General features: G+C 67.1%; 101 protein-coding genes (1 of these 101 only partly in view). 40 read left to right on the forward strand and 61 right to left on the reverse strand.

The annotated features are described in order from the left end of the window. Positions 1-33 precede the first annotated feature (33 nt). From DESTE_RS04390 to DESTE_RS04420, 7 genes are all read right to left on the reverse strand, one after another. On the reverse strand, positions 34-408 hold the full coding sequence (locus DESTE_RS04390; RefSeq protein ID WP_035065421.1) for a hypothetical protein: 375 nt from the start codon (positions 406-408) through the stop codon (positions 34-36). Between the two features lie 3 nt (positions 409-411). Next, positions 412-1,062, reverse strand: a complete 651-nt coding sequence (locus DESTE_RS04395) for a biotin/lipoyl attachment domain-containing protein (protein WP_035069695.1) — start codon at positions 1,060-1,062, stop codon at positions 412-414. A 32-nt stretch (positions 1,063-1,094) separates the two neighbouring features. Beyond that, complete coding sequence (locus tag DESTE_RS04400; protein WP_035065424.1) at positions 1,095-3,359, reverse strand: acetyl-CoA carboxylase; 2,265 nt, start codon at positions 3,357-3,359, stop codon at positions 1,095-1,097. 242 nt (positions 3,360-3,601) lie between these two features. Further along, positions 3,602-5,020, reverse strand: a complete 1,419-nt coding sequence (locus DESTE_RS04405; RefSeq protein WP_035069698.1) for a biotin carboxylase N-terminal domain-containing protein — start codon at positions 5,018-5,020, stop codon at positions 3,602-3,604. A 108-nt stretch (positions 5,021-5,128) separates the two neighbouring features. Beyond that, positions 5,129-5,659, reverse strand: coding sequence for a PilZ domain-containing protein (locus tag DESTE_RS04410; protein WP_035065427.1), 531 nt, complete (start codon positions 5,657-5,659; stop codon positions 5,129-5,131). A gap of 79 nt (positions 5,660-5,738) precedes the next feature. Beyond that, complete coding sequence (locus tag DESTE_RS04415; protein WP_035065429.1) at positions 5,739-6,473, reverse strand: OmpA/MotB family protein; 735 nt, start codon at positions 6,471-6,473, stop codon at positions 5,739-5,741. Further along, positions 6,463-7,218 carry a motility protein A gene (locus DESTE_RS04420; RefSeq protein ID WP_035065430.1) on the reverse strand — a complete coding sequence of 252 codons (756 nt, stop codon included), beginning with the start codon at positions 7,216-7,218 and terminating at the stop codon, positions 6,463-6,465. Before DESTE_RS04420 ends, DESTE_RS04415 begins: the two co-directional genes overlap by 11 nt. Positions 7,219-7,355: 137 nt before the next feature. On the opposite strand from DESTE_RS04420, the gene DESTE_RS04425 reads away from it, so the two are divergent. From DESTE_RS04425 to DESTE_RS04435, 3 genes are all read left to right on the forward strand, one after another. Beyond that, on the forward strand, positions 7,356-8,219 hold the full coding sequence (locus tag DESTE_RS04425; protein WP_035065432.1) for a purine-nucleoside phosphorylase: 864 nt from the start codon (positions 7,356-7,358) through the stop codon (positions 8,217-8,219). An 857-nt stretch (positions 8,220-9,076) separates the two neighbouring features. Next, entirely contained in the window at positions 9,077-10,915 is a 1,839-nt protein-coding gene (gene typA / locus DESTE_RS04430) for a translational GTPase TypA (protein ID WP_035065435.1), read from the forward strand. Between the two features lie 286 nt (positions 10,916-11,201). After that, entirely contained in the window at positions 11,202-11,567 is a 366-nt protein-coding gene (locus DESTE_RS04435) for a hypothetical protein (RefSeq protein WP_035065438.1), read from the forward strand. 315 nt (positions 11,568-11,882) lie between these two features. Here the strand turns inward: DESTE_RS04435 and DESTE_RS04440 are convergent, their stop codons facing one another. Next, positions 11,883-12,875 (reverse strand): YheT family hydrolase, encoded by a 993-nt coding sequence (locus DESTE_RS04440; protein WP_035065440.1) that lies wholly within the window; start codon positions 12,873-12,875, stop codon positions 11,883-11,885. Between the two features lie 330 nt (positions 12,876-13,205). On the opposite strand from DESTE_RS04440, the gene DESTE_RS04445 reads away from it, so the two are divergent. The 3 genes from DESTE_RS04445 to DESTE_RS04455 all read left to right on the forward strand — a co-directional run bounded on the left by DESTE_RS04445 (position 13,206) and on the right by DESTE_RS04455 (position 16,645). Next, positions 13,206-14,435 carry a BaiN/RdsA family NAD(P)/FAD-dependent oxidoreductase gene (locus tag DESTE_RS04445; protein WP_035065441.1) on the forward strand — a complete coding sequence of 410 codons (1,230 nt, stop codon included), beginning with the start codon at positions 13,206-13,208 and terminating at the stop codon, positions 14,433-14,435. A gap of 430 nt (positions 14,436-14,865) precedes the next feature. Beyond that, positions 14,866-16,224, forward strand: a complete 1,359-nt coding sequence (locus tag DESTE_RS04450) for a hemolysin family protein (RefSeq protein ID WP_051384312.1) — start codon at positions 14,866-14,868, stop codon at positions 16,222-16,224. 154 nt (positions 16,225-16,378) lie between these two features. Beyond that, a complete protein-coding gene (locus DESTE_RS04455) occupies positions 16,379-16,645 on the forward strand; it encodes a DksA/TraR family C4-type zinc finger protein (protein WP_035065443.1) in 267 nt (88 codons plus the stop codon). A gap of 212 nt (positions 16,646-16,857) precedes the next feature. On the opposite strand, the gene DESTE_RS04460 is transcribed toward DESTE_RS04455, so the two are convergent. From DESTE_RS04460 to DESTE_RS04500, 9 genes are all read right to left on the reverse strand, one after another. Beyond that, positions 16,858-17,937 carry a CobD/CbiB family cobalamin biosynthesis protein gene (locus DESTE_RS04460; protein ID WP_051384313.1) on the reverse strand — a complete coding sequence of 360 codons (1,080 nt, stop codon included), beginning with the start codon at positions 17,935-17,937 and terminating at the stop codon, positions 16,858-16,860. Then, the gene (locus DESTE_RS04465) at positions 17,937-18,395 is read right to left on the reverse strand and encodes a tRNA (cytidine(34)-2'-O)-methyltransferase (RefSeq protein ID WP_035065445.1); all 459 of its coding nucleotides are present in this window, start codon (positions 18,393-18,395) and stop codon (positions 17,937-17,939) included. Before DESTE_RS04465 ends, DESTE_RS04460 begins: the two co-directional genes overlap by 1 nt. Before the next feature lie 159 nt (positions 18,396-18,554). Further along, positions 18,555-20,324, reverse strand: a complete 1,770-nt coding sequence (locus tag DESTE_RS04470) for a glycoside hydrolase family 3 N-terminal domain-containing protein (RefSeq protein ID WP_245590725.1) — start codon at positions 20,322-20,324, stop codon at positions 18,555-18,557. Continuing rightward, positions 20,321-22,060, reverse strand: a complete 1,740-nt coding sequence (locus DESTE_RS04475; RefSeq protein WP_035065448.1) for a hydantoinase/oxoprolinase family protein — start codon at positions 22,058-22,060, stop codon at positions 20,321-20,323. The genes DESTE_RS04470 and DESTE_RS04475 overlap by 4 nt, the downstream gene beginning before the upstream one ends. A 3-nt stretch (positions 22,061-22,063) precedes the next feature. Beyond that, complete coding sequence (pdxA, locus tag DESTE_RS04480; protein ID WP_035065449.1) at positions 22,064-23,110, reverse strand: 4-hydroxythreonine-4-phosphate dehydrogenase PdxA; 1,047 nt, start codon at positions 23,108-23,110, stop codon at positions 22,064-22,066. A 173-nt stretch (positions 23,111-23,283) separates the two neighbouring features. Further along, a complete protein-coding gene (locus tag DESTE_RS04485) occupies positions 23,284-24,282 on the reverse strand; it encodes an isoaspartyl peptidase/L-asparaginase family protein (RefSeq protein WP_035065451.1) in 999 nt (332 codons plus the stop codon). Between the two features lie 208 nt (positions 24,283-24,490). Then, on the reverse strand, positions 24,491-26,419 hold the full coding sequence (gene glgB / locus DESTE_RS04490; RefSeq protein ID WP_035065453.1) for a 1,4-alpha-glucan branching protein GlgB: 1,929 nt from the start codon (positions 26,417-26,419) through the stop codon (positions 24,491-24,493). Positions 26,420-26,494: 75 nt separating this feature from the next. Beyond that, a complete protein-coding gene (gene glgA / locus DESTE_RS04495; protein WP_035065454.1) occupies positions 26,495-27,961 on the reverse strand; it encodes a glycogen synthase GlgA in 1,467 nt (488 codons plus the stop codon). A gap of 155 nt (positions 27,962-28,116) precedes the next feature. Continuing rightward, positions 28,117-28,656, reverse strand: a complete 540-nt coding sequence (locus DESTE_RS04500; RefSeq protein WP_035065456.1) for an NUDIX domain-containing protein — start codon at positions 28,654-28,656, stop codon at positions 28,117-28,119. Between the two features lie 156 nt (positions 28,657-28,812). Between DESTE_RS04500 and DESTE_RS04505 the strand changes: the two genes are divergently transcribed. Continuing rightward, a complete protein-coding gene (locus DESTE_RS04505) occupies positions 28,813-30,069 on the forward strand; it encodes a glycosyltransferase family 9 protein (RefSeq protein ID WP_035065459.1) in 1,257 nt (418 codons plus the stop codon). A gap of 408 nt (positions 30,070-30,477) precedes the next feature. On the opposite strand, the gene DESTE_RS04510 is transcribed toward DESTE_RS04505, so the two are convergent. Next, positions 30,478-31,164, reverse strand: a complete 687-nt coding sequence (locus DESTE_RS04510; RefSeq protein WP_245590726.1) for an L-threonylcarbamoyladenylate synthase — start codon at positions 31,162-31,164, stop codon at positions 30,478-30,480. 138 nt (positions 31,165-31,302) lie between these two features. On the opposite strand from DESTE_RS04510, the gene DESTE_RS04515 reads away from it, so the two are divergent. Next, entirely contained in the window at positions 31,303-31,770 is a 468-nt protein-coding gene (locus DESTE_RS04515; RefSeq protein WP_035065462.1) for a 23S rRNA (pseudouridine(1915)-N(3))-methyltransferase RlmH, read from the forward strand. 105 nt (positions 31,771-31,875) lie between these two features. Here DESTE_RS04515 and DESTE_RS04520 read toward each other — a convergent pair whose 3' ends face one another. Next, positions 31,876-34,230: an STT3 domain-containing protein gene (locus tag DESTE_RS04520; RefSeq protein WP_156925269.1), complete on the reverse strand. Its 2,355-nt coding sequence runs from the start codon at positions 34,228-34,230 to the stop codon at positions 31,876-31,878. Positions 34,231-34,458: 228 nt separating this feature from the next. Between DESTE_RS04520 and DESTE_RS04525 the strand changes: the two genes are divergently transcribed. Further along, positions 34,459-34,677, forward strand: a complete 219-nt coding sequence (locus DESTE_RS04525) for a hypothetical protein (protein WP_035065464.1) — start codon at positions 34,459-34,461, stop codon at positions 34,675-34,677. A gap of 158 nt (positions 34,678-34,835) precedes the next feature. Here the strand turns inward: DESTE_RS04525 and DESTE_RS04530 are convergent, their stop codons facing one another. Continuing rightward, positions 34,836-35,588 (reverse strand): 16S rRNA (guanine(527)-N(7))-methyltransferase RsmG, encoded by a 753-nt coding sequence (locus DESTE_RS04530; RefSeq protein WP_035065467.1) that lies wholly within the window; start codon positions 35,586-35,588, stop codon positions 34,836-34,838. 502 nt (positions 35,589-36,090) lie between these two features. Here DESTE_RS04530 and DESTE_RS04535 point away from each other — a divergent pair. The 8 genes from DESTE_RS04535 (at position 36,091) to DESTE_RS04570 (ending at position 44,042) form a co-directional block, all read left to right on the forward strand. Continuing rightward, the gene (locus DESTE_RS04535; protein WP_035065470.1) at positions 36,091-37,065 is read left to right on the forward strand and encodes an ACP S-malonyltransferase; all 975 of its coding nucleotides are present in this window, start codon (positions 36,091-36,093) and stop codon (positions 37,063-37,065) included. Between the two features lie 523 nt (positions 37,066-37,588). Next, positions 37,589-39,244 (forward strand): arginine--tRNA ligase, encoded by a 1,656-nt coding sequence (gene argS / locus DESTE_RS04540; RefSeq protein WP_035065474.1) that lies wholly within the window; start codon positions 37,589-37,591, stop codon positions 39,242-39,244. A 24-nt stretch (positions 39,245-39,268) separates the two neighbouring features. Next, positions 39,269-40,165 (forward strand): SPOR domain-containing protein, encoded by an 897-nt coding sequence (locus tag DESTE_RS04545; RefSeq protein ID WP_035065477.1) that lies wholly within the window; start codon positions 39,269-39,271, stop codon positions 40,163-40,165. A 157-nt stretch (positions 40,166-40,322) separates the two neighbouring features. After that, positions 40,323-41,126, forward strand: a complete 804-nt coding sequence (locus DESTE_RS04550; RefSeq protein WP_035065480.1) for an MlaE family ABC transporter permease — start codon at positions 40,323-40,325, stop codon at positions 41,124-41,126. A 12-nt stretch (positions 41,127-41,138) separates the two neighbouring features. Beyond that, positions 41,139-41,960 carry an ABC transporter ATP-binding protein gene (locus DESTE_RS04555; protein ID WP_035065483.1) on the forward strand — a complete coding sequence of 274 codons (822 nt, stop codon included), beginning with the start codon at positions 41,139-41,141 and terminating at the stop codon, positions 41,958-41,960. A gap of 87 nt (positions 41,961-42,047) precedes the next feature. Beyond that, on the forward strand, positions 42,048-42,494 hold the full coding sequence (mlaD, locus tag DESTE_RS04560; RefSeq protein WP_035065486.1) for an outer membrane lipid asymmetry maintenance protein MlaD: 447 nt from the start codon (positions 42,048-42,050) through the stop codon (positions 42,492-42,494). A 2-nt stretch (positions 42,495-42,496) separates the two neighbouring features. Next, on the forward strand, positions 42,497-43,222 hold the full coding sequence (locus DESTE_RS04565) for a Tgt2/MlaC family protein (protein ID WP_051384314.1): 726 nt from the start codon (positions 42,497-42,499) through the stop codon (positions 43,220-43,222). Between the two features lie 40 nt (positions 43,223-43,262). Next, positions 43,263-44,042, forward strand: coding sequence for an MlaA family lipoprotein (locus DESTE_RS04570; protein ID WP_035065489.1), 780 nt, complete (start codon positions 43,263-43,265; stop codon positions 44,040-44,042). A gap of 314 nt (positions 44,043-44,356) precedes the next feature. On the opposite strand, the gene DESTE_RS04575 is transcribed toward DESTE_RS04570, so the two are convergent. Further along, positions 44,357-44,674: a cupin domain-containing protein gene (locus DESTE_RS04575; RefSeq protein ID WP_035065491.1), complete on the reverse strand. Its 318-nt coding sequence runs from the start codon at positions 44,672-44,674 to the stop codon at positions 44,357-44,359. 475 nt (positions 44,675-45,149) lie between these two features. Here DESTE_RS04575 and DESTE_RS04580 point away from each other — a divergent pair, with 475 nt between their 5' ends. From DESTE_RS04580 to DESTE_RS04600, 5 genes are all read left to right on the forward strand, one after another. Further along, entirely contained in the window at positions 45,150-45,518 is a 369-nt protein-coding gene (locus DESTE_RS04580; protein ID WP_245590727.1) for a LysO family transporter, read from the forward strand. Beyond that, a complete protein-coding gene (locus DESTE_RS04585; RefSeq protein WP_035065494.1) occupies positions 45,515-46,120 on the forward strand; it encodes a LysO family transporter in 606 nt (201 codons plus the stop codon). Before DESTE_RS04580 ends, DESTE_RS04585 begins: the two co-directional genes overlap by 4 nt. Positions 46,121-46,439: 319 nt before the next feature. Next, complete coding sequence (locus DESTE_RS04590; protein WP_035065496.1) at positions 46,440-47,180, forward strand: basic amino acid ABC transporter substrate-binding protein; 741 nt, start codon at positions 46,440-46,442, stop codon at positions 47,178-47,180. An 89-nt stretch (positions 47,181-47,269) separates the two neighbouring features. Beyond that, a complete protein-coding gene (locus tag DESTE_RS04595; protein WP_035065499.1) occupies positions 47,270-48,061 on the forward strand; it encodes an amino acid ABC transporter permease in 792 nt (263 codons plus the stop codon). After that, complete coding sequence (locus tag DESTE_RS04600) at positions 48,048-48,794, forward strand: amino acid ABC transporter ATP-binding protein (RefSeq protein ID WP_035065503.1); 747 nt, start codon at positions 48,048-48,050, stop codon at positions 48,792-48,794. Before DESTE_RS04595 ends, DESTE_RS04600 begins: the two co-directional genes overlap by 14 nt. A 303-nt stretch (positions 48,795-49,097) precedes the next feature. Here the strand turns inward: DESTE_RS04600 and DESTE_RS04605 are convergent, their stop codons facing one another. From DESTE_RS04605 to DESTE_RS17890, 5 genes are all read right to left on the reverse strand, one after another. Continuing rightward, positions 49,098-49,967, reverse strand: a complete 870-nt coding sequence (locus DESTE_RS04605; RefSeq protein ID WP_245590728.1) for a hypothetical protein — start codon at positions 49,965-49,967, stop codon at positions 49,098-49,100. Between the two features lie 397 nt (positions 49,968-50,364). Then, positions 50,365-53,277, reverse strand: coding sequence for a bifunctional uridylyltransferase/uridylyl-removing protein GlnD (locus DESTE_RS04610; RefSeq protein WP_035065509.1), 2,913 nt, complete (start codon positions 53,275-53,277; stop codon positions 50,365-50,367). An 89-nt stretch (positions 53,278-53,366) separates the two neighbouring features. Then, positions 53,367-53,705 (reverse strand): P-II family nitrogen regulator, encoded by a 339-nt coding sequence (locus DESTE_RS04615; RefSeq protein WP_035069722.1) that lies wholly within the window; start codon positions 53,703-53,705, stop codon positions 53,367-53,369. 84 nt (positions 53,706-53,789) lie between these two features. Further along, a complete protein-coding gene (locus DESTE_RS04620; RefSeq protein ID WP_035065512.1) occupies positions 53,790-54,998 on the reverse strand; it encodes an ammonium transporter in 1,209 nt (402 codons plus the stop codon). Between the two features lie 60 nt (positions 54,999-55,058). Then, positions 55,059-55,322 carry a hypothetical protein gene (locus DESTE_RS17890; RefSeq protein WP_156925270.1) on the reverse strand — a complete coding sequence of 88 codons (264 nt, stop codon included), beginning with the start codon at positions 55,320-55,322 and terminating at the stop codon, positions 55,059-55,061. 98 nt (positions 55,323-55,420) lie between these two features. Here DESTE_RS17890 and tpx point away from each other — a divergent pair, with 98 nt between their 5' ends. Continuing rightward, positions 55,421-55,933 carry a thiol peroxidase gene (gene tpx, locus DESTE_RS04625; RefSeq protein ID WP_035065516.1) on the forward strand — a complete coding sequence of 171 codons (513 nt, stop codon included), beginning with the start codon at positions 55,421-55,423 and terminating at the stop codon, positions 55,931-55,933. A gap of 363 nt (positions 55,934-56,296) precedes the next feature. Further along, positions 56,297-56,770 (forward strand): hypothetical protein, encoded by a 474-nt coding sequence (locus DESTE_RS04630; protein ID WP_035065519.1) that lies wholly within the window; start codon positions 56,297-56,299, stop codon positions 56,768-56,770. Positions 56,771-57,009: 239 nt separating this feature from the next. Here DESTE_RS04630 and DESTE_RS04635 read toward each other — a convergent pair whose 3' ends face one another. Then, positions 57,010-57,246, reverse strand: a complete 237-nt coding sequence (locus DESTE_RS04635; protein ID WP_012612017.1) for a hypothetical protein — start codon at positions 57,244-57,246, stop codon at positions 57,010-57,012. 109 nt (positions 57,247-57,355) lie between these two features. On the opposite strand from DESTE_RS04635, the gene DESTE_RS04640 reads away from it, so the two are divergent. Then, complete coding sequence (locus tag DESTE_RS04640; protein ID WP_156925271.1) at positions 57,356-59,605, forward strand: Tex family protein; 2,250 nt, start codon at positions 57,356-57,358, stop codon at positions 59,603-59,605. A 173-nt stretch (positions 59,606-59,778) separates the two neighbouring features. On the opposite strand, the gene DESTE_RS04645 is transcribed toward DESTE_RS04640, so the two are convergent. Next, positions 59,779-62,403 (reverse strand): tetratricopeptide repeat protein, encoded by a 2,625-nt coding sequence (locus DESTE_RS04645; RefSeq protein ID WP_035065522.1) that lies wholly within the window; start codon positions 62,401-62,403, stop codon positions 59,779-59,781. 52 nt (positions 62,404-62,455) lie between these two features. Here DESTE_RS04645 and DESTE_RS04650 point away from each other — a divergent pair, with 52 nt between their 5' ends. Both DESTE_RS04650 and DESTE_RS04655 read left to right on the forward strand, forming a co-directional pair. After that, entirely contained in the window at positions 62,456-62,818 is a 363-nt protein-coding gene (locus DESTE_RS04650; protein ID WP_035065525.1) for a molybdenum cofactor biosynthesis protein MoaE, read from the forward strand. Between the two features lie 308 nt (positions 62,819-63,126). Further along, entirely contained in the window at positions 63,127-63,591 is a 465-nt protein-coding gene (locus DESTE_RS04655) for a thermonuclease family protein (protein WP_245590729.1), read from the forward strand. Positions 63,592-64,079: 488 nt separating this feature from the next. On the opposite strand, the gene DESTE_RS04660 is transcribed toward DESTE_RS04655, so the two are convergent. Beyond that, the gene (locus DESTE_RS04660) at positions 64,080-65,444 is read right to left on the reverse strand and encodes a sodium-dependent transporter (RefSeq protein WP_035065531.1); all 1,365 of its coding nucleotides are present in this window, start codon (positions 65,442-65,444) and stop codon (positions 64,080-64,082) included. A 320-nt stretch (positions 65,445-65,764) separates the two neighbouring features. After that, positions 65,765-66,871 (reverse strand): tRNA (5-methylaminomethyl-2-thiouridylate)-methyltransferase, encoded by a 1,107-nt coding sequence (locus tag DESTE_RS04665; RefSeq protein WP_035065534.1) that lies wholly within the window; start codon positions 66,869-66,871, stop codon positions 65,765-65,767. 368 nt (positions 66,872-67,239) lie between these two features. Here DESTE_RS04665 and recA point away from each other — a divergent pair, with 368 nt between their 5' ends. Both recA and alaS read left to right on the forward strand, forming a co-directional pair. Next, on the forward strand, positions 67,240-68,313 hold the full coding sequence (gene recA, locus DESTE_RS04670; protein WP_035065537.1) for a recombinase RecA: 1,074 nt from the start codon (positions 67,240-67,242) through the stop codon (positions 68,311-68,313). A gap of 103 nt (positions 68,314-68,416) precedes the next feature. Then, complete coding sequence (gene alaS, locus DESTE_RS04675; protein ID WP_035065540.1) at positions 68,417-71,056, forward strand: alanine--tRNA ligase; 2,640 nt, start codon at positions 68,417-68,419, stop codon at positions 71,054-71,056. Between the two features lie 134 nt (positions 71,057-71,190). On the opposite strand, the gene DESTE_RS04680 is transcribed toward alaS, so the two are convergent. The 17 genes from DESTE_RS04680 to DESTE_RS04750 form a co-directional block, all read right to left on the reverse strand. Then, positions 71,191-72,516 carry a 2-phospho-L-lactate transferase CofD family protein gene (locus tag DESTE_RS04680; RefSeq protein ID WP_035065543.1) on the reverse strand — a complete coding sequence of 442 codons (1,326 nt, stop codon included), beginning with the start codon at positions 72,514-72,516 and terminating at the stop codon, positions 71,191-71,193. Between the two features lie 136 nt (positions 72,517-72,652). Further along, on the reverse strand, positions 72,653-72,934 hold the full coding sequence (locus DESTE_RS04685; RefSeq protein WP_035065546.1) for a hypothetical protein: 282 nt from the start codon (positions 72,932-72,934) through the stop codon (positions 72,653-72,655). Between the two features lie 163 nt (positions 72,935-73,097). Then, complete coding sequence (gene phoU / locus DESTE_RS04690) at positions 73,098-73,778, reverse strand: phosphate signaling complex protein PhoU (RefSeq protein ID WP_035065549.1); 681 nt, start codon at positions 73,776-73,778, stop codon at positions 73,098-73,100. Positions 73,779-73,788: 10 nt separating this feature from the next. Next, positions 73,789-74,556, reverse strand: coding sequence for a phosphate ABC transporter ATP-binding protein PstB (pstB, locus tag DESTE_RS04695; protein WP_035065552.1), 768 nt, complete (start codon positions 74,554-74,556; stop codon positions 73,789-73,791). A 255-nt stretch (positions 74,557-74,811) separates the two neighbouring features. Continuing rightward, a complete protein-coding gene (locus DESTE_RS04700) occupies positions 74,812-75,504 on the reverse strand; it encodes a response regulator (RefSeq protein WP_035065555.1) in 693 nt (230 codons plus the stop codon). Between the two features lie 303 nt (positions 75,505-75,807). Then, positions 75,808-76,413 carry a 3'-5' exonuclease gene (locus tag DESTE_RS04705; RefSeq protein WP_035065558.1) on the reverse strand — a complete coding sequence of 202 codons (606 nt, stop codon included), beginning with the start codon at positions 76,411-76,413 and terminating at the stop codon, positions 75,808-75,810. Between the two features lie 226 nt (positions 76,414-76,639). Further along, on the reverse strand, positions 76,640-78,085 hold the full coding sequence (locus tag DESTE_RS04710; protein ID WP_084559359.1) for a 4Fe-4S binding protein: 1,446 nt from the start codon (positions 78,083-78,085) through the stop codon (positions 76,640-76,642). A 116-nt stretch (positions 78,086-78,201) separates the two neighbouring features. Beyond that, a complete protein-coding gene (locus DESTE_RS04715) occupies positions 78,202-79,014 on the reverse strand; it encodes a 4Fe-4S dicluster domain-containing protein (protein WP_035065562.1) in 813 nt (270 codons plus the stop codon). Positions 79,015-79,136: 122 nt separating this feature from the next. Then, positions 79,137-80,639 (reverse strand): tRNA uridine-5-carboxymethylaminomethyl(34) synthesis GTPase MnmE, encoded by a 1,503-nt coding sequence (gene mnmE / locus DESTE_RS04720; protein WP_035065565.1) that lies wholly within the window; start codon positions 80,637-80,639, stop codon positions 79,137-79,139. 377 nt (positions 80,640-81,016) lie between these two features. Further along, complete coding sequence (locus DESTE_RS04725; protein WP_035065567.1) at positions 81,017-82,546, reverse strand: protein jag; 1,530 nt, start codon at positions 82,544-82,546, stop codon at positions 81,017-81,019. 159 nt (positions 82,547-82,705) lie between these two features. Beyond that, positions 82,706-84,316, reverse strand: a complete 1,611-nt coding sequence (gene yidC, locus DESTE_RS04730; protein ID WP_035065569.1) for a membrane protein insertase YidC — start codon at positions 84,314-84,316, stop codon at positions 82,706-82,708. Next, entirely contained in the window at positions 84,306-84,623 is a 318-nt protein-coding gene (gene yidD / locus DESTE_RS17495; protein ID WP_084559360.1) for a membrane protein insertion efficiency factor YidD, read from the reverse strand. The genes yidC and yidD overlap by 11 nt, the downstream gene beginning before the upstream one ends. Beyond that, on the reverse strand, positions 84,620-85,162 hold the full coding sequence (gene rnpA / locus DESTE_RS17120; protein ID WP_051384571.1) for a ribonuclease P protein component: 543 nt from the start codon (positions 85,160-85,162) through the stop codon (positions 84,620-84,622). The genes yidD and rnpA overlap by 4 nt, the downstream gene beginning before the upstream one ends. Beyond that, entirely contained in the window at positions 85,150-85,287 is a 138-nt protein-coding gene (rpmH, locus tag DESTE_RS17500) for a 50S ribosomal protein L34 (RefSeq protein ID WP_084559536.1), read from the reverse strand. Before rpmH ends, rnpA begins: the two co-directional genes overlap by 13 nt. Before the next feature lie 483 nt (positions 85,288-85,770). After that, positions 85,771-86,976 (reverse strand): FlgO family outer membrane protein, encoded by a 1,206-nt coding sequence (locus tag DESTE_RS04740; protein WP_245590730.1) that lies wholly within the window; start codon positions 86,974-86,976, stop codon positions 85,771-85,773. Between the two features lie 80 nt (positions 86,977-87,056). Continuing rightward, on the reverse strand, positions 87,057-87,689 hold the full coding sequence (locus DESTE_RS04745) for a hypothetical protein (RefSeq protein ID WP_035065570.1): 633 nt from the start codon (positions 87,687-87,689) through the stop codon (positions 87,057-87,059). Between the two features lie 223 nt (positions 87,690-87,912). Further along, positions 87,913-88,245, reverse strand: a complete 333-nt coding sequence (locus tag DESTE_RS04750; RefSeq protein ID WP_198015326.1) for an Hpt domain-containing protein — start codon at positions 88,243-88,245, stop codon at positions 87,913-87,915. A 324-nt stretch (positions 88,246-88,569) separates the two neighbouring features. On the opposite strand from DESTE_RS04750, the gene DESTE_RS04755 reads away from it, so the two are divergent. Together DESTE_RS04755 and DESTE_RS04760 are read left to right on the forward strand one after the other, a co-directional pair. Next, on the forward strand, positions 88,570-89,385 hold the full coding sequence (locus tag DESTE_RS04755) for a hypothetical protein (RefSeq protein ID WP_156925272.1): 816 nt from the start codon (positions 88,570-88,572) through the stop codon (positions 89,383-89,385). Between the two features lie 440 nt (positions 89,386-89,825). Further along, positions 89,826-90,419, forward strand: coding sequence for a hypothetical protein (locus tag DESTE_RS04760; protein WP_035065575.1), 594 nt, complete (start codon positions 89,826-89,828; stop codon positions 90,417-90,419). 212 nt (positions 90,420-90,631) lie between these two features. On the opposite strand, the gene DESTE_RS04765 is transcribed toward DESTE_RS04760, so the two are convergent. The 6 genes from DESTE_RS04765 to DESTE_RS04790 all read right to left on the reverse strand — a co-directional run bounded on the left by DESTE_RS04765 (position 90,632) and on the right by DESTE_RS04790 (position 97,080). After that, complete coding sequence (locus DESTE_RS04765; protein WP_035065577.1) at positions 90,632-91,555, reverse strand: deoxyribonuclease IV; 924 nt, start codon at positions 91,553-91,555, stop codon at positions 90,632-90,634. Between the two features lie 516 nt (positions 91,556-92,071). Continuing rightward, positions 92,072-93,571, reverse strand: a complete 1,500-nt coding sequence (locus DESTE_RS04770) for a dihydrolipoyl dehydrogenase family protein (protein WP_035065579.1) — start codon at positions 93,569-93,571, stop codon at positions 92,072-92,074. A gap of 31 nt (positions 93,572-93,602) precedes the next feature. Beyond that, positions 93,603-94,325: a TVP38/TMEM64 family protein gene (locus DESTE_RS04775; RefSeq protein ID WP_035069737.1), complete on the reverse strand. Its 723-nt coding sequence runs from the start codon at positions 94,323-94,325 to the stop codon at positions 93,603-93,605. A gap of 100 nt (positions 94,326-94,425) precedes the next feature. Next, on the reverse strand, positions 94,426-95,529 hold the full coding sequence (locus DESTE_RS04780; protein WP_035065581.1) for a glucokinase: 1,104 nt from the start codon (positions 95,527-95,529) through the stop codon (positions 94,426-94,428). A gap of 150 nt (positions 95,530-95,679) precedes the next feature. Further along, positions 95,680-96,030 (reverse strand): PilZ domain-containing protein, encoded by a 351-nt coding sequence (locus DESTE_RS04785; protein ID WP_035065583.1) that lies wholly within the window; start codon positions 96,028-96,030, stop codon positions 95,680-95,682. Positions 96,031-96,300: 270 nt separating this feature from the next. Beyond that, positions 96,301-97,080 carry a hypothetical protein gene (locus tag DESTE_RS04790; RefSeq protein WP_035065585.1) on the reverse strand — a complete coding sequence of 260 codons (780 nt, stop codon included), beginning with the start codon at positions 97,078-97,080 and terminating at the stop codon, positions 96,301-96,303. A 153-nt stretch (positions 97,081-97,233) separates the two neighbouring features. Here DESTE_RS04790 and DESTE_RS04795 point away from each other — a divergent pair, with 153 nt between their 5' ends. Both DESTE_RS04795 and thpR read left to right on the forward strand, forming a co-directional pair. Further along, the gene (locus DESTE_RS04795; protein WP_084559361.1) at positions 97,234-97,830 is read left to right on the forward strand and encodes a CinA family protein; all 597 of its coding nucleotides are present in this window, start codon (positions 97,234-97,236) and stop codon (positions 97,828-97,830) included. Between the two features lie 94 nt (positions 97,831-97,924). Beyond that, positions 97,925-98,740, forward strand: coding sequence for an RNA 2',3'-cyclic phosphodiesterase (gene thpR, locus DESTE_RS04800; RefSeq protein WP_051384316.1), 816 nt, complete (start codon positions 97,925-97,927; stop codon positions 98,738-98,740). Between the two features lie 412 nt (positions 98,741-99,152). Here the strand turns inward: thpR and DESTE_RS04805 are convergent, their stop codons facing one another. Beyond that, complete coding sequence (locus tag DESTE_RS04805) at positions 99,153-99,689, reverse strand: hypothetical protein (RefSeq protein WP_245590731.1); 537 nt, start codon at positions 99,687-99,689, stop codon at positions 99,153-99,155. Between the two features lie 286 nt (positions 99,690-99,975). Between DESTE_RS04805 and DESTE_RS04810 the strand changes: the two genes are divergently transcribed. Then, a complete protein-coding gene (locus tag DESTE_RS04810) occupies positions 99,976-100,419 on the forward strand; it encodes a universal stress protein (protein WP_035065586.1) in 444 nt (147 codons plus the stop codon). 203 nt (positions 100,420-100,622) lie between these two features. Here the strand turns inward: DESTE_RS04810 and DESTE_RS04815 are convergent, their stop codons facing one another. Further along, positions 100,623-102,029, reverse strand: coding sequence for an NAD(P)/FAD-dependent oxidoreductase (locus DESTE_RS04815; RefSeq protein WP_051384318.1), 1,407 nt, complete (start codon positions 102,027-102,029; stop codon positions 100,623-100,625). Positions 102,030-102,389: 360 nt separating this feature from the next. Between DESTE_RS04815 and hisC the strand changes: the two genes are divergently transcribed. Together hisC and cmk are read left to right on the forward strand one after the other, a co-directional pair. Then, positions 102,390-103,553: a histidinol-phosphate transaminase gene (gene hisC, locus DESTE_RS04820; RefSeq protein ID WP_051384319.1), complete on the forward strand. Its 1,164-nt coding sequence runs from the start codon at positions 102,390-102,392 to the stop codon at positions 103,551-103,553. Then, positions 103,546-104,265 (forward strand): (d)CMP kinase, encoded by a 720-nt coding sequence (gene cmk / locus DESTE_RS04825; protein WP_035065588.1) that lies wholly within the window; start codon positions 103,546-103,548, stop codon positions 104,263-104,265. Before hisC ends, cmk begins: the two co-directional genes overlap by 8 nt. Before the next feature lie 124 nt (positions 104,266-104,389). Here cmk and DESTE_RS04830 read toward each other — a convergent pair whose 3' ends face one another. The 5 genes from DESTE_RS04830 to upp all read right to left on the reverse strand — a co-directional run bounded on the left by DESTE_RS04830 (position 104,390) and on the right by upp (position 108,729). Then, positions 104,390-105,235, reverse strand: a complete 846-nt coding sequence (locus tag DESTE_RS04830; RefSeq protein WP_035065590.1) for a hypothetical protein — start codon at positions 105,233-105,235, stop codon at positions 104,390-104,392. Continuing rightward, complete coding sequence (locus tag DESTE_RS17505) at positions 105,232-105,525, reverse strand: type IV toxin-antitoxin system AbiEi family antitoxin (RefSeq protein ID WP_198015327.1); 294 nt, start codon at positions 105,523-105,525, stop codon at positions 105,232-105,234. The genes DESTE_RS04830 and DESTE_RS17505 overlap by 4 nt, the downstream gene beginning before the upstream one ends. Positions 105,526-105,548: 23 nt before the next feature. Continuing rightward, positions 105,549-106,301, reverse strand: a complete 753-nt coding sequence (locus DESTE_RS04840; RefSeq protein WP_035065594.1) for a hypothetical protein — start codon at positions 106,299-106,301, stop codon at positions 105,549-105,551. A 292-nt stretch (positions 106,302-106,593) separates the two neighbouring features. Continuing rightward, positions 106,594-107,880 (reverse strand): uracil permease, encoded by a 1,287-nt coding sequence (gene uraA, locus DESTE_RS04845; RefSeq protein WP_035065596.1) that lies wholly within the window; start codon positions 107,878-107,880, stop codon positions 106,594-106,596. 222 nt (positions 107,881-108,102) lie between these two features. Beyond that, on the reverse strand, positions 108,103-108,729 hold the full coding sequence (gene upp / locus DESTE_RS04850; protein ID WP_035065598.1) for a uracil phosphoribosyltransferase: 627 nt from the start codon (positions 108,727-108,729) through the stop codon (positions 108,103-108,105). A gap of 109 nt (positions 108,730-108,838) precedes the next feature. On the opposite strand from upp, the gene DESTE_RS04855 reads away from it, so the two are divergent. The 4 genes from DESTE_RS04855 (at position 108,839) to DESTE_RS04870 (ending at position 113,567) form a co-directional block, all read left to right on the forward strand. Further along, positions 108,839-110,503 (forward strand): dephospho-CoA kinase, encoded by a 1,665-nt coding sequence (locus DESTE_RS04855; RefSeq protein ID WP_035065601.1) that lies wholly within the window; start codon positions 108,839-108,841, stop codon positions 110,501-110,503. Positions 110,504-110,514: 11 nt separating this feature from the next. After that, positions 110,515-111,267, forward strand: a complete 753-nt coding sequence (locus tag DESTE_RS04860) for a rhomboid family intramembrane serine protease (RefSeq protein WP_035065606.1) — start codon at positions 110,515-110,517, stop codon at positions 111,265-111,267. Between the two features lie 342 nt (positions 111,268-111,609). Further along, positions 111,610-112,398, forward strand: coding sequence for an ABC transporter ATP-binding protein (locus DESTE_RS04865; protein WP_035065609.1), 789 nt, complete (start codon positions 111,610-111,612; stop codon positions 112,396-112,398). Between the two features lie 2 nt (positions 112,399-112,400). Beyond that, positions 112,401-113,567: a SufB/SufD family protein gene (locus tag DESTE_RS04870; RefSeq protein WP_035065612.1), complete on the forward strand. Its 1,167-nt coding sequence runs from the start codon at positions 112,401-112,403 to the stop codon at positions 113,565-113,567. Between the two features lie 161 nt (positions 113,568-113,728). Here the strand turns inward: DESTE_RS04870 and DESTE_RS04875 are convergent, their stop codons facing one another. After that, a protein-coding gene (locus DESTE_RS04875; protein ID WP_035065615.1) for a methyl-accepting chemotaxis protein crosses the window boundary here: on the reverse strand, positions 113,729-114,116 show its end. The gene runs 1,421 nt beyond the window's last position; the window shows 388 of its 1,809 coding nt (coding positions 1,422-1,809); the start codon falls outside the window, past its right edge; it ends in the stop codon at positions 113,729-113,731.

The raw sequence follows: 114,116 nt of genomic DNA on the forward strand, positions 1-114,116 counted from the left end.
CCGTTACATCTTCTGCCTTTTCAGGCTTTATCTCTACTTCGCCTTCACCATGGCCTTTTCGGCCTGATCCAGGGCTTCTTCCAGTTCATCGGTGATGCGGTTGGCGGTGCGGGCGTCCCATTCGGCAAGGGCGGCGTCCAGCTTGTCGCGCAGGGCCACGATGGCGGGCACGCGGTCGGCCAGTGCATCGCGCACGTGGGCGTCCCACCCGGCAAAGCGCAGCCCGTCGTCAAGGGCCTGCACCAGTTCCAGCACGCCGCGCCGGTCTGCGGGCCCCAGCACCTGCCCGGCCACGGGCCGGACGAAGGGTTCGGGCCAGACAAGGGCCACCAGCAGCGGCCAGGCCTTTTCCACGTCCTCGTCGCGGTAGGTGGAAGCCCACACGCGCACCTGCAACACCTTGCCCATGGTTTACTCCCGTTCTTCCCACTCGGTCTGCACGCGGGCCACCACATCCTCGATCTGGGGCAGCTGGTCCGGCGGGCACACGCCGATGAGGGGCTGGCCCGCATCCACGTTTTCGTTGTGTTGGAAGTACACGGCGTAGATGACGCCGCTGGGGCCGGAATAGGCCAGCGAGGCCTCGCGCTTCATGCGCGACATGATGAACAGGTCCATGCCTTCGTGCAGCGAGACGGAGCTGGGACCGGAGGCCTTGACCTTCTTGTCCACGTCGGGCGCGAAGTAGTACTTGGCGCGTTCCGGCGCGACAAAGAGGTGCAGGGCCTTCTTGAGGATGATGGCCAGCACTTCGTCGCGCGACAGGAAGTGGCGCAGCCGCACAAGGGGAGTGCCCGCCTCGACGAAGGCGCCTTCCAGGTGGCGCAGCACTTCCTTGACCTCGCCCTTTTCCACGGCGTGGATGGGCTTCTGGTTGCGCTCGCGCTCGATGGTGGCGAGCAGCGTGCCCTTCTTTTCCTTCCACGTACCGGAAGGCCCGATGACCCGGGCGCCTTCGCGCACGTCGGCAAACGTGACCACGCCGGTATGCGGCGCGGTGACGACGATCTCCTCGTAGGGAGACGCCTTTATTTCATCCAGCAATTGCGTGATGTCGAACACGGATGTCACCTATCCTGCGTTGGGGCCTGCCCCTACCGGTAGTAGAGGTTGCGGCCGCCCATGGTCAGAAGGGCCTGCTTCAGGTTCATGCGCGCGTCGCGGCGGTCCCAGATGCCCTGGATATGCCCGCGCGACAAGGCCCGGTAGGCCCTGTGGTAGTCCGGCGGGATGTCCACGCCCGTGGTCTCCTTGATGACGCCCGGCCCGGCAAAGCCGATATTGGCCGAACGGATGGAGAACTGGTAGGGCGAGCAGCCGAGGAAGCTGGCCAGCGGCCCGGCGTACGAGTTGGTGTCGTACAGCACCAGGTACAGGCCACCGGCTTCTATGTAGCGGCGCACGGCCATGGTGCAGCGGGGCATCTGGATGACCCCGTTGGTGCCTTCCTGGATGCGGATGCCGGCAGTGCCGTGCACGTAGGCCAGGAAGGGGTAGCGCTTCTTCTTGGCGCGCTCGGCGGCCTGGACGAACTTTTCGCCCTCTGCCGCGCCCACGGAGCCGCCCCGGAACGGGGCCACCAGCATGGCCACCACCAGCTTCACGTTGTCGATGCGCGCCTCGAAGGTGACGCAGCCGCTTTTCAGGCCGGTCTGCTTCTTGGCCTGCTCAAGCTTGACGTCGAACCCTTCGAAACCGAGCGGGTTGCCAGCCTCGATCTCCGAATTGAACTCGAAGATGGAGCCCTCATCGAACACGTTGTGCAGGTACCACTGGTATTCCATGGGAAAGTGGTGCCCGCAGTAGGTGCACACCCCGGCGAATTCGCCGAACAGGTCCGGTGCCCACAGGTCGAGGCAGCCGTGGCTGCCCGCGTTGGGGCAGGTGATGGCGCGGTCTTCCTTGGCGCGGGGGCTGACGTAGCTCCAGTTGCCGCTGCGCTGGCCTTCCTCGTCCCAGTCGGACAGGGTGGTCAGTTCACGTTCGGTCTGTTCGCTGCTCTGGCACGACCCGCCGGGCAGCGCGCAGGTGATCTTGCGCCACGGGGCGGCCACCTTTTCCATCAGCACCTGGGCTTCGGCCTCCACCTCTTCCATGAGGTAGGCGATCTTCTGCTGGTGCTTACGGAGCAGGTCGTACTTGAAGTAGGAGTAGATGTCCCACCAGGCGTCCCAGCCCATGTTGGACAGCTTGCGCAGCACGGGACGCCTGTCGCGCGCGGCATTGCGGGCAAGGCGGTTGAACTTGCGATGGCGGCGGGTCACCAGCCGGTCCTTGGCGGCGGACGACAGGCTCCAGCGCACGTACATGTTGTCGAGATCCATGGTTTCGGCCTTGCCGCGGCGGCGGCGCAGCACCATGGCCCGGAACGGGGCAAAGCCTTTCACGTTCAGGATCACCTCGTCCGTGGCGCGGATGATTTCCTGCCGCAGCCCCCGGAAGAAGTCGTAGTGGTACGGGCGCGCGCCAAGGGGCGGTTCCGCCACCACATGGTCGATGTAGCCCATGCGCAGGTTGTCTTCCGCCGTGATGCGCAGTTGCTGGGCGCACTTTTCGATCAGCTCGGGCGCGGCGCGCTGGCCATGGCGCAGGCGGCCTTCGATGGCCGCCGCCCCTTCGGGCGAGATGACCGAATAGTACCCGTGCGAAAGCATCAGGCGCCGGTCGGAAAGGCCGATGGCCTCTGCCCCGCCGGAGCCGCCTTCCGAAAACACGGCAATGACCGGCACGCGCAGGCCCGCCATTTCGTACAGGTTGCGGGCAATCTGCTGGGCTGCGCCGGGGTAGTCCTCTACGGGGTACGAGCCGGGCGTGAAGACGTAGGTGTGGATGGGGATGCCTTCGGTTTCGGCGACCTTCATGTACTGAAGGGCCTTGGCGTTGCCCCACGGCTTCACCGAGCCGCCGTTGCGGAATTCCTCTCCGTGGCCCTTTTCCTGCCCGATGACCAGAACCGGCAGGTTGATGGTCTTCTTGCCGCTGCGCCGGGTGATGTAGGCGCGGGCGATGAGCATGGACGGATCGATGGAGTGTTCGTCCTTGCCGCCGATTTCGGTATAGTTGTCGTAGACGTTTTCCAGGATGTCGCGCAGGCAGATGCGCTGCGGGTGCCGCACGATGCGCACCTTGTCCATGGGCGTCAGTTCGGCTTCCAGCTTGCGCTCGACGAAGTCGAACAGGTCTTCAAGGGTGGTCAGCGCGGCGTTTTCGTCGCTGATGGACCCCTCGGACAGCCGCAGGTTGAACTCCTGCAGCTTGGACTCGAGGAGCGCGATGTTCTCGTTGTGCTTTCCGCCGAACACGTCGCGGATGTACCCCAGACGTTCGGCGAGGTGCTGCGTTCTCTTTTCGGTATCCATATGTCGCTTCCCCGCAGTTCCGGCGGGTTCGGGTAGCATGCTTGGCGGCGGGCATTCGTGTGCCGGTGCCGTGGCGGACGAAGGCTGCCGCGTGTCCGCCGGTGTGGGCGGACGGCGATGGCCGGGGCCGGGCATCCGGCGAACTGGCCGTGCAGAACTTGCCTTGGGGGTTGTTTCCAAAGCAGGACTTTCGTTCGCCGGCCACGATGCCAGCGGACGAAAGGCCGACCCGGAAACGGCCCCTAGAACTTCAGGATGCGCCCGGTGTTGTCCCGCAGGAACCGGACGTTGGAACGCAGCGGCTCGCCCGCGTTGTTGGCGCCTTCCAGCACCAGCGTGTCGAGGAATTCGACGCCGCGCTCCCTGGCTTCCGCAAGGTCCTTGCCCCAGATGATGGCCAGCGCCAGGTTGGGGTCGAACTCGGTGGGAATGTCGTAGGGGTCGTCGCTGGGCACGTGGGTGTGCATGGCCAGCCAGGGGCGTTCGGGCCAGCCGAAGCCGTCCACGCGGCCCACCCACGGGGTGAAGCGGTTGTCCGGGTCTTCGGCGATCAGGCGGTATTCCACGCCCACGCCCTCGAAGCTGATGTCCTCCTGCCCGTAGCCCAGCGGCTCGCCAAGGCCGATGCGGATCTGCTCGGCGATGATATCCACGCCCTTCTCGCCGCGCACGCGGGCGATGGTGGCGGACACGCCGTTCTCCACCTGGATGCGGGTATTCACTTCCATCAGGAAGGGGCGGCCGTCGCGGGTGACGATCCATTCCCAGGTGCCCACGTTGTCGTAGCCCACCTTGCGGGCCATGGCCAGCGAGTGCTGGGTGATGTCGCGCAGCACCTGGGCGGCGTCGAAACCGTATTCGATGGACGAAGGATCGAAACCGGGGGCGATCTCGATGCGCTTCTGAAGGCCGGTGGACTGGATGGAGCAGTTGCGGGTGCCGAAATGCACGGGGTTGCGCCCGCTGCGGTCGGACACCACCTGCACTTCCAGGTGGTTGAAGTCGCGGATGCGCTGCTCGATGAGCACGCCCTCGTCCTTGAACTGGCGCAGGGCATAGTTGCGGATGCGCCGGTACACGGAGCGGAAGAGGTCGATGTCGTACACCTCTTCGATGCCCATGCCGCCGCCGCCCGCCGATGCCTTGACCAGCACCAGCGGCTTGCGGATGCCCTGCTGTTCCTGGAATTCGAACAGGCTCTGGGCCACCTTTTCCGCTTCCATCTCGTCGTAGATGGGCCGGTCTGAACCGGGCACGGTGGGCACGCCCAGGCTGCGCGCGAGGCGCTTGGTATTGATCTTGTCGCCCAGTTCGCGGATTACCCGCCACGAAGGGCCGATGAAGATAAGCTTGCGGTCGCGCTGGGAAACGCGGCGGGCAAAGCGGTAGTCTTCGGCAAAAAAGCCATAGCCCGGATGCACGGCGGTGGCGCCCGCATCGTCTGCAACGGCCATGAGTTCGTTGGCATCATGATAGGAGGAGACGCGGCAGAGGCTCTTGTCGCCGCCCAGTTCGCGGGCAATGCGCACATGGCCCGACGCGGCGTCCTCCGCCGTGTACACGCACGTGAAAGCCAGGCCCAGCTTGCGGCAGGCCTGAACGATGCGAATGGCGATTTCCCCTCTGTTCGCCACCAGCACCTTATGGTCTTTCGTCTGCACCAATGTCCCTCGATATGGTTGTTACATTTTCATGGGCCGCACGACGCCACCGCGACACCGGAACATCATCGACCGCGGCACGGGCACCCTCATGCCCGCGCAGGGTCGTCAGACGTCCAGTTCCGTCCCGGCGGCGCTGTCCACCGTGAACCGGGTGGAACCGCCCGCACCTGCGGGCGCGTCGGAAGACGCATCGGCAGCAGTCCCGCTGTCGCGGTGCTGCCCGGCGGCCTGCGCATCACGTTTTTCGGATTCCGCCCTGCGCTGGGCGATCATCCGCTTCTGAACCTCGAGCACCAGCTTGTCCAGGCGCGCTTCCTGCCAGAAGTCCGGCGAGGCGAATTCGCACCCGACGAGGCCCCCATCACCCAGCCGCGCCACCTTGGCGGGCAGCGCGGTGATGTAGGGCCTGCCCTGGATCAGCAGGTCGACCCGAAGGTCCTCCCCTTCCGCAAAGGCGTGGCCGGGGGCGTGCATGGCAATGCCCACCGAGCTCACGTTTTCCACGGGGAATGTGCCGTCCTTCCCCGCCACGCTTGCTTCAAGGCCGGGCACCGACGTGCGGTAGGCCCGGCGTTCGCCCTCATTGTCCGAGGGCAGCGTGAAATCGAAATCGTCGAATTCGTCGTGCGTCGTCATCGCCATCCCCGGCACCCCCCGGTTGTGTGCAGGCCCCCCCGCATCACGTGGTCGTCAGGCGTAACTTGCCCGCCTGGCGTCACTTGGTCACCCGGCGTTCCAGCATGAATTCCACGCGCCTGTTGCGCGTCCGGTTTTCTTCCGTGGTGTTCGGGAACAGGGGGTCTAACTCACCAAGCCCGGTGGCTGTCAACCGCTTGGAGTCGATGCCCGCTTTCAGGAAATAGCGTAATACGCTCACAGCGCGCAACGAAGAAAGTTCCCAATTATCCCGGAATCTTGACGTTGGGCCTGGTTGCGAGTCGTCCGTAAACCCCCGGATATTTATGGACTGGTCCTTCTTGCGCACGAACAGGTCCGCCAGCGGTTTCAGATACCGCTCGGCCTGGGGGCTCAAATCCGTCTCGCCGGGGGCGAACATGACTTCCGCAGGAATCCGCAGGGTTATGATGCCCTCATCAAATACAGACCCAATGACGCCCTCTACCCCCGTCTTGTTGAAGTAGGTGCGCATTTCCGAATAGGTGTTGCGTTGGGCTTCGATGATCTGGCGTTGCAGCCGGACCGATTCCAGCAGCGCGCTCGATTCGTCGCTGCGCACGGCAGAGGTGGCCAGTTCCGAATCCTTGCCGCCGAATACCGTACGCACGGCGTCGAACGTTTCGGTTATCTTGGTCTTGTCGATGGTGGACAGGGCGAAGAGCAGGATGAAAAAGCACAGCAGCAGCATGGAAACGTCGGCAAGGGTGGCCAGCCACTCGGTCGGCGGCTCGTCCTCTTCCACTTCCATGTCGAGTTCGATGTCATCGGCCATCCTTGCGCTCCTTGGGCGGCAGGAACGAAGAAAGCTTTTCGTACACCAGCCTGGGGTTGTTGTTCTCGAGGATGCACTTGGCCCCCTCGAAAATGATCAGCAGGTGCAGTTCCTCCTGCATGCTGCGCGCCTTCAGCTTGCCCGCGATGGGCAGGAACAGCAGGTTGGAGAGCAGGGCCCCGTAGAAAGTGGTGATGATGGCCACGGCCATGGACGGGCCGATGGAGGAGGGGTCGTTGAGGGTGGCCAGCATCTGCACGAGGCCGATGAGCGTGCCGATCATGCCGAAGGCCGGGGCATAGCCGCCCAGCCGGTTGAACACGCTGATGGACACGTTGTGCCGCCGTTTCATCGAGGCGATCTCGATGGACACGGTGCCCCGGATCAGGCCGGGGTCGGCATTGTCGGCGATGAGTTGGCAGGCCTTCTTGATCAGGGCGTTTTCGGTCTGCACGTTTTCGAGGGCGATGAGCCCTTCGCGGCGGCTGATCTCGGCAATGCGGACCATGGTGTTCACCACGTCCTGCGCCTGTACCCGCTTGGTGCCGAAGGCCTTGAAGCCGCCCCGGACCGCCTGCAACACTTCTTCCAGGGGAAAGGTGACGAAAATGGAGGCAGAAGTGCCCCCGAACACGATCATCACGCTGGCGATGTCAAAGAATTTCCCCGGCTCGGGGCCCATCATGATGGCGCCGACCACCAGGCCGAAGCCCGTGAGCACACCGAAAAAAGTTGCTATATCCATAGGTTCGGCCTAATATCCTGCCTGTTCGCCGTGCTGCGCCCCCAGGTTCCCCCTCACGGGCGCGGGCAGTGCGGACCGGAACGACCGGTCTGGTGGCCCCCCACCGTTCACGCACAATCATTAACGTCGGTGATCTTATGCAAAACCCGGAAAATGTCCAGAATGCGGCATCCGTTATCGTTTCCGCCCTGTCCGAGATGTCCGAGAGGTCCGAGATGTCCGGCATGCCCGGACGCGCCACCCGCCCCCGCGTGGGCGTGGTGTGCGGCACCGGCCTTGGCGGCCTGGCCGACGCCCTGACCGATGCCCGCCCCCTGCCCTATTCGCAGATACCGGGCTTTCCGCAGTCTACCGTGGCCTCGCACGAGGGACGGTTTCTGTTCGGGCGCATCGGCACGGTGGATGTGGTGCTGCAACAGGGCCGCTGCCACCTGTACGAAGGCTACGCGCCGGAAGACGTGTGCATGGGCGTGCGGGTCATGGCGGCGCTGGGCATCGAGTCGCTGGTCATCACCAACGCCGCCGGAGCGCTGAACCCGCGCTGGGACGCGGGCGACCTGATGCTGATCACCGACCACATCAATTTCACCGGGCGCAGCCCCCTCACCGGCCCCAATCACGACGCTTGGGGACCGCGCTTTCCCGACATGAGCGCCCCCTACGATGCCGCGATTGGCCGCATCGCCATGGAAGAAGCGGCGCGCCTTGGCGTGCGACTGGAGCGGGGGGTGTACGTGGGCGTGCCCGGCCCGCAGATGGAAACCCCGGCAGAAACCCGCATGTACCGCCAACTGGGTGCAGACGCCGTGGGCATGTCCACGGTGCTGGAAGTCATTGCAGCGCGCCACATGGGGCTGCGGGTGCTGGGTATTTCATGCCTGACCAACAAGAACCTGCCCGACTGCATGCAGGAGGCTCCGCTGGAGGAGGTCATCCGCGTGGCGGGTGAGGCCGGGGACAAGCTGACCCGGCTGGTGGCGGCGGTGGTGGCGAGGGTTTAGGGGGAGTGCGCTTTGCTGTTGGTCGCGATACGGGTGTTTAGCCATTCATGACAGGCTGTACTGTTTCGTAGTTTGGGCCGCCTCCGGCGTGGGGCAAGGGGCCGCATAGCGGCGGCCCCCTGCCAACCCCCGCGCTTCGGGGGGCAAAGCCCCCCGATCCCCCCGGCCTCTCCCGCCGCATTCTTACGCCGGGCAGCTTCCCTGCGGCGCAGGCGCCTCCGGGCGATCTGCCCGGCTGAATGCGCATGCGCGCAACGCTCCCGTAGTTCTGGCAAAGGTCCAGGGCGTGCCTTTACCGTCGGTCGGTTCGCGGTGCACCCGCTACGCCGGAGCTTCCGCCGTCGCGAGGCCTCCGGCGGCGATCTCCGACGGCGGGCGCAATCCGCACGGATTGTTTCGGCATTTAGAGGTAACGGGCGGCGTATGCCTCGCTACCATCAGCAACGGAGTATGGCTGCGCGCCTTCCGCCCTGACCACGCCGTGGGCCGGGCACAGCCATGCCCGCGCGCAGTGTTAAGGCAGTGGTTACTTCGTTTGAAGGCGCAACGCCCCACCAGCGCCCTGCGCATTGTGCCAGCCCCAGCCATCACCCGCCACCCCGCAGCTTTCCTTTATCATTCCAATCCGCCGACACACGCTTGCCACCCGGCACGTGTAGGTGTATGGATGCCGTCCGCGACACGCCGTATCCGGGTTCTGCCCCTCGCCGGGTCACCGCATGGGCACCGCGTTGTCGCCCCGCCCCGCCTCCCCGCCGCATGCGGGAACGCGTCTTCCCCCACAAGCCACCAGCCGCGCCGGGCCAGAGGCCCTGCCCCGCCCGTGGCCGAAGCCCATCCCGCCAGGAGAATTTCCCTTGAGCACCGCAGTGCACAACGACAGGTTGCGCAACGTCGCCATCATCGCCCACGTTGACCACGGCAAGACCACCCTCGTGGACGCCATGTTTCGCCAGAGCGGCGTATTCCGCGCCGACCAGCAGGTGGACGACCGCGTCATGGACCGCATGGACCTGGAACGCGAGCGCGGCATCACCATCGCCGCCAAGAACTGCGCCGTGTCGTGGCAGGGCGTGAAGATCAACATCATCGACACCCCCGGCCACGCCGACTTTGGCGGCGAGGTGGAGCGTGCCCTGTCCATGGCCAGCGGCGCCATCCTGCTGGTGGACGCCTCGGAAGGCCCCCTGCCCCAGACCCGCTTCGTGCTGCGCAAGACGCTGGAAGCTGGCCTGAAAGTGGTCGTTGTGGTCAACAAGATCGACCGCAAGGACGCCCGCCCGCAGGAAGTGCTGAACGAAATCTACGACCTGTTCATCGACCTGGACGCCAACGAGCAGCAGCTGGAATTTCCCGTGCTGTACGCCATTGGCCGCGAAGGCGTGGCCATGCACGGCCTTGAGGACGAGCAGGTGGACCTGACCCCGCTGTTCGAGACCATCGTCAAGGAAATGCCCGGCCCGGCGTACGACCCGGCGGAACCCTTCCAGATGCTGGTGGCCGACCTTGCCTACTCCGATTACCTCGGCCGCATGGCCGTGGGCCGCGTGTTCCACGGCTCGGTCAAGGCCAAGGACAGCCTGGTGTGCATCGACGAGGACGGCAAGGAAAACTCCCTGCGCGTCACCCGCCTGCAGGTCTACGAAGGGCTGCAACTGCGCGATGCCGACGAGGCCGAACCCGGCGACATCGTGGTGGTGGCGGGCATCGAGGACGTGAAGATCGGCGACACCATCTGCACCCGCGAAGCCCCGCGCGCCCTGCCCCGCATCCGCGTGGACGAACCCACCGTGGCCATGCGCTTCACCATCAACACCTCGCCGCTGGCAGGCCGCGAAGGCAAGCTGGTGCAGTCCAGCAAAATCCGCGAACGCCTGATGCGCGAAGCGCTGTCCAACGTGGCCATCCGCGTGGAAGATTCCGAAGAGCGCGACAGCTTCATCGTGAAAGGCCGCGGCGAATTCCAGATGGCCATCCTGATCGAGACCATGCGCCGCGAAGGCTTTGAACTGTGCGTGGGCCGTCCGGAAGTCATCATGCGCGACCAGGGCAGCGAGCGCCTGGAGCCCATCGAACACCTGTACGTGGACTGCGACGAGACGTTCATGGGCGTGGTTACCGAAAAGCTGTCCATCCGCAAGGGCCGCATGACCAACTGCGCCAACAACGGCACCGGCCGCGTGCGGCTGGAGTTTTCCGTGCCTTCGCGCGGGCTTATCGGCTACCGCGACGAATTCCTTACCGACACCAAGGGCACCGGCATCATGAACTCGTACCTTGAAGGGTACGAGCCCTACCGCGGCGACTTCCCCACCCGGTTCACCGGTTCGCTGGTGGCCGACCGTTCGGGCAACGCCGTGGCCTACGCCCTGTTCAACCTGGAGCCGCGCGGTGAAATGTTCTGCGTGCCCGGCGACCCGGTGTACGAAGGACTGATCTGCGGTGAGCACAACCGCGAAAACGACATCGACGTGAACCCCACCAAGGAAAAGAAGCTCACCAACATGCGCGCCTCGGGCAAGGACGAAAACGTCATCCTTACCCCCGTGCGGCCCATGACCCTGGAGCGCGCACTGCACTTCGTGCGCGAGGACGAAATGGTGGAGGTGACCCCCCTGTCCATCCGCCTGCGCAAGTCCATCCTGCCCGCCCAGAAGCGCTACCAGATGGAAGCCGCTAAGAAGAAGAGCAAGTAGCCGAACGGCACGCAGACAAAGGACGTTGCTGCGCGGCATACAGCCGGGCGGCATGCCTGTCGAAACGCACGGCGGCCGGAATCCGAAAGGGTTCCGGCCGCTTTCGTTTGCAACTGGCGCGCTCTCGGGCAGGGGCGTCTGCAATCCGCCGTCAGTTGCCCGCCGCGGCAGCCCTGACCGTCCGTCCGCTTTCCGACGCGCTGCACGTGAACATCTTACTTTCCAGATGGATACACGAACGGCACGTTTTCTGCTTTCACGGGCACAAGCCCAAGGAGGCACACTCATGAAAGCGAACATCATGCGCCAGGCCGCCGAAAACCTGACCAACGAAGACCAGGACATGCTGCGCCGCCTTGGCGAAGCCACCCGCACCGACGGCACCAAGCCCGCCCTGGACATGGACCTGCGGTCCGACCTGTGCGCCGAGATGGCCGAAATGGCCGAAGCGGTGCGCAGCCTGCTGACCCTGATGAACCGCCACGGCTTTCTGGACAACCTGCCCGACCGGGCCCACCCCGCCTACCAGTCCGTGATGCGCCGCATCGGAGCATCCGCCCAGCGCGGCCAGAGCCTGCTGGCCCGTTCCGACGCGCTGGACAAGGACACCCTGCTGGCGGTCATGCCCGAGCACAACAAGCGGCTCAATTAGCGGCCCCAGTAGCGGCCACAGTAGCGGCCTGCCGGTAGATCGACGGCGGGTCGACTGGCGGCGTTGCCGACCGCAACGTCGTCGGCAACTCGTGCGGCGGCATGGTCTGTCCGCGCGGCGGCATGGCCTGACCTCGCACGGCGGAACAGCCTGTCCGCGCGGCGGCCTGTACTTGCCATCATCCCGCCGATTTTTTCCGCTTTTGCCCGGAACGCAACGACGACGGAGCGATGCACGTGCATCGTCCCGTCGTCGCGTCGTTTTCGGAGAATGGGAAATGGAAAGGGGAACACTCGCCGGTTTCGACGGCTGCTCTCAGTGCCCGGCCTGCTCCGTGCCCAACGCCCCCAGAAAGTCCGCCGCCCGCGCCTCTGACCAGTAGCGGTTGCCGCCGTTCAGCGTCACGAACCCGACATGACCGCCGTCGCGCGGCATTTCAAGGTGCAACGCCGGATTGCGCGCCGCCTCCGCTTCGGGAAAGCAATTCTGCGACAGAAAAGGATCGTCGCAGGCGTTGACCAGCAGGGTGGGCACCCGGATGCCATGCAGCACCTGCAAGCAGCCGCTGCGCGTCCAGTAGTCCATGGCCGAGGCAAAACCGTGCAGCGGCGCGGTGAACCGTCCGTCGAACTCGGCAAAGGTGCGCATGGCGTCCAGCCCGGCCAGATCGAACCGCCCGGGGAACAGGGCCGCCTTTTCGCGCATCTTCACCCGCAGCGACCGCAGGAAGTATTCCATGTAGATACGGTTGGCGGGCCGGTCCAGCACGGCAGCCGCGCCCACCAGGTCGCACGGCACGGAAAAGGCCGCCGCCCCCACCACCTCGGCAGGCACGCGGTCCGGGTTCTCGCCCAGATACTTCAGGGTCTGGTTGCCGCCCATGCTGAAGCCCACCAGCGCGATGCGCCGGTAGCCACGGGCCAGGCAGAACTGCACGGTGGCGTGCAGGTCGTCCGTCTCGCCGCTGTGGTACATGTGCGGCTGGCGGTTGGTTTCACCGCCGCAGCCCCTAAAGTTGCGGGCCACCACGTCCCAGCCTGTGGCGGCAAGCGCGCGGGCCATGCCCTGCACGTAGCGGCGGCGCGAATTGCCTTCCAGCCCGTGCGAGATGACGGCCACGCCCCGGAACGGGGCAAAAGGATCGGCTGGGGTCAGGTCGAGGTCGATGAAGTCGTCGGGCAGGTCCAGCCGTTCGCGGCGCTGTTCCACCTCCGGGCGGGGGCGGAACAGCACGGGAAAGATGGTCTGCGCGTGCCCGTTGCGCAGGAAGAACGGCGCGCGATAGCTGGAGGCGAAGGAAACGGGCATGGGCGGCGATCCTTGGGGCGTTGGAGGAGCGTTCGGGGGCGTTCGAGGGGGAATATTCTCGGAGAAGGGCGAGGGAATGCCTGCTGGATGTCGCATTGGCGGAGCCGTGTGGACGCGGAGCGCGACCATACGGCACCCGGCCACGGCTGTCGATGGGCGGTTGCGCACCCGGCGGGCCGCAGGCTTGCGTCGTGCCCACCTCGCGTCGCCCCCCCAGCCGCGCGGGGTGACAAGCGGCGCGGCGTCGGGTAGGAGTGCCGCCACGGGCGCATTCCGCGTCGTTTCCCAACCTTCTGGCGGCGCCGGGCGCATCCCGGCACACGACACCACGTGACCCCCACCGATACCGACGTGCTGATTCTGGGGGCCGGAGCCTCCGGCCTGTTCTGCGCCATGACCGCCGCCGCGCGGGGCCGCCGCGTGACGCTGGTGGACCACGCCCGCGCCACCGGGCGCAAGGTGCGCATCGCCGGTGGCGGCAAGTGCAACTTCACCAACCTGGAGATGCACGCCCGGCACTACGTGGGCGGCAACCCCCACTTTCCCAAGTCCGCCCTGGCCCGGCTTACCCCGTGGGACATGGTCAGCCTGGTGTCCGAAAACGCCATCGCCTGGGAAGAGCGCGAGCACGGGCAACTGTTCTGCCTGCGCTCCGCCGACGACGTGGCCGATCTGCTGGAACAACGTTGCCGTGCCGCGAACTGCCGCTTTCTGCTGGGCCAGCGCGTGGAAGCGGTGGAACACGACGGCGATGCCTTCGTGGTGACCATCGCCCCGGCGCAGGCTGCCGGAAGCGACGGTGACGGAAGCACGCAAGGGGATACCGGCACGACTACCCGGCTGCGCGCCGCATCGCTGGTGGTGGCCACGGGCAGCGCGGCCTGGCCGCAGATCGGGGCTACCGACATCGGCCACCGCATCGCCCGGCAGTTCGGGCACAAGGTGGCTCCGTCGCGCCCGGTGCTGGTACCGCTGACCATGGCCCCGCAGTGGCCGCTGCACGGCCTTGCGGGCATTGCCCTGCCCGCCCGCGTGACCACGGAAGGGGCATCGTTCACCCTGCCCCTGCTGTTCACCCACCGGGGCATCAGCGGACCGGCTGCCCTTCAGGCTTCCTGCTACTGGCAGCCCGGTCAGCCGTTGGAAATCGACTTTCTGCCCGGTGAAAACCTGGACGAACTGCTGCGCGCACCGGAACACGGCAAGCTGCTGGTGCGCACCCTGCTGGGCCGCCTGTTCCCTGACCGTCTGGCGGAACGGCTGGTGCCGCCCGATCTCGCGGGGCGCAAGATCGCCGAACTGTCCAGGGCCGCCCGCACCGCCCTGCACGAGGCCGTGCACGCCCACACCGCCGTACCCACTGGAACGGAGGGCATGCGCAAGGCGGAAGCCGCGGCGGGCGGCGTGCGCGTTGACCACATTTCCTCGCGCAGCATGGAAAGCGCGCTACGCCCCGGCCTGTTCTTTACCGGAGAAGTGCTGGACGTCACCGGACAGCTTGGCGGCTACAACCTGCATTGGGCCTGGGCCAGCGGCAAGGCCGCCGGAGAGGTGGCGTAGGGGCTGTTTCTAAATCTGCCTTTCGCCCGTTGGCTGCGTCAAATTTCGCCTGCCATATCGGTCGAATACGACAAGAAGGCGTTGCTGTCCTCATCCGTAAGGCTCGAAGACTCGCCAACGGCTGACGCATACTCCCTCATGGCAGGCTCGGTTTCCTTGCCAACGAACGAAAATCCTGATTTTGAAACAGCCCCTAACCTTACAACTTTCCTTTCCAGCCTTCCCCGTTGCGTGGCATTCCCGCGAATTTCCCCCTGTGCCCTTGCCTGCGGGCCATGCACGTCCTAACATCACGGAATGACATGAACGCGGCCCGGCAATGCAGACCGGATGGTGCCGCGCATTCCGTTCACCGGCCCATACGGCGGCCAACATCCGCGCGCCCACAGTCCGGGGGCACCCCCCCGCACCCCACGCCGCAGCATCTCCCATGGACGACACAGGCACATCCGGCTCCCTCTACTTCGAGGCAGGCGTCATTCTCCTGCTCATCCTGATCAACGGGTTCTTCTCGCTGGCAGAAATGTCGCTGGTGGCGTCGCGCAAGGTGCGGCTGCGCCAGGACGCCGAGCGCGGCAGCAAGGGCGCGGCCACGGCCCTGCGCCTGCTGCGCGACCCGGACCGGCTGTTCTCCACCGTGCAGATCGGCATCACCCTTGTGGGCATCCTTACCGGGGCCTACGGCGGGGCCGCGCTGGCCGTGCACCTTTCCGCCGTGCTGGCCCGCGTGGACGTGCTGCGCCCCTACAGCGGCCCGCTGGGCTTCGGCCTGGTGATCCTGCTCATCACCTATTTCACGCTGATCATTGGCGAACTGGTGCCCAAGCGCATGGCCTTCGGCAACCCGGAGGCCTGCGCCCGCCGCACCGCGCCGGTCATGGCGCTGCTGCTGCGCGTGTCCCTGCCGCTGGTCCACCTGCTCAGCGCCTCGTCGCGCGCGGCATCGCGCCTGCTGCGCCTGCCCGAGGGCGGCGACAGGGCCGTGACGGAAGAGGACATCCGGGGGCTCATCGGCGAGGGCGCCGCATCGGGCGTGGTGGAACACGCCGAGCGGGACATGCTGGAACGCATCTTCCGGCTGGGCGACCGGCGGGCGGGGGTTCTGATGACCCACCGATCCCAGGTGGAATGGCTGGATCAGGACATGCCCGACGCAGAAAACATGCTGCGCATTGCCCAATCGTCCCACTCCTGCTTTCCCGTGGCGCGGGGCGACATTGCCGCCGCCACCGGGGTGCTCAAGGCGCGCGACTTCCTGGCCGCGCGGCTGGCCACCCCGGACATTCCCATGGACGGCTTCATCCGGCAGCCCCTGTTCATTCCAGAAACGGCCCGCGCCCTGACCCTGCTGGACCTGTTCCGCCATTCCGAAGGGGCGCCCTTTGCCCTTGTGGTGGACGAGTACGGCGAGGTTCAGGGGGTGATCACCCCCAACGACGTGCTGGAAGCCGTGGTGGGCGAACTGTCCGACGAAGGCGGCGAACCCGACCCGGCTGCCGTGCGCCGCGAGGACGGCAGCTGGCTGCTGGACGGCATGCTGCCCTTCGACGAGATGTGCTCGCTGGCGGGGCTGGGCGCTGCGGAGGAACCCGATGACCGCCCCGGTTCGTACGAGACCCTGGCCGGGTTCATGCTGCACCGTCTGGGGCGCATGCCCGCCATGGGCGACGCCCTGCGCTGGCGGGGCCATAGTTTCGAGATCGTGGACATGGATGGTCACCGCATCGACCGCGTGCTGGTGACCCCCGCCCCAGACCGCGCGGACGACGTGAGCGACGACGCGCCGTAGGTGGAGGGCTGCCCACAGCCCGGCGGCCCGTGCCGTTCCGTGAGTGGTCATGCGACTCCCTTCACCCTTCCGGCCCGCGCGTCCCCTTGCCAGCGCGGGCGCAGACATTACAGACTATCCGTGCGCGGGTGAAACGCCCGCGCAGGGAGGAACCATGGCCACCGGATGGGCTGGCGACAACGCCGTCAACGACCAGATACGCGATTCCATCGCCGACGAAGTGCAACGGGCCCGCGACAGCCTGCCCAAAGGGCCGGGGCTGGACTTTTGCGAGGAGTGCGGCGACCCCATTCCGGAAGCCCGGCGCAAGGCCCTGCCCGGCGTGCGCCTGTGCGTGCCCTGCCAGCAGGAGGCCGACCGGGACCGTCAGACCGTCTCGCTGTACAACCGCAAGGGCAGCAAGGACAGCCAGTTGCGTTGATCTGCCGTCAGGTGAGAGAACATGGGGTGCACCGAAACCGGAGCATCATGCCAAAAGGAAGGGAGGGGCTTTGCGAAGCACCTCCCTTTGCATTTCCGGACGATGTTGTTGCATCCGGCCCCCTGCCCAAGCCAGTCCCGTCCTGTCCGGTCCAGCCCGGGCCTGTCCAGATCAGGCCAGATCAGACCAGATCAGGCCAGTCTGTCAGACCGTTACGCCAGCAACCGCAGCAGCACCGCCACGCCCCACAGGCAGCCCGCCGCCGTCAGCCCGGCCACACGCAGATGGCGCAGCAGCCCTTCCAGCCGCTCGCCGTCCCATGCATGGGTGGGGGTGAATGCCACGCCACACGCGTCCGCGCCAGCGAAGTCACCGTCATTCGCATCCGGGCGCGGCCCCAGCACCGGCTTGTGCTTGACCACCCCGAAATAGGGGGTCGGCCCTCCCATGGGCGCGCCATGCAGCCATGCAGCGGCGCTCATGGGCCAGCCCGCGTTGGGCGATTCCATGCTGCGCGCATCGCGGGCCATGGGGCCGAAGCCGCGCCAGCCGCCGTGGCCACCGTCCTTTAAAGCCAGCGGGGCCGACAGCCACAGGAACAGCGTGGCCAGACGCGCGGGCAGCCATGCCAGCACGTCATCCAGCCGGGCGCAGGCCCGGCCCAGATCACACCATGCTTCCGTACGGTAGCCCCACATGGAATCCATGGTGCTCACCGCCTTGTAGCCCCACAGCGCGGCGGGGCCGCCCAGCAGCAGCCAGAACAACGGGGCCACGAAGCCGTCGTTGAAATTCTCGGCCAGCGTTTCGGCCAGCGCGCGGCGCAGGTCCGGACGGTCCAGTTGCGCCGTGTCGCGGCTGACCAGCATGGACACTGCCGTGCGGGCCTCGTCCAGCGTGCCGTGTTCTATGGCATGCAGGGTACGCCGCCCCTCGCGCAGCAGGCTGCCCAGCGCCAGTCCGGCCCACGCAAAATACACGGCCACCAGCGCACCCAGCCACGGGGCCAGCAGGGGCAGGCAGGTCAATCCCCACACGGCAAGCGCGGTGCCGCCCGCCACGGTCACGACCGCAAGCACGCCTGCCCGGCGCAGCGCGGCGGGGCGTGCCCCTTCCGGCAGGCCATCGGCATGGCGACGGGCAAATGCCTCCGCCCGGTGCAGCACGCGGCCCACGCCACACACCGGGTGCGGCAGGCCGCGCGGATCGCCCAGCCACAGGTCCAGCAGCAGGGCCAGCGGCGGCACGGCCAGCAGACCCCACGCCCCCCACGCGCCCCACAGGAAATCCATCAGCGGCCTTCCAGCGCCCCGGTGTGCGCCAACGCCTGATACAGCACGATGCCCGTGGCCGTGGACAGGTTAAGGCTGCGCACCTCGCCCCAGATGGGGATGCGCACATGGTGCGGCGTGGCATCCAGTACATCGGCGGGCAGGCCGGTGGTTTCCGGTCCGAACACAAGGGCGTCGCGCTCCGTGAAGTCAAAACGGTGCACCGCCGCCCCCGCGCGGGCGCTGGTCATGACCAGGCGGCGTTCGCGCCCCGGCCCGTCCAGGTAGGCCTGCCAGTCCGGCCACACGGAAAGGTTCACGTGCGGCCAGTAGTCCAGCCCTGCCCGTTTCAGGTAGCGGTCATCCAGGCTGAAGCCCAGCGGCTCGATGAGGTGCAACTCCGTGCGCGTGGCCGCGCACAGTCGCGCCACGTTGCCCGTGTTGGGCGGAATTTCCGGATGGTACAGAACGATGTGCATGTGGTGATACCGTAAGAAAGGGATTGCTCCGAGCTGCCATGAACAGTGAGCGGCATGTGGCGGGACGGGCCGCACCCTATCCGCCATGCGCGAGGAAGGAAAGACCGGATGGCACACGCATTCCGACGCGCCTGCCAACCGACAACGCCGCGACCGCAGTTACGGCGCGATGGAAGTTCCCACGCCGATGCCTACCCGCCCTCGCTCGGTTCCATCCTTGACATCAGGTAACTCGGGCACGCCAAGGCCGCTGCCGCCCAACGCTCCGTCGCCCGCGCGCAGCAGCCCCTTCAGCCGGGCGATACGCTGGTACGACTGGCGGATGCGGTCTGCGGAAATGCGCCCCGACTGCACAAGGCCGGTCAGCGTGGCATGCACCCGCGCGGTCAGGTCCGGCTGCCAGCGCAGGTTGTTGCCGAACAGCAGAATGTCCGCCCCGGCGTCCACGGCACGGAACACCACGTCTTCCCGCGGGTAGCGCTCGGTGATGGCGCCCATCTGCAAGTCGTCGGTGATGACCACGCCCCGCCAGCCGATGTCGCGGCGCAGCAACCCGTCGATGGTCGGGCGCGACAGGGTTGCCGGGTGCGCCGCGTCCAGCCGGTTGTCGTACAGGTGCCCTACCATGACCATGCCGCCCCAACCATCGGCCCAGGCATTGCCCACCGGGCGCAACAGGGTGCGGTAGGGCCACAGTTCTTCGGGACGATGCGTGGCGGACACGTCGGTGACCCCCAGGTGCGAATCGGCGCGGGCGCTGCCGTGGCCGGGAAAATGCTTGAGGCACGACACCACGCCCGCCTGCGCCATGCCGTTGATGAACGCCGCCGCGTGGGCCGCCACCGTGCGCGGGTCGCGCCCGTAGGACCGCCCCAGCCTGCCGATGGCCGGGCTGTCCGGGTTCACGTCCACATCCACCACCGGCGCGAAGTTCAGGTTCACCCCCACATCGGCCAGTTCGCGCCCCATGGCCACGGCCCGTTGCCGGGTTTCAGCCACCGTGCCCTGTCCCAGCTGACGCGCCGGAGGGTACTGGGTGAAGCCGCGCTCCGGCTTCAGCCGCTGCACCCGCCCCCCTTCCTGATCAACGGCCACGAACAGCGGCAGCCGGGTGGCGGACGCAGAGGCCGCGGACTGCAACGCGGCGGACAGCGTGCGCACCTGTTTGGGGGAAATGATGTTGCGTTCCGGGCTGCCGGAGGCCATGTCACGGTCGAACAGGATGACCCCGCCCACGCGCCCGGCCCGGATGTCGTCCAGCACCTCGTTCACGCCGTAGGTGCCCGAGGAGCCGGATGTGCCTGCTGCGCCCGCTGAGCCCGCTGAAGCGGTAGCGCCAGTTGTGGCAGTCGCGCCTGCCTTTGACGCATTGGTCGCGTTTGCCTTCTTTGCGCTGGGCAACGACCGCAGCAGCCCGCCCAACCCCAGCACGTCACTCGCGCTCGGAGCCACGGCCTGCGCTTCCGCCCCGCGAAAACCCATCATGAGCATCTGGCCGATCATGTCGGAAAGGGAAGGTTCGCCGTGACTCCGTGCCCCGGACGCGGGCATGCCCTCCGTCACCTTGGGGGCTGCCGGACTGACAGTTCTGGCAGGGCCAGACACGCCGGGAACGGACACCTCGGGAATGGACGGCGCCTTGGGCGCAGCGACCTTGGGCGCGGGAACCACAGGCGCAGTGGGGCCGTCAACAGCGGCATTGGCCGAGGTGCTTCCCGTGGCGGCCATGGCCCCGGAGGCACCGAATTCACCGGCAATACCGGCGGCACTGCCATTCACACCGGGCACCCTGCCCCAGCCATCCGGCAGCACGGCACACGCCAGCATGATCGCCCCGACACACAACAGCAGACGGGTGCGCCGCAGGCAGGTCGCCCCACGCAGCAGACACATTGCCCCAAGCGCGCCCAGCGAAAGCTTCTTCTTCACGCTCCGGCCTCGTCGGCGCAGGGTGTGCAGCCGCAGGCGTTCCGACCGTTGCCCTGCTCGCCCATTATGCCGGGCCGCACCTGGCACTTCACGCGGATGTTGCGCCCCACGGTGCCGTAGTCGCCCACCATGTTGAACGACGAGGCCTCCACCACCTCCACCGCCGCCTCGCCGCCGGTAACGCCAAGGCCCGCAAGGTGTTCCAGCAACGCAGTGCGCGCGTCCGCCTTGGCCCGTTCCAGGTCGAAGCCCCGGCCCGTCTTGCGTTCCACGCCCAGGGTGGGGATGAACAGCACGCCCTTTTCGGTGTCCGCAAACAGCTCCAGTTCCGCCGTGGTGCGGGTCAGCGCCGCGCCGATGGCGTTGGCCACGGCGAAGTCGTCCGGCACCTCCACCCGCTTGCCCAGCGCCGGGGCCAGCAAGGGCTGCATCACCCTGGCCGGGCCGCCCATCAGGTACACGGCGGCGGGTTCCACCACCCTGCCCTGCAACAGTTCCATGATGGTGTACACCGGGCGGGCGTTGACCTCGTCCACCAGGTCGGTGACGGCGGCCCGGATGCGCGCCACGGCCTCGGCAATGGCGTCGTCGGCCAGCCGTTCCGGATACAGGTCCCACAGTCCTGCCAGTTCTCGGATGCCCCGCGCGGAAGCGGCAACGTCGCCCACGGCGGCATGGCCCCGGTAGTTCAGCGCGTCGATGAGCGTGGGCCGCTTGCCGCCCATGGCCATGCTGGCCCCGGCCCGTTCCGGCCCCACGCGCACCGCCCCGGCGGCCACGTGCAGGCGCGAATCGCCGCCCACCCCGATGGACCGCGTCTTCAGCGCGCGCACCAGCGTGGGGTAGCTGCCCACCTCTATGCCGTCCTTCTCGATGACCGGCGATCCGCAGGCAAATACGGCGATGTCCGTGGTGGTGCCGCCGATGTCCAGGATCACGCAGTCTTCACGGATGTCGCACAGGGCGATGATGCCCATGACGCTGGCCGCCGGGCCGGACAGGATGGATTCCACCGGCAGCTCGCGCGAAACGGCCAGCGGCATGGTGCCGCCGTCGGCCTTCAGTATGTGGATAGGCGCGGTGATGCCGAATTCGCGGGCCGACTGCTCTATGGCGTCGGCAAAGCGGTTGTACACCCGCCACACCGCCGAATTGTAGTAGGCCGTGGCCACCCGGCGCGGAAAGTTCAGTTGGCCCGACAGGCGGTGCCCCAGCGAGACGAAGTCGCCGCAGCCGCAGCTTGCGGGGCTGCCGCCGCTGCGCGCGCCAAGGGCTTCGCCCATGGCCGTCTCGTGCGAAGGATTGCGGATGGAAAACTTGCCCACCGCCGCGAACAGGCGCACGCCCGCATCGCAGCAGGCGGTGGACACCCGCGCCATTTCCGCCGGGTCGAGGGGGGCAATTTCCTCGCCACGGTGGTCGATGGAGCCGCCCACCGGAAAGTAGAACCGCCCCACGCGGAAGTGCTCCGGGTCGATGCCCGGCCCGGCGGACACCACCACCGCCACGTCCTCGGTCTTGCCTTCCACGATGGCGTTGGTGGACAGCGTGGTGCTGAGGTTCATGCGGGTGATGCGCTCCGGCGTCACCACCTGCAACAGCCCCTGCATGGCAGCGCGCACCGAGGCCAGCAGGTCGTGATGGTCGGTGGGCACCTTGACGCTGGCCGCTATGGTGCGGCCATCCATGACCACGGCATCGGTATGCGTGCCGCCGACGTCGATTCCCAGGTACATGGCTCAGTCCTTTCCGTCGCAAAGGGTGCAGGCAAGGCGCAGCGCGGCGGCAAAGCTGCCGGTGTCCGCCGTGCCGGTTCCGGCGATGTCGAAGCCCGTGCCGTGATCCACCGAGGTGCGCACGAAAGGCAACCCCAGGGTCACGTTCACGGCGTCGGAAAAATGCAGCATCTTCAGGGGGGCCAGCCCCTGGTCGTGGTACATGGCCAGCACGGCGGCATAGGCCCCGCGCGCCGCCTTGACGAACAGCGTGTCGGCAGGCAGCGGCCCGATGACATCCAGCCCTTCGGCCACGGCGTCGGCCACCGCCGGGGCGATGACGTCGATTTCCTCGCTGCCGATGCGGCCCGATTCCCCGGCGTGGGGGTTCAGCCCGCACACGGCAACCGGTCCCGCAGCCCCGATGGCCCTCGCGTGGGCCGCCGTCAGGCGCAGGCAGTGCAGCACCCGCTGCCGGGTGATCAGGCCGGGCACATCGCGCAGCGGCGGGTGGGTGGTCACCAGACTGACGCGCAGCACGTCGCCGCCAAGGTGCATGCACACCTCGTCGTCGCCAAGGCCCGCGCGTCGGGCAAGATATTCGGTATGGCCGGGCACGTCGTACCCGGCGGCATGCAGCATGGCCTTGTGCAGCGGCAGGGTGACCAGTCCTCGGCGTCCGCGCGAGGAGGTAGCGCCCGCAGGCGCGGCCAGCAGCAGGTCGCAGGCCGTGGCAAGGGCCACCCCCGCCGCCTTGCCCCCGTCCGGGGTGGCCTGGCCCACCTGCACGCGGATGTCGGCAAGCCCCGGCGGCTCGTACAGGTACACGCCGGGAGCGGCGTCTGCCGCCAGCGCTCGCGCCGGATCGTCCACCCGTGTCCAGAAGGGAATGTTGCCCGCAAGGGCAAGATGCGCCCGCAACGAGGCTTCCGCCCCCAGCAGCAACAACACCCGGTTTGCCAGATGGGGGGGCAGATGGGCAGGCAGGTGGCCGGACAGCAGGCGGCACGCCAGTTCCGGCCCAAGGCCGTTGGCATCGCCAAGGGTTATCAGCAACGGTTCCGCACGCATGCCGCACAGGCTATGCGCATTCGCGCGGGCTGTCCATACGCCTATGGAGGCGCGCGCTCCTTGCAATGGCGCATGGCCCGTGCGCGGGGAGCAGGCCGGATGACACATGCGAAAGGCGGCAACAGACCGAAGCCTGCTGCCGCCATGCGTGTTTCACGAAGCCGTTACCAGCGTCAGCGCCGCAATTCCACATCCGCATGGATGCCCCCGCCCGGCAGGGCATAGGCATGGGCAATGTGCTCGGTGTTGCAGTGCACGCCGTAGCGGCCCTGCCTGTCCAGCATGATCAGCCCGGCGTGCCCCGCCACCCGGCGGTGCAGCAGGTCGATGGCCTTGCGGGCGGCGTCAGCGGGGGATGCGTTGGCATCGCGCAGAAAGTCGCAGGCGGAACGGGTCATCAGCACGCGGATGATGCCTTCGCCGAAGCCGGTGGCGGAAGCCCCGCCGGTTTCGTTGTCCGCATAGGTGCCCGCACCGCACAAGGGGGAATCACCCACCCGGCCGGGCCGTTTCATGGGGGTGCCGCCAGTAGAGGTGGCTGCGGCGATGTTGCCCGCCGCATCCAGCGCCACCGCCCCCACCGTGCCCTTGGGCATGGCCGGTTCCGGTCCTGCCGGGCAGTTGCACGCGGTGCCGTCCATGGAAGCCGTTTCCCCGGCTGCCCCGTTCATCCCGGCCTGGGGCCGGAAGGCGTCGTGGGTGGAAAAGCCCGCGCGGGCGCGCAGTTCGTTGTACAGGCGCACTTCCCGCTCTACCACCAGTTCGGCGGGGTCGATGGCTCCAATGCCCGCTTCATGCGCAAAGCGTTCCGCCCCTTCGCCCACCAGAAAGCAGAATTCGGTGTCCATGACCTTGCGGGCGATGTCCACGGGGTGCAGGAAGTTGCGCACCGCCGCCACGGCCCCGAAGTTCAGGGTGGCGCCGTCCATGATGGCGGCGTCCAGTTCTATCTGCCCCTCGGCGTTCAGCACGGCTCCGCGCCCGGCGTCGTAGGTGGGGTCGGCCTCCAGCACGTTGACGGCCCGGCGCACGGCCTCCAGCGCGGGCATGCCGCGTTGCAGTTCGCCCCACACGGCGTCCACCGCCGCGCGACAGCCGTCGATGTGGGCCTGCTGCCGGTCGGCGGGGATGGTCCACGCGCCGCCGTGCACGATGATTCTCGGTTGGGTCATGTGTGTCTCTGCGGTTCCGGAATGCGCCCGCGCGGCGTGCCTCATGCACGCTGCGAGGACGGGCGGAATCTACGCAATTGCGGCCCGAAGGTGAAGGGGAAAGGCAGGGGAAAGAACGAGGAGGGAGGACAGGCCGCGCGGGCTTCCGGGGGCAACGAGGTTCTCTTTCATGCCGTGCGGATCGCCGCGCCTTCGGCGCGCGCTCGGCCTACCCCGGCATCAGGGCCACCCCCGCCAACGGCGGCAGGGTCAGCACAAGGTGGTGCCCCCCGCCCCACTCGTCGGTGCGGGCCTGCAATTCACCGCCGTTGCCCACGTTGGAGCCCCCGTAGTATTCGCTGTCGGTGTTCAGCACCTCGCGCCAGACGCCCCCCTTGGGCGCGGGCACCCGGTAGTATTCGCGCACCACCGGGGTGAAGTTGAACACCCACAGCACGGGCGGGGCGCCTTCGCACAGCCGCACGAAACTGATCACCGAGCCGCCCCAGTCGGAAAAGTCCATCCAGCGAAAGCCCGTCCAGTCGTGGTCGTGCACGTGCATGGCCGGTTCGCGCCGCAGGATTCCGTTCAGGTCGCGCAGCAGGGCGTGGATGCCCCCGTGCGCGGGGAACTGGTACAGGCACCAGTCCAGCGCGCGGCTTTCGTCCCATTCGTTCCACTGGCCGAACTCGCCGCCCATGAACAGCAGCTTCTTTCCCGGATGCGCCCACATGTAGGCGTACAGCGCGCGCAGGCTGGCCTGCTGCTGCCACGCATCGCCGGGCATCTTGGAAAGCAGCGCGCCCTTGCCGTGCACCACCTCGTCATGCGAGAGCGGCAGCACGAAATTCTCGGTGAAGGCGTAGAGCAGCGAGAAGGTCAGCGCATTGTGGTGGTAGGCGCGGTGCACAGGCTCGTGCCGGAAGTAGTCCAGCGTGTCGTGCATCCAGCCCATGTTCCACTTGAAGGTGAAGCCAAGGCCGCCAGTGTACACCGGGCGCGACACCCCGGCCCAGGCCGTGGATTCTTCCGCTATGGTCATGGCCCCGGGAAACTGCCCGTGCACCACCACGTTGAGCTGGCGCAGGAATTCCACGGCGTCCAGGTTCTCGCGCCCGCCGTGTTCGTTGGGCAGCCAGTCGCCGCCCTCTCGCGAGTAGTCGAGGTAGAGCATGGAGGCCACGGCGTCCATGCGCAGGCCGTCGATGTGGAACTCGCGCAGCCAGTACAGCGCGTTGGCCAGCAGAAAGTTGCGCACCTCGTGCCGACCGTAGTTGAAGATGAAGGTGCCCCAGTCCGGGTGCTCGCCCCGGCGGGGGTCCAGGTGCTCGAACAGGGCCGTGCCGTCAAAGCGGCCAAGGCTCCAGTCGTCCTTGGGAAAGTGCGCGGGCACCCAATCGAGGATAACCCCTATGCCCGCCTGATGGCAGCGGTCCACGAAGCGCTTGAAGTCTTCCGGCCTGCCGTGGCGCGACGTGGGCGCGTAGTAGTGCCCGGTCTGGTAGCCCCACGACTGGTCCAGCGGATGTTCCGCCACGGGCAGCAGCTCGATGTGTGTGAAGCCCAGGTTCTGGACGTGCGGAATCAGCCCGTCGCCCAGTTCGTCCCACGACAGGAAGGGATGACCACCCACGCCCGTGCCGTCGGTCTTGCGTTGCCACGAGCCCGCGTGCACTTCGTAGATGGACACCGCCTGCTTGAGCGGCGGCCCCGTCTCGGCGCGGCGCTGCATCCAGTCGCCGTCGGCCCATTGGTGATTGTCGATGTCCCAGGCCACGGCGGCCACGCCGGGCCGCATTTCGGCGTACAGGGCGAAGGGGTCGGTCTTGTAGACGATGCGCCCGCCGCCGTTGTCGCCGTCACCGGTGCGGATGCCGAACTTGTACAACGCGCCTTTGCGCATGCCGGGCACAAAGGCCGCCCACACGCCGGAAACGCCCACCGGGTACAGCGGATATTCGCCCCAGCGCCAGTCGTTGAAGTCGCCCACCAGATGCACCTCGCGGGCGGAGGGCGCCCACACGGCCACCCGGTAGCCTTCCGCGCCGTCCTGCGTGGCGGGATGCGCGCCGAGCACCCGGTAAAGGTCCCAGTGTTCGCCCTTGCCGAACATGTACAGGTCGAAGGGCTCTATGAAGGCGGGGTGGGTAAGCTGCATGGCGTGTGCATTCCGTGGCTTGGGGTCAACCGGTCAGAAGGAGACGGGGCGTGTTGCGGCAGTGGCAAACCGAAATCAGGAAAAGTCGAATCCCAGTTGCCGGTACAGGTTCACGTAGCTGCGCCCGGCCCGCTCCCACGAAAAGTCCTGGCCCATGGCGCGGATCATCATGGCCCGCCAGCCTTCGGTGTCGTGCTCCCAGTAGTGCACGGCGTCCAGGATGGCTTCGAGGAACAGTTGCGGGTCGCTCCGCCCGAAGGTGAAGCCGGTGGCCTCGGGCGACGGCCACGGCATGATGGTGTCGCGCAGGCCGCCCACGGCGGTGGCCACGGGCGGGGTGCCGTAGCGCAGGGCGTACATCTGGGTCAGGCCGCACGGCTCGTAACGCGAGGGCATGAGAAAGATGTCGCTGCCCGCCTGGATGCGGTGGGCCAGGTCTTCCGTATAGCCCACGATGGCGCACAGCCTGCCCCGGTAGGTTTCCATAAGGTCCAGCGCCCGCGCCTCGTGCGCAAGGTTGCCCTCGCCCAGGATGATCACGCCCACGTTGCGCTCCATGAGCCGGGGCACTATGTCCAGCAGCAGGTCTATGCCCTTCTGCCCGCGCAGCCGCCCGATGAAGCCCAGCACGGGCCGGTGGGCCAGTTCCGGCGCAAGGCCCAGTTCGTCCAGCAGGGCCGCCTTGCACCGTTGCTTGCCGGCAAAACCCTGCGGATCGTCGGGCCCGTAGCGGCACGGCAGAAACTTGTCCTGCGCCGGGTTCCAGATGCCGTAGTCCGCCCCGTTCAGGATGCCGTGCAGCGCGTGCTGGCGGGCCTGCAGAATGCCCTCCAGTCCGCAGCCGTAGGCAGGCCCCAGGATTTCGCGGGCGTAGCTGGGGCTGACCGTGGTGACCATGTCGGCATAGGCGATGCCCGCCTTCAGCAGGTTGAAGTCGCCCCAGAATTCCACCCCGCTCATGGTCCATGCCTGCGGCGGCAGGCCGCAGCCGGTGAACAGGCGCGAGGCAAACCGCCCCTGGAAGGCCAGGTTGTGGATGGTCATGACGCTGCGCGTGTCGGCCCAGAACGGGTCGGTCTGCCGCCAGAAGTGCAGATAGGCGGGCACCAGCCCGCTCTGCCAGTCGTTGGCGTGCAGCACGGCGGGCGGCGTGCCCAGGCGGCGCAGCAGCGCCATGACGGCGCGGCAGAAGAAGATGAACCGCTCGCAGTTGTCGAAATAGTCGCCCTTGTGGTCGTTGTAGTAGTAGCGGCGGTCGAAATATTCGCCACGATGCACGAAGTACACCTTCATGCCGTGGTAGTCGGCCTCGTAGACATCGCAGGTGATGGGATCCCACGGGTAGCCCACGTGACAGTCGGAGATGGTCAGGTGGATGCCGTAGTCCGCCGTACGCAGGCGACCGTAGAACGGCGTGATCACCGAAGTGGGCACGCCCATGCGGTGCAGGGCCAGGGGCTGCGCGCCCAGCACGTCGCCCAGCCCCCCGCTTTTGGAAAAGGGATACATTTCCGAGGTGACGAAAACGACCTCACGTCGCATGATTGCGCGTTCCTCCCCTTGCGCGCGCGGCGTACCCGCGCGACGCGTTGCGCGCCATCCGGCGCGTGCGTCCCGTCATGCCGGGGCGGCGGCCCCGGCGAAACCAGCGCGCCGCCAGGCGGCGCGGCACGTTTCACCGACCGTGCGGGGCCGCTTCAGGCCCCTTCCCCCGTGCGCTCCGGGCAACGGCCCCGGTCGCGCAGCCAGTCGGCGATGATTTTCGCATGGTCGAAGGCCATGGTTTGCGGCAGATCGTCCGGTGCAAAGAACCTGGCGTCTGCCGCGTCGTCACCCGCCATGGGGAGGGCAACGGGGGAGGCAGCGCCCCCTGGCGACGGCCCGGCAACAGCCCCCGCCACCGGGGTGACGCCACCGCCACGCACCCGCGCGGCGTAAACCACGCTGAGGGTGTGGTGGCGCGGGTCGCGGTCCGGGTCGGAATACACCCCAACAAGGCCGGTCAGTTCCACGTCCAGCCCGGTTTCCTCGCGGGCCTCGCGCACCGCCGCCGCCTCTGCCGATTCGCCGTAGTCGATGAACCCGCCGGGCAGCGCCCAGCCGGGCGGCTCGTTGCGCCGCCGGATGAGCACGATGCCCCGCCCCGGCTCGTGAATGAGGATGTCGACGGTGGGCGCGGGGTTGCGGTACATGACCACGGGGCCGCCGCAGTGCGGGCAGGGGACGCGGTGTTCCATGGCGGGCGTGTCCGTTCTTGCCGGTTGTGGACGAGGTTGATGTGACGAGGTTGCGGACGGGCTGTTTTGGCCGTCCGCCTCGCTGCCGCAAGCCGGAACGGGCTGTCCCGGAAGGCGGCGAGGATACGACACCACTTTCACAGAGTACGCGCAGAGATGAAAAGTGACAAGTTGATAGCCGTGCACAACGGCGCGCTGGGCGACTTCCTGTGCGCCTGGCCCGCCCTGCTGGCGCTGGCGCGGGGGGCGGATACGCTGGACATGAAGCCAGGCGGCGCGGGGACGGAACACGCCGCGGCGCAAGGGTGCGCGCCCCGTCTGTTGTTCACGGGCAACATGGAACGCATGCGCTGGCTGGCCCCGTTGGGCTATGTGCCCTGCCCTCCGGCCATGCGCCGGGCGCTGGACGGGCTGTACGGAGGCACGGATGGCGGGAGGAACAACGAGGGCGGGGCGACGAGAGGGGGAACGGACTGGCCGGACGCCCTGGCCGGGGCCACAGTGGCGTGGTTCTGTCTGGACCGCGCACCGGTGGCCGCCCACCCGCGCGTGGTGCCCCTGCCCTGCCTGACAGCCGGGCCAGACATGCCGGACATGCCGGACATGTCGGACATGCCGGACATGCCGGACGAGGGCGATGCGGACGCGGATGGCCGGACATCCGAACCCGCCATGCCCACCTGCCACGTCACCGAATCGCTCCGGACCCGGCTTCAACGCATCCCCCCGTCCGCCCTGCCCTGCCCGCCCCGCTGGGACGCGGACTGGCAGGACACATGGCAAACCCTGTTCGGCGGCTGGGAAGGCGCGGATTCGCGCACCGTGGTGCTGGTGCCGGGTGCGGGACACCGATCCAAGCAGTGGCCGCCCCGGCGGTTCGCCCTCGTGGCCGGGGCGTTGTTCCGGGCCGGGTACAATCCGTTGTACGTGCTGGGTCCGGCGGAACTGGAGCGTGGTCTTGAACGGGCCGACCTGATGCCGGAAGGACAACCGGAGGCGGAGGAGATACCGGTGGTCACCCCTGCCGACCACGACGCACTGGCGCATCTGCTGCGCCGCGCACGTCTGGTGATCGGCAACGATTCCGGTCCACTGCACCTTGCCGCGCTGCACGGCGTGCCGGTGCTGTCGCTGTTCGGTCCGGCCCCCGCCGGGGTGTGGCGTCCACATGGGGCGGCGGCGCTGGTCAGCCCGCTGGAATGTGCCCCCTGTTCCGCCACCCTGCGCACGCTGGGTTGCGACCGGGGGCAAGGCAACGCAAGCCCGCACGGCGAAAAAAGCCGCAATGGTACCGCTGATTCCGACGGCGCCTTTCCGTGCATGGCCGCCATCACCGTGCAGGAAGTACTGGACAAGAGCATGGAATTGCTAGGGATACCTTTCCAGCAAGAAAAATGGACGCAGCGGCCCTGAGGCGCGCATGCGGAAAAAGGCGGCACGGCCCGGCGGACGAAAACCGCGCCCGCACACGGCGGTGGACGGAACGCAAAAGAAAAACCGGTCCCACACCCCTGTAGGACCGGCTCTCTGCAAAGAAAGGAAGGTGATCAGGATATAGCAAGCGGTGTGCCAACGTGCGGCAACGACTGCCCGCATGTTCCCCCGCCTTCAAGCCTGCACACATCCTTCTGTTTTTACTTTATTTTATCCGCCAATCCCGGCGGCAAGACAACACGAACCGGTTGCACAATCAGTTCAACTTTTTTGCCAGCGGTGTTGCCGCCACCACACAGCGCCTGTCCTGCAGGGCATTGCGGCTGCCTTTCCGCCCTTATCCGACAAAAATTTTTTGTACCGTCCCGGTAGGAAATCCCCGGCAGATCACTCCACCACATACCCGGCATCGCGCAGGGCTTGCGCCGACACGGCCCCGGCCCGCAACACCAGCAGGCGCGGCGCAGCGCCGCCAACCCCGTCACCAGTTCCGCCGCCAGTTCCGCCCCCCTCATCCAGCACCTCCACCAGCGTGGAGGGCAACCCGCCGGGCGGCGCGGGGGGCAGGTCCAGCACCCCGGGCACCTCGGCCAGCAGTTCCGGGTCAAGATCGGCGGCACGGGTAACGGCAGGGCGTCCGCTGATGTTGGCGCTGCTGGCAACCAGCGGCCCACCGGCCAGCAGACACAACTCGCGGGCCACGGGATGCGGGGTCAGGCGCACGGCCACGCGCCCCGTGCCCCCGGTAAGCGGTACGGGCACGCCGGGCGCGGCAGGCAGCAGGATGGACAGCGGCCCCGGCCAGAAGTGCCGGGCCAGGTCTTCCGCCACCGGCCCCATGGGGGCCGCCACCTGCGCCAACTGGCCCACATGGCCCACGATGACCGGCAGGGCCAGACGGTGGGCGCGGCGCTTCACCCGGTATACCTCGTCAACGGCACCGGCATGGGTGGCCAGGCAGCCCACCCCGAAAAAGGTCTCGGTGGGGAACACCACCACCCGTCCCGCGCGCAGCAGCGCGGCGGCATCGTCCATATTCAGCATCTGGCAATTCAGCATCTGGCAATCCAGCATCAGGCAATCCGTTGTTGGATCAGGCGTGACAGGAAAAGGCGGGAAACATGGCCGGGCGTCGTGCCGCGCCATACGGCTTGCCGCCCGTTCCGCGCCGGGGTAGACCATGGCCCGGGAACACACGCATCCGGAGGTTTCGTGAAATCACTGCGCCTGCTGGCGGTGGGCAAGCTGAAGACGCCGTTCTGGCAGCAGGCCGCCGCGCATTACCTGGAACGGCTGCGCCACACCTGGCGCGTGACCGAAACCCTGGTCCGCGATGGCGACGCCGCCCTGCCGCCCGCCAAACGCAACGCCGACGAAGGCGCGCGCCTGCTGGCGGCCCTTGGCCCCGCCGACATCGTGGTATGTATGGACGAACGCGGCAAGGCCCACACCTCGCGCGAATTCGCCGCGCTGCTGGACAGACTGACGGAAAACGCCACGGCGGTGCCGTGCTTCGTCATCGGCGGCGCCTACGGCCTGGACGATGCCGTCCTGAAACGGGCCGCCCTGCGCGTCTGCCTTGGCCCCATGACCTTCCCCCACGAGATGGCCCGCGTGGTGCTGCTGGAGCAGTTGTACCGCGCGGACTGCATCCTGCGCGGCTCACCGTATCATCATTAGCCGCGAAGGGTGCTTTCGCCGCAACTCCGGCATCCGCACGTTGCGCGCCTTCCAGCGCAACTGACCCAAAAGCAACACAGGCAATCTGGCGGATGGCGTCACCCGCTACAACACTTCGTACACGCGCGTATGCACATTATCGAACACCAGCCTGAAGTACGGCGTAAAGCGCGGGTCTTCCGGTGACGACAGCAGCAGCTGCACCATCAGCGTGTTGTACATGTCATCGTCGATGACCAGCTTGTCGCCGGTGGTGCGGTTGAAGATGAAGTGCCGCCCATTGAACCGGAAGTACATCTGGCGTTGCAGGCCGGTATCGTCGAGCACGTCGATGGATTCCGCGTACACCGGGTCCATGTTCTGCACCAGCACCACGCCGTTTTCCATGCTGAACTGCAACGGCTTGCTGATGGAGGCTATCTGGTAGCCGCGCCCTTCCTTGGCCAGAAAATCCCAGCGGCCATAGGTGGTTATCCAGAAGCCCAGGCGCAGCATGTCGAAGCTGACCACCAGATACTGCCTGCCCTGCGCGGCCACCAGCGGCTCCTTTCGGGCGGCCAGCCTGCGCATCAGGTCGTCGGCGGCGTGGTTGTTCATGCCCTCGAAAACGTTGCCGGGAATGTTCCCCTTGCTGGCCGCGTACTTGATGATCTGCCGGGCAAAGCGCGGGTTGTCCGAGGCATACACGGCGGCAGGCACGAACAGCGAAGGCCCGCCATGGCTCGCGCCGTCGGCGATGGTCGAACGGTGCGCGAAGTGGTGGGTGGAATAGCCCCAGTCCCACCAGTTCCAGATCATGGCATCTTCCGGCGTGTTGGTGCGCAAAAATTTCAGCGCCGCCGCATGCCGCCGGTTGATGATGGGCCCCTGGGTCATGGCCGGAATCACTTCAAGGTACGGCGCGCCCAGCACCACCAGCAGCACGGCGGAAACCAGCAGCCGTCCGGCGGTGCGGTAGAAGTTGTCGCGCAGCACAAGGCCCGCCAGCCAGTGCACCGGCATGCAGATGCCAAGGGCCATCACCGGCGCGCCGAACATGACCATGCGCCCGCCCAGCTTGATGGACAGGAAGGCCAGCACCGCCAGCGGCAGATGGAACAGCGCCGCCGGGCGCGCCACCAGCGCGATGCCGAACCCGGCCAGCCCGGCCAATGCGGCGGGCATCCACGGGTGGAAGTAGGCCAGCACTTCCGCCACCGAAAGATCCTGCACCTCGATGATGCTCTGGGCCACGGAAGGATAGACCAGCACGTCGCCGTCGGGCTGGGCCACGGCGTCGCCCGCCCGCTTGATGTAGCTTTGGGCCGAATTCAGCATGGTCCGGAACACTTCGGCATCGGCCACCAGCCACAGCACCACCAGCCACAGCCCGGCGTGCACCACCCGCCGTTCGGCCAGCGCCCGCAGGAAGGGCCACGGACCGCGCAGCCCCACCGCCAGCAGCGCCGCCCCGGCAAAGCCCGGCCAACCGCCCAGCAGGGGCAGGGCATACAGCAGGCCGCCCACCATCAGGTCGGCCCGCTTGCCGCGCCTGCCGAACACCACGGCCAGGCCGGGCACCAGCAGCGCGTAGTAGCGCACCAGATACGGAAACATGGAATGCCATTCCTGCGACCACCAGCCCAGCAGGCCGCTGCACAACAGCACGGCCATCCAGCGGGGGGCAAGGGTGTCGTCGGCATCCGTTGCCCCGTCCGCCGCGTCCCCGTCCGCATCCGCATCCGCAGCGGCGCCGGAAGCCACAGCGGCGGCGGGCGTACGCCCGCGCCGCAGCCAGCGGTACAGGGCCACGGCCATCTCCGGCAGGGTGCACAGGCGCGGGGCCAGCCACAGGCCCGGCCCCAGCGCGGCCACCAGGGCGAACAGCAGGGTTACCAGATCGGTGTCGCAGTAGCCCAGCAGGGTGCGGGCCAGAAAGCCGGGCGCCAGCGAGGCCAGCACCCCGGCGCACAGCCCCGCCTCCATGCCGCCCAGCGCGGCGGCCCAGGCAAACACGGCCACCGCCAGCAGGCTGCCCATGACCGGCGGCAGCCAGAAGCCCACGGCCCCGGACGTGGACCCGGTAAACAGGGCCACGTAGCGCACCAGTTCGGACATGGGGTGCCCCGCGCCGAACTCGAAGCCATCCGCCCCCGCCGTCCAGTGATAGGCGTCATGCGTGGCCAGCAGGTATTCGCCGTCCAACTGGTATTCCGGGGTCTGCCAGGCCGGGTATTCCAGCATGCGCATGGCAAAGGCCACGCCGAAGGCCAGCAGGGCCAGCAACACGGCGCGTCCGCCCGGCGAACACAACGCCACGACGGCGGCGCGCAGCCCAGCTTGCGGGGTTCGCGGCGATCGCCGCGCCGGGTTCCGTCGTTCGCTGTCCTGAAGATGGCGTGATTCGCCGTTGCCCTCGGCTTCCGGGTGCCCGGCAAGGGAGGCGGTCGGGGGAGATGTTTCGGGCGTGTGCGCGCTCATGGCTTCCTGCCGTGAAAAAGGGCTGCGGCCCGTGGACCGCGCAGGGGGGATATACGCGAAACGTTGGCGCATCGCCAGCGGGGCCGGGTGCGGCAAAAGCACCGGCAACCGCTTCACCTGCGCCGCGAAATACGTTAGAGCACTGCGCGAACCGGACAACCGCGCCGCCGCGCGCCGCCACCACACCGCACCGCCGGGTCAGCCCCGTCGGCCCATGGAGACGCCGCCATGCTGAACATGAAGTATCTCGACGAACTCGAGGAATACCTGTCGTCAGAACGTCTGGACGACGAATTCGAATATTCGCCCGAAGAACGGCGCTACGAAATCCTCGAATTCCTCGAACGCCTCATGGACGTGGCGGAGAAGGCCGACGCCGCCGCCACCCGGCTGATCTTCCGCAAGTCGCAGTTGGGGGCGCTGATGGGCACCCCGCCCGAAAAGTAGCGCTGCCCGGTCCGTTCCCGCCCTGGGGGAGCCGACCAGCGCGGTTCGCGCCCCTTCGGCAGCCCGGCCCGCCCTGCAAGACGTCAGGCAGGACTATGGCAGACTGCGGGCAAGACTGAGGGCAAGGCTTCTCCCGAAGTTCCGCCCGGCACCCGACATCACTCCAGAGCCAGTGCCCACAGATGGCGCGTGGTGGTTGCGGGTTCCGCGCCGCCTTTCGACGCTGCGCCGCCACTCTGCCCGCTTCGTCCCCCCCGCGCGGATGCCCCGCCCGCGCCATGCGGCGGCGGGGCCTGCACCTCGTATTCCGCCCGCGCCGCCGCCTTCCAGCCGGGGGACAGGCTTGCGGGCGCTCCCTCGTTGGCCAGAAACACCACCATGCCGCCGGGGGCCACATGGCCCCGCACCAGTTCCAGCACCTCGGGCCAGGGCAGAAAGGCGCGGCTTACCACGCAATCCGCCTTGGGCCGCGTGGGCATGAACTCCTGCACCCTGCCCCGGAACACCACGGTGCCCGGCAGGGGATGGCGGGCCAGCACGTTGGACAGGAACAGGGTGCGCTTCTCGCGCGCATCCACAAGATGATAGCTGCCCGCTTGCCATATCGCACGCAGGGGGATGCCCGGCAGCCCCGCCCCCGCGCCAAGATCCCACGTTTCCGGAGTTTCCGGCAGGGGCAGCGCGCGCAGAAAGCGCGCCAGGTGCAGGCTGTCCACGATCAGGGTGCGGAAAGTGGCCTGCCATGTGTGCGTGCCCACCAGATTCATGACCCGGTTCCACTTCATCAGCAGTTCCAGATAGCCCGCCAGCGCGGCCAGTGCGGTTTCCGGCACGTCGCCCGGGCCAAACCCGGCCTCGGCACACAGCCGGGACAGTTCCTTCAACGATACGTGGACATCTGCGGGGGGCATGGGCGTCTCCTGAAAATTGACCGACCGGCGCGCGCCTGATGCGAGATCTGCTGCGGGAAGGTCCGATATCTGGTCCGGGAAGGTCGCGAGAGCTGATGCGGGACATGATGCGGCCAGGCCGCGGGAGTTGGCGGCCTTGTAGCCGCCCCGACGCGCGCTGGCAAGCGTCAGGACGGCGACAAGGGATGTCCGCAAAGACATGGGGATGGGATGGCGGCACGCCTCGGGCCGCTTCCATGGCCACCCGTATCCTCCCGTGTCCCCCCGCATGCGGGCCGCGCGGGCAAGGATGGCAGCACCACTTGCATCCGCGCGCGTGTTTGACTATCAGCGATGGGCAGCGAATGGGCAGCGAACGGGCAGCGAACGGGCAACACGCCCGCGCCCGGCATCGCCGCGCACCGTCCTGAGGGGGACGGGCACCGCGCCGCCCGCGCACGATACCGCACAACACATCGCCGGTATGCACCCGGCACCATTCCCACGTCTGGAGCGACACCGAATGAACCGTACCGACATCGCCATCCTGTTCCCCGGCCAAGGCTCGCAGGAACCCGGCATGGGCCGCGACGTGGCCGACGCCATGCCCGAGGCCATGGACCTGTGGAAGAAGGCCGAACGCGCAAGCGGCCTGCCCCTGCGCGAAATCTACTGGGACGGCGGCGACGACAAGGCCATGGCCGACACCCGCAACCTGCAACCGGCGCTGACCGTGGTCAACCTGTCCCTGTGGCTGCGCCTTGCGGGACGCGTCAGCCCCGCCTGCGCCGCCGGGCACAGCCTGGGCGAATACGCGGCTGCCGCAGCCTGCGGCGCGCTTTCCGTGGACAGCACCCTGGAACTGGTGGCCCTGCGCGGTCGTCTGATGGCCGAGGCCGACCCCGACGGCAAGGGGGCCATGGCCGCAGTGCTCAAGCTTTCGCAGGCCGATCTGGAAACCGTGGTGGCCGAATCCGCCGAGGCCACCGGCCAGATGATCCGCATCGCCAACTACAATACGCCGGGCCAACTGGTGCTGTCCGGCATGCGCGACGCCATCGCCGATGCCGCCGCCAGAGTCAAGGAGCACAAGGGCCGGGCCATCATCCTGCCCGTCAGCGGGGCCTTCCACAGCCCGCTCATGGACGAGGCGGCAAAGGAACTGGCCAGGGCCATGCGCACGGCCACCTGGTCGCGCCCGCGCTTTGCCGTGTACTGCAACGTCACCGGCCAGGCCGTCACCGACGGCGAATCGCTGCACGAGGTCATGACCCGGCAGATGACGTCCTCCGTGCAGTGGATCGCCACCGTGACCAACCAGTGGAACGCCGGAGTGCGCCGCTGGGTGGAGGTTGGCCCCAAGGGCGTGCTGACCAAGATGGTGGGGCCCATCCTTACCGGCATGGGGGCCGCATCTGGCGTGCCTGCCGCCGAGGAAGACGGCTGGACCGCCGAGGGCGCGGGCAGCCTGGAACTGGCCGACGCGCTGTCGTTCTAGCTTCGCTCGACCACTCCCCGCTCGCGCGGGCGAACAGGCAGACATCCCACGGGCCGGGTGTGCGCATGCGCACCCGGCCCTTCGCGTGCACGGCCACTTTCGACCGTGCGACATCATGGCTGGCCCTGCGTGCAACGCGGTAAACACACCGCGTGTCACGGCAGCGCTCCCGCCCCCCCCGTGCGCCCTGCCGGTACCGTGCGTTGCGGCGGCTTTGCAGTCGCGCCGTTTTCTGGTACACGACCCTCTTCGAACAAGCGCCCCGCCCCTGCGGCATCATACCCGCCCACCCACGCGGCAGGCAGCCTGCGGGCCTTTGCGGGGGATTCCGGACATATCCGGGAAATTCCGAATACACCGGACCACGCGACGGATGCGGTGAACTTCGGACGCTTCCGCCCACGCGAGGCCGGACATTTTTCAAACGGCGATCATCCCGCCGTGGCCACGCTCGGCCCGCCGCGACCTGCCGCCGCCCACACAGACGGCACAATCCCACAAGCCAACAGGACACCATACATCCATGCGCGCACGTCAGCAGCTGCTGGCCTCCCTTCAGGCCATCGTGAAAGACATGGGGCTTTCCTGGCCCGAAAAGGCCACCCTTGAACCGCCCCGCGACAAGTCGTTCGGCGACCTTGCCGCCAACATCGCCCTTGTGCTTTCGAAGGACGCGGGCGTGCCCCCGCGCGAACTGGCCTCGCGCCTTGCCGGCGCCCTGCGCGATTCCGACCCGGCCATCGCCTCCGTGGACATCGCCGGTCCGGGCTTCCTGAACGTCACCTACTCGCCCGACTTCTGGCGAGAAACCGTGCTGCACGTGGAAGCGGCGGGCGAGCGCTACGGCGCCACCACCGTGGGCGCGGGCCGCAAGGCGCAGGTGGAATATGTTTCCGCCAACCCCACCGGGCCGCTGCACATCGGCCACGGTCGCGGCGCGGCCCTTGGCGACTGCCTGGCGCGGGTGCTGCGTTTTGCCGGGTACGATGTCACCACCGAATACTACATCAATGACGCCGGACGGCAGATGCGCCTGCTGGGCCTTTCGGTCTGGCTGCGCGCGCTGGAGATTACCGGCCGCCCGTTCACCCTGCCCGAGGATTTCTATCGCGGCGACTACATCAAGGACATTGCCGCCGAGATGCTGGCCAGCAACCCCGGCCTGGTGGACCTGCCCGAGGACGAAGGCAAGGACCGCTGCTTCGAGTACGCCATGAATTCTATCATGGCCGGCATCAAGCAGGACCTCGCCGACTTCCGCGTGGAGCACCAGGTGTGGTGCTCCGAACTTTCGCTGGTGCGCGAGGGCGCGGTGGAAAAGACCTTCGAACGGCTGAAGGCCGCCGGTCTCGCCTTCGAGCAGGACGGCGCGCTGTGGTTCCGCACCACCACCCTCGGCGACGACAAGGACCGTGTGCTGCGCAAGTCCGACGGCACGCTGACCTACTTCGCCTCGGATATCGCCTACCACGACAACAAGTACGACCGGGGCTTCGACCTCGTCGTGGACATCTGGGGCGCCGACCACCACGGCTACGTGCCGCGCATGCGCGCCGCCGTGGCCGCGCTGGGCAAGCGGCCCGAGCAGTTCGACGTGATCCTGGTGCAGTTGGTGAACCTGCTGCAGAACGGCGAGCAGATCGCCATGTCCACCCGCGCCGGGCAGTTCGAAACCCTGCACGACGTGGTCAAGGAAGTGGGCGCCGACGCCGCGCGGTTCATGTTCCTTTCGCGCAAGAGCGACAGCCACCTCGACTTCGACCTGGAACTGGTGAAGCAGCGTTCCATGGACAACCCGGTGTACTACGTGCAGTACGCCCACGCCCGCGTGTGCGCCGTGCTGCGCAAGGCCGCCGAACGCTCCATCGTCCTGCCCGCGCGGCTGGACGCGGCTGCGCTGGCCCCGCTGACCCAGCCCGAGGAACTGGACCTGCTGCGCCTTGTGGACCGCATGCCCGACACCCTTTCCGCCGCCGCCGAAGGGCTGGCCCCGCACCACGTCAGCTTCTATCTCATGGAACTGGCGGGCGCGCTGCACAGCTACTACGCCAAGGTGCCGGTGCTGAACGCCGCCGACGCGGAAACCATCGTGGCCCGCCTTGCCCTGCTGCGCGCAGTGGGTCGGGCCGTGGCCAACGGCCTGAACCTGCTTGGCGTCGAAGCGCCAGAGGCCATGTAGCGCGCGCTGGCGCGGGAACAAGGCATGGCAGCACCCAGACAAGGGCAGAACGGACCAGGCGCGCAAGGCGGGCGTGGTGGCCAGGGGGCGAAGGATGGCGGGCGCAAGAAGGGCGTCTACACCATCAACGTCACCCTGCCCTCGCTCATTTCTGCGGGCATCGTGGCCATCATCGGCTTCGGCTGGGTATTCCTGCTCGGCGTCATCGTGGGGCGCGGCTACAATCCGGAAGAACGCCTGGGCATCGACCGCATCATGCCCAAGCCCGCCGTCAACGCCACTGCCGGAGGGGGCTCCATCCCCATGCCCGGCGGGGTCATCAAGGCGGAAGAACTCCAGTTCATGGATTCCCTGCGCGCCAAGCCCGCCCCGGTTTCCGGCAATGCGGGCGTGGCGGTGAACGCCTCGGAAATCGTGACCAGGAACGGCAGGAAGGACCAGAAGCCCGAGCCGAAAACGGACACGAAAAAGGACGTCAAAACCGCCAGGGCCGACACCAAGGCGAATTCCAGGACGGATTCCAAGACGACCCAGAAGGCCGAAGCCAAACCGGAAGCCAAAAGGGACGACAGGAAAACCGCGACGACCACCGCCGCCGCGTCGAAGGACACCCGCGATTCCAAGGACGCGAAGGACGCCAGGACGGCGGAGTCCAAGCCCGCCGACGGCGACCGCTTCGACTACGTGTACCAGGTGGCGGCTTACAAGACGGCGGCCCCCGCCAACGCCCTGAAGACCAAACTGGAGGCATCCGGCATCAAGGTGCGCCTGGATTCCTCGGTGGAAAACGGCGTGTCGTGGTACCGCCTGAACGCGCTGTTCCGGGGCACGCCCGAGGACACGCGCCAGTTGCGCGCCGCGCTCGCCAAACACGGCATCGACAAGGTCATTCTGCGCAGCAAGACGCCAGTTTCCCGATAGGGCAGCCTTGACGGCATGTTGCGACGGGACTACCTTGCAATGATGTAGAGGCGTCAGGAACGGGCAGGCCCATTCCGCCCACTGGCCCGAAACTGCCCAAACCGCCCGAAATCACGGGCACCAGCGTGGGCGCATCGCGCCACCGGAAGAGGACAGCATGAGCACAGGCCCCGGCATACTCGCCCCCGTCACCGCCGTTGGCGCGGCCACCTTGCGCCTGCTGGGCGAGATGGGGGCCATGTTCCTGTTCCTGGCGGACGGCCTGCGCCTCATCTTCGCCTCGCCCAAGCAGATTCCCAAGATACTGAACCAGGTGTTCGTCATCGGCTCCAAGTCGCTGTTCGTCATCCTGCTCATCGGGATATTCACCGGCATGGTGCTGGGCCTGCAAGGGTACTACACGCTGGTCAAGTTCGGGTCCGAAGGGCTGCTGGGCGCAGCCGTGGCCCTTTCGCTGATCCGCGAGCTGGGGCCGGTGCTGACGGCCATCATGGTCACCGGGCGGGCCGGGTCGTCCATGGCCGCCGAAATCGGGGTCATGCGCATCACCGACCAGATCGACGCGCTGGACGTCATGGACATCAACCCCATGTCCTATCTGGTGGCCCCGCGCATCGCCGCCTCGCTTATTTCCTTTCCGCTGCTGACGGCGGTGTTCGACGTGGTGGGCATCCTTGGCGGATACGTCACCGGCGTCACCCTGCTGGGCATCAACGAAGGCGTGTATTTCTACCGCATCCAGACCAGCGTGGAGATGGCCGACATCACCGGCGGCTTCATGAAGTCGCTGCTGTTCGCGGTCATCGTGGCCACGGTAAGCTGCTATCAGGGCTATTTCACCCACATGCGCCGCGACGGCGTGGGGCCCGAAGGCGTCAGCAACTCCACCACCTCCGCCGTGGTCCTTTCGTGCGTGTTCGTGCTTGTGGCCGACTACGCGCTGACCTCGTTCCTGCTGTAAGAGACCACGACCATGCGCGCGACTTCCGGATGGGACATACGGCTTGACGGCCTTGCGGTAGGCTACGGCGACCACGTGGTGCTGCGCGACGTGGACGCGCTGTTGCCCGCGGGCGAAATTTCCATGATCATCGGCGGCTCGGGCTGCGGCAAGTCCACCCTGCTGCGCCACGTGCTGGGCCTGCAACGGCCCATGGCGGGCACCCTTTCCGTGGGCGGGCGCGACCTGTTTGCCCTTGCCGGGCGCGACTTCCGCAAGGTGCGGCGGCGCATGGGCGTGCTGTTTCAGGATGGCGCGCTGCTGGGTTCGCTGACCCTTGGCGACAACGTGGCCCTGCCCCTGCGCGAGCATACCGGCCTGCCCAGGGCCACCATCCGCCAGATCGTGCTGCACAAGCTGGCCCTGGTGGGCCTTGCCGACTACGCGGACTACTACCCCAACCAGCTTTCCGGCGGCATGCGCAAGCGTGCGGGGCTGGCGCGGGCCATCGTCATGGACCCGCCCATCCTGCTGTGCGATGAACCCACGTCGGGCCTGGACCCGGTCAACGCCGCGCGCATGGACCAGTTGCTGCTGGACATGCGGGCCAATTTTCCCGGCATGACCATCGTTGTGGTCAGCCACGACCTGCGCAGCCTGGACGCCATCGCCAACTACGTGCTCATGCTGTACGACGGCACGGCGGCCTTCGCGGGGCCAGTGGATGCGCTGCGCGCATCAAGCGACCCGTACGTGCGCAGCTTTCTGGACCGGCGAGCCGACGAGGACCAGCGGGCCGAGGTGTCGCTGGCGCCGGAGGTGCAGCAGGCCCTCGACGCCTGGCTGGACCGCTGACGCCCTGCCCGGTGTCGGCATGGCCGGCGTCGGCAGGCAGGTGAACGACTGTCAACCAAAGCCCCCAACGGATACGGGAAGGGCAGCATGAAAAAGTATTCGCGAGAAACATCGGTCGGCATCTTCGTGCTTATCGGACTGCTGTGCGTCGGCTACCTCACCATAAAGCTGGGGCGCATGGAACTCTTGTCCGACAAGGGCTACACCGTGCATGCCCGGTTTACCTCCATCACCGGCCTGCGCGTGGGCGCCGAGGTGGAAATCGCGGGCGTGCCCGTGGGGCGCGTGGCGGGCATCGCCCTGTCTCCCGACAAGCCGGTGGCGGTTGTCAGCCTGCGCATGCAGGAAGGCGTGCACCTGACCGACGATGTCATCGCCTCGGTAAAGACCAGTGGCCTCATTGGCGACAAGTACATCAAGCTTTCGCCCGGCGGTTCTCCGGAACAGCTTGGCGAAGGCGACGAAATCACGGAAACCGAATCGGCCATCGACATCGAATCGCTGATCAGCAAGTACGTGTTCGGAGGAGTCTAGGCATGTTCCAGCACACTATCCGACGCGGCGCCCCGAGTGCCACGCCGTTGGTCAAAATCCTGTCCCGCGCCCTGCTCTGCGGCCTGCTCTGCCCCCTGCTCTACTGGTCCGCCCCGGCCCTTGCCGCACAGGACAACGCAGGAGCCGCCCGAGAGGCACTGAAGTCCTCGGTGGACCGCATTCTCGACATCGTGAAGCAGCCGGCCTACACCGACCCCGCCCAGCGTCCGGCCCTGATGGACCAGGTGGAGAACGAAATCCGCCACATCTTCGATTTTCGCGAATTCTCGGCCCGCACCGTGGGCATGAACTGGCCCTCGTTCACCCCCGACCAGCAGGACCGCTTCGCCGAGGCGTTTGCCTCGCTGCTGCGGGCCACCTACCTTGAAAAGTTCGACGGCTACAGCGGCCAGCAGGTGCTGTTCACCGGCGAACTTGTCAGCGGCAAGGGCGACAAGGTCGAGGTGCAGACCACCGTGGTGATCAAGGACAAACAGGTGCCCGTGGCCTACCGCATGCTCCAGAACCGCCAGCGGAACTGGGTGGTGTACGACGTGATCATCGAGGGCGTGAGCATGGTCAAGAACTACCGGACCCAGTTCCAGGATCTGCTGGAAAAGGGCACCGCCGACCAACTCATCGAACGGGTGCGGGCCAAGGCCGAAGAAGTGCGCAAACAGCCCGCCCAATCGGGCCAATCGGGCCTGCCTGGGCAGTCCGGCAAATAGTCCGCCGTACGAACAAGAATCCGCCTTCGGAGGAGTGCCCATGGCCTCAGGTTCGTTCCGCATCAACATCGCGCTGTGTACGGCGTGCCTTGCCTGTGCCCTGCTGCTGCCCCCGGCGACCGCGCGCGCCGACATGCCCGACGAAGGGACGCCCCATGCCCCGCCCGCGGTAGCTGGGGACCTTGACGACTACGACACCAGCAACGAGGACATGGTGGCCGACCCCCTGGAAGGCTGGAACCGCATGTGGTTCGCCGTCAACGACGTGCTGCTACTCAAGGTCATCAAGCCGGTGCATCAGGGCTACGTGGCGGTGACGCCGGACGAACTGCGCAGCGGCGTGCGCAACTTCTTCCACAACCTCGCCTTTCCCATCCGCTTCCTGAACTGCCTGTTGCAGGGCAAGCCCAGGGAGGCGGGCGTGGAAATGGGCCGGTTCATCATCAATTCCACCGTGGGCATGGCCGGGTTCATCGACGTGGCCAAGAAGGACAAGCCCATCGTGGAGCCGGACAAGGAAGACTTTGGCCAGACGCTCGGCGTGTGGGGCGCGGGCGAAGGCTTCTACATCGTCTGGCCGCTGATCGGCCCCAGCACCCTGCGCGACAGCGTGGGCCTTGCGGGCGACTACCTGGCCGAACCGTTCGCCTACATGGTGGACGACGACCTGACCTATTTCTCGGCACGCGCCTACGGCGAATTCAACAGGGTGGACGAGACCATCGACAGCTATGAAGCCGTGACCAAGAGCGCGGTTGAGCCGTACACCTCGGTGCGCAACGCCTACATCCAGATGCGCCGCGCCAAGGTGGCCAAGTAGCCAGACGGACGCCAATTCAATCCGCGAACGACAAAGGGAGGCCCCATGGGGCCTCCCTTTGTCGTCGGGGGGTGCTACCAGCAGTGTGCTGTTTGCCCATAGGGGCTGTTTCTAAATTAGGATTTTCGTTCGTTGGCGAGGAAAACGAGCCTGCCATGAGGGAATATACTCTTATCGTATTTGACCGACATGGCAGGCGAAGTTTGACCGCGTTGCGCACGATGCCCGTAAAACTCGCAAGCTCGCTTAACGGGCACGCTTCGCGCCCTTCGGGTCGGATGCCAACGGGCGAAAAGACAATTTAGAAACGGCCCCTAGATGGGAGGGGCGATAACGACGGTAACCCGCATCTCGGTCCTGGCCCGCACCCCGTGGGGCACGCGGATTTCCGAGACCAGCATGTCGCCCTGCTTCGCGGGGATGGCCGCGCCGTCCGCGCCGAGGAATTCGCCCTCGCCCTCGATGACGGTGATGGCCAGTTCGCCGTCGATGTCGTGGCTGTGCACGGGCAGTTCCTGCCCGGCCTTGAAGTTGAAATTGATGATCTTGAAGTTTTCCGAGTCGTGCACCAGATTCATGGCGAACCCGGCGTCCTTGAAGGTGCGCATGTCGTCGAGGCGGATGTGGCGCATGATGGTCTCCTTGTACGGTTTGTTGCCGTCTTGGTTTTTGTCGCTGCGGTTTGCCGCGGGCGGCGGTACGCGCCCGGTGTTGTCCCGTTGCGGGGGGGGGTGTTTCCTCCCTCCGCGCCCACAAGATAGGTATTCTGTACGGGCCATGCGTGACGCGCATCACGGGCGGGAGTTCTTTCTCGATTTTTTTTGCGCACAGCCCGACGGATCGTACCCCCGCCGTCAACTCGCCCGCCCCTTTCCGCCCCGGTCCGTTCCGGTCTGCCCCGGTCCGTTCCGGTCTGCCCCGGTCCGCCCCTGCCACCCCAACCAGTTCCTGTCCGCCCTACGCGTCGTTACTCGCCGGACTCCGGGTTGACAGCCCGGTGCGGGCAGGCTACCGCTGGCCTTTCCCTGAATCGGCGGCCCGTTGCCGCGCATCATGACGGTGTATCCCGGGCGGCGTGTCCCGGCGCGCCGCGCAAGGACAGTTTTCATGATCGTCGAAATAGGCTGCATCGCCGTGGGCGTGCCCGCGGGCTACCTGCTGCGCACGCGCCCCGCCGTTGTCGGTGCGGTGGACCGGCTGACCACCTGGTCCATCTACGCGCTGCTCTTCCTGCTGGGCCTGTCGTTGGGCTCGGACGACGCGCTGGTGGCCAAGGCAGGCGACATCGGCCTGCGGGCCGTGGTCATCAGTATGGCGTCGCTGGCGGGCAGCGTGGCCGCCGGGTGGCTGCTGCAACACGTGCTGCTGCGCGGCGCGCTGGACGGCCCCAGCCCCGGCGTCGCCAGCCCGGCCCCCCAAGGCGCGGATGCCACCGAAGCCCTGACCACGGGACGCCCCGAGGGAGACCGGCCATGAAGGGCAGCCTGATCATTCTCGGCTTCTTCCTGTCCGGCGTGCTGCTGGGCAGGCTGGACATCATCCCCAGTGCCGACCAGGCGGGCGATCTGGCCTCGTGGGCGCTGTACATGCTGCTGTTCGTGGTGGGCATGGGCATCGGGTTCGATACCCGCTCGTTCCGCATCCTGCGCGAACTGCACGTGAAGGTGGCGCTGGTGCCGCTGTTCGTGGGCGTCGGCACCCTTGGCGGCTCGCTGGCGGCGTGGGCCCTGCTGGGCGACATGCCCCTGCGCGACGTGCTGGGCGTGGGCGCGGGCTTTGGCTACTACAGCCTGTCCAGCATCATGATAACGAAAATGGGCGATGCGGCCCTTGGCTCCATGGCGCTTATCGCCAACATCTCGCGCGAACTGGTCACCCTGCTCTCCGCCCCGCTGCTGGTACGCCTGTTCGGCGGACTGGCCCCGGTGATGGCGGGCGGGGCCACCAGCATGGACACCAGCCTGCCTATCATCGCCCGCTACGCCGGGGAGCGTTACGGCATCATCGCCGTGTTCAGCGGCATGGTGCTTACCGTGGCCGTGCCCATCCTGGTGACGGCCATCTTTACCTGGATGTAGGCGGCACCCGAACAGGCACACATCGGGGCGGCATGCACAGGCTGCCGCCCCCTCCATACGCCTTTGCCCCCCGGTCCCTTTCCCTCCTCTCCGGTTCTCACCACTCCTTTTTCGGCACTGCCCACTTCATCTGCGGCCCCGCAACCCTGTTCTGCGAAGCGTCCCTCTCTCCGCCCCCCTGCGAAGTGGTGACAATTGTGTCAATCATACCGCCAGGGTCTGGCGTTTTCTCACTCATTCATTGACAATCTGCTCACTTATGCTCCACAAAAGGGAGTCCGTCCGTCACACCAACCACATGTCCAGAGGAGAATCCGGGATGCTGAAGAAGATCGTCCTCACCCTTGCGGCCCTGCTGGTCACCGCCAACGTGGCCTTTGCCGAGAAGACCATCGTCGTCGCCCAGGACGCCACCTGGCCGCCCATGGAATTCGTTGACGCGAACAAGAACCTCGTCGGCTTCTCCGTCGATTACACCGACGCCATGGCCAAGGAAGCGGGCTTCAAGATCGTGCACAAGAACGTGGCCTGGGACGGCATCTTCGCCGGGCTCGAATCCGGCAGCTACGACGCCATCGTGTCCTCGGTGTCCATCACCGCCGAACGCAAGAACGCCATGGACTTCACCACCCCCTACTACGAAGTGCGCCAGGCGCTCGTGGTGCCCAAGACCACCAACGTCACCAAGCTGGACGAAATGAAGGGCAAGACCCTTGGCGGCCAGATCAGCACCACCGGCTACTTCACCATCAAGAAGACCGCCGGCGTCACCGCCAAGTCGTACGACGAAATCGGCCTGGCCATGGAAGACCTGTTCAACGGCCGCATCGACGGCGTGGTGTGCGACGATCCCGTTGCCGCCAGCTACGCCCTGCAGCAGGAACAGTACGCCGCCAAGATGAAGATCGCCTTCGTCATCGAAACCCAGGAAAAGGAATTCTACGGCATCGCCGTGAAGAAGGGGAACAAGGAAGTCCTGGACCTTCTGAACAAGGGCATTGCCGCCGTGAAGGCCAAGGGCATCGACAAGCAGATCCGCGAAAAGTGGATCGGCCGCTAGCCGTGCCCGGCTAGATACTTGCGCACCATGGGGGGCTGGCGGTATTACGCCGGTCCCCCGTTTTTCAACGTCAAAGCCTCAGAGACGCCATGACCAACGAACCCCAGAACGTCCGCATCGTCATCACCGACGGCGCGATCATACCGGACCCGAAGGAACGGCGGATCGTAACCGCATGGTCCATCTCCTTCGTGGGCGCGCTGGCCGCGCTCGTCTACCTGTGTGCGAGCAGGCCCGAACCCTACTGGCGGTTGCTGCAATTCCTGCCGGACGGCATTGCCGTCACCTTCAAGGTGACCGTGCTGTCCATCCTGTGCTCCATTCCCATCGGGCTCATCACCGGGCTTGGCCGCCTGTCGCGCAACCGGCTGATCAACCTTGTGGCCTCCACCTACGTGGAAGTGGTCCGGGGCATCCCCCTGCTGGTGCAGCTTTTCTACATCTACTACGCCCTTGGCCGGTTCCTGAAGGTGCCGGACCTCTTGGCAGCCATCATCGCGCTCAGCGTGTGCTACGGCGCCTACATGGGCGAGGTGTTCCGCGCGGGCATCGACTCCATTTCCAAGGGGCAGACCGAAGCCGCCCGCTCGCTGGGCTTCAACCGGGCGGAGACCATGTTCATGGTCATCCTGCCGCAGGCGTGGCGCACCATCCTGCCGCCGGTGGGCAACGAATTCATCGCCATGCTGAAGGACACCTCGCTGGTATCCATCATCGCCGTTGCCGACATCCTGCGGCGCGGGCGCGAATTCGCCTCGGAGAGCTTCCTGTACTTCGAGACGTACACCATGGTTGCCCTCATCTACCTGTTGATCACGCTGTTCCTGTCCAAGGGCGTCAGCATCATGGAATCGAGGTTGAACTACTATGACCGCCGATAGCGTCGAACCCATCATCCGCATCAGCCACGCGTGGAAGTTCTTCGGCGAGCTGACGGCCCTCAACGACGTCAGCCTGGACGTGATGCCCGGCGAAAAGGTGGTCATCTGCGGGCCGTCCGGCTCGGGCAAATCCACCCTGCTGCGTTCCATCAACCGACTGGAAACGGTGGACAAGGGCTCCATCGTCGTGGACGGGCAGGACGTGAACTCGCCCGAAAACGACATCAACAAGATCCGTCAGGAACTGGGCATGGTCTTCCAGAGCTTCAATCTCTTTCCGCACAAGACCGTGCTGCAGAACCTGACCATGGCCCCCATGCGGCTGCGCAAGACCCCGCGCGCCGAGGCAGAAAGCCGGGCGCTGGAACTGCTGAAGAAGGTGGGCATCAGCGACAAGGCCAACGTGTTCCCGGCCATGCTTTCTGGCGGGCAGCAGCAGCGCGTGGCCATTGCCCGCGCCCTGGCCATGAACCCCAAGATCATGCTGTTCGACGAACCCACCAGCGCACTCGACCCGGAAATGATCGGCGAAGTGCTGGACGTCATGGTCACCCTGGCCCGCGAAGGCATGACCATGGTCTGCGTGACCCACGAAATGGGCTTTGCCCGTGAAGTGGCCGACCGCATCATCTTCATGGACCACGGCCAGGTGCTGGAAGAAAACGCGCCGCAGGAGTTCTTCAGCGCGCCCAAGCACCCGCGCCTGCAGAAGTTCCTGAACCAGATCCTGTAGCGTGCCCAACGCGCCGCAGACTGTACGACGAATGCATACGGGCCGCTCCATCTGGGGCGGCCCGTTTTTGCGTGTGGGGTAAAAGGATGCCTCCGGCGGCCAGGGGGCACGCCCCCTGGACCCCTTTCCTAATATTCCTCGGGACCCCATCTGCATCACAGGTTCAGGAAAAGACAGCTTCCACGTTCCGATCAGAAATACTGCGCCGCTACATGGAAAATCACCCGCATACCAAAACATACCGCCGGGCAGAAGCAGACACGTCGTCAGACGGCATGTTCCGGACTCTCTGCCTGAGTGAGTTCAGCTCGTGAAGATGCGCAACCTCTCCCCTTGCGACAGGATATAGTCCACCTCCAACGGCAGCAGACAGAACCGCTCGCGTAGGGCGTGGGCGTGGAGCAGAAACATCCGGTAGTCAGCACAGCCGCGCGGTGTGGCGTACTTTTTGACCGAATCCCCTTTCAGGAAACCCAGCCCACGCCACAGGGCCGGGGTACAGGGCAGGCAGAATGAAGCATCATCCGCGTCGGCAACCGAACCGGACTTCAGGTACAGGAGCAACGACAGCCCGAAAATTCCTACCCCTGACGGGCGGTGCACATCATGCAAACGAAAAGCTTCGTGCAGATCAGGGCCGGGCGGCAATGCCCACAAAGCAGCCAGCCAAGGCAAGACATCCGCCATGTTCGCGGCACGGCTCGACAGCGAGGGGTACCCCGCCCCGAAACGGGTGCAGGTGATGCGCTTGGGCACGCTGCCCTCGATGCATTCGCGGTTGACGGCCCTGCACAGGGCCCGGAAGTCGGCGGCGGACATGGAACCGCTGCCGCCCCGCCCGAAGGCCGCATCCAGCAACGCACGCGCCTCGGCCTCGCCCTGCCTGCGGCTGTTGATGAAATCCACCCCGGAATGAATGTCGCGCCACTCGTCCACCTGCGCGGCATACCGCTCGAACATGCTGCCTCCGTGTACCATGAGAAAACCTGCCGGGCCAACGGGTCGGCCTTCCCTGCCGTATCCGATACGCCCGCCATTGCCGTGCCCCGATCGCGCCACGCGCGCCTGACCATTGCCACGCAACGGGCTTTCCTTTCCGCCCTGCCCCGCCGCATCGCGCCGCCCAAGGTGGATAGCAAAAAAAACGTGCGTTCCCAAGGGATGCGCAGGCATCCGGAACGCACGAAACGGGGGAGCAGGGGGGCCTTGCCCCCTGCCCCAGGTTGTTGACAAAGCCTGCTTTTGGACGCCTCCGGCGGCCAAGGACGGCAGCCGTTAGGCGAGCTTGCGAGCCTTACGGATGGCGATCGCAACGCGGCTACCGCCCCTTGGAACCCCATGCTTTGTGATCTCGTAATGTCCAGGAAATACAAATGAAAGTTTTTGGGGGAGGGGGTACGGGGGAGGAGACCCTTTTTCAAAAGGGCCCCTCCCCCGCAAGAATTTAGGTTTGTCAGCAGTCTGGGAGCAGGGGGGCCTTGCCCCCTGCCCGCCGGAGGCTGATAAAAAACGAAGAGACCGCAGGCGGATTCCCCCGCAGCACGACGCACCGCAGGAAGAACCGCAGCCCTTACTGCGACACCACGTGCAGCAGGGCCGCGCGCACCTCGTCCATCTGCTGCTCGTCGGTAATCTTCTGACCATACACCGTACGCACCGAAAAACTGTCCGACGTGCGGTTGCCGAGGGTCGCAATCTTGGCAAACAGGATATCCAGTTGCAACGCCTGCAACACCCGCGCGACATCATACAGCAACGCGGGCCGGTCCGGGGCAAACACCTCGACCACGGTGTGGAAATCCGACAACTCGTTGTCGATGCGCACCTCCGGCGGACGGCGCACCGCATCCAGCAGCACCGTGGGCACCTTGTGCTTCAGCGCATTGGAGGTCCTGGCCTGCTCCAGCCGGTAGTCCAGCGACAGCTTGCCCGTCAGCGCGAAGTGGATGGCCCCGCGCACCTTGCCCCAGAAATCCCTGGCATACAGCGGGTCCGGCGGCGCGGTGACGTGAAAGATGTCCAGCACGGTGCCGTCGCTCCACACATAGGCATCGGCCCCGAACACGTTCAGCCCGTGCAGCGAAAGCACGCCCGCAATGGTGGCGAACAGCCCGGACTGGTCGCGCGCGGCCACCAGCACCTCCCACAGCTCGCTGTCGCGCCCGCCGTGCAGCGGCCTGCCCTCCAGCACCACCACGCCCCGCTCGGCCCGGTCCTCGGGCAGGCGGCGGCGCGATTCGGCCACGTCGCGGTTCAACTGGTAGACCAGCGACATGTGCCGCACGATGTCTTCCGGCGGCATGGCCAGCAGATAGCGCGAGGGCATGGCGTCCAGATACAGCCCCGCTGTTTCCGGCGTGTAGTGCAACGCGGACTGCCGCTCGCGCACCTGTGCCCGCACCAGGTCACGCGTGCGCACGATGGCCTGCGCGGTCTGGGTGCCCGCAAGCTGCCCGTCGCGCAGCATGTTGGCCACCTTGCCGTGCAGTTCGTACAGCAGGCTGGCGGTCCAGCGGTTCCACGCCTTGTGGCCGGTGGCCATGGAATCGGCATGGGTGAGCAGATAGAGCATGTTCAGGCGGCGCAGGCTGCCCACGGTGCCCGCGCACTGGGCCACCACCGATTCGTCGTTGAGGTCGCGGCGCTGGGCGGTGCGGATGAGCAACAGGTGGTGCAACACCAGAAAGACCACGTCGTCGATGATCTCGGGCGGCGCGCCCCACTCGGCCAGCAGGCGCATGGCCATTTCGGCCCCCACCTCGGAATGGTGCGAGGCGTCGGCCCCGCCCTTGCCAAGGTCGTGCAGCAGCGCGGCCAGCAGCAGACACAGCCGGTCGCGCGCGGCATCCGCATCCTGGCCGGACGGGTACGCGGGCATGGTGACGGAATCTTCGCCCGTGTCGGACCGGGCACCCGGCACGCTCAGGCAGCCGCCGCGCCAGAAGCCGGAAAACGGCTCAACGTCCTCGCTGGCCAGCGATTCCAGTTGGCGGATCACGAACAGGGTGTGCATGCCCACGGGATAGGTGTGGAACCCGTCAAACTGCACCCTGTCGCGCGCTTCTGCATAGGCAGGCAGAATGGCGGGCAAAAGGCCCGTCTCGTCCATGTGTCCGAGCACCGGAAACGCCTTGCCGGACCCCAGGATGCGCATCAGCGCCGCGCCTACCTCGGCACCGGAAAGGGCGCCCTCCTCACCCGACAGGGCCTGTTGCAAGGCCTGCTCCATGGCCTTGCGGGTGTTCCAGTCGGGGGCGGGGGCTTCGGGACCGGGCCATTCGGCGGCGCGCACGAAGGCGGAAAGGGCCAGCGCCGGGGTTACGGCGACCGGATCGGGCAGGCAGATGTGCAGCGTGCCGCCCGCCATGACCACGGGGCCTTCCACTTCCGGGCAGGGCTGGTCGGGGTGCACCGGACCGCCGGGGGTGCCCCGGAAGGCGGCGGACAGGGCCTTGATATGCGACATGCACCGGTGCAGGCGGCCCAGAAAGCATTCCACGGCCAGCAGGTTGCCGCATTCGTGAAAGCCGAGGCGCGCGGCGATTTCCGGTTGCAGGTCCAGGAACAACTGGTCGTTCTTGCGGCGCGAAAGATGGTGCAGCAGGTTGCGCACGTCGTGCAGAAATCCCACGCTTTCGCGCAGCAGGGCGGCATCGGACGCGGAGAACCCGGCCTGGGCCAGGATTTCCTCCACGGTGCCAGCCTCGTTGCGGATGCGGCCCAGCCACAGGATGCGGTGGTAGTCGCGCAGGCCGCCCAGCCCTTCCTTCAGGTTGGGTTCCAGCAGCACGGCCCCATCGCCATGCGCGGCACGCCTGCGCTCGTGTTCCTCGTCGTTCCAGGACAGGAACGCGGCCCCCCGACGCGGCAGCACCTTGTCGTTCAGGCGGTCCACCATCTCGCGGAACAGGGCCTCGTTGCCGGTGAGCAGCCGCGCGTCCAGCAGGCTGGCCAGCACCTTGTGATCCTTGGCGGCCAGCTTGACGCAGTCGCCGATGGTGCGGAACCCGTGCCCCAGGGTGTAGCCCGCGTCCCACAGGGGCAGAAACAGCGGTTGGGCCAGGTCGATGGCCTGCGGCGGGATGGAGCGCCCACACAGGATCAGGATGTCGATGTCCGATCCCAGGCACAGTTCCTCGCGGCCATAGCCCCCCACGGCCACCAGGGCCACCTTGTCGTGCCCGCCGCGCAGCTCTGCGAAGCGCAGGCGAAAATAGTCGTCCAGCAGGCGGCTGTAGGCCCGCTCGAAACGCGATGCGCCCGTGGGAGCGGGCGCGGTGTCACGGCAACGGGCATCGGGACGGACGACGCCGGAACCGGAGGCACAGGCATTTTCCTGCGGTGCCGCGTCCGGGGGGGAGAGGGAGGCATCCAGGCGTTCGAGCAGGGCGGCGCGCCCTTCGCGCAGGACCGTGGCGGCGTCGCGCGGCGTGCCGGAGCTACCGGCGGGAGCGGAGGAAGATGGCCCGTGTGCCTGCATCATGGAGTGGGTGGTGAAGGGTGAAGGGGGTATGAACGGGCGGCGCCCCGCTCGTTGCCGAGGCGCCGCCCACGGATTGCGGTATGCGGAGGCTAGATGGCTTCCACGCCGGTTTCACCGGTACGGATGCGCAGCACGTCCTCTACGGGCGAGATGAAGATCTTGCCGTCGCCCACCTTGCCGGTGCGGGCGGCCTTGACCACCGCATCGACCAGCGGCTTCACCTGCGCATCGTCAACGACGACTTCGATCTTGACCTTGGGCATGAAGTCCACCTGGTATTCGGCGCCGCGGTACACTTCCTTGTGGCCGCGCTGACGGCCGAAGCCCTTTACTTCCGTGACGGTCATGCCCTTCACGTCCAGGCTGGCCAGCGTTTCCTTGACCTCGTCCAGCTTGAACGGGCGGATGATGATCTCAAGTTTCTTCATGATGTCCATCCTGAAGCTCGGTTCGTGTTCAGGGAAGGGATAACCCCTTCCGCCTTGTAGGCGACAACGGCGGCAGCGGCAAGCCTAGAGCTGGTAGCCCGCTTCGTTGTGCTCGCTGACGTCGAGGCCCGCGACCTCCGATTCCGTATCCGCACGCAGGCCGACCAGGGCGTCAACCACATGGAACAGGATGCGGCTGGCCACGTAGCAGAACAGCCAGGTGGCGACCACGGAGATGAACTGGATCCAGAGCTGCGAGGGGTTGCCGTAGAGCAGGCCGGAGGCGGTGTTCACGGCACTGGAGGCAAAGATGCCGGTGGCCAGGGCGCCGAAGGTGCCGCCCACCCCGTGCACGCCCACCACGTCCAGGGCGTCGTCGTACTTGAAGGCATGCTTCATCAGCACGCCGCCGTAGCACAGGGCGCCGCCGATGAGGCCCATGATGATGGCGGGCATGGGGGCCACGAACCCGGCGGCCGGAGTGATGACCACAAGGCCTGCCACGGCGCCGGAAGCGGCGCCCAGGGTGGTGGGCTTGCCGCTGTGCAGCCATTCGGCGGCCACCCAGCTTACGGCGGCGGCGGCGGTGCACAGGTGCGTGGTGACGAAGGCGTTGGCGGCAAGGCCGTTGGCGGCCAGGGCGCTGCCCGCGTTGAAGCCGAACCAGCCGAACCACAGGATGCCCGCGCCAAGCACGGTCATGGGCAGGTTGTGCGGCACGAAGGGCTCGCGGCCGTACCCGTGGCGGCGGCCCAGCACGTGGGCGGCGGCCAGGGCGGCAGCGGCGGAGCTCATGTGCACCACGGCGCCACCGGCGAAGTCAAGCGCGCCGATGCCGAACATCCAGCCGCCGCCCCACACCCAGTGGGCCATGGGGGCGTAGACCACGATCAGCCACAGCACGGAAAACAGCAGCATGGCGCGAAAGCGGATGCGCTCGGCGTACGCGCCGGAAATAAGGGCCGGGGTGATCACCGCGAACATGCACTGGAAGGCCATGAACAGCAGATGAGGAATATTGCCGACCGACTCGCTGGGTTCCATGCCCACGCCATTCAGGAAGGCGAAATCAAGCCCGCCGATGACCCCGCCGATGTCGGGACCGAACGCCAGCGTGTAGCCGATGACCGCCCAGACGATGCTGGCCACACCCAAAAGAATGAAACTGTGCATGGTGGTGGAAAGCACGTTGCGCGCGCGCACGAGCCCCCCGTAAAACAGGGCAAGCCCCGGGGTCATGAACATGACCAAAGCGCTGCAGACCAGGATGAAGGCGGTATCCGCCGCGTTCATGTGAACCTCCAAAAAATGTTGACGTACATCCCCGGCCGGACCGAACGGCAGGGTCGAACCCTAACGATGCACTGGTAAGGCAAGGAGCGTGCCATTTGCTACAAAAAGGTCGTTCCCAATGAATTCGCCACATTGCGCGCACCAAGCCGTGCTGGATTTTTCCATTTTGGTTACACGAAAAACGCTTTCGATACCTTTTTTGTAAAAATAGACATTTTTGCAGCATGTATTAAAAAAAATACCCGTCCCGGTTTGCATGCCGCAGCCATTGTGGTATGGATTTGCGAACCGCCGTGCCACCACCTGCCGCAGGTGCCAGGGCACGAGCCTCCGCCCCGCAAAACGGGGCGCTGAACACCGCCAAGGCTCCTCGTTTCCGCGAGGCGTAGCGTTTGAACCACCTTCCGCAGGAGGCGGATACCATGGACCGTACCGGCATAATCACCTTCAGGGGCACCCCCCTCACCCTCACCGGCACCCCGGTGGCCAAGGGCGACAAGGCCCCCGGCTTCTCCGCACTGGCCAACGACCTCTCCCCGCGCTCCCTGGCCGATTACGCGGGCAAGGTGCTGCTCATCTCCGCCGTGCCCTCGCTGGACACCGGCGTATGCGACATGGAAACCCGACGCTTCAATCAGGAAGCCACCCGCCTGGGCGCGGACGTGCGCATCCTGACCATCAGCTGCGACCTGCCGTTCGCCCAGGCCCGCTGGTGCGGCGCCGCCGGGGTGGACGCGCTGGAAACCCTGTCCGACCACCGCGACCTGTCCTTCGGCAACGCCTATGGCGTGGTGATCAAGGAACTGCGCCTGCTGACCCGCGCCATCTTCGTGGTGGACCGATCCGGAACGGTCACCTACACCGAAACCGTGCCCGAAGTGAGCCACGAACCCAACTACGAGGCCGCCCTGGCCGCAGTGAAGGCCGCCCTGTAGCCTTTGGCCACATGGCGCACCGTCGACGGGCGTCCCCCCGGAATCCGCGCGCAGATGAACGCAGATGAACACAGATGAACGCGGATGAACGCGGAACGCGCGACGATCGGCTGTTTTACGAAAATGACAATGCGGTTTCGCCCACGCGAAACCGCATTGTTCTTTCATTGCCCCCCGCCGGGCTCTTCCGCCGGGATATCCCCTGCCCGTCGCACGCGCATCGGCCCTGCCACTCCGCCAACCTTGCACGGCGGCCCGGCCTGGGCTAGGCTGCGCACTTTCGTCATGCCTCGCTCGCCTTCCATGTTGCGCGCGGGCCGTGCACGACACAGGACGGATATCACCACGCCGCAGGAGTTGCCCATGTCCGCATCCCCCCTTGGGCCAGACCAGGCCCGCGCCCACCTTGTCGCCACGGTGCTGCGCCACCTCTCGCGCGACGCCGGGCGCCGCACCGAGGCCCTGGAGGAATTCCTGGCCGTGACCCTACCCGACATGGACGACCGGGGCGCGCGGGTGCTGTCGGCCATGGTGCCCCGGTTGCCCGAATCGCTGTACGACAAGTGGGCCTCCATGTTCGTGGACCGTTTGCAGGAAACCGTGCCCCACGAACACGTGGCGGCCCTGTGCGACGGCAGCGAAGACAACGATGCCACCATCGCGCTGGTTTACGTGATGTTCATGGAATCGGAAAAGATGGAACGCCAGGTGGCGGAAGACCTGCACGCCCTTGGCATCGTGCAGGGCGGTGAAGACGATCCGGGCGACGCGGGCGCCCTGCTGGGCGCATACCTGCGGGCCCGGCTTACCGCGCGCGGGCAGGGGCCGACCCAGTAAGCGGGACAGGCCCGAGCCGTCTGACCGCAGCTGCCCGGCCGCAGCCGCCTGGCCGCAGATGCCCAGGTAGACGCGCGCACCGGCGGTTTTCGCCGTCCATGCACGGGCCGCCAGACTTGCGCAACCGGCACAACGAACCGGCACCCCTGCCGGTACCGGGAACCGGCACCGCAAACGCCAAGGGCCGCGCACATGCGCGGCCCCGCAATTTTCCGGCCGCCCGCCGGACACCGGGCTGGCTACTGCTTTTCGACCTTGAGCCCGTCGTCGGTGGCGGTCAGCAGGTAGGTGCATCCTCCCGTTTCCAGACAGTAGTCCGAACCGGGAAACAGGGTGGAGCGGGCGGTCCATTCGTCGTTGACGAACACGTCGCGCGCGCCGCCGCTTTCCTCGTAGCGCACCTGGGTTCCGTCGGCCAGGATGACGAACTCCGCCTCGTGGATGACGGCGGGCAGATCGGCTTCGGTATGGCTCATGGCAGGCCTCCTTCACGGTTGCGGATGGCAGGACTGTGACAGAATACCAATCCACTGACGTAATCACACACTTACATCGTCCGCCACCGGACAACAACAGGAATATCCCGTGACGCCAGAACTTCAGGCCACCGCCACAGCCACCGCCGCCCCCGTCCCCACAGCCGCGCCGATCTCCGCAGCACCGGCGGCCCTGGCAGCCGCGCTGTCCCTGCCGACGCCCGGCGTATCCGCCGTCATGGCCCTGCTGGACGAAGGGGCCACCATCCCGTTCATCGCCCGTTACCGCAAGGAAGCCACCGGCAGCCTGGACGAGGTGCAGGTGGCCGCCGTGCGCGACGCGCTGGAAAAGGCGCGCGAACTGGACAAGCGAAGGGCTGCCGTGCTGGCGTCGCTGGAAGAGCGCGGGTTGCTTACCCCGCAACTGTCCAAGGCCGTGGCGGGGGCGTCCACGCTTACCGCGCTGGAGGACGTGTACCTGCCCTACCGGCCCAAGCGCGTCACCCGCGCGGAAAAGGCCCGCAAGCGCGGTCTGGCCCCGCTGGCCGAGGCCTTGCGCACGGCGCGTCCCACGGCGGACGCCCTTGCGCTGGCTGCATCCTACGTCACACCCCATGCCGCACTGGACAGCACGGACCCGGAACTGGCCGTGCCCGACGTGCAGGCCGCCCTGTCCGGGGCCCGCGACATCCTGGCCGAAAACTGCGCGGAGTCCGCTCTCCTGCGCGGCGCCCTGCGCGACCTGTTCGTGCGGCGCGCCGTGCTGCGCGCCAGGGCCGTGCCCGGCAAGGAAGCGGAAGGCGCCACCTACGCCGACTGGTTCGGCCACGAGGAACGCGCCGCCGCCATGCCCTCGCACCGGCTGCTGGCCATGCTGCGCGGCGAGCGCGAGGGCTTCCTGTCCGTGGCCGTGCGTCCTGACGACGGTGAGGCTCTGGACACCCTGCATCGCCGGGCGGGCATTGCCGCCCTGGGCGCCAGCCCACGCCCCGAAACCGCGGCCGGACAGGTGGAAGCAGCCCATGCCGATGCCTGGAAGCGGTTGCTGGCTCCCTCGCTGGAAAACGAACTGCGAAACGCCCTGCGCGAACGTGCAGAAGCGCAGGCCATCGGGGTGTTCGCCGCCAACCTGCGCGAACTGATCATGGCCCCGCCGCTGGGGGGACGCCGCATGCTGGCGCTGGACCCCGGATGGCGCACCGGCTCCAAACTGGTCTGCCTGGACGCGCAGGGCACCCTGCTGCATCACGAGGTCATCCATCCGCTGACGGGGGACACCGGGGCGGAGCGCGCCGCGCGCACCCTGCGCGACTGCTGCGCCAGATACGCCATCGAGGTGGTGGCCGTTGGCAACGGCACGGCCGGGCGCGAGACGGAAGCCTTCGTGCGCGGGGCAGGCCTGCCCGCCGGGGTGGACGTGGTGCTGGTGAACGAAACCGGGGCCTCGGTGTATTCCGCGTCCGACGTGGCCCGCCGCGAATTTCCCGATCACGACCTGACCGTGCGCGGGGCCGTTTCCATCGGGCGACGGCTGATGGACCCGCTGGCGGAACTGGTCAAGATAGACCCGCGCTCGCTGGGCGTTGGGCAGTACCAGCACGACGTGGACCAGGCTGCCCTGCGCCGCTCCCTGGACGAGGTGGTGGCCTCGTGCGTCAACGCCGTGGGTGTCGACGCCAATACCGCCAGCCCGGAACTGCTGGCCCATGTTTCCGGCATCGGCCCGGTGCTGGCCCGCAACATCGTGGCCCACCGGGCGGAGAACGGCCCCTTCCGCAGCCGCAAGGACCTGCTGAAGGTGCCGCGCCTTGGCCCAAAGGCCTTCGAACAGGCGGCGGGCTTTCTGCGCGTGCGTGGCGACAACCCGCTGGACGCCAGCGCGGTGCACCCGGAACGCTACGCCCTTGTGGCGCGCATGGCGGCGGACCTTGGTTGCGCCCTGGCCGACCTGCTGCGCCGCGACGACCTGCGCGGGCGCATCCGCCCCGAGCAGTATGTTGCCGATGGGGTGGGCCTGCCCACGCTCACCGACATCCTGGCCGAACTGGCAAGGCCGGGGCGCGACCCGCGCCCTTCCTTCACCCCGTTCCGCTTTGCCGAGGGGGTGCATTCGCCCGACGACCTGGAACCGGGCATGGTGCTGCCGGGCATAGTCACCAACGTCACCGCCTTCGGTGCGTTCGTGGACGTGGGGGTGCACCGCGACGGGCTGGTGCATGTCAGCCAGCTGTCCGACCGCTTCGTGCGCGACCCGTCAGAGGTGGTGGCCCCGGGCCGCACCGTGCGGGTGCGGGTGCTGGAGGTGGACAGGGCGCGCGGCAGGGTGAGTCTGGCCATGAAGGGCGTGGACCAGCAGTAGCCCCCGAAACGGCGCGCGCCTCGACGCGGTCGACAAAAATCACGCCAACGGGAACATCGGACTGCAAGCAAAAGCGCCCGCACGATGGATGTCGCGCGGGCGCTTCCTCATATTCCGAATCGTCGTGTAGTGCCCACGCCCTCGGGCGCGGCGGGTCAGATCACCACGACGCTCTACTTCTTTTTCTTCTTGCGCTTTTCGCGGGCCTCGCTGAACAGCTTGTCCTTCTTCTTTTCGAAGACAACGGTGGTGCGCAACGCGGCAAGGGCCAGGGCCACCACGGACAGGATGAGAATGAGCCCCTTCTGCAACTGCCATTTCTGGGTGCTGATGAGGCCAGAGGCCCACGTGGCCCCGGCGCGTTCGCCATAGAACAGGGCAAGCGGCGCCGCCACCAGGATCAGCAGCAGCCCGATGATCTCCATCCATAAAAAGCTGCGCCAGAACAGCAGCATGAACAGCGTGGAATCGCGCACCATCCGCAGGAACTTCAGGTGCGATTCCAGATCCTTCAGCCGTTCCGCTTCGGCTTCGGCCACGGCATGGGCGCGCTTGAAGGTTTCCGCCACCTGCAGGTTGGTCTTCAGCGCCCAGTTAAGGCTGGCGGCGCACAGGTTGAAATTTTTGTTGAATTCCACAAGGATGCGCGGAAATGGGAACCAAGCGGCCTCATCGCGGATGTGCATCAGCCGGGACATGAACCCGTTGAACCGTGTCTTCAGGTCCTTGGCCTCGCGCCCGATGCGCAACTGCATGTCCTTTTCCAGTTGCGAGCGCCCGTTGATCACCGTCTGGAACGGCACGAAGTTGCGAATCTCGGCCATGCGCACCAGATTGGTCACGCGCACGTCGGTCTGCACGGCAAAGGGGTGTTCCTCGCTGAACCAGGTGCCCAGTTCCGCCCGCAGGCGCCCCAGCCCCTGCTTTTCTTCCTCCACGCGGTTCTCTGCCTCGCTCCACGGCACGTGCAGCGCCGTAAGCAGGTGCAGGTGCCCGCGCTCCAGTTCCGGGTCCAACAGCACGCGGTTGAACACGTTGGGATCCTGGGCGATCAGGGTCAGCAACTGGGCGGTGGCCTGTTCCACGAAGCCCATCTTCACATGGCACACCGCCTGCCGATACTCGGCGTCGGCCCACTGCGGGCACAGCCGCACCACCTGCCGGTACAGCTGGGTGGCGGGCTGGTACTTGCCCTGCACCTCGTGCAGGCGGGCCTGGAGAAAGATGTGCCAGCCCTGCTGCAACGCCGTGGGGGCCAGGGTTTCCGCCTCCTTCCACAGCGAGGCGGCGCGCAGGTAGTCGCCGCGTTCCAGGGCCACGTAGCCCTGCATGGTGCGGTTGCGGTAGTCGCGCGGGTTCTTGATCTGAATCTGCGCCAGTTCGCGCTCCAGCGCCACCGGCTCGCCGTGACGGATGGACTCCAGCACGCCCCACACGGGGTTGTCGTCCTTGGGGGCCATCTCGTCGAGGCCCTTCGGGTATTCCTTGCCCCGCGCCAGCCACATGCGACGCACCATGCGGTGCTGCGCCGCGCTGCCGATATCGAACATGGCGCGGGTCATGATGCCTTCGGCCCCTTCCGAGGCCAGCAGCACGGCAACCCCTTCGCCGATGTCACCGGCCAGTTGCGCGTCGATGATCTGGAAGCCCTGGTTCAGGGTCTCGAAGTCCAGCAGCGCCACGTCACGCCACACGCTGGGAGTCAGCGTCTCCAGCTTGCGGCTGGGACAGGCCGTGGCCTCGTGGTTGCGCATGCCGCAGTAGAAGCAGCACGGGTTGTTGCCCGCCACCGCCCGGGTGGAAACCACCACCGGCAGCGCGCCCGCTTCCTGCCCGTCATCGGCAAGCCCCACGTTGCACCAGTCGTCCATGCTGCTGTGCTCGACCGAAAAGCGCACCTCGTGGATGGTGAAGCCTTCGCCCAGCAGGTAGGCGTTGCGGAAGCTGGTGTGCGGGTAGTCCGGCACCAGCTGGTCCCAGTCCAGGGCGACCTTGCGGGGCAGTTCATTGTTGAAGTTCAGCCCCTTGCGGTCCACGATGGCGCTGACGCACGGCCAGTAACTGTCGGGGCGCTGTTCCTTCACCTCGCGCACGCGTTGCAGCAGGTCGCGGCACCACTGCCGGTACAGGCGCAGGTTTTCCAGCGGAAAGATGAGAAAGGACTCGTGCAGGATGTACTTGAACTTGTGGCGCTTGAGGATTTCCTCGATCTCGCCGAACATGGAGCGCCAGCCCGCCTGAAATCCCTTGTCCAGGGGGTTGCCCAGGGGGCGCAGCACCGAGTACCATCCGGTGGTTGACTGGTACGGCAGACGCGAGTCGGCCCGCAGCATGGTCCATTCGGCGGGCACCATGCCGCGCAGGGCCGCCGCTTTCTCGAAGGTCAGACCGGGAACGCCGGTGCCCATCTCGCGGGCGCGGGGGTGCACCCATACCTGGAATTCCTGCGGGGCGATAAGTTCCTGCGTGGTCAGCACGTTGTCCAGCGACAGGGAAATCTCGCGCTTCATGCCCAGCAGCAGGCGGGCGGGCAGCACCTGGCCCGCCACGGGCAGCGGGTTGAACTTGCCCCATATTTCCAGCCGCGCCAGCGCCAGGAACACGTCCGCCGAAAAGAAGAACCACAGCGACTGGTCCCGCTCGGCGGCAATGGTCATGCCGCCGTAGTCCTGCAGGGTCTGCGGCACGGCGGGATTGATGTCGCCCTGCCAGTTCAGCCACAGGGCAAGGCCCGCGGCGCTCATGCGCGATTCGCGGAACTCCGGCAGGCGGCGCAGCAACGATTGCAACTGGGGCATCCGGACCTCTGGATACGGCTAACCAGGGAACAACCCTGATACGGAGTGACGAATGGACGTTACCAAGGCCCTCGCGGACCTGAAAAAGGAACCGGGCTTCGCCGACAATGTCGGCATGGTGCTGGTGCACAACGGCGTGGTGCGCGGCTGGTCGCGCAAGGACAAGGGCAACGTGGTCGCCATCAGGGTAACCCCCGACCGCGAACGCATCAATGAAATATGCCGCGAGCTGTCGGCGCGTCCGGGCATCTTCCGCATCCTGGCCGACGCCTTGGAGGGCGAACTGGCCCCCGGCGACGACGTGCTGTTCCTGGTGGTGGCGGGCGACATCCGCGAAAACGTCAAGGCCGTGTTTGCCGAACTGCTGGACCGCATCAAGTCCGAGGCGGTGACCAAGGAAGAAATCTTCGGCTGACGTCACGGGCCGCAAGGCCCCTGCCGCATTCCGTTCCGCCCCGGTGGCCGTGCCGCCGGGGCATTTTTTTCTCCTTCCGCCAAAAGTACAGCAAGTTCCATTCCTTTTCGCGCCATTCGGGCGACAGCGCGATTGCGGCGGCAACGGATGCCGGGTTTCACGGGGTTTCGCCGCGTGCGGAATGACGCTGCATGGTGCGCACAGCCCGAAGTTCATGAGCACGGCGCACTGCTCACTCCGGTCCGTCACCCCATCCCGTACCGCGCGACACTCTTGCACTTTTTCTGTATATCGATTTTTATATATGCATGCGTCGCATACTCCTCGCCCGCATGCTCCGCGCAGGGCTTCTGGCCCTGCCCCTGCTGTTTCCGCCGCTGCTGGCGGACACGGGCGGCTTTGCCTGCCGGGCCGGGGAAACATTCGGCGATGCGCGGGCCGTAGTGCTGCGCGTGCCCGACGGCGACACATTGGTAGTGGACATTCCCGGCTACCCGCCCGTGGCGGGCCGGGCCATCAGCGTACGCATCGCCGGGTGCGACACCCCTGAAAAACGCGATCCGCGCGCCGAACTGCGCGAACTTTCGCGCCGCGCCCGCGAACTGACCCTGCGCATGGCCGCGCCCGGCAGCACGGTGACCCTGCGCAACCTGCGCCGCGACAAGTACTTTCGCCTGCTTGCCGACGTGGAAGCCGACGGCGGCGACATCGCCTCCGCTCTCATCGAACGCGGGCTGGCCAAGCCTTACGAAGGTGGCCGCAAGGAGTGGTGAGGTGCGGGGCTGACCTGCTCCTTTTTCCATCCATCTTTTACCTTCCTCCTCTTCTCCTGCTTCCCAATCCCCCGGCCCCGTCAACGCAAAAGGCCCCGCCGAAGCGGGGCCCTTGTGTGTGTACCTTTCGGCAGGCAGACAAAGGAGAGGCGCACCTGCATCTGCGCGCGGCAGTATTTCCGTTTTCCGGCAAGGAAGACAAGCCCGCCACGCAGGGCGCATACTCCGGCGTATGTAACCGGAGTGGCGGGCGCAGTCTGACGCAGCCGGAAACGGAAAGACAACGCGCGCCAGGGGCTGCTTATAAATTAGGTTTTTTGTTCGTTGGCAAGGAAAACGAGCCTGCCATGAGGGAGTATGCGGCAGCCGTTATGCGAGTCTTCGAGCATTACGGATGGCGACCGCATCGCGCTCTTATCGTATTCGACCGACATGGCAGGCGAAGTTTGACGAAGCCAACGGGCAAAAGGCCAATTTAGAAGCAGTCCCTAAAAGACCTTGAGGCCCTTAAGCAGCACCAGCAGCACAAGAATGGGGCTCACCCAGCGCACCACGGTCAGGAACGCGGCGATGATGGGTCCGTTGAGCAGTTGCCCACGGTTGGACAGTTCCGTCTTCACGTTGGCCGCGCCCCATACCCAGCCCGCGAACAGGCAGATGAAGATGCCGCCCACGGGCAGCAGTACGTTGGACGACATGAAGTCGTACAGGTCGAACACGGTCATGCCGAAGATCTTCACGTTGGCCATGGTGGACATGGACAGCGTGGCCGGAATGCCGATGATGGCCAGCGTCACCGAGGTGACGATGGTGGCGCGCTTGCGCGGCATGCCGAACGATTCTGCCAGCCAGGCCACGGGCACTTCCAGCAGCGAAAGCATGGCGCCGGTGGCGGCGATGGCGGTCAGGCAGAAGAAGATGACCATGAACACCTGGCCGCCCGGCAGCGAGGTGAACACGGCGGGGATGGTCATGAACAACAGGCTGGGCCCGGCGCTGGGCTCGAAGCCGAAGTTGAACACGGCGGGGAACACGGCCATGCCCGCAAGGATGGAGATGGTCAGGTCGCACAGCATGACGCGGGTGGCCGTCAGCGGAATGTCCTGGTCATTGCGGAAGTAGCTGCCGTAGGTGGTCATGGTGCCCATGCCGATGGACAGCTTGAAGAAGGCCAGGCCCAGGGCCATCAGGATGACGCTGGGGGTGATCTTGCTGAAGTCGGGGGTGAACAGGAAGGCCAGGCCCTCGCCCGCCTTGGGCAGGGTAAGGCTGCGCGCGCACACCGCCACCAGCAGCAGAAGCAGCACGGGCATGAGCACCTTGGTGGTACGTTCGATGCCCTGCGCCACACCGGCGATGATGATGACGCTGATCAGCACCAGCACGCCCCACTGCCACAGCAGCGACTGCACCGGGTTGCTCACCAGCCCTTCGAAGGCCTTGGCGGCCACGGCGGGGTCGGTGGTGGCGATTTCGCCGGACAGGGCCTTGAAGATGTAGGCGAACACCCACCCGGCCACATCGGTGTAGAAGCCCATGATCAGGAACGCGGCCACAACGCCCGAAAGGCCCACCAGATGCCAGGGCTGGCCCTTGGGGGCAAGCTGGCGGAAGGTGCCCACCGCGTTGGCCCGGGCGCGGCGGCCAAGCATGATTTCGGATATCATCACCGGCAGGCCGACCAGCAGGGTGGCCAGCACGTACACCAGCAGGAACGACGCGCCGCCGTTCTGCCCGGTGAGGGCCGGAAATTTCCAGATGTTGCCGAGACCCACGGCCGAGCCGAGGGTGGCCGCTAGCACGCCGAGGCGCGTTGCGAAGCCGTCGCGGGCGGTGGTGATCTGTTTCGCCATGTGCACTGTTTCCTTGAAATGTGGGGCTCCGGGCGATCCGGGCACCCCTCATTAGACCCATCCCCCTTCTTTATCAAGGGATTTGTGCCACACGACGACGTCGGAAGCACCCCGCAATCCGGCAGCAACGCGCAACGGTGCGAAATGGCAGACCATACCAAAAAGAAGCGGCACTCGCATGCGCAAGTGCCACCTGTGAAGGGAACATTATTGGTCGTACTTTCTGGTACCACGCACGGAATGGATATGGGGCAGGTCAGCGGGGCCGATCCGAAAGGACAGGCCGGGGGTGGTACACCGCGGGTACCCTATCGAACTCCCTACTCCGACTGGCCGTCGGGGCCGTCGTCGTTGCCCTCGGGCACGGGCAGCGCGCGGGCGCGGGCATCGGCGCGGATTTCCTCGCGCACACCCGGCCAGTTCAGTTCGCCCCAGCCCAGCAGAGTGGACCGCGCGGGGGTTACCGTCACCTCGGTCATGCCGTCCGGTCCGGCCACGCGCACGGTAACGGGCGTGCCCTCGCGCACCGCCTTCGGCGAAAAAGAGGCCACGAAGGCGGCGGCATCGCGCACCACGTCCGCATCCCATACCCTGCCGTCGAACTGCCGCCCGATGGCCAAGGGACCGGGAAAGCCCGCCACCTTGAAGTGCAGGTCCGCCGGAAAGGCGAAGCGCACCAAGGCATCGTTGTCGGCCTGATGGCGACCTATGGACAGCCAGTGCGGCCCGGCCCAGTACTGCCGCCCGATGTTGGCCAGCTTGAATTCCGCTGCGGCTGCATGCGGCGAATGCACCAGCACCGGCCAGTAGCGGCGGGCGTTTTCGCGTTCCGCCAGCTTGCAGCCCCCGGCGGGCGTGGGAATTTCCGTCAGGCCGTACTTTGCGGCCAGGGCCATCTGTTCCTTGCGCCCGCGCCCGAAAATGGCGTGCAGGCGGCTGCGGTCCACCAGGCCGGACTCCTCGGCGGGGGTGGGGTCCAGCTTCTGGGCGCACAGGGGACGCAGCAGCAGTTCCTTCACCCCGGCATCGCGCCGGATGACGTTCAGGGTGTCGCGCCGCTGCGACATGGGGCGCTGCCCCAGCACCTCGCCGGTGATGATGAACGAGGCGCCGTAGCGCTCCATCATTTCCCGCGCGCGGGAAATCATGATGATCTTGCAGTCCACGCAGGGGTTCAGCACCTTGCCGAAGCCATGCACCGGGCGTTCGCGCAGCAGCGCGGCAAAGTCCTCGCCCAGATCCACGGCGGTGATGTCGAGGCCGTATATGGCCTCCCAGTGCTTCACCTTGCCGGGCTTGCCGAAAAACGGAGAAACGAAGTGCAGGCACTTGACCGCAAGCCCCTGCTCCTCGATGACCTTCACCGCCAGAATAGAGTCGAGACCGCCGGACAGCAGGGCCACGGCGTCATAGCGTTTGCGTTCCATGGGGGGTGACATACGGCGCGGGGGGACCGTTGGCAAGGGGCGCGGAACGAACACCGGTCGCGCGTGGCGTACCGGGCGCGCCCTTTTCTGTCTGCCGCCATGCCCGGTCCGTTTCCTGCCGATCCGGCCCGTTTCCTGACGATCCGGCCCGTGCCATCTTGCGCTGTCCTGTTCCCGCCACGCGCTGCCCCCCAGTCCGCCCCAGAACCGGCCCGTCCGGAGCAGCGCACCCGGCGTTGCCCGCCGCCGCGCCTTCTGATATTCCCCGTGAAGCCCTCAGGCGCCCTGACTTGGCCGGACCTGCCCGTCAGGTTTCCGGACCCGCCGGAGCGCCCCAAGCCCGCAATCATCCCACCCCGGAGACATACATGGCGAAGAAACCCGCGCTGACGCCGGAAGAGATGCGCCGCGAGGCCCTCTCGACGGCTCTCAGCACCATCGAGCGCAAGTACGGCCAGGGCTCGGTCATGAAATTGTCCGACAACGCCCACGTGAACATTCCGGTGATTCCCACCGGCTCCATCGGGCTGGACCTGGCCCTTGGGGTGGGCGGCATTCCGCGCGGCCGCGTGTCGGAAATCTACGGCCCGGAATCTTCGGGCAAGACCACGCTGGCCCTGCACATCATCGCCGAATGCCAGAAGCTGGGCGGCACCGCCGCCTTCATCGACGCCGAACACGCGCTGGACACCAACTACGCCCGCCGTCTTGGCGTGAAGACCGACGAACTGCTGATCTCCCAGCCCGACTTCGGCGAACAGGCACTGGACATCGCCGACATGCTGGTGCGCTCCAGCGCCGTGGACATCGTGGTCATCGACTCGGTGGCCGCGCTGATTCCGCAGGCGGAACTGGAAGGCGTGATGGGCGAAATGCAGGTGGGCGGCCAGGCCCGCCTGATGTCGCACGCCCTGCGCAAGCTTACCGGCACCATCCACAAGTCGCGCACCGCCGTCATCTTCATCAACCAGATCCGCATGAAGATCGGCACCATGGGCTACGGCAACCCGGAAACCACCACCGGCGGCAACGCGCTGAAGTTCTACAGCTCGATCCGCATGGACATCCGCAAGATCCAGACCCTGAAGGACAAGGAAGAAGTCTACGGGTCGCGCACCCGCGTCAAGGTGGTGAAGAACAAGGTGGCCCCGCCCTTCCGCGAGGCGCTGTTCGACATCCTGTACGGCACGGGCATTTCGCGCACCGGCGAGCTCATCGACCTTGGCTCGGACGTCGGCATCATCGAAAAGAGCGGCTCGTGGTTCGCTTTCGGGTCCGAGCGCCTCGGCCAGGGCAAGGAAAACGTCCGCGCCCTGCTGGAAGAAAACGAGGCCCTGCGCCTGAACGTGGAAGCCAAGCTCATCGAACATCTGGGCATGATGCCCACCAAGGTCGTGGACCCGGACGACAACGCCGGGGCCATGGACGACGACGAATTCTAGCCGCACCGTGCGCCGCGCCGCCCCCAGCCCCGCCCTGCGGGCACGGTGACGCGCGCGGCGCGCCGCGCCTGCGACGCCATACGATCCGCACAGGAGACACCCAGTGATAACCGCCAACGAAATCCGGCGCCGGTTCCTTGAATTCTTCCAGTCGCAGGGCCACGAGATCGTGCGCTCTTCTTCCCTCGTGCCCAAGGACGACCCCTCGCTGCTGTTCACCAACGCGGGGATGGTGCAGTTCAAGAAAACATTCCTGGGGCAGGAAAAACGCGGCTACGTGCGGGCCACCACCTCGCAGAAGTGCCTGCGCGTGGGCGGCAAGCACAACGACCTTGAAAACGTGGGCCGCACCGCGCGCCACCACACCTTTTTCGAAATGCTGGGCAACTTCTCGTTCGGCGACTACTTCAAGGAAGACGCCATCAAGTTCGCCTGGAAGTTTCTGACCGAAGACCTGAAGCTGCCCAAGGAACGCCTGTACGCCACCGTGTTCCGCGACGACGACGAGGCGCACGACCTGTGGCTGGCGCACACCGACATCCCGGCGGAACGCATCTACCGCATGGGAGAGAAGGACAACTTCTGGTCCATGGGCGATACCGGCCCCTGCGGCCCGTGCTCGGAAATCCTCATCGACCAGGGCGAGCACATGACCTGCGGGCCGAACTGCGGCATCGGCAAGTGCGACTGTGACCGCTATCTGGAAATCTGGAACCTGGTGTTCATGCAGTACGACCAGGCCGCCGACGGCACCCGTTCCAACCTCCCCAAGCCCTCCATCGACACGGGCATGGGGCTGGAGCGCATCGCCGCCGTATGCCAGGGCGTGTACTCGAACTTCGACACCGACCTGTTCCAGGCCATCATCCAGTACACCTGCGGCATCGCCGGGGTGTCCTACCGCGCCAACGACGAGACGGACACCGCCCTGCGCGTCATCGCCGACCACAGCCGTTCCATGGCCTTCATGATCACCGACGGCATCCTGCCCTCCAACGAGGGGCGCGGCTACGTGCTGCGCCGCCTGATCCGCCGTGCCTACCGCTTCGGGCGGCTCATCGGACAGACCGGCACCTTCCTGCACAAGACCGCCATGAAGGTGGTCGAGGTGATGGGCGACGACTACCCCGAACTGCGCGGCAATGCCGATTTCATGGCCCGCGTGGTGCGCGAGGAAGAAGAACGCTTCAACCGCACCCTGGACAAGGGCCTGGCCCTGCTGGAAGAGGAACTGGAAAGCCTGCGCGGCGCGGGCAGCACCCGCGTGGCGGGCGACGTGGCCTTCAAGCTGTACGACACCTACGGCTTCCCGCTCGACATCGTGAACGACATCGCGGAAAAGCGCGGCTTCACGGTGGACGAGGACGGCTTCCGCACCCTGATGGCCGAGCAGAAGGAACGCGCCAAGGCCGCCTGGAAGGGGTCGGGCGAATCGGACATCGCCTCGCGTTTCCACGCCCTGCTCGAAGAAGGCCTGCGCTCGGAATTCATCGGCTACGACCACCTTTCGGGCGACAGCCGCGTGGTGGCCCTGCTGGATGCCTCCGGCCTGCCCAGCGAAGGGCTGCCCAAGGGCGCCAAGGGCTACCTTGTGGCCACCCGCACCCCGTTCTACGGCGCCTCGGGCGGCCAGACGGGCGACCTTGGGGCCATCACCTCGCCTTCCGGCAAGGCCCGCGTGCTGGACACCCTGAAGCCCTCGCCCGAACTTACCGTGCACCAGATCGAAACAGTGGACGGTGAAATCCTGCCCGACCAGGAAGTGCAGTTGCAGGTTGAAGAGGACGAGCGCGTGGCCTCTGCCCGCAACCACACCTGCACCCACCTGCTGCACGCCGCCCTGCGCCGCGTGCTGGGCGACCACGTGAAGCAGGCCGGATCGCTGGTGGCCCCCGACCGCCTGCGCTTCGACTTCACCCACATCGCCGCCATGACGCCGGAAGAAATCGCCGCCGTGGAGCGCGAGGTGAACCGGGTTATCCTGGCCGACCTGCCGCTGGAAACCGACCACATGGCCTACGACGCCGCCCTGACCCGCGGGGCCATGGCCCTGTTTGGCGAAAAGTACGGCGACGAGGTGCGCGTGGTGGCCATTGCCGACGAATCGGTGGAGCTGTGCGGCGGCACGCACCTGCGCGCCACCGGCCAGGCCGGGCTGTTCCTTATCCTGTCCGAAGGCGGCGTGGCCGCCGGGGTGCGCCGTATCGAGGCCATCACCGGCTGGAACGCCCTGCGCATGGTCATGGACCAGCGTGCCGAACTGGGCCAGTTGTCCGGGCTGCTGAAGGTCCGCTCCGGCGAGATCGTGCCCCGCGTGGAGGCCCTGCAGAAGGACGTGAAGAGCCTGCGCAAGGATCTGGAGAAAGCCAGTTCCCAGGCCACGTCCGGCCAGGGCCGCAACATCATGGACGAACTGGCCGAGATCAACGGCGTGAAGGTGCTGGCCGCCAAGGTGGAAGTGCCCAACGTGAAGGCCCTGCGCGACCTGATGGACGACGTGCGCTCCAAGCTCCCTTCGGGCATCGCCTGCCTGGCCGCCCCTGACGGCGACAAGGTGAGCCTGATCGTGGCCGTTTCCAAGGACCTGCACGACCGCTTCACCGCCCCGGCCCTGATCAAGGCCGTGGCGACCGCCGTGGGCGGCTCCGGCGGCGGGCGACCCGACATGGCCCAGGCCGGCGGCACCAACCCGGCGGGCATCGACGAGGCCTTTGATATCCTGCGCAAGACCATCGCAGGCTAACCATCCCTGCATTCGCTGCTACGAAACACGACGCCCCCGCGTGCATGGCACACGGGGGCGTATTCGTTCATCCATCGGAAAATTTGCGAGCCAGACGCCCGAAATGATCTATCCGCCCTGCCTGCCCATTTACCCTAACCGCCCTGTTTGCCCTGTTCACGCGGACGCGCCAACCCCATCAGCAGGTCAGCCACCGCGTCGGCGTCGTGCCGTCCCGCCACCTTGACGGATTGCGCCCCGCCGCCGGGCAGAGCGCGCACCACAGGCGCATCCAGCACATCCACTCCCTGCGCGTGCAGCCCTTCGTGGTCGATGCCGCCGGGGTATACCCCGTTGCGGGTATCCACCACCACTGTGTTCAGCAGGCGGGCAGCGGGAATTTCAGTGCCCACGTCGCGCCGCAACGCAGCCAGCAGGGCGGCGGCGCAGTCGGCCACGGACAGGCCAATCTGTTCCGGATCGATGCCGCTGTTGGGCACGTACACCTTGGGGCACGGGGCCGCAGCCACGGCGCGGCCTACCCCTTCGGGCAACAGGTTGGCCAGCACGCTGGTGTAAAAGCTGCCCATGGGGAAGCAGATCAGGTCCGCTTCCGCGATGTGCCGGGCGGCCACGCCGGATACGGGCACGCGCGCCTCGACGGGGGGAACGGAAGCTCCCGCGCAGGCACGGTCGCGTGCGCCCTTACCGGCCCCGCAGGCCCCGCTGTCATTGCCGTCATTGCCGTCATCGCCAACATTGCCAACATTGCCAACAGCGCCAGCACCAGCAACGTCACCACCATCAGGGCGAGTGCGCGTCAGGAACAGGCGGCGCACCGGGGCAGTGATGCCGGGCACGCCCTTGCCGGTGATGCGGTGCTGCCCCAGCAGCACGCTGCCGTCGGCCAACTCCGCCGCCAGATGCAGGTCGTCGTCCACGATGGGGACCACCGTGCCCCGCACCCGCAACAGGCGCGTGAACAGGTGCAGCACCGGCCCCAGCCCGCCGCCGTGGCGCAGGTAGCCGCCCGCCAGCAGCAGGTTGCCCAGGCACGCCCCGTGCGGGTCGAAGCCGGGCGGCGCGAATTCCAGAAACCAACGCAGGTGCAGGCGCAGCACATCGGCCACCAGCGGGTCGATGCCGCGCCAGGCAGGATCGCGCTCGGAGGCCAGCGCATACAGCCGCTGCATCAGGGTATCGTATTCCCCGGCGTCGGACAGGCGCAGGTCGCACAGGGCCACCAGCGGCGGCGTGGCCACGCCGGGGTCGGCCAGGGCCAGCAGGCGGTTGCGCAGGTCGCCCACGGCGGGCATGCGGATGTAGCGCCGCAGCACGGCCGTGCTGCCGCCGGAATCGAAAGGGGTGACCAGATGCACGGAATTGTGCGTCCGCCCCGTCAGGGCATGGCTGAGCGACTTCAGCGCCGTGCCCCCGGTAAAGAAGACCATGCGCGGCCCATGCGCGGCATCGCCGGTCATACGGGCATCTGCGGCGCCATGCGCCGCAGGGGTACCCCCAGCGGCCGCACGCGCCGAGGGGCCAGGCCCGGCGACTGTGTCGCCTTGGCACACACCAGTGACCGGTTCGGCCTGGCCCGCAGATGCCATGGGACGGCTAATCGTCATCCCCGTCACTGTCATCGGCATCGCCGACAGCGTCACCCGCGTCACCCATCTCGCCGGGTCGCTTGGGGAACTTCACCTTCACGCGGGCGCGCAGCTTGTCGCCGGTGCGCTTCAGCGAAATGCCGATGCTCTCGTAGCCGTCGATATCTATGGAACGCCCGTCCAGGGTGATCACGCCGCTGGCCATCTGCTCGCCGATGCGACGCACCAGGTCGGGGGCTTCTTCCGGGGTTACGGGAAACTGCACGGTACGCTTGCCGTATTGGGTCATCGGGTCTCCGGGGTTGGCGCGCAGCGATGCGGCGCAAAAATGGACATGAACGCCGGGCACACGGGCGGACGGCGGGCGTGCAGCATACCGCAGCAGCCCGTGAATGCAAAGCGGGGCCGCCCCTGGGCAGCCCCGCCATGTCGATGCAAGACGGCGCAGCGCGCTAGCTGCACGCGCCGCCGGAATTGATCTGGAAGCTGTGCTTGATGTTCAACCCTTCGACGATGAACATCACCGTCTCGCCCACGTTGGTGGACAGGTCGCCCACCCGTTCCAGGCTGCGCGAGACAAGGATGGTATGCACCGCGCGCTCCACGGCGGGGCTTTCGCGGCTCATGTAGTCCATCAGTTCGCGCAGCACCTGCACGTCCAGCTGGTTGCAGCGCTTGTCCAGAACGCGCAGTTCGCGGGCCAGCCCGGCGTCGCTTTCACGGAAGGACATCACCGCCTTGCGGAACATGTCCACGGCGTGGGTGCCCAGTTCGTTCAGGCTGGGCATTTCCGGCAACGGCGGCCTGGAGGCCAGGAACATGGCCGCCTCGGCGATGTTCACGGCCTCGTCGCCCACCCGTTCCAGGTACATGCTGGCCCGCATGATGGCCACGATGATGCGCAGGTCCACGGCCATGGGCTGGTCCAGCGCCAGCAGCCGGAAGCTGAGCTCGTCGATCTCGCACTCTATGGTGTTGATCAGCTTGTCGCCCGAGATGACCGAGCGCGCGGCATCGGCATCGCGGTTTTGCAAGGCGCGCACGGCGGTTTCTATGGCCGCCTGCGAATGCGCGGCCATCTCGAGCACCTTCAGGCGAAGCTTCTGCAATTGCTGGTGAAAATGCGTTTCCACAGAACTCTCCCTACCCGAACCGGCCGGTAATATAGTCTTCTGTCTGCTTGTTGCGCGGCCGGGTGAACATCATTTCCGTCGCGCCCCACTCCACCAGCTTTCCCATGTAGAAGAAGGCCGTCAGGTCGGAAACGCGGGCCGCCTGCTGCATGCTGTGGGTCACGATGATGATGGTGTAGTCCTTCTTCAGGATGTGGATGAGTTCCTCGATCTTCTGGGTGGCGATGGGATCCAGCGCCGAAGCGGGTTCGTCCATCAGCAGCACCTCGGGTTCCACGGCCAGGGCCCGCGCGATGCACAGGCGCTGCTGCTGGCCACCGGAAAGGCCCAGCCCGGATTCGTGCAGGCGGTCCTTCACCTCGTCCCACAGGGCTGCGTGGCGCAGGCTTTGCTCCACCTTTTCGGCGATGTATTCCTTGTCGCGCACCCCGTTGACGCGCAGCCCGTAGGCCACGTTCTCGAAAATCGACTTGGGGAAGGGGTTCGGCTTCTGGAACACCATGCCCACGCGGCGACGCAGTTCCACCACGTCCAGCCGGGCGTCGTGGATGTTCATGCCGTCAAGGCATATCTCGCCATCCACGCGCGAGATGGGGATGAGGTCGTTCATGCGGTTCAGACACCGCAGGAAGGTGCTCTTGCCGCAGCCCGAAGGCCCGATGAGCGCGGTGACCTGGTTGCGTTCGAATTCCAGGTTGATGTCGTGCAGCGCCTGAAAGTCGCCGTAGTAGAAATTCAGCGACGCCGCGTGCATCTTCACGTTCTTGCTGTCTGGCATGTCTCGTTCCCGGCGGCGCGTGGCGCGCCGCGCGTTGGGGGCATTGGGGCGTTGGACGAAAAGGGACCATGCCGCCATACGGGGCGGCGTGCGCGTCCGAAAAATCTGTCGATACGGGGGCTCTGCCGGCATGGAGAATCCGCCGCTCCGGTGAACCTGGCGATACCGTTCTTCAGCGGTGCGTGAAGGGCGTGCCCTGCATGACCGCCATGGGATTCATGGCCGCGCCCGCAATTCCGGGGTCCGGAATCGGGGCTACTGTTCCTTGAAGCGGTATCCCACGCCCCGGATGGTTTCGATCATGGCCGCGTAGCCGCCGATCTTCTGGCGCAGCCTGCGCACGTGGGTGTCCACCGTGCGGGCGTACCCCTCGAACTCGTAGCCCCACACGGTGTTCAGCAACTGGTCGCGGGTGCGCACACGGCCCCGGTTGCGCACCAGTTCCGCCAACAGGCGGAATTCGGTGGCGGTCAGGGCGGCTTCCTCGCCGTCCACTTCCACACGGTGCGCGTCAAGGTCCAGGGCAAGCCCGTCGATCTGCCACTGCGAGCGCTGGGGGTTTTCGGCCACGCCCTGCGCGCGCTTGAGCACGGCACGGATGCGCAGCACCAGTTCGCGCGGGCTGAAGGGCTTCACCACGTAGTCGTCGGCACCCAGTTCCAGCCCCACGATGCGGTCCACTTCCTCGCCGCGCGCGGTGAGCATGATCACCGGCACGTCTTCCGTTTCCGGCAGGCGCTTCAGTTCGCGGCACACGTCAAGGCCGCTCATGCCGGGCAGCATCAGGTCCAGCAGGACCAGCGCGGGCTTTTGTCGCAGCGCTATGTCCAGGCCTTCGCGTCCCGTGGTGGCCGTGCGCACCTCGAACCCGGCGGATTCGAAGGTGAAGGTCAGCAACTGCAGGATGTCCTCGTCGTCTTCCACCACCAGAATGCGCTCTTTCGTCATGTGGTACTCCTTGGCGCTTTCCTGCCCGAGAAGATGTGCGTTGCCGGTGACGGATGCGTGGTTGCCCCGTTACAAGGATGTGACATTTTTCCCCGGCACTGCCAAGGCGACAGGAATTACCGGGGCATGCCGCCGTGGCGCAATCACGCATGACGCATGTTGGTGACGACAGTGTGACAATGGCGGCGGATTGGAGAAAAGACGAAAAAAACGAAACGCGCGCCACCATGACCTGCATGGGAGCGCGCGAAGAGTACGACGGGAGTAAATGGTCTGACAGACTGACCCGCGTCAGCCTGGCGGCTAGCGGTCGATGAGCCCCAGCCTGCGCATGCGCAGGTGGATCTCGCGGCTGACCCAGGCATCGGTGGCGGCGTACAGCACCTGCTGGGGGGCCAGTTCGCGGTTGCTCCAGTTGGAGCACTGGGCGCCCTTGGAGATGCGCACTTCCAGAAAGTTGGCGGCAAGGTTGCGCAGGCCGTGCGTTTCAAGGCCCAGGTCGCGCGCCACCTCGCCCAGGTCCACCACTCCCGCGTCGTTGAAGGCGAACAGCTTTTGCAGGTCGCGGATGTCGTCGCGCACGGCCACGCCGGTCTTGACGATGTCCGCGTCGGACAGCACGGAGGCCAGCGCCTCGCCAAAGGGCAGCCAGTTGAGCTGGAACAGGTAGACCACGTCGCTGCAGGCAAGCTGCACCAGCGACGGCAGGTTGACCTTGCCCTTGCGGAAGGTGGGGCGGGTTTCGGTGTCGAAGCCCAGCACATCCTCGTCACGCAGACGGTCGACGGCATCAGCGAGTTCCTCCTCGCTGCGGACAATGCGGATTTCACCCGCATACCGCTCGAGGGGCAGCTCGTTGATCTCGTCCTTGCTGATCTTACGCCGATACCGTTCGGGAATCTTCTTCATCAGGTGGCACTCGTGAAGGCGCGGTCCACGGAGCCGGAGATACGACGGACCGGCGGCGCGGGATGCTGAAAAGGCACGAAGCGCGCGGTGGCTCCGGCGGCGGCATTCATACATGATGGGCCGGATTACGTAAACCCCTGGTGAAGAGGCGGCTCGCCCGCCCGGAGGGGAACACCGCCGCGCCCGTTGTCCCGTGGGCCGTGCGGGCCGCTGACACGGCGCGCCGCTACATCCGGGCCACGTTAAGGAATACCGCGTGCAGCGCGGCGGCCAGCACGGCAAAGATGCGCCACGCCGTCGCCGGGGCCACCCCCGGCAGGGTCAGCTGCATGGCCCCGTGGCGGCACACGCCGATGCAATCACGGCACAGAGTGCAGGACAGGGCGGGCCGCCCGATATCCAGTGCACGCGCGTCCAGCGCGTTGTAGCGGCAGACGGCAAGACATGCCCCACAGCGGGTGCAGCCCGGCCCCACGCGCAGCCGCCACGGCGCGATGCGCCCCAGCAGGTTGCCCACGACGCCCATGGGGCAGAAGGCGGTGCAATGCACCATCATGCCCCGACGCGTGCTCAGCCCCGCCATCACGGCCATACCGGCCAGTCCGAACAGCCCTGCAGCGGTGGCGGCAACGCCCACCGGCACCCCGGCCCGGCCCATGGCGAAGGCCGAGGTGAACACCCCGGCGGCCAGGCACCAGCGCAGCGCCACAGCCCAACGCGGAAGGAGAGCAGGTCGCCCGTTCTTGCGAGGCTTCCCGCCTTTGCGGTCCTTCTTCGTGGCTCCGCCGCGCAGGCGCGAGCAGGCATCGTCCCACGCGCCGATGTAGCACAGGTGGCTGCACCACGCCGGGCCCAGCAGCAGCACCGAAACGCCGAACAGCACCAGCATGAACACGCCCTCGCCCCGGTACAGCGGCCCGGCCAGGATCAGCGCGGGCACGGGCAGATGCAACGCCCCGGTCATCAGCAGGCGGTGCGCCCCCAGCAGGCCCAGGGCCAACTGGCCGAAGAACACGGCGGAAAACAGCGCCCACAGGCGCGGACGGGCCTTGCGCGCCCGCACGGGGTCCAGCAGCAACCCGGCCACCCACGCGGCGTACACCCCGGCGAGGGCTATCTGGAACGGCCCGGAGCCGGGCAGGAAGCGGTCGGACAGCAGCAAGACGATGGAGGACGCGCGCCAGCGGGCCAGCCACAGCAGCCCGGCGGCCAGCAGAAAGGCCATGGCCCGGGGCCACGCGGTGTCCGTGCCCAAATGATGGCGCACCCGCCCTGCCTCGCCCGCCAGCCGCCACCATGCGGCCATGGTCAGTGCGGTGACCGCCGCCATGATGCCCGCAAGGCGCAACCAGTCCATGCCGAAGGCCATGCGAAAGCGCACCAGTTCCACGCCCACGGACACCCAGAACAGCCCCCCGGCGAACAGCGCGGCGCACATCACCAGACGCGCCCAGGCCTGACGGGTGCAGGCCAGCCCCGCCAGAACGCCCCAGGCCGACGCCATGCCCCAGTCGCCGGAGCGTATCGCGTGGGCGGCCAGCAGGGCAAAGGCCAGCAGGCAGGGCACGGTCACGGACCACAATGCGGCACGGCCCGCATCGCAGCCCGCCCCATCATCCGGGGACGGACACGGCAATGCGGGCCGGGAAGAATCGTCGGAAGGCGGTTGCATGGCCAAGTTACCCTCAACGGGCGCTCCGATCCCGGCCCCGCCATTCGACGGGACCTGAACCACATGCGGGCGGCGGGAATCGGAATGTTCGCTGGCCATGGGGGTGAAAGGAAAAGTTACGGGGTTTCGCCCGCCCCGCCCTCCCCATCGCCGGTATCCGGGTCCGGGGCATCGAAGCGCATGGGGGGCATCTTTTCAGGGGTGCGCACCGGCCCCGGCAGTGTGCCCGCCAGACGCGCCGCCGTAGCGGGGTCGGAGGCCACCAGGTCGCCGAAACGCAGGTGCAGCCGGTATTCGCGCATGTACCACGCCAGCGCGTTGCGCAGGGCGCGCACCACGCCGTCGTCGTCCAGCAGGTGCGACTGACCGGGAAAGCCGGAAGCCCCGGGCACTTCATCCAGCCCGTCCAGTTCCGTTGCCAGCCGGGGGCGGCGGCCAAGGCGGCCACCCACCACCACCCGCCAGCCCTCGCGGGCCACGGGCAGGGCCTTTTCCGGGCAGCGCTTGATGCACAACCCGCAGGAAAGACAGTTTTCGGGGTGCAGGCACGGCCCGTCGTCTTCCCCCGCTCCCAAGGTCATGGCATGGTCAGGGCACAGCCGCTCGCACAGCCCGCAGCGGGTACAGGCATCGGAGGCGCGGCCCGGCGTCCAGGCCCGGATGATGCCCACGTCCGCGATGTGCGGGCGCGAACAGCCGTTGGGACACGCGGACACCGCCACCCGGAAGGCATGGTGGTGCAGGATGGGACCGCGCACCACGTCGCGCAGGAAGTCCGGCCAGCCGCTTTCGGCCACCACCCGTTCCAGCCTGGCCAGAAAGCCTTCCGGCACGGGCAGGGAAAAGCGGCAGGTGCCCCCGCGAGAGGAGGCAACGGTCGTACCACGGCAACCGTTGACGATGAAGGGAGAGGGAGCGCGATCGGACATGTTACTCCTGTGGCGTGTCCGCCATGCGTGCACCATGGCACGGCGGCGGGTTCCGGTCAGTGACGCAGGTCACAGTGTGATGGCTCGTCTGCTACTCTATGATTCCGACAGGACGGATACCACTACTTCCCGATGCAGAACGAAGAAAAGATGTGTTCCAGCACCTCAGCGGGGGTGGTCTCGCCGGTGATTTCCGACAGCACCGCGCATGCGCCGTCCAGCCGCACCGAGCACAGGTCGTACGGCACCCCGGCGCGGACGTCCGCCATCAGGGCATCCAGTTCGTCCAGCGCACGGCGCAGCACCTGGGCCTGACGCAGGTTGGGGGCAAGGTCGCCGGATTCCGGCTCGCCGCCGCCACCCATCGCATCAGATGCGCCAAGGCCCGCCAGCACCATGGCCCGCGCGGCGGCGGCCAGTTCGTCCACGCCTTCTCCGCGCAGGGCGGAAACGGCCACGCAGGGGCAGCCATCCACCTCTTGCGGGCACGGGAAGGCTGCTCCGGCCTTACCAGCCTCACGGGCCTCACCGGCAAGATCGCTCTTGTTCAGCACCACCAGCACCCGGCCTGCCGGGGCGACGGAACACGCAACAGGCTGGCCGGAGCCAACGGGCGCGGGTAGATGGGCGGTGTCCAGCCGCTGGTCGCGCACGTGGCGCAGCAGTTCACGTTCGGCATGGCCCATCCCGGTGGCGGCGTCCACCACCAGCAGGACCAGGTCCGCCTGGGCCACCAGGTCGCGGCTGATGCGCACGCCTTCCTGCTCCACGATGTCGCCGGTGTCGCGCAGGCCTGCCGTGTCCACCAGGCGCACCGGCAGCCCGGCCAGTTGGACCGGTTCCTCGATGAAATCACGCGTGGTGCCGGGCATGTCGGTGACGATGGCCCGGCGGCGTCCCAACAGCGCATTCATCAGGCTGGACTTGCCTGCGTTGACGTGCCCCGCCAGCACCACCAGCGCGCCTTCCTGCCAGCAGCGGCCCCGCTGGTGGGCAGACAGCAGCCCGCGCACACCGGCGGCCACCCCATCGCATTCGGCCACGAAGGCATCGGGGGCAAGGCAATCCACCTCGTCCTCCGGAAAATCCACGGCCACGCACACCTGCGCACGCAGGTCCAGCAGACGCGCCCGCAACTCTGCCACACGCGCGCCCAGCAGCCCCTGCAACCGGGCCTGGGCCAGACGCAGCCCGCCCTGTGCGGGCGCGGCGATCATTTCGGCCACGGCCTCGGCCTGGGTCAGGTCCATGCGTCCGTTCAGAAAGGCCCGCCGGGTGAATTCGCCCCGCCCGGCAAGCTGTGCGCCACAGGCGCAGGCCGCCTCCAGCACCGCCGCCAGCACGGCAGGACCGCCGTGGCAGTGGATTTCCGCCACGTCCTCGCCAGTGAAGGTGCGCGGGCCGGGCATGGCCACGGCCAGCACATCGTCCAGTGGCGCACCCGTGGCGTCGCACGCGCGACCCCGGTGCAGCGTCCAGGGGCGGAACCCGGCAAAACGCGGCGAAGCGGGCAGGAACAGCCGCCCCAGAATGGCATGGCTGTCCGGCCCGCTGATGCGGATGATGCCCACCCCCCCGTGTCCGGGCGGGGTGGCGATGGCGGCGATGGTGCCTTCCTGCCGCATGGCGTGCTCCCCGGCGCTGCGCCCCTGCCCGGCCCATGGATCCGGCGGGCGCGCGCCCCTGCGGACGCGAACGGGGGAAACCCTGTGGGCCTCCCCCGCGACGCGATTCGACGATATGTGTTCCCGCCGCCTGCCGCGAGCGGATGTTCCGCCCGCGCCCCGGGGTCGATCGGCCAAGGGGCTGTTTCCAAATTAGGTTTTTCGTCCGTTGGCAAGGAAAACAAGCCCGCCATGAGGGAGTATACTCTTATCGTATTCGACCGAGCCTTAGCCGTTAGGCGAGCGCGTAGCGCGAGTCTTACGGATAAGGACAGCAAAGCTATGGCAGGTGAAGTTTGACGAAGCCAACGGGCGAAAGGACAATTTGGGGACAGCCCCTACCCTTTCTTCTTGCGCATAATGATCACCCGCTTCAGCGGGCCGTCGCCCTTGCTGCGGGTAACCACCTCTTCATCGTCCTGCAGGGTCACGTGCACCACCCGGCGGTGGTATGAACTGAGCGGACGAGTGGACTGCGGCTTGCCGGTGGCGCGCACCTTTTCGGCCAGATACAGGGCAATGTCGCGCAACTTGTCGTCCTGGCGTTCCCGGTAGTCGCCGGAATCCAGCTGCACCCGCACCGATGCGCCCAGTTTGCGCGAAACGATGCGCGAGGCCAGGTACTGCAACGCCGACAGGGTCTGCCCTTCGCGGCCGATGAGCAGCCCGGAATTCTCGCCGCAATCCACGGAAACGTTGACGCGGCCTTCGGCCAGTTCCACGGTGAAGCCCGCTTCGCCGATGACCGGGGTGACCAGCCGTTCCATGACCTCAACGGCCACCTGGGTCACCTGCTCCCGATCCAGCTGTTCCAGCGGGATTTCCGGCAGGCCGTCCCCGCCGTGTTCGTCGGCCCCGTCCAGCATGTCCAACATGTCCAAGCCTGCGTCGGGCCGGGGGTGCCGCTCCGATCTGGACAGTCTTTCTGGACTGGTCGATCGGGCCGGGCGCTCGGCTCGCTCGGGCCGGTCAGAACGCTCGGCCCGTTCCGACCGCTCACCATTGCGACGAGAACCGCCACGGCGCTCCTGCTGCTCCGTCTGCCCGGAGGCATCGCCATCCTGCGGCTGACGTGCGGGACGCGGTCCACGCGGTGCCTGCGGCATGCGGGGCGCCCGTGCTGGTCTGCCGCCGGGACGGGAATCGACGGACGCGGCGCCTTCGGTGGTTTCGCCGTCGGTTTCGCGAGGCTGGCGGGGCCTGTCACCCCTGTCACCCCTGTCACCCCTGTCACCCCTGTCACCCCTGTCAGCAAGATCACTGCGGTCGCCATTGTCGCCACGGGCTTCGCCGTCACGCTCGCGGCGGCCTCGGCCACCACGTCGGCGGCGGCGTCCGTTGCGTTCGCCATCCGGCCTGCGCTCATCGTCCTCGTCACCGGATTCGGCTTCGCCATGGGCATCAGCACCGACAACGGGCTCGGCCTTGACCAAGGCGGCATCACCCTGCTCACGGCGGGGGCGCTCGTCACGCGGACGATCTTCACGCGGGCGGGGAGCACGGGTGGAGCGGGATTCGACAGCTTCCGCCACCACCGCTTCTGCGGTGGCTGCGCCCCGCTCGTCACGGGGTTGCGCGGTGGAAGACGCGTCGCTGGCGGCAGCAGACTCAAGAGTGGGAGCAGCAGACTGCCCCGATCGAGCGGATTGTGCAGGCGACGCCAGACGGCCTATCTGCCCTATCTGCCCTATCTGGGCGCGGCGCGCGCGAATCTTGGCCTTGCGCGCACCCACTATGCCGAAGATGCCGGACTTGGCATCCTGAACGATGTCTATCTCGAGCTTCTCGCGCGGGGCGTCGAAGTAGGAGCAGGCCTCGCGAATGGCATCGTCGAGGCTTTTCCCCTGAAACTCCTTGTATCCATCCATGCTGTCACCTCGAAGTGGGAGGGAGGGGGGCGATGCGGAAGCTGCCTTGCGGACGGTTGTCCCATCACGGGGCCCAGCGCCCGCCGTGCGGACACGCGCCCGGCGCAGGGCCGCCTCTCCGTCCGCACGGAGCGGACGGAGAGGGGCGAAAGAGGCTTCCTATGCCTTGCGGAGCATCCACCACTGCTGCGCGATGGACAGCACGTTGTTGCACAGCCAGTACACCACGAGGCCCGAGGGGAAGCTCAGGAACATGAAGGTGAACACCACGGGCATGAACATCATGATCTTGGCCTGGGTCGGGTCGCCGGGGGCGGGCGTCAGCTTCTGCTGCAGCAGCATGGTGGCGCCCATGACGATGGGGGTGATGTAGTAGGGATCCTTGGCCGAAAGGTCGGCCAGCCAGACCATGTCGGTGAACGGCAGATGCGTGATGAACGAGGCGTGGCGCAGTTCGATGGCGTTCAGCAGCGCCTGGTACAGGCCGAAGAAGACGGGAATCTGCACCAGCATGGGCAGGCAGCCGCCCGCCGGGTTGACCTTGTAGGTCTTGTACAGGCGCATCATCTCTTCGTTCATCTTCTCGCGGTCGTCGCCATGCTTTTCGCGCAGCTTCTGGAGCATGGGCTGAAGCCGCTTCATCTGCTCCATGGACTTGTAGCTCTTGTGCGAAAGCGGCCAGAACACCAGCTTGATGAGCACGGTCAGCAGAATGATGGCCACGCCGTAGTTGCCCACGTACCTGTCGAAGAACACCAGCAGATCGACCAGCGGGCGGGCGATGATGCTGAACCAGCCAAGGTTGATGGCCTCGGACAGGTGGTTGGGCGCTTCCTTCAGCAGGCCGCGTTCCTTGGGGCCGATCCAGTAGCTGCACGCGGCGGTGGTTTCGCCGCCGGCGGGGATGGACACGTCGCCGCGTTCCATGGCCACGCGGTACACGCCTTCCTGCAGCTTGCCCTTCATGGTCACGCCGGTGGTGTCGGCCGGGGCCGCCGCCACCAGGAAGTAGTTGCTCATCACCGCGCCCCAGCTCAGGGCGCCGGTTTCCTGCACGCCCTTTTCAAGGTCGGAGGCGCTGGTCTTTTCGCTGAACGAACCGTCATGCAGCCAGGCCACGCGGGTGTGGTCGTACTGGCCGCCGTTGGGCGACAGGTTGCCCGTGCCCACGGTAAAGCCCAGGCGCACGGTGCGCGCATCGGCCAGGGGGGCCAGGCGCACCGATTCGGAAATCAGGTAGGTATCGGCGCTGAAGGTCAGTTCACGCACCACGCGCACGCCGTCCACCTCGCCGGTGAAGGTCAGCACGCCGGACTGCCCCGCGGCCAGCGACAGGTCGCCGCCGTCGAAGGACCACTGGCCGGTGCTCCACGAGGGCTGGCCGTTGATCAGCAGGCCCAGGGGCGCCATGACCGTGGCGGCGGTGTCCACCAGGTCCACGGACGGGGCGCCGGGGGTGATGGCCGTCCGGTAGCGGGCAAGGCTGAAATGCTTCAGCACGCCGCCGCCGGAATGCAGCACCGCCTTGTACAGCGGCGTGGTAACCGTCACCTCGCGCCCGGCGGACGGAAGAAAGACGGGGGTTTCGGCGCGGGGAGCGGGCGCTGCGGCCTGCGAGGCCGACTGCGGAGCCGCCTGCGGTGCGGCCTGTTCCTGCTGGGCCTGGGGAGCGGGCTGACCGTTCCAGCCCATGTGATCGGCAAGGTAGCTCCAGCCCACGAGGACCACGAAGCTCAAGGCGATGGCGATGATGGCGCGCTTACTTTCCATGGGAGATCGACAGCTCCTGTGCTGTTGCATGTCTGGCTGTTGCGGTGGCGGAAGCGCCGGGGGCGGCGCAACCGGGATGCCGGGGCGGGGGCACGGGATCATACCCGCCTGCGCACCACGGATGGCAACGCAGCAACCGCCGGCAGGCCAGCAGCAGGCCGCGCACGACACCGTGCGTCAGCACGGCCTCGGCGGCATAAGCGGAACAGGTCGGCACGTACCGGCAGGCGGGCGGAAAACAAGGCGAGATGAAGCGCTGGTAGCAGCGGATGGGCAACACGACCAGTTCGCGCGGTAAGGTGCTCATTGCGCTCCGGTTTCCGCCTCGCGGGCCGTACCCGGCCGGACCTCGTCGATGGGGGCGGTGCCTGATGGGGCCGTGCGCGGCGTGGCCGCTTCGGGTCCGGAGGGCACCGGTCCGGAACCATCCGCCACGGCTGCCTCCGGCCTGTGGGCGCCGGTGCGGTCGTTCACGCCTGCATGGGCGCGAAGTTCCGGCAGCAGGGGCAGGAGTTCCTGGGTGACGAGGGCGAGTGTGACCCGCTCGGGCTTGAGGTGGCGCTTGGGCACCACGATGACGTCCACGTCATCGGGCATCAAGGCGCGGTGGAGCCGGAAAAACTCGCGCAGCACCCGCTTGACGCGGTTACGCCGCACGGCCGACCCCGTCTTCCTGGTAACGGCCAGCCCCAGGCGCCACCCTTCCGGGCTGGCCGTGCGATCCAGGTCGAATAGGACGAACAGGACGAAATGCTTGGTAAAGAGACGGCGTCCCTTGTCGTAGCAGGCCGTGTAGTCGGGCCTGCGGACAAGCCGGTTGCGCCGGGGGAAGACTAGAGAGCTAATCTCTTGCGCCCCTTGGCACGACGACGACGAATGACGGCGCGGCCGTTGACGGTGCTCATGCGGACGCGGAAGCCGCAGGTACGCTTGCGGCGGATCTTGCTGGGCTGGTAGGTTCTCTTCGACATGGAATTTCTCCTTCAAAAAATATGAACGGACCTGTTTACCCGGTATGCAGGCCCGCGTCAAGCGTGGGCTGCCATTGCGGGCACGGGGCCGCATGCGGCCTGGGGATGCCGGATCAGATGCGCCGGACCGGATGCGCCGGACCGGACAAGCCTGACCGGACACGCCGGGTCAGACGCAGCGGACCGGACAGGCTTGACGGGACAGGATCGTGCCACACCGGTCTGCACCGGATGAAACCGATGGAACCGAATGGAGCCGAATGGGCACGGTCCACCTCCGGCACCGCAGACATAGGCCCTTCGGGCTTGGAATTCAAGTGAAATCGACGCGGCGGACCATCCCGGAGGACGTTGCCCCGCCCTTCCCCCGTACGACTCCACGCCGTTCGGCTCCATGGACCGGGGGGCCCGCCATGCCAACGGCCCGGCAACGCGCCTTGCAGGGTGCGTCGCCGGGCCGTTGGCCAACATTTCGGCATATCGTCAGGACGCCCGCCATACCGGCACGGGCTGCGCCTGCACTTCCTGCCCCGGCCGGTCCGCGCCGCGCATGGCTGCCGCCGGCTTGGGGGTCGCCCTGGCCGCCGGTTTCGCCGGAGACTTGCCATCGGCCTTCTTCACCGGAGCCTTGGTCGGAGCCTTGGCCGGGGCCTTGGCGCCCTGCTTCCGGGCGCTCGGCTTCTTGACCGCCTGCTTCTGGGCCGGGGCGGCCTTCTTGACCACGGGCTTGCCTGTCGTGGCGGAAGACCTGGACCCGATGGGAGGAAAGTCCTTGAGCAGCGGCATGGCCGCCGGGTCCGTGGCCGCCCCCGCAGGGGAAGGCACGGCAACCGGCGCAGGATACACCGGACGACCGCCCGATTGGCCCAACGTGCCAGTCATGCCTGCCATGCCCGTCGCGCCGGTCGCGCCGGTCGCGGAGGCCACCGCCGCGCCGGAAAACGCCTGCCGCCGCCCGGCATACTGGCTCCACGGGTCGCCCTGCCCGGCCATCATCTTGCGCGTGTCGCCGCGCACCGGCAGATGGTACTCGTAGGCGGCCATCACCGCCGCATCGTCCAGCCGCACCACCCGCAACGACACATAGGCCGTGCCGCCCGCCAGCGAATAGGTGCCCACCAGCGCCGCCTGGGCATCGTATTCCGACTGCATCAGCCGGGTGGCATCGCGCGAAAGCAGAAATTCGCCCTGCGGGGTGAAGGTCAGGGCCCGGCCCATGCGCGCCTCAAGCACGCGGTAACCGTGCTGCCCAAGGCGCGAGGCCACCTGCTGCATGGTCACCCGCCCGAAGGGGGTGCTGCGTTCCAGATTGTCCACGTCGGCCAGGGTGGCCACCAGAATGGGGCTGCCCGTGCTCACGCGTGAGGCCATCACCGCGTGCAGCGCATCGGCGGCGTAGGTGTTGGCGTTGAGCAGTTCCGACCCTTCCGGCGGGTTGACCAGCACCCCTTCGGGCGCGGCGGGCTGGCGTGCGGCGGCCCCCACGGGCCCTGCATCGGCCCGCGCCGGGACGGCGTGCAGAGAGAAGGCCAGCACCCCGATGGCAAGCAGCCCGATGCCATACCGTACGGTCCGCAACAGGAACTTGGGGCCTGCCGCATGGGCGGTCCGCGTTCCCCGCGACGGTTCGGAAATCCGGTCGGAACACTGAGAGCAATACTGGTCGAAATATCTGCTGGATGCGGACATGCGTCGCCTCCCGGTCCGTATGGTTGCGCCAGCGCGGGGCTGAAATCCGTCTGCCCGCCCCTGCGGCCGTCCTGTATGATCTACCTGTTGACCATGGGCACGCTGCGCGGCCGGAAGGGCCGCACGGTGTGGCCGGGCGCGTCGGGGTCCACGTACTTGCCCAGTTCATCCCCGCGCACCACGAAGCCGTCCGCCGTATGAACGACGTAGCGGTTGCCGTGCCACATGGTGGTGGTCAGCACCACTTCCCACCTGGCGTCGGGACTGGCCGCCGCCTCGGACACCGGACGTTGCGCTCCCACGGGCACGGCATGCACCGCGAAGTCCAGTTCCACGGAATCGGCCTCCGGCGCCAGCGTAACCTGCATCCCCCGCGACACCAGTTCGGTGGCCAGCAGGTTCTGGTAGGCCAGCGCGAAGGGCCGGGCGTTGGGCGGGGTGATGCGGATGGGCAGGGCCACCAGATCCCTGCGGTCGTCCAGGGCCTTGTACACGCGCAGGGCCGTGGCCGTGGCCATGCGGCTCCAGTCGTCGGGCTCGCTCACGGCGCGCCCGGAACGGGTGTCGGCAAAGGGCTTGTCGGGCACGTTGCGCGGCGGCGGCGTGGCCGCGGGGCCGCACAGGCCGGGCACGGCGGGGGCGGATGCGGCGAGGCCCACGGCCAGCAGCAGAATGCGGGCAAGGCCACGGAGTGCACGGAAACGGCGAAGCATGGGAGTACCTTCCGCAAAGGGTCGCGGCGGGGTGGGGGCACCCCGTCGGAAAGCTCATCGGCCATATGGCGTTTTGCTTTAGACCGCCCGGCATGCCGGGCCGCATTGCATGCGGGGCCACCGGGCGTGACGCGGGGTGCCGCCAGACTGCGGAGGGCGCCTGCGGAGCAGGAAGGGTATGCGCGCACACTCCGGCGGCTGACGCCGGGCGCGCGGCGAAAGGTTACTGGCCGAGCACCGCGGCAAGGCGGGCCAGGGCCGTGCGCAGATGGTTGACCGCCGCCGAAGCATCGCCCGGTGTTGCAGCGCGTGGAGCATCCACGTCCGCCCCTTCCCGTTGCCACAGCAGTTGCTCCAGACGGCTGGCGGCAAAGCGCACCTCTTCGGCCCCCACGTTGGCGGCCTCGCTCTTCAGCCGGTGGGCATGCAGGCGCATGGCCGTCGCATCGCCGTTGCGCCAGGCCTCGGTCAGGGCGTCCAGCATCCCGGCCACTTCCACGGTCATCAACGCCAGAAGCTGGCCGTAGCTTTCGGCATCCAGTTCCAGACGGCGCATGGCGCCGGTTCTGTCCAGAACGGGATGATCCGGTACGGGATGATCCGGTACCAGGTGGTTCGGGACCGGGCGGTTCGGGACGCCGGGGTCTCCGCTCCTGCCAGCCTTGTCGTTCGGATTTTCTTCCTTCATCCGCCTGCCCTTCTTCCTGAAGGTGATATCACCAAGCAGATAGCCCCAACGGCGTGCGCAGGCAAGCAAAAGGCACCCGCAGCACGTTTGTTTTCAACGGGTCGCGTGGCACGATTCTTCAGATCGCGCACTTGGCGTTTGAATTTTTTGCAAAAAAGATGCATGCCAAGGGGACAACACGCAGGAGGCCCCATGCATAGCGAACAGCCCAGGATTTCCGCCCACGCGCAGCTGCGCGGCAGCTCTTTTTCCCACACGTCCGCACTGCCCGGCGCATCTGGCGCATCTGGCGTATCTGGCGCCTCGGGCAGGCCTGGCCGGGCAACCCCGCACATGGGACGCCACGCGGCGGCGCTGTTCACGGCCCTGCTCATGGGCGCGGTCCTGCTGCTGGGCCAGGCGAGCCCGGCGCTGGCCCATCGGGTGAACATCTTTGCCTGGGTGGAGGGTGGCGCCATCCGCTGCGAAAGCTCGTTCAGCAGCGGCAACCCCGCCCGCGACGCCAAGGTTACCGCCACGCTGGCGGGCAGCGACACGGTTATGGGCTCCGCCGTCACCGACGCCAAGGGGCACTGCGCCCTGCCCATCACCCCGGAACTGCGCGCCGCCAAGGCCGACCTGATCATCGAGGTGCAGGCGGGCGAAGGCCACCGCAACACCTGGACCATGCCCGCCGAGGAATACCTGGTCGCACCTGTCGTGGAAGCCGGAAAGGCTGCGGCGACAGCGCCCACGCAGGCCGCGGCGGGAGTCGCCCCGGAAGGGGACGCGCCAAAGGCCGCCGCTCCGGCAGCCTCCGCCGTCGGGCCTTCCGCAGGCACTGCTGTTGACGAGGCCGCCCTGCGGCGCATCGTGGCCGAGGCCGTGGCCGAACAGGTGGCCCCGTTGCGCCATTCGCTGGCGGCCATGCAGTCCGGCGGGCCGCGCATGGCCGACGTGGCGGGCGGCATCGGGTACATCGTGGGGCTGGCGGGCATCGCCCTGTGGGCCCGCTCGCGCCGCCGCTGACACCGGCAGGAACGGAAGACGGCGGAATCCTGCCCGGCTCGACCCTGCCCGCATTGCCCAGTCCCGACCGGCCCCGACCGGCCCCGACCAGTCCCGACCGGCCCTGCCCGCACCCGGCCAGTCCAGATCAGTCCAGATCAGTTCAGATCAACTCCGACACGTCCTGACCAGACCGGCCCGCCGCCGCGCGCATGCCGCGCACATTTTCGCACCACGCAGGTTCGCGCCGTTGGGCGGGCCTGCGTGGTGCGGCGCCTGCCCTTCTGGCCCGCCGTTTCGACAATGCAGGCGTTTCGCCAGACACCCCGATCCGCCCATTCGCCATGCCCGTCCGAAAGCGCCCTGCCCCGCAGGCCGGGTTGCGCTTGCCCGCGAAACCGCCTATGCACCTGCCGTTCGCGCCCAGCCGCGCGCCACGCAACCCACCACAGCGAGGCACCATGGCCGCCCCCGACGCCAAGAAACTGAAAAAGCGCATCGCCGAAATTCGCCGCCGCAAGGCCGAACGGGCAATGGACCCCTTTTCGCAGCTCATCCACGATTTCTGCCGTCCGCTGCTGGCCGTGGCCGAAGAACTGAGCGGCCCGGAAAACGCCGTGAGCCTGGGCGTGTTCGCGTGGAACGCGGCCTTCCTGCCCGATGAACGCTGGCAGGCCAACCTGCGCCTGTCGCTGGTGCGCTTCGACCTGACGGACGACGCGCAGGAGGCTCTGGAAGGCATCGTGGAGGAAATGATCCGCCAGAAGCGGCTGATGTTCCCGGATGATCGCCGGGTGGTGACCCGCTTCGACGTTACGGCGCGGGACGGCAAGGTGTTCGTGGAGGCGGCGCAGCGCGCCGCCACCAAGGAACTGATGCCCCACCTGCGCCCGGAATACGCGGTAACCGCGCCCGCAACAGGCTCTTGCGGGGGAGCCGACGCGGCAGCCTGTGCGGGGTGCCCGTCTGCGTGTGCTGGCGGTGCGTGCCCGTCCACCATGGAGGACGCCCCGGAAGCTTCCCCGGCAGACGATACCGCCAGCGGCAAGGACTGACGCGTTCCCCGCCCACGGCCAGCCGTGCATCCACGGCGCGGGTGCGCCCCGCGCCCGCCTTTCGCCTGCCCTGCGTCGGGCCGGTTTCCGCCCCCCTGACCAGCGCGTCCGGCCTGTCTGGCCTGTCTGGCCTGTCCGGCCTGTCCGCATGTCTGGCCTGTCCGCATGTCTGGCCTGTCTGGCGCTTCCGCCTCGCCTGACCGGTGCGCGCCCTAGTCCTTCAGCCCGTCCACGTCGCGCGCGGCCTCGTTCGGGTCATCTCCCGCAGCAAGGCGGCGCAGCACCCGCAGGTTGCGCCGGTCCTCGGCCAGATCCTTGCCCTTGTGCGTTTCCAGCACCATGGGGCGCCCCGCAAAACGCGGGTCGCGCACCAGCCGGGCAAACCCGGCGGCCCCCACGTGGCCCAGCCCGATGTGGGCGTGCCGGTCGCTGTGCGCGCCGCATGGCTTGGCGCTGTCGTTGACGTGGAACAGACGCACCCGCCCAAGACCCACCGCGCCGTCCACCGCCGCCATCAGCCGACTGTAGCCCTGTTCCGTGGCCAGGTCGTACCCGGCGGCGCAGGCGTGGGCCGTGTCGATGCATACCCCCAGCCGCTCGCGGGCCGGGCAGGCATCCATGATGTCGCCAAGGTCCGCCACGTCGCCCCCCAGACAGGTTCCCTGCCCGGCGGTGTTTTCCAGCAGCACGCCCACGCCCTCGGCCTGGGGATGCAGGCGACCCGCCGCGTCGAAGGCTGCAGCCAGCCGCGCGGCCACCCGGCGCACGCCGCGTTCCACTGCCTGCCCGCCGCTGCCCTCCAGATGGGCGCCGGGATGCAGCACCACCCACGGAATGCCCAACAGCCCGCACCGTCCGATCTCTGCGGCCAGCCCGTGCACCGAGCGTGCTCCGGCGTCCTCGTCGGGCGAGGCGAGGTTGAACAGGTACGAGGCGTGCGCGGCCACGAATCCTCCGCCCCATGCGGCCACGGCGGCCCGAAAGCGTGCGGCGTCACCATCGGAAGGGCAAGGCACCTCCCACCGCCGCTGGTTGGCGGTAAACACCTGCAAGGCCTGCGCCCCCACCGCCACGGCGTGGTCCACCGCGCGCCAGAGCCCCCCGGCCACGGACATGTGCGCTCCAAACAGCGGCATTGCCCATCACCCCGTATCATTGAATGTTGTCCGCAATTGCGGCGCGCAGGACGCACGCCGCGCGCCGCGTTGCCGTTCCGTGCCGGTTCGTTCCGTTCCGTGCGGCTTCGCACATCCGTACCGGCGGGCGCGGATACGCCGCACCATCGCGGTACGGCACACCCCCGTGCCGCACGAATGGCCCCCTGCATGGCGGCGCGGTCCATACGCCACGCATGGGGGCCCCCTACCACATTCCCTACCAGAAGATTTAGCGTTACGCCCAATATCGCACAGTGCATGAGCGTGCTAGACAGACATTATCGAAGGAAGCCGCGAACCGCGCGCTCCTTCCCGAACATGCCCCCGGAACAGCCCCCGGAGACGGTACCCCCGCTTCTGCCACCGTCTCCGGGGGCACTTTATTGCCCGGCGGTCGGTAACATGACGGCGTAAACGTCTGGCCGCATGACGGCGTAAACGTCTGGCCACATGACGGCGTAAACGCCTGGCCGCATGACGGCGTAAACGCCTGCCTCATCCCCGATAGCCGAACAGCAGGCGCAACAGCCTGCGCGCCCCGGCGGAAAACAGCACCCGCGACACCACGTTGCCCGCCGCACGGGCCGAAATCTCGCCCAGGGTGGGATAGGGATGCACGGCCCCGGCCAGCGCGGAAAGCCGTACCCCGCCGCCCAGCACCGCCACCCATTCGTTCAGCACCTCGCCCGCGTGCGGCCCCACGGCCTGCACGCCGAGCACCTTGTTGCTTCCCTTGCGCAGCACCAGCTTCAGGCGGCCTTCGGGCGTGCCTTCGGCCAGGGCGCGGTCGTTGGCGGCAAAAGCTTCCACGTGCACGTCCACGGGCAGGCCGCGTTCGGCGGCCATGCGTTCGTTGCAGCCCGCCGAGGCCAGTTCCGGGTCGGTAAAGGTGCACCACGGCATGCGTGCGTGGTCCGCCCGGCGCGGCAGCCGCAGCACCGCATTGGCCACCACCACCCCGGCCTCGTGCCCTGCCGCGTGGGTGAACTGCCAGTCGCCGGTCACGTCGCCTGCCGCGAAAATATGCGGCTGACTGGTGCGCATGCGCCGGTCCACGGTGATGCCGCCGTGCCTTGCGGTAACCACGCCCGCCGCCGCAAGATCCAGCCCGTCGGTTTGCGGCGTGCGGCCCAGGGCCGCCAGCAGCCGGTCCGCGCGCACAACAAGCTGGCCCCGCCCCTCGCCCAGAGGAACCTCCAGTTCCGCCTCCACGCCTGTCCCGGCTTCGCCCTTTCTCTCAGACCCGCCCCCCGCCGCAGCCACCGGGCGCAACATCTTCACCGTGGCCCCGGCCAGCACGCGCACGCCGTCGGCGGCAAGGGCGGCATGCACCACCCCCGCCATGTCCGCGTCGTCGCGCGGCAGGATGCGCGGGCCGCGCAGCACCATGGTCACCTGCGCCCCCAGCCGGGCAAAGGCCTGGGCCATCTCGCAGGCCATGGGGCCACCGCCCAGCACCAGCAGGGATGCAGGCAGCGCGTCCAGTGAAAAAAGCTCGCGGTTGGTCAGGAAGGGGACGGTGTCCAGCCCCGGCAGGGGCGGCACCTGCGGCGACGACCCCGTGGCCACGAGAATGCGCGCCGCGCTTACCCGCCGCCCGTCGATGTCCACGGTATGTTCGTCGCAAAAACGCGCCGGGCCGAAGCGCACGTCCACCCCCAGCGAGGCGAAGCGCTGCGGCGAATCATGGCGCTGGATCACGGCCTGCACCTCGCGGATGCGCCGGGCCACGGCGGCGAAGTCCACCGGCTCCAGTTCCGTCGCGGGCAGGCCGAAGAACGCGGCACGGCGCATGGTGTGACGAGCCCTTGCCGTGGCCAGCAGGGTCTTGCTGGGCACGCACCCGTGGTGCAGACAGTCGCCGCCCAGGGTGGGCTCCCGCTCGGCCAGCACCACCCGCGCGCCAAAACGCCCCGCCCCCGCCGCCGCCGTCAGCCCGGCAGCGCCACCGCCGATGACCAGCAGGTCCACGTCATGCCGTGTGCTCCGGGCCATGCCCGTCCTCCTTGCGGACGTCGTGCCGCAGTTACTCGGTCGGGCCGTTGCCGGACGCCGCGCCACGCGAACGCACCCGGTCCAGCACCTTGCGCGCCACCAGCGGGAATATCCCCAGCAGGGTCATGGCCACCAACAGGCCCGGAGACAGCACGTCGCCCGGCGTGGCCACGGCCCCCAATTCGCGCCCGGCATTCACGTACACCGCCGTGCCGGGCAGCATGCCCACCAGCGACACCCAGAAATAGGTGCGCACGGGCATGGCCGTCAGGCCCATCAGCAGGTTGACCAGAAAGAAGGGGAACGCGGGCACCAGGCGCAGCCCGAACAGGTAGAACGCCCCGTCGCGGGCCAGTCCTTCGTCCAGGCGGGCCATGCGGTGGCCGAAGCGGCGGCGCACCGCGTCGCGGAACACGTAGCGCGCCCCCAGAAAGGCCAGGGTGGCCCCCACCGTGCTGGACAGCGAGGTGGCCCACAGCGTGGTCCAGAAGCCGAACACCGCCGCGCCCGCCAGGGTCAGGGCCGTGGCCCACGGCAGCGACAGCGCGGCGGACGCGACATACACCGCCATGTAGGCGCCCACGGACAACACGGGGCTGGCGTCGTGCCAGGCCACCAGTTGCGCCTGCGAAGCCTTGAGCCGGGCCAGCGACAGCCATTCGCCAAGACCCGACCACCACGCAGCCGCCAGACATGCGGCCACCGCCGCCAGAAGCAGGGCGCGCCGCGCCGCATCAGTCCATCCCGGACGCATGAGGTTCCTTTCCGGTTTGCCGGGCCGCCGCTGTCCGGCGTCCGGGGTGGATTCGGGGGGCGCCATTCAGGGCGCCGGACGGTTGAGGATACCAGCCGGTTCAGCGCACCAGCCGATTCAGGGCGCCATACAGGGCCGCGCCCAGCAACCCGGCGTCGGGGCTGCGCACCAGACGCACCGGCACCGCGCGCAACAGATCGGCATGGGTATCGCTTTGGCGGAAGGCTTCGGCGAAGGCCGGATGCGTCACCAGCGCGGGCGTGGCCGCCGCCACCCCACCGGCGATGAACAGCCCGCCCAGGGCCAGGGTTTCCAGCACGTAGTCGCGGCAGGCGCGGCCATAGAACCGGGCGAACTGGGACAGGACCTGGGACAGAACCTGGGACGGGGCGTGAGACAGGACGTGGTCGGGGTCGGCACCGTGTTCTGCGGACGTTAGGCGGGCCGCCACCTCTGCCGGTTCCAGCCACTGCCCGGTATGAAAGGCGTGCAGCAGGCGCAGGCCGGGGCCGGACACCACCAGGTCGCCGATGACCTGCCGCCCGGTGTGGGCACGAATAAACGCGGCAAAGGCCATTTCTCGCTCGTCCGTGAAGGGGAACAGCGCGTGCCCCCCTTCCGAGGGCAAGGCGCGGGGCGGCACCCCGTCACCGGCCGGAGGCAGCAGCAGGCACTTGCCAAGGCCCGTGCCCGCGCCCACCACGGCAATGGGGGCATCCGGCACGGGATGCCCGTCCAGGACGTCCAACATGTCCAGAACATCCGGCATGTCCGGCATGTCCGGCATGTCCGGCATGTCCAGGACGTTCGACACGTCCGGTGTCGCCGGGCGCAGACAGGCGTACGCCTGTGCCACAAAATCGTTGATCAGCAACACCGGGGGCAGGGGCGGCATGCCCGGCGCATGCAAGGCCGGGTCGTCCAGGTCCACCGCCCAGGGGATGTTGGGCGGGGTGCAGCGACGCCCGTCGCGCACCGGTCCGGCCACGGCCAGCACCAGCAGCACCGGGGAAGTGAACAGCCCCTGTTCCTCGGCGGCGGCCCGGCGCAGCAGGTCGGCAAAGGACGCCGCACCCGCCGTGGGCAGGCGCACCGCGCACAGGCGGTCCTGCGGGCGCGCCACATGGCCGTGCGCCAGCCCGTCCGTCTCGTACAGGGCAAAGCGGCTGTTGGTGCCGCCTATGTCCGCCGCCAGCACGCGCATGCGTCGTTCTCCTTTCGTGCGGGCTGGCCGCGCGGGTCGCTCGTTCCGGTCCTCTGGATGCAGGCGAAGCCGGACACGCGGGCCCGATGCGCCCCAGTGCGCCCCAGTGCGGCCCGGTGCAGCCCAGTGCGGCCCAGTGCACGGCCCCCGTTACGTCAAGCCGGTCAGCGCCCGCAGAAAGGCGCTGGCTTCGGGCGACACCGTCGAAAAGCTCAGCCGCACGTCGTTGCCAGTGCCACGCACCACGCGGGCGGGCAGGCCCATTTCCTCGCCACTGGTGTTCTGCACGAACAGCGTGCACACGGTGCCCTCGGGAAACTTGCCGCGCACGGCGCACCGCGCGCCGGTAAGGCTGACGTCCCAGGTCATCACCGAAAAACCGTACCCGGAAATCTCGATGCGCCCCTTGTACCGCCCGGCCACGCGGGCGGCCCGCCTGCGTTCGCCGCCAGTCTTGGCGGCAGGTGTGGCGGCTGCGGCGTCCTGCTGTTTCGCTTCCATCCGTGTTCCCCTCCTGCATGGCATCGCCACGCGCGGCCCCTGCGCGCGGCGCGCCCTCTGATGTGCGCCGGACGCACGGCCTGCCCCATGTCTGGCCATGCGTCCCCTGTCCATGATTCCACAACAATCCGTTCCGTCACCGGAACACCCGGCCGCCGAGACATCCGACAGACCGGTATCTGGCCGACCGGATGCCAGGCTGATCGGGTATCAGGCTGATCTGATATCAGGCGTACCTGGCGTCAGGCCGCAGCGTATCCGCGAAAAACGTCATTCCTGTGCCTGCTCCACGCGGGCCAGCGCCTCGGCGGCCCGATCCCGCCGTTCGCGCCAGACACGGCGTGCCAGGGCGCGCAGGCTGCGCGCCGCGGCAGCGGGCGGCGGCAGTTCCGGCAGGTTCGGCAGTTGCGGCACGCCCTCGTCCAGACGGGGCAAGGCCAGCGTGGCGTCCAGCGCGCATGAATACCCTTCCATGCCGCTTCCCGCCACCCTCAGCTTTTCCTGCCCCTCCACGTCCAGCGCGCGGGCCATGCCCAGCACGCAGGAGGGCGAATGGTCGCTGTTGGCCTTGTCCACCATGCGGTTGATCTCTGCCGCCCACAAGCGGTACCGCCGGTAGCCCAGGCTGCGCACCTTCCCCGGCCTGCCCGGCACCGTGGCGGCAGCGCCGTTGACATAGTCGTCGAAGGCACGCCAGGTGTCTCCGTACACTTCCAGCAGCAGCTTTTCGTACCGGCCGGAGCGGGTCCAGGCAAAGGGCAGGTCGCGGTGCGGGCAGGTGTCCGCGCCGCCCGCCAGACGCATGAAGTCCACGGGCACCCCCAGGGCGTGCCACAACTGCCCGGCCATGTCCGGCCCGGTGAGCAGGTCCGTCAGCCATCCGGCGTGGCACAGGGCGCGCTGGGCGGCCCGGCGCAGTTCCTCCTCGCGCGAGCGGAACAGTTCCATCTCGTCATCCACGGCCTTGCGGGCGGCAAAGAAGGTCTCGGCCATTTCGCTGAGCACCTCGTCCTGCAGGGCCGACACCATTTCCTCACGCTGGTCGGTCATCGCGTCTCCATGACTGCTGGTCGGCCACCAGAGTAGCAGTGCGGGCAGCCCGTAGCAAGCGCGCCCCTTGCCGGAACCGTTTCCTCGGTGGTAGCCGGGGAAGGGGCGGCGCATGGGGTGCCGCCCGCAGCATAGCCCAGAAACGGAGACCAGATGCCCACCACCCCACACGCTGACCCCTGCCCGCTGCATCCTTCCGACGCCGCCCCATCCGCCTGGCCCGACCAACCGGACCCGGCTGCCGACGCCCCACACACCCGCGTACACGTGCTGGGCCAACGCCTGAAGGCCTGTGGAGGCACGCTTGCCACGGCGGAATCGTGCACCGGCGGGCTCATCGCGGCCCGCTGCACCGACGTGCCGGGCAGTTCCGCGTGGTTCATCGGGGGGGTGGTGGCCTACGCCAACGAGGTGAAGCGCGACGTGCTGGGAGTGGACCCGGACCTGCTGGCCGCGCACGGCGCGGTGAGCGAGCCGGTGGTGCGGGCCATGGCCGCCGGCGTGCGCCGCCTGACCGGCACCCGCCTTGCCGTGGCCGTTTCCGGCGTGGCCGGGCCCGATGGCGGCACCCCGGAAAAACCCGTGGGCACGGTATGGGTGGCCGTGGCCGATGGCGGAAACGTGCATGCCCGGCGCTTTCTGTTTTCCGGCGACAGGGCCGCCGTGCGCAACGCCACGGTGGATGCGGCGGTGGAAATGCTGCTGGACATGCTGCCGGACATCCTGCCGGACATCCTGCCGGGCGACTAGGCGACAGCCGAACAAGCGGGGGCAATGGCCGGACGCGACCCCGGATTGATTGCTGGATGCACACGGCAGCCAGATACCACGGGCAGGACACGCCATGAGCGGGAACAGACAAACCACACCGGAAAAAGCGCCTTGCGGCACCTCCACCGATCCGGCCAAGGCCGCAACGCCGCCGCCCCGCGCGATCCGCTGCTTCGTGGGGCTGCCCTTGCCCCCCCAATGGCAGGATCGACTGGCCGCGCTGCGCGCCGATCTGCACGCGGCCTGCGCCAGCCCCGATGGAGACGCCCCGCCCCCGACCATACCAGCCCCGACTGGACTGGCGGGGCTGGCCGACCTGCTGCACCGCCTGCACTGGACGCCCCCCGGCAACTGGCACCTGACCCTGCGCTTCCTGGGCGACGTGCCCGCCCCCCACTGCGACGAGGTGGCGGACGCACTGCGAGCCATCAAATTCGCGCCCCTGCAACTGACCGTGGGCAGGGCGGGCGTGTTCCCGGCCAGGGGCGCCCCGCGTGTGCTGTGGCTGGGGCTGGCACAAGGCGCACCGGAATGCGCGGCCCTGGCCACGGCGGTCAACGCAGCTCTGGCCCCGCTGGGGTTCGCGCCGGAGGATCGCCCCTTTGCCCCGCACCTGACCCTGACCCGAGTGCGCCAGGCACAGCGCGGCGACAAACGGCGTGGTGCCACCCGGTCCGACGGCAAATCGCCCTCCCCGTCTTCCCAGCCGTCTCATCAGTCAGCGGCGGACGCGCGCGATGCCCTGCTGGCCGCCATCGATGCCCGCATCAACCGCGCCGCATCGCCGTGGCCCGGCTGCACCGTGCGCGAAATGGTGCTATGGCGCAGCGACCTTGGCGGTGGCCGCCCGGTGTACACCCCCCTGGCGGTGCTGCCCGCACGGGGATGACGCACAGGTGGCCGCCAGATGAAAAAACGACGGAAAATGTCCTTTCACCCCCGGAATTTCGCCAGAACAGGGTGTGTCGCGGCCCATCCCCCCTTCCCGGCTGCTTATTCCTCTTCCAACACGCCATAAAAATTGAAAAACGCCGCACCCGAAGGTGCGGCGTTCGTGCCGCTGTGCCATGCCCTTGCCCCGCCGGAGCGGAACGGGACATGATATCAAGGCAAATCAAGTTTTTCGCTGGGGAGACCCGCGAAAAAAACGATGTGCTCTGGCTTTTGTCGCCATGAGGATTTTTGTTCTCTGCCAAGGAAGAATGCTTTTTATTACGGGAGTATACTCTTATCGTATTCGACCGAAATAAAAAACCATTCTGACGCAGGCAGAGGGCAGAAGGACCATGGCGGCGACAGGCCTAAGAGGCGTAATCGCCCCTGTTGAACTTGAACTTCTCCGTGGCGGCCATCACTTCGAGTTCGTTGACCACGGCCGAGAGCCCTTCGTGGTCGGAAAGGTTGGGCATGTTCTGCTTCAGGTCGCGCAACGAACTGTCGATGCCTTGCAGCATCGAATAGGCGTCACGCAACCCTCCGGTAGACGCCCCCTGCCCGAGTTCGCGGGCGTAGGCGTCCCAGTTGTTCAGCAGACCGTCCAGCTGCTCCATGGCCTGATCGAGGCCGGTAGACTCCGAGACGGCGTCCACGCCGTCCACATCACCAGCGGACGATACCATGAGCATCGGATCGATACCCGCAGCCCCCGGCGGCACCACCGACGCAGCGGACTGCGCCGATTCGGTTCCGCCCAGCTCCTGCGAGAGCAACGCACCGAAGTCGCCGACGGCACCAGTGCCACCAGTGGTCTTTCGCTGCGTCGACTCCTGCCGTTGCAGGGCCTCCAGTTGTTCCGTGCTGATCTTCATGACGTCCCCCATGTCAGGGATGTAGCGCATGTCGTGCATGCAGGGTACGTCCGTGGCCAAGCAAGAACCCTGCCACGGAGGCCGCACACACAACATGTTGAAATTTCAAGACCACGCCTAAACACCAGTATCCCGCAAAGGCGTTTGGGGCGGGCAAAAGCTGCCGGGCGGCACGGCTTGCCCACAAGAGGAACACTACGCATCAAATCGACCCTTGTCTATTTCGCCCCCAGGGCATACTGTAAGTATACGAAGAGGTTCAGACTGCCACCCGGCCCTGCAAGGGGCACGGAACCCGTAACCAGGGAGAAACACCATGAAGGACTTCAAGAAGATTCTCTGCGCGGTGGACTTTTCCGAGCACAGCAAGGACGTCGCCGAATATGCCGCTTCACTCGCCAAGCTGACCGGCGGATCGGTGGTGGTGTTGTACGCCGCCCCCTCGCTCAGCCAGTACGTGGGCTTTCATGTGCCGCCGAACTCCATCGAAAACTTCGTGGGCGAAATCGTTTCCGGCGCCGAGAAGGCCATGGAATCGTTCGTGGCCGAGAATTTCCCGGGCATCAAGGCCGAGGGGCGCATCGTCACCGGCTACGCGGCGGAAGAAATCCTGGGCATCGCGGACAAGGAAGGCGTGGACGTGATCATCATGGGCACCCATGGTCGCAAGGGACTCGACCGCATCCTGTTCGGCTCCGTGGCGGAACGGGTGGTCAAGAGCGCCCGCCAGCCGGTGCTGACCGTCCGTCCTTCGGTGTAGCTGCGGACACCGCCGGTTTCGGGCATCATGGCCGGGCAGGCAATTCCGTCAGGAAATCTGCGCCGGTCGGGAACACTGGCAGCCACGGTAACGCCGTCAACGACTTCAACAACTTCAACGACAGTGCATGAATGAACAGGGGCCGACGCGAACAGTTCGCGGCGGCCCTTTCCGTTCATCAGCATGTATTTGCCGGATGGCGATCATGACGGACGGGTATCCGCCTTCAGGCTACCCCCTGCGGAATCCCCGGCCCCCTCGGATGCCGCTTTCTCGCCCCCCAAGGCTTCGGCCACATCCGGCGGCGCTTCGCACACCGCATCGTCCATGGCCACGCGCGGCAGGATGAGCCGCACCGACCGTTCGAAGAACAGGTAATCCCACGCCCAGTTCACGAGCACGAACAGCCGGTTGCGGAAGCCGATCAGATAGGCCAGGTGCACGAACAGCCACAGCACCCACGCCCCCAGTCCGGAAAAGGCAAAGCGCCCCAGCCGCACCACCGCCGCCTGCCGTCCGATGGTGGCCATGGCCCCCTTGTCGCGGTAGCGGAAAGGCTTTGCCTTGCCGCCTTGCAGCAGACGCAGCACGTTGGCCGCGGCGTGGCGGCCCTGCTGGGTGGCGTTGGGGGCGATCATGGGCGGGTTCTGCCCTTCCGGCAGCGCAAGGTCGCCCACCACGTGGATTGCCGGATGCCCGTCCACCTGAAGGGTGGGCAGCACCGGCACGCGCCCGCCCCGGCCCACGGGCAGGCCCATGGCGGCGGCCACGTCGTGCCCGCGCACCCCGGCGGTCCAGGCCACGGTGCAGGTGGCAATGCGCAGGCCGTCGCCCAGGCGGACATCGGTGGGGCCAACCTCGGCCACTCCGGCCTTGGTGCGCACTTCCACGCCCATCAGGGCCAACCTGTCGCGGGCATAGGTGCGCAGTTGTTCGGGAAAGCCGGTCAGCAAGCCGTCCGCCGCTTCCAGCAGCACGATGCGCGGGGGCGTCTTGCCCGCCAGTTCCGGAAAGTCACGCGCCAGCGGGGTGCGGACGAGTTCCGCCAGCGCCCCGGCAAACTCCACCCCGGTGGGGCCGCCGCCCACCACGGTGAAGGTCAGCAGGGCGGCGCGCCGGGCAGGGTCTTCGGTCAGGCTGGCGCGTTCGAAGCAGGCCAGGATGTGGTTGCGCAGACGCACCGCATCCTCCAGCGATTTCAGGGTATAGGCATTTTCCGCCGCGCCCGGCACCCCGAAGAACGAGGTAAGGCTGCCCGGTGCCAGGATGAGATGATCATAGGGGATGTCTGGCCCGTCGGTGTGCAGCACCCGCCGGGCCGCGTCCACGCCGCGCACGTCCGCCAGCGCCACGCTGACCCGCTGCTGCCCCCGGAACACGCCGCGCAAGGGGTAGGCGATCTGCTCCGGCTCTATCTCCGCCGCCGCCACCTGATACAGCAACGGCAGGAAGGTGTGGTAATTGTTGCGGTCCACCAGCACCACGTCCACCCGGCCCGACCGCGCCAGACGCCGCGCCGCCCACAGCCCGCCAAAGCCGCCCCCCACGATGACCACGCGGGGCCTGCCCGCGCCGCGCGCAAACCTGTCCGTATCGTTCTGGCCGATCATGTCCGCCTCCGTGTGTGCTGTCTCGCGTGTAGCCGCATGAGCGTTTGCGCTGGTGCATGGTCCCGTGATCCCGGTGCCTTCGAAGCAGGCAGGTACCTGCCGCGCACGGGCACACGGCCATCCTTCACGATATACGCACCCGACGGTTTGCGGCAAGGGGGCAAGGGGCCATGCAAAAGGACATGCCCGTGCAGACGCCGCGCGAAGCAAAGGGCAAGGCACCCTCTCCAGCCGTATCCGCGCGTCCTGCATCGCGCCGCCCCTTGCACAGTGCGGGCGCCTTGGACTATCTGAGGGGTCTTCCGCGACGGCGGGCGCACCCCGCCCCGCCGCGCGCCCAACGAAGGAGCATGTTGCCCCATGTGTGCCGACAAAACAGCCAGCGCAGGCGGCCCTACCGGGCTTTCGCTGGCCTCGCCCAGCGTCGTGCGTCCCGAGGTGTGCGGGTTCAAGCCGTACACCCCCGGCCTGTCCATCGACGAAATCCGCGACAGGTACGGCCTAGCCCACGTCATCAAGCTGGCCAGCAACGAAAATCCGCTGGGCACCTCGCCCGTGGTGCAGCACACCCTGCGCCACAAGGCGGACATGGCCTTCCGCTATGCCCAGTCAGGCAACCCGCGCCTGACGGCGGCCATTGCCGCGCATCACGGCGTGCCTGCGGAACGCGTGGTGGCGGGCAACGGCTCGGACGAGATCATCGACCTCATCGTGCGGGTGCGGGCAGTGCCGGGCGTGCACAACGTGGTGGCGTTCAACCCGTGCTTCAGCATCTATGAATTGCAGACCCGGCTGGCGGGCGTGGAATTTCGCCAGGCCCCGCTGGCGGCGGACTTTTCCTTCGACTGGGACGGCCTGATGGCGCTGGTGGACGACGCCACCGCCGTGGTCTTCGTGACCACGCCGGACAATCCCTCCGGCTTCTGCCCGCCCGTGGCCGACCTGGAACGGCTGGCCCGCGCCCTGCCCCCCGGCTGCCTGCTGGTGGTGGACGAGGCCTACATGGACTTCTGCGGCGACGAAGCGGCCCACTCGCTGCTGGCCCACATAGATGAATTCCCCAACCTGGCCGTGTTGCGCACCTTTTCCAAAAGCTTCGGCCTGGCCGGTCTGCGCCTTGGCTACGGCATTCTGCCCGTGCAGTTGGCCGACTACCTGCGCCGGGTGCGGCTGCCGTTCAGCGTGAACATCCTGGCCGAAGAGGCAGGCCTGGCCGCGCTGTCGGACGACGTGTTCCGCGCCGAAACCCTGCGGGTGACCAGCGAGGGGCGCGCGGCGCTGACGGCGGGGCTGACCGCGCTGGGCTGCCACGTGTACCCCAGCAAGGCCAACTTCGTGATGTTCCGCCCGGCGCCCAACTGCAAAGGTGCCGCGCACCTGTTCGAGGAACTGCTGCGGCGCGGCATCATCATCCGCCCGCTGAAAAGCTATGGCCTGCCCGACCTGTTGCGCGTCAGCGTGGGCAGCCCGGACGAGAACGCGGCCTTCCTGAAGGCCGCCGGGGAGATCATGGCCCATGCCTGATACGTGTTGCGCCTGTTCCAAGGCGGGCAGTGCCGCTGCCCCCACCGTTCCGGTGGTCACGCTGGACGGCCCGGCGGGCGTGGGCAAGACCACACTGGCCAAACGGCTGGCCGATGCGCTGGGCGTGGCCTATCTGGATACGGGAGCCATGTTCCGCACCCTGGCCTGGAAGCTGGGCCCCGGCGCGCACGAACTGCCGGAAGGCGACCTGCGCGCCCGGCTGGAGGGCTTCCGCTTCGCGCTGTCCGGCGCGGGCGGCGCGTCCGTACTGTCCTGCAACGGAGTACCCGTAGGTGAGGAAATCCGCACCGAGGAAGTGGCCGCGCTGGCCTCGCGCATCGCCACCCTGCCGGTGGTGCGCGAACGGCTGAAGGCCGCGCAGCAGGCGCTGGGGGCCTCGTGCGCGTTGGTGGTGGAAGGCCGCGACATGGGCACCGTGGTGTTTCCCACGGCGCGCCACAAGTTCTTTCTGGACGCCACGCCAGAGGAACGCGCCCGACGCCGCTGCCAGCAACTGGAAGCGCAGGGCCAGCCCGCCGACCTTGCCACCATTGCCGCCCAGATCCGCGAACGCGACGACATGGACCGCAACCGCGCCGTGGCCCCGCTGCGTGCCGCCGACGACGCCGTGACGGTGGACACCACCACCCTGGACATTGACGGCGTGTTCGCGGAACTGACCCGGCGCATCACCGCGCGCGGCGGGCTGTAGGGCACACGCTGACATCCCGATTCAAATAACGCGGCCCGCGCTTCTTACGAAGCGCGGGCCGTTTGCATGGCGCTGCAACGGCGCATGAGCCGACACCTCCCCCCCATTCAAAGTGATCATTCCATTACCCGACCATTTCAACAATGTTGCCGCATTCTTCAATACCATTCTTGAAGGCGGCAAACAGCGCGTAAACATTCGCCCTTTCCGCAATTTCCTCGCCTTCGCCCATGGTGCCGCGTGAAACCAGAGAGTCCAGCGTAACGCCCTCTCGGCACATCCCCCCAAGAATCCCCAGCGCCTTGCTCAAAGTACCAGCTTGGGCAATGCCCGCCACATCCCTTCCGAGCAGGTATGCGCCCGCGCGGTCAAAATCCAGCGCGCCTTGCGCCAGCATGTCGCTCAACTCGTCAAATATCCTGTCTTCCCGACCTGTTCCGTAGCAACTGACCGCATAGTGAATATCCTGAAGGTCCTTTGCCTTTTCATTGCCGCACCGTTCGCTAAACGAGAACAGTTTCAACAGGACAAAGCCCGGCACCGTCACAATGGGCACGCGCACGCCATGCCCCACATCAATACGTTTCGCATGCCGCATCGCCTCCGGGAATCCACATACGGTCATTACCGCGCTATCCGGCCATGTCACGGCCCCTTCCGGCTTCTCAATGTCGCCAAAAGGCACAAAATCCACCGTGACGCCCGAATGGTGCTTTACCCTGTGCATAACATTGCAGGCAGCGAAATTTCCAGACCTCAGCAATGCCGCATGCAATCCATCAAAAGCACTCCAGTCATCCAACTGGACGCCAAAGTCCCAATCCTCTGTACGGCGCCTGTCATACACCTTGTCCTTCCAGTCGATGAGCAGCAGCCGTGCCCCGGCCCCAATCAGGACAAACGGTACCTGTCGCCCGTCCGCAACACCCACGAAATCGCGCAGAGCCTCGTACTCCCCTTGCTCGATCATGCTCCATAGACCCCATTTATCCTGGCGCTGTGGAATTTCTCCGTGAATTCTCTTGTACGCGGGTCATTGATCCGGAGCAGTTCCGCATACAACAACAGGGGGTTGGCCAGTTCCGGGTATCCCTTCTCCCCTCCGCCCCCATTGAGATCACCGAACGTCTTCAGGAACGTGACATTCCCCCCCTTGTCCGGAATCAGCCGGAGTTGCACCGCCAGTTTCCGTGCGTCGACGATCGTGTCCGGAATATGCAATGTTGCGGCGCCAGCATGCAGCTTGCCGCGTTCAAGCAAGGTCGCCCCCAACTCCCCGCCGATCAGGATACCCTCCCCCCCCCCCCAGCCAGGCGTTCCGGCAATTCAGCCACCGCCCCTCCCGCCGGCCTGTATACCCCGACGACAAGCTTTCGCCTCAGCCTGTCCTCGTATCCGGCTATCCAGCGATCAAAAAGACGCTGCATGCCAAGCAGATCGCGGGTTTCCCCTTCCAGGCCACCGCGCACGCGCAGGAACCCCTGCGCCCGCAATTCCTTGTACACGGCAGCCACGCTACCAAGCGACACCCCCGCCCATCGCGCCATGTCACGCAGCGGCACTCCGGCGCTATCCTTCTTCACCAGCAGTGCGTATGTTACTTTCATTGCTGCAACACTTGCAAGCGAGCCTCTGGCGTCTACCTTCGCATCGTTTTCATTCCCGGCAACATACACCTTCAGCCAATCAAGATTTATGAACATGTTCCCGACACTGTCGACAAATTCCACGCCCTCGGCCCGACATTGTTCGGCAAGCTTTCTGGAGATGAAGTCCGCAAACAGCAAAGGCCTGACACCTTCCCCGCCAACGGACAGAAAACGCTGGCGAATCAATTCAAACGACATCTTGTTGAAACGCGTCTTGACTTCGACGATGTAACGAGCAGCAGTTGCACATTTTCCAGACACGTCAAGAGCCAGATCGAATCCCCTGTCCAGCGCGAATTCCGCAACCTGTCCCGTCACGTCCACACCGGCCACGGCCTTTAGTTGCTCGACGCATCGCCGGATGATGCTGTTTTCCTTGGATTCCACTTCTGTCTCCTTTGATGCCGCACGCCTTTGTTCATCTAATTAACATGTTCATTTTTTCTGAACAATATATTTTTCTGAACATGCCCGCCAACCCTCCGATTCAGCACCATCCCGCCTCATCATTCACAAGAAAACATCCCCGCCGCGTTACCGCGACGGGGATGCAAGGGACCAAATGAAACGTTTGCGGGATGGAGCGGCAACCGTCAGGCAAGCGCGCAACGCGAGTCTTACGGATGGAGACCGCAGAGTGCCAAAGCCCCCTCCCTTCCCCCGATCATTCCCAATGCCCTTACAAATCGGTCTGGCTGCTCGACACCCCGCTACGATCCAGCACATGGAAGATCAGCGACAGGATCATGCCCACCACGGTGGCCAGGGCCATGCCCTTGAGCTGCACCGAGCCGACCTGCACGGGCACGCCGCTGATGCCGGTGATGAACACGATGGCGGTCAGGGTGAGGTTGGCGGGCTTGGAGTAGTCCACGCGCGATTCCACCAGCATGCGGATGCCCGATGCGGCGATGACGCCGAACAGCAGGATGCAGATGCCGCCCATGACCGGAGTGGGGATGGACTGGATGAGCGCGGACAGCTTGCCCACGAAGGCCAGCAGGATGGAGATGATGGCGGCGCCGCCGATGACCCACACCGAGTACACGCGGGTGATGGCCATGACGCCGATGTTTTCGCCGTAGGTGGTGGTGGGCACGGAACCGAAGAAGCCGGACAGCACGGTGGACACGCCGTCGCCCATGAGCGAGCGGTGCAGGCCGGGGTCGCGGGTCAGGTCGCGGTTCACGATGTTGCCGGTGACCACCAGGTGGCCGATGTGCTCGGAAATGACCACCAGCGCGGCGGGAATGATGATCAGGATGGTATTGATGTCGAACTTGGGCACGTACACGGTGGGGGTGGCCAGCACGGGGGCGGCGGCCACGCCCGCGAAGTTGACGGCGCCAAGGGCCATGGACACCGCATAGCCCACGGCAATGCCGGTGAGCACGGGGATGATGGCCATGAAGCCCCGGAACAGCACCGAGCCGAAGGCCACGGTGAGCAGGGTGGTCATGGAGATGATGATGGCGGTGGAGTTGTACACGCCGTTGGCGTCGGGCATGACGCCGGCCATGCCGGTGGCCACCCCGGCCAGTTCAAGGCCGATCAGGGCCACGATGGGGCCCATGGTGGCGGGCGGCAGCACCACGCCAATCCAGTCCGGGCCAAACTTCCAGATGATCAGCGCCACGGTGATGAAGATGCAGCCGGATGCGATGAACCCGCCCAGCGCGTAGGAGTAGTTGGCGCCCCACATGGCCGGGTCTGCGCCCAGCACCACGAACACCGGCGACAGAAAGGCGAAGCTGGACCCGAGGAACGCCGGGGCCTTGCCCTTGCAAAGCACAAGGTAGATCAGGGTGCCGATGCCGTTCATCAGCAGCACGATGGCCGGGTCGATCTTGAACAGGGTGGGCACCAGAACCGATGCCCCGAACATTGCGAAAAGGTGCTGGAAACTCAGGGGAATACCCTGAAGAAACGGTACCTTTTCCTCCACCTGGATGGTCTTTCTGGCCATTGCCCTCTCCGGAAAAAAGCTGATGTGGTGTGTATGCGCGCTACGCGCGGGCGCGGGGCCGTTGCGCGGCGCGGTTCGGGCAATCGCCCTGCCGCCTTGCGGAAAACCTGGGTTCGTGCGGTAGCCGCCGTTACCGGGGCCATGCCGCAAGGTATGACGGGGAACGGCGAGGCCCCCCGTAAAAAGGGGCGGGACATTTGCTGTCCCGCCCCGTGGTGCGCCCTATTTGGTGCCGAATATCTTGTCGCCCGCGTCGCCAAGGCCGGGCAGGATGTAACCGTGCTCGTTGAGTCGGTCGTCGACCGAGGCGACGTAGATGTCCACGTCGGGATGGCGGTCGGTGACCTTCTTGATGCCTTCCGGCGCGGCCACCAGGAACAGCCCCTTGATCTGGGGGCACCCAGCTTCCTTCAAGAGGTCGATGGTGGCGTTCAGGGTGCCGCCGGTGGCCAGCATGGGGTCGATGATGATGGCCATGCGCTCTTCGATGTTCTTGGCCAGCTTCACGTAGTATTTCACCGGCTCCAGGGTTTCCTCGTTGCGGAACATGCCCACAACGCTCACCTTGGCGCCGGGAATCATGTCCAGCAGGCCGTCCAGCATGCCAAGCCCGGCGCGCAGGATGGGCACCACGGTAATCTTCTTGCCGCGGATCTGGTCCACCTCGACAGGCCCGGCCCACCCCTGTATGGTGACCTTCTCCGTTTCGAGGTCCTTGGTGGCCTCGTAGGTAAGCAGGCGGCATATTTCGTTGGAAATGGCCCGGAACTCGCTTACCGGCACGTCGTGCTGGCGCAGGATGCCCAGCTTGTGCTTGACCAACGGATGATTCACCACGGTAACGGCCACGATAGGTCTCCTTGTCTGTCTCGGTGTGCGGGGGCGCTTGCCCCCCAAACGAACAGGTTGTAAAAAACACGCCCCCGTCGGTCAAGCGAAAGCACAACCGTTGCCAAACATGTCGAATTTACCCCCCCCCTTGCCCGAAACGCGCACCCACTCCTTCACTGTCGGCCCCGAACACGCCGGGCAGCGGCTGGACCGCTTCCTGGGCGACGTCATGGCCGAACTGCGCGAAAAGGACGGCCACGGCGATGCCGTCTCGCGCGAAAAGGTCAAGCGGGCCATCCGCGACGGCGCGGCCACGGTGCAGGGCCGTGCGTGCACCGTGCCCAACACCCGCGTGGAGCCGGGCCAGACGGTTACCCTTGCCCTGGTCGTGCCCGCCGCCAGGGTCACGCCCGAAGACGGCGAACTGGTCGTGCTGTACCGCGATGCCGCCATCGCCGTGCTGGACAAGCCCGCCGGACTCACCGTGCACCCCTGCCCCAGCTGCCCGGAAGGCACGCTGGTGCACCGGCTGGTGCGCCACTTTCCCGAACTGGCCGCGCAAGAGGGCTTTCGCCCCGGCATCGTGCACCGCATCGACAAGGACACCAGCGGCCTTCTGCTGGTGGCCCTGACCGAGGCGGTGCGGCTGGAGCTGTCGCGCGCCTTCGCCGAGCGCGAAGTGCACAAGGAATACCTGGCCCTGGTGCACGGCGTGCCCAAGACACAGGGTGAACTGGACGCCCCCATTGGCCGCCACCCGCTGCACAAGGTGAAGATGGCCGTGGTGCCGGAAAACCGGGGCGGCAAGCCCGCCCGCTCGGCATGGCGGGTGCTGCTGGCCGATCCGGACGGGCGTTTCGCCCTGGTGGCGGTGCGCATCTTCACCGGGCGCACCCACCAGATACGGGTGCACATGGCCCATCTGGGGCACCCCCTGTGGCAGGACGCGGTGTACGGCCCGGCGGAAACCGCGCCGTCCGCAACGGGCGAACAGCCGGAATTTCCCCCGCGCCAGATGCTGCACGCCTGGCGCCTGTCCTTCCGCCACCCGGAAACGGGCAGGGACATGCACTTTACCTGCCCGCCCCCGCCGGATTTCGCCGCGCTGGCGCTGCGCCTGTCGCGGCGCATGCAGCGGGTGGTGGTGACCGGGGCGCCGGGGTGTGGCAAATCGGCCCTGATACGCCAACTGGACGAGACGGGCCTGCCGGTGTGGAGCGCCGACGCAGCCGTGGCCCGGCTGTACGAACCGGATGGCGGCGGACACCACCTGCTGCGGGGCCGCTACGGCGACCGCTTCGTGCCCGACCCCGCCGGGCCGGTGGACAAGCGCGCCCTGTTCGCGGCCATGCGGGCGGACGACACCCTGCGCCGCGAGGTGGAAGACATGATCCACCCCCTGGCCCGGCACGACATGGACGAATTCTTCGCGCGGGCCGAAGCATCGGGCACGCCCGTGGCCGTGGCCGAGGTGCCGCTGTTTCTGGAGGCGGGCTGGAAGGCGGGCACGCAGCCGAACATCCTCCTCGTCGGCGTGCACTGCCCCTTTGCCGAGCGCGCCCGCAGGCTGGAGACGCACCGCGGCTGGCCGCAGGACATGATCGCCGCCATGGAGGCCTGGCAATGGCCAGAGGCGGACAAGATGCGCGCCTGTCAGCTTGTGGTGGACAATTCCGGCACGCCGGACGACCTGGCCCGTCGGGCGCGCGGCCTGCTGGCAGAACTGGCCCGCCTGCGCGCCACACGCGATGCGCGTCTTGCCGACCATCTTGCCTCGCTGTGGCGGGCATGAGACGCTAGCGCATGTTCCCCCTGCGCGACACCATTCCCCGCGTGCACACCCCATGGGCGGTGTGGTGCATCCTTGCCGCCAACCTGGCCGTATTCCTGTGGCAGCAGACGCTGCCACACGGTGAAATCCTGCGCCTGTTCCATTTCATGGGCGTGGTGCCCGCCCGCTTCGCCCACCCGGACTGGGCCCTGACCTCCGGGTACCCGCCGGGGGGCTACATTGCCTTTGTCGCGCACATGTTCCTGCACGGCGGTTGGGGCCACTTTCTGGTGAACATGTGGACGCTGTGGATTTTCGGCGACAACATAGAGGACGTCATGGGGCCGCTGCGCTTCATGGCCTTCTACCTGACGTGCGGGTTGGCGGCGCTGCTGACGCACATGGTCTTTTCCGCCTCGTCCACGGTGCCGGTGGTGGGGGCGTCCGGGGCCATCGCCGGAGTGCTGGGGGCGTACTTCCTGCTGTATCCGCACGCGCGGGTCACCACGCTGGTGCCGCTGCTGTTCATCCCGCTAATCTTCGACCTGCCCGCCGTGGTCTATCTGGGCATCTGGTTCGTCACGCAACTACTCTCGGGGCTGACCACACTGGGCAGCGACGGCGCGGGCATCGCCTGGTGGGCGCACCTGGGCGGCTTCGTGGCCGGGTTCGTGCTGTTGCCGCTGTTCCGCCAGAAGGGCCGCTGCTATTACTGCCGCTTTCCGGAAGGCCGGGGCCGGGGCGTCATCCGCGCGCCGCACGCCCCGCACGACCCCGAGGCCTAGCGGCAACTGCGCACGGCCCTGTCACCCACATTCTGCCCCACCTCCTGCCCTGTCCGTATCCGGCCCTCCTGCAAGGCCCGCATTCCTCCGCCTGATCACCATACCACACGACGGCGTTGGGTCGCCCACCTCGCCTTCCCGCCCTGATGCGAGTGCTTCCTTACGTTTTCCGCAGGGTTCCTCGCATTGACTTACCGGGGGGTATGCCGCATAAGTTTCGGGCTGCCGCGCGGCGGTTCGCGCCGTTTTCGTCCCGCATGCCATCCCGTCGCCGTCGCGTACGGAAAAGGCCCGGGCACGCGCCGGGCCGCGCACCGCGCAAAACATCGCAAGGGGTCCATCATGCTCGAAATACGCGACCTGCACGTCTGCATCGGCGACGTAGAGGTTCTGAAAGGCATCGATCTCAAGATAGAAGCCGGAGAGACCTTCATCCTGTTCGGTCCCAACGGCTCCGGCAAGACCACCCTGCTCATGACCCTCATGGGCTTCGCCAATTATACCGTCACCCAGGGCCAGATCCTGTTCAAGGGGCAGGACATCACCCATGCCCCCATGTACGAGCGCGCCCGCCTCGGCATCGGCATGTCGTTCCAGCGCCCGCCCACCATCCACGGCCTGAAGACCGGCCTGCTGGTGAACATGTGCGCGCGCGGTCGCGAAATCGACGTGGAAGACCTGGCCCGCAAGGTGAACTTCGACCGGTTCCTGGAGCGCGACGTCAACGCCGGATTCTCCGGCGGCGAAATCAAGCGTTCGGAACTGTTGCAGCTCATGGCCCAAAGCCCCGACCTCGTGCTGTTCGACGAGCCGGAATCGGGCGTGGACCTCGAAAACATGGCCCTCATCGGCCAGACCGCCCGCCAGTTGCTGGACGGCATGCCCCCGGCGTCCTGCTCCATGAAGCAGCACAAGGCCCGCTGCAAGACTTCCGGCCTGATCATCACCCACACCGGCTACATTCTCGAATACGTCAACGCCGACCGGGGCCAGGTGATGTACGACGGGCACCTGTGCTGCGAGGCGCGGCCCCGTGACATCCTCGACCACGTCAGCAAGTACGGCTACCAGGAATGCCTGCGCTGCCTAGACAGCGACGCATCGCTCGGCCAGATCAAGGAGGCGCTGTAGCCATGGCTTTCAAGAACGTGGACCTTACCCGCTACAGCTTCGAAGGGGCGCAGGCAGACAGCATCACCGACCTTTCCACGCTGGACGAATTCGACCGCAAGCGGCTGCTGTACGCGGGCATTGACGTGAATGCCAAGGAACGCAGCGGCTCGTTCATGCACATGAACCACAGCGGCGTGCATTGCCAGTCCTCCCAGGAAGGTCTGGAACTGATGGACATCAAGCAGGCCCTCAAGACCTATGACGGCCTGCCGCAGTACTTCTGGAAGATGGTGGACCCCAACCGCGACGAATACACCCGCGCGGCGGCAGAACACCTGCACGGCGGCTACTTCATCCGCGCCCGCAAGGGGGCCAAGATCGAAGCGCCCGTGCAGTCGTGCCTGTTCATCAAGGGCAATGGCGTGGGCCAGAACGTGCATAACGTGGTCATCGTGGAAGAAGGCGCCGAGATGCACATCATCACCGGCTGCGCCACGGCCCACGGCACGCGTGAGGCGGCGCACCTGGGCATCTCCGAATTCTTCGTGCACAAGGGCGGCAAGCTCACCTTCACCATGATCCACAACTGGGGCGAAGACACGGCGGTGCGCCCGCGTTCCGCCGGTCTGCTCGAGGAAGACGCGGTGCTGGTGAACAACTACGTGCTGCTGAAGCCGGTGAAGGACCTGCAGATGTACCCCACCCTCACCCTTGCCGGGCGCGGGTCGGTGGCGCGGTTCAACTCGGTCATCGTGGCGCCGGAAGGCTCGTACGTGGATACGGGCAACCGCATCCTGCTCAACGCGCCCGACACGCGCGGCGAAATCATCGCCCGCACCATGACCACCGGCGGCACCATCATCAACCGGGGCCACATCGGGGCCTATCAGGTGCCCGCACGCGGCCACCTGGAGTGCAAGGGCCTGATCCTGGGCAACGGCATCATCCACGCCATTCCGGAGCTTGAAGGCACCGTGGACGGCGTGGAGTTGTCCCACGAGGCGGCCGTGGGCAAGATCGCGCAGGAAGAGATCGAATACCTCATGGCGCGCGGCCTGGACGAGGACGAAGCAACCTCCACCATCGTGCGCGGCTTCCTGAACGTGGACATCATGGGTCTGCCCCGCGAACTGGAACAGGCCGTGGAAGACCAGATCAACCAGCTGGACGCCAGTGACGCCATGTAGGCTACAGGCGGCTACAGGCGGCTACAGGCAGCGCAGGCCGCGTTGCTTCTGACTTCACCTGACTGAAATGAAACAATGACAGCCCCGGCAGTCGCATGCTGCCGGGGCTGTCTTGCGTGTACTCGGGTGTGGGAAAGGCCGGACTGCGTGTGCCAGCCAGGCTATCCGGCCTTGCGCTGCAATTCCGTCACCAGGCCGCGCAGGTCTTCGGCCATCTGCCCGAGGTCGCGGATTTCCTTGTCCTCTTCGGTGACAAGGCGACCATTGTCGCGGGCAATCTCGTCCACCTGCGCGAGGCTGCGGGTAATCTGCTCCGAAGCGGCGGACTGCTGCTCGGCGGCGGCGGCAATGGCCTGCACCTGGCCGGTAACACGCACGGCCATGTCCAGGATGCCGCGCAGCACCTCGCCGGAATCGGCGGAACGACGCTCCGCCAGTTCCATGGCCCGCAACGAATCGTCCATGCTGCGGGCGTTGGCCTCGGTCAGCGACTGGATGCCCTTGATGGTTTCGCCCACCTCGCGGGTGGCGTTCATGGTCTTTTCGGCC

Origin of the sequence: Nitratidesulfovibrio termitidis HI1, assembly GCF_000504305.1 — a bacterium.
Taxonomy (GTDB): Bacteria; Desulfobacterota; Desulfovibrionia; order Desulfovibrionales; family Desulfovibrionaceae; genus Cupidesulfovibrio; species Cupidesulfovibrio termitidis.

What these genes read in the sequence shown, in the direction of transcription:
- DESTE_RS04565 (WP_051384314.1), top strand. Translation starts at nt 42,497, where the DNA reads ATGTTCCAGCACACTATCCGACGCGGCGCCCCGAGTGCCACGCCGTTG.
- DESTE_RS04610 (WP_035065509.1), bottom strand. Translation starts at nt 53,277, where the DNA reads ATGATGCAGGCACACGGGCCATCTTCCTCCGCTCCCGCCGGTAGCTCC.
- yidC (WP_035065569.1), bottom strand. Translation starts at nt 84,316, where the DNA reads ATGGAAAGTAAGCGCGCCATCATCGCCATCGCCTTGAGCTTCGTGGTC.
- DESTE_RS04740 (WP_245590730.1), bottom strand. Translation starts at nt 86,976, where the DNA reads ATGTCCGCATCCAGCAGATATTTCGACCAGTATTGCTCTCAGTGTTCC.
- DESTE_RS04785 (WP_035065583.1), bottom strand. Translation starts at nt 96,030, where the DNA reads ATGGAAGCGAAACAGCAGGACGCCGCAGCCGCCACACCTGCCGCCAAG.
- DESTE_RS04665 (WP_035065534.1), bottom strand. Translation starts at nt 66,871, where the DNA reads ATGGAACGCAAACGCTATGACGCCGTGGCCCTGCTGTCCGGCGGTCTC.
- cmk (WP_035065588.1), top strand. Translation starts at nt 103,546, where the DNA reads ATGCCTGATACGTGTTGCGCCTGTTCCAAGGCGGGCAGTGCCGCTGCC.
- DESTE_RS04775 (WP_035069737.1), bottom strand. Translation starts at nt 94,325, where the DNA reads ATGCGTCCGGGATGGACTGATGCGGCGCGGCGCGCCCTGCTTCTGGCG.
- DESTE_RS04595 (WP_035065499.1), top strand. Translation starts at nt 47,270, where the DNA reads ATGACCAACGAACCCCAGAACGTCCGCATCGTCATCACCGACGGCGCG.
- DESTE_RS04765 (WP_035065577.1), bottom strand. Translation starts at nt 91,555, where the DNA reads ATGCCGCTGTTTGGAGCGCACATGTCCGTGGCCGGGGGGCTCTGGCGC.
- DESTE_RS04530 (WP_035065467.1), bottom strand. Translation starts at nt 35,588, where the DNA reads ATGCCCCCCGCAGATGTCCACGTATCGTTGAAGGAACTGTCCCGGCTG.
- DESTE_RS04780 (WP_035065581.1), bottom strand. Translation starts at nt 95,529, where the DNA reads ATGCGCGTGCTGGCGGCGGACATAGGCGGCACCAACAGCCGCTTTGCC.
- mlaD (WP_035065486.1), top strand. Translation starts at nt 42,048, where the DNA reads ATGAAAAAGTATTCGCGAGAAACATCGGTCGGCATCTTCGTGCTTATC.
- DESTE_RS04790 (WP_035065585.1), bottom strand. Translation starts at nt 97,080, where the DNA reads ATGACCGACCAGCGTGAGGAAATGGTGTCGGCCCTGCAGGACGAGGTG.
- DESTE_RS04655 (WP_245590729.1), top strand. Translation starts at nt 63,127, where the DNA reads ATGCGTCGCATACTCCTCGCCCGCATGCTCCGCGCAGGGCTTCTGGCC.
- DESTE_RS04400 (WP_035065424.1), bottom strand. Translation starts at nt 3,359, where the DNA reads ATGGATACCGAAAAGAGAACGCAGCACCTCGCCGAACGTCTGGGGTAC.
- rpmH (WP_084559536.1), bottom strand. Translation starts at nt 85,287, where the DNA reads ATGTCGAAGAGAACCTACCAGCCCAGCAAGATCCGCCGCAAGCGTACC.
- DESTE_RS04570 (WP_035065489.1), top strand. Translation starts at nt 43,263, where the DNA reads ATGGCCTCAGGTTCGTTCCGCATCAACATCGCGCTGTGTACGGCGTGC.
- DESTE_RS04815 (WP_051384318.1), bottom strand. Translation starts at nt 102,029, where the DNA reads ATGATCGGCCAGAACGATACGGACAGGTTTGCGCGCGGCGCGGGCAGG.
- DESTE_RS04390 (WP_035065421.1), bottom strand. Translation starts at nt 408, where the DNA reads ATGGGCAAGGTGTTGCAGGTGCGCGTGTGGGCTTCCACCTACCGCGAC.
- mnmE (WP_035065565.1), bottom strand. Translation starts at nt 80,639, where the DNA reads ATGCGGCAGGAAGGCACCATCGCCGCCATCGCCACCCCGCCCGGACAC.
- DESTE_RS04475 (WP_035065448.1), bottom strand. Translation starts at nt 22,060, where the DNA reads ATGTACCTGGGAATCGACGTCGGCGGCACGCATACCGATGCCGTGGTC.
- yidD (WP_084559360.1), bottom strand. Translation starts at nt 84,623, where the DNA reads ATGAGCACCTTACCGCGCGAACTGGTCGTGTTGCCCATCCGCTGCTAC.
- DESTE_RS04645 (WP_035065522.1), bottom strand. Translation starts at nt 62,403, where the DNA reads ATGCCCCAGTTGCAATCGTTGCTGCGCCGCCTGCCGGAGTTCCGCGAA.
- DESTE_RS04500 (WP_035065456.1), bottom strand. Translation starts at nt 28,656, where the DNA reads ATGGAACACCGCGTCCCCTGCCCGCACTGCGGCGGCCCCGTGGTCATG.
- DESTE_RS04660 (WP_035065531.1), bottom strand. Translation starts at nt 65,444, where the DNA reads ATGGCGAAACAGATCACCACCGCCCGCGACGGCTTCGCAACGCGCCTC.
- DESTE_RS04590 (WP_035065496.1), top strand. Translation starts at nt 46,440, where the DNA reads ATGCTGAAGAAGATCGTCCTCACCCTTGCGGCCCTGCTGGTCACCGCC.
- DESTE_RS04745 (WP_035065570.1), bottom strand. Translation starts at nt 87,689, where the DNA reads ATGCTTCGCCGTTTCCGTGCACTCCGTGGCCTTGCCCGCATTCTGCTG.
- DESTE_RS04870 (WP_035065612.1), top strand. Translation starts at nt 112,401, where the DNA reads ATGGCTTTCAAGAACGTGGACCTTACCCGCTACAGCTTCGAAGGGGCG.
- glgB (WP_035065453.1), bottom strand. Translation starts at nt 26,419, where the DNA reads ATGCAGCTTACCCACCCCGCCTTCATAGAGCCCTTCGACCTGTACATG.
- DESTE_RS04650 (WP_035065525.1), top strand. Translation starts at nt 62,456, where the DNA reads ATGGACGTTACCAAGGCCCTCGCGGACCTGAAAAAGGAACCGGGCTTC.
- glgA (WP_035065454.1), bottom strand. Translation starts at nt 27,961, where the DNA reads ATGCGACGTGAGGTCGTTTTCGTCACCTCGGAAATGTATCCCTTTTCC.
- DESTE_RS04465 (WP_035065445.1), bottom strand. Translation starts at nt 18,395, where the DNA reads ATGCACATCGTTCTGTACCATCCGGAAATTCCGCCCAACACGGGCAAC.
- DESTE_RS04710 (WP_084559359.1), bottom strand. Translation starts at nt 78,085, where the DNA reads ATGCAACCGCCTTCCGACGATTCTTCCCGGCCCGCATTGCCGTGTCCG.
- DESTE_RS04805 (WP_245590731.1), bottom strand. Translation starts at nt 99,689, where the DNA reads ATGCGCTACATCCCTGACATGGGGGACGTCATGAAGATCAGCACGGAA.
- DESTE_RS04455 (WP_035065443.1), top strand. Translation starts at nt 16,379, where the DNA reads ATGGCCACCGGATGGGCTGGCGACAACGCCGTCAACGACCAGATACGC.
- DESTE_RS04705 (WP_035065558.1), bottom strand. Translation starts at nt 76,413, where the DNA reads ATGAAGAAGATTCCCGAACGGTATCGGCGTAAGATCAGCAAGGACGAG.
- DESTE_RS04770 (WP_035065579.1), bottom strand. Translation starts at nt 93,571, where the DNA reads ATGGCCCGGAGCACACGGCATGACGTGGACCTGCTGGTCATCGGCGGT.
- argS (WP_035065474.1), top strand. Translation starts at nt 37,589, where the DNA reads ATGCGCGCACGTCAGCAGCTGCTGGCCTCCCTTCAGGCCATCGTGAAA.
- uraA (WP_035065596.1), bottom strand. Translation starts at nt 107,880, where the DNA reads ATGGCCAGAAAGACCATCCAGGTGGAGGAAAAGGTACCGTTTCTTCAG.
- DESTE_RS04685 (WP_035065546.1), bottom strand. Translation starts at nt 72,934, where the DNA reads ATGACCCAATACGGCAAGCGTACCGTGCAGTTTCCCGTAACCCCGGAA.
- DESTE_RS04855 (WP_035065601.1), top strand. Translation starts at nt 108,839, where the DNA reads ATGTCGAATTTACCCCCCCCCTTGCCCGAAACGCGCACCCACTCCTTC.
- DESTE_RS04865 (WP_035065609.1), top strand. Translation starts at nt 111,610, where the DNA reads ATGCTCGAAATACGCGACCTGCACGTCTGCATCGGCGACGTAGAGGTT.
- DESTE_RS04535 (WP_035065470.1), top strand. Translation starts at nt 36,091, where the DNA reads ATGAACCGTACCGACATCGCCATCCTGTTCCCCGGCCAAGGCTCGCAG.
- thpR (WP_051384316.1), top strand. Translation starts at nt 97,925, where the DNA reads ATGAGCGGGAACAGACAAACCACACCGGAAAAAGCGCCTTGCGGCACC.
- DESTE_RS04440 (WP_035065440.1), bottom strand. Translation starts at nt 12,875, where the DNA reads ATGCCCGTTTCCTTCGCCTCCAGCTATCGCGCGCCGTTCTTCCTGCGC.
- DESTE_RS04580 (WP_245590727.1), top strand. Translation starts at nt 45,150, where the DNA reads ATGATCGTCGAAATAGGCTGCATCGCCGTGGGCGTGCCCGCGGGCTAC.
- DESTE_RS04700 (WP_035065555.1), bottom strand. Translation starts at nt 75,504, where the DNA reads ATGACGAAAGAGCGCATTCTGGTGGTGGAAGACGACGAGGACATCCTG.
- DESTE_RS04680 (WP_035065543.1), bottom strand. Translation starts at nt 72,516, where the DNA reads ATGACCGGCGATGCCGCGCATGGGCCGCGCATGGTCTTCTTTACCGGG.
- DESTE_RS04605 (WP_245590728.1), bottom strand. Translation starts at nt 49,967, where the DNA reads ATGCCTGCGCATCCCTTGGGAACGCACGTTTTTTTTGCTATCCACCTT.
- DESTE_RS04460 (WP_051384313.1), bottom strand. Translation starts at nt 17,937, where the DNA reads ATGGATTTCCTGTGGGGCGCGTGGGGGGCGTGGGGTCTGCTGGCCGTG.
- DESTE_RS04585 (WP_035065494.1), top strand. Translation starts at nt 45,515, where the DNA reads ATGAAGGGCAGCCTGATCATTCTCGGCTTCTTCCTGTCCGGCGTGCTG.
- DESTE_RS04510 (WP_245590726.1), bottom strand. Translation starts at nt 31,164, where the DNA reads ATGCTGGATTGCCAGATGCTGAATTGCCAGATGCTGAATATGGACGAT.
- DESTE_RS04630 (WP_035065519.1), top strand. Translation starts at nt 56,297, where the DNA reads ATGTCCGCATCCCCCCTTGGGCCAGACCAGGCCCGCGCCCACCTTGTC.
- DESTE_RS04615 (WP_035069722.1), bottom strand. Translation starts at nt 53,705, where the DNA reads ATGAAGAAACTTGAGATCATCATCCGCCCGTTCAAGCTGGACGAGGTC.
- DESTE_RS04795 (WP_084559361.1), top strand. Translation starts at nt 97,234, where the DNA reads ATGCCCACCACCCCACACGCTGACCCCTGCCCGCTGCATCCTTCCGAC.
- DESTE_RS04635 (WP_012612017.1), bottom strand. Translation starts at nt 57,246, where the DNA reads ATGAGCCATACCGAAGCCGATCTGCCCGCCGTCATCCACGAGGCGGAG.
- DESTE_RS04415 (WP_035065429.1), bottom strand. Translation starts at nt 6,473, where the DNA reads ATGGCCGATGACATCGAACTCGACATGGAAGTGGAAGAGGACGAGCCG.
- DESTE_RS04715 (WP_035065562.1), bottom strand. Translation starts at nt 79,014, where the DNA reads ATGTCCGATCGCGCTCCCTCTCCCTTCATCGTCAACGGTTGCCGTGGT.
- DESTE_RS04760 (WP_035065575.1), top strand. Translation starts at nt 89,826, where the DNA reads ATGGCCGCCCCCGACGCCAAGAAACTGAAAAAGCGCATCGCCGAAATT.
- DESTE_RS04750 (WP_198015326.1), bottom strand. Translation starts at nt 88,245, where the DNA reads ATGCGCCGTCTGGAACTGGATGCCGAAAGCTACGGCCAGCTTCTGGCG.
- DESTE_RS04520 (WP_156925269.1), bottom strand. Translation starts at nt 34,230, where the DNA reads ATGAGCGCGCACACGCCCGAAACATCTCCCCCGACCGCCTCCCTTGCC.
- DESTE_RS04435 (WP_035065438.1), top strand. Translation starts at nt 11,202, where the DNA reads ATGAAAGCGAACATCATGCGCCAGGCCGCCGAAAACCTGACCAACGAA.
- pstB (WP_035065552.1), bottom strand. Translation starts at nt 74,556, where the DNA reads ATGCCAGACAGCAAGAACGTGAAGATGCACGCGGCGTCGCTGAATTTC.
- DESTE_RS04485 (WP_035065451.1), bottom strand. Translation starts at nt 24,282, where the DNA reads ATGACCCAACCGAGAATCATCGTGCACGGCGGCGCGTGGACCATCCCC.
- hisC (WP_051384319.1), top strand. Translation starts at nt 102,390, where the DNA reads ATGTGTGCCGACAAAACAGCCAGCGCAGGCGGCCCTACCGGGCTTTCG.
- DESTE_RS04555 (WP_035065483.1), top strand. Translation starts at nt 41,139, where the DNA reads ATGCGCGCGACTTCCGGATGGGACATACGGCTTGACGGCCTTGCGGTA.
- DESTE_RS04525 (WP_035065464.1), top strand. Translation starts at nt 34,459, where the DNA reads ATGCTGAACATGAAGTATCTCGACGAACTCGAGGAATACCTGTCGTCA.
- tpx (WP_035065516.1), top strand. Translation starts at nt 55,421, where the DNA reads ATGGACCGTACCGGCATAATCACCTTCAGGGGCACCCCCCTCACCCTC.
- DESTE_RS04810 (WP_035065586.1), top strand. Translation starts at nt 99,976, where the DNA reads ATGAAGGACTTCAAGAAGATTCTCTGCGCGGTGGACTTTTCCGAGCAC.
- pdxA (WP_035065449.1), bottom strand. Translation starts at nt 23,110, where the DNA reads ATGCGTGCGGAACCGTTGCTGATAACCCTTGGCGATGCCAACGGCCTT.
- DESTE_RS04830 (WP_035065590.1), bottom strand. Translation starts at nt 105,235, where the DNA reads ATGATCGAGCAAGGGGAGTACGAGGCTCTGCGCGATTTCGTGGGTGTT.
- DESTE_RS04505 (WP_035065459.1), top strand. Translation starts at nt 28,813, where the DNA reads ATGAAAAGTGACAAGTTGATAGCCGTGCACAACGGCGCGCTGGGCGAC.
- recA (WP_035065537.1), top strand. Translation starts at nt 67,240, where the DNA reads ATGGCGAAGAAACCCGCGCTGACGCCGGAAGAGATGCGCCGCGAGGCC.
- DESTE_RS04545 (WP_035065477.1), top strand. Translation starts at nt 39,269, where the DNA reads ATGGCAGCACCCAGACAAGGGCAGAACGGACCAGGCGCGCAAGGCGGG.
- DESTE_RS04620 (WP_035065512.1), bottom strand. Translation starts at nt 54,998, where the DNA reads ATGAACGCGGCGGATACCGCCTTCATCCTGGTCTGCAGCGCTTTGGTC.
- DESTE_RS04450 (WP_051384312.1), top strand. Translation starts at nt 14,866, where the DNA reads ATGGACGACACAGGCACATCCGGCTCCCTCTACTTCGAGGCAGGCGTC.
- DESTE_RS04550 (WP_035065480.1), top strand. Translation starts at nt 40,323, where the DNA reads ATGAGCACAGGCCCCGGCATACTCGCCCCCGTCACCGCCGTTGGCGCG.
- DESTE_RS04575 (WP_035065491.1), bottom strand. Translation starts at nt 44,674, where the DNA reads ATGCGCCACATCCGCCTCGACGACATGCGCACCTTCAAGGACGCCGGG.
- DESTE_RS04425 (WP_035065432.1), top strand. Translation starts at nt 7,356, where the DNA reads ATGCAAAACCCGGAAAATGTCCAGAATGCGGCATCCGTTATCGTTTCC.
- DESTE_RS04755 (WP_156925272.1), top strand. Translation starts at nt 88,570, where the DNA reads ATGCATAGCGAACAGCCCAGGATTTCCGCCCACGCGCAGCTGCGCGGC.
- DESTE_RS04725 (WP_035065567.1), bottom strand. Translation starts at nt 82,546, where the DNA reads ATGGATGGATACAAGGAGTTTCAGGGGAAAAGCCTCGACGATGCCATT.
- DESTE_RS04420 (WP_035065430.1), bottom strand. Translation starts at nt 7,218, where the DNA reads ATGGATATAGCAACTTTTTTCGGTGTGCTCACGGGCTTCGGCCTGGTG.
- DESTE_RS04410 (WP_035065427.1), bottom strand. Translation starts at nt 5,659, where the DNA reads ATGACGACGCACGACGAATTCGACGATTTCGATTTCACGCTGCCCTCG.
- DESTE_RS04600 (WP_035065503.1), top strand. Translation starts at nt 48,048, where the DNA reads ATGACCGCCGATAGCGTCGAACCCATCATCCGCATCAGCCACGCGTGG.
- DESTE_RS04860 (WP_035065606.1), top strand. Translation starts at nt 110,515, where the DNA reads ATGTTCCCCCTGCGCGACACCATTCCCCGCGTGCACACCCCATGGGCG.